Raw genomic sequence first — 115,343 nt, forward strand, 5'->3', positions numbered from 1 at the left:
TGCTTATACTTCATTCTTATATTTTACGTCATTTATTGAATAATCTGTTCAATTTTCTGCTCAAAAATTCCAGAAGCAAAATATTTCACCGCATATTTGCTGGCTCCGCTTTAGAGACAATAATAATGTCTTCCGTCCTATGAACCATAATTCTCAGTGGGTAATAGGACGGATCACGCTTTTTAATCATTTCTTGCACAAGATAAGGCGCTGCCACACAACCAACAACGCCCTTGTTCGGTTGTTGAGCCAGAATTTGTCATATAACTTTGCGTATTGACACTGTTTAATGTAAAAAACTATCTCATCAGATTTTCAACAAAGATAGTTCTATTGTTATAACTGACAAAAGCCAGATTTTGCAGCATAAATTTTAACAAAAAGTGAATAACCCCAACGAATAATGACCTTATGAAATATTAAAAACAACAATATTTGCGCCATCTCATTCAAAACGTTCTTCTGCTTTATGAAAATATTTGATAAAGAGCGTCTAAATAGTTATTTATTTTTTCGTTGAGGTAACATTATCTACCATTGTCGGTAGATAATATTGCTGATGTACGAAAGCAATGACGAATTCTTCAATTGACTGCCTTTTTCTTTACTCTCTTTTGTAAGCTGTGGCCGCTGATTTTCATGAATAATTGCCGCTTCACGCTCTTTATTTAACACCAAAATACTAATTCGACGATTAGCGGCTGCCGCTGGATTGGTTTCTAATGGTACCGTTGAGGCCATGCCTACCACACGGATGATTTTATATTCTTTCAAACCACCACTAATTAATGTACGGCGTGAAGAATTTGCCCTATCTGCCGATAATTCCCAGTTACTATAACCATAACCGCCATTAGCATATGGGGTACTATCAGTATGGCCAGCAAGACTAATTTTATTCGGATAATCATTCAATACCGGTGCTAAAATATGGAGAATTTTTCGCATATTTTTGTCAATTACCTCACTGCCGGTGCCAAACATAGGCCGACTTTCACCATCAATAATTTGTATCTGTAACCCGTCATCAATTAAATCTATTAATAAATTAGATTTTACATCCTGCAAACGAGGATCATTCATAATTAATTGTTCCAGACCCTGTTGTAATTTTTTAAATCTTTCTGGTTCACTGTCTGGTAGTTGAATCGTCTGTTCTACTGTTATATCACCGTCTTGATAAATAATTTCTTGGCCACCACCAGGTATAGGGTTAGTAACATCACTACTATTAGTGCCTTCATTTAATGAAGTTTTCAGTGGCGTACGAAAATAATCGGCAATACGAGTCAGTTCCTGAGGACTAGAAATAGATAAAATCCACATGACTAAAAAGAAAGCCATCATAGAGGTCATAAAATCGGCATAAGCAATTTTCCATGAGTCAGTGTGATAATAAACCATTTTTTTACGCCGTTTTTTCTTGATGATGATAGTAGATTTTGCTGTTTTCATAATCAAGAATCTTTAACATCAGAAGAATTGGTACCAATCGGATTTTTCATACTACGAACATGATTTTCTAATTCATAAAAAGAGGGCCTATCATCTAAAAACAGCGTTTTCCGACCAAATTCTACCGCAATTCGTGGGGCATAACCGTTAAGGAATGACAGTAAAGTGACTTTAATACATTCCATCATCTTAATTTGCTGATGGCTCTTTTGTCGCACCAAATTTGCTAATGGTGAAATAAAACCATATGCCAGTAGAATTCCCAGGAAAGTTCCAACCATCGCATTAGCAATTAATATTCCCATCTCGCCAGCAGGCCTATCCGCAGAAGCAAGTGCATGCACCACCCCCATCCCCGCGGCAACTATACCAAAAGCAGGTAATGAATCACCTAACATACTTAAACTAACCGCAGGGATTTCAGCTTCATGTTCAAAAGTGGCAATTTCTTCATCCATTAATGCTTCAACCTCATGGGCATTCATATTGCCAGTAACCATTAATCGCATATAGTCAGTTAAAAAGCTTATTAAATGCGGATCATTTAATAATTTAGGATATTGAAAAAAAATGTCACTCTGATGTGGATTTTCAATATCTCGCTCCAACGATAAAATTCCTTCTTGGCGCGCTTTTGATAGTAATAGAAATTGTAGTGCCATTAGATCCATATAAATTATTTTATTATATCGCGAACTTGTTAGTAATTTTGGTAATACCTTCAATGTTGCTTTAATCGCTTTGCCATTATTTGCTACAATAAAACCACCTAATACTGCTCCAATAACCACAAGATAGCCTAAGAATATAAGCACCTGATATTCCCTTTATTGATAATGATGAACTAGAGATCCGTATTCAAAGCTAACATACCGACCTATAAGAGAGCTATGGTAAACCTAAACCATCATTTTCTATTTTATAAGCTCAGTTGCTACACTACTGAATTTTCCCCAATACTTGCGCATGAATATCGGCAAATTGACAAGAATGTTTACGTTTTTTGATCGCCCTTGAAGGTGGTTGGCATAAACTACAAGCAAAAATGTTCACTGGTTGGTGTGCATGGGTAATAAAAGTTCCACCACAGCAGCGACAAGTTGATGGTTGCAACATGCCACTATCAACAAATCGAACTAGCGTCCATGCCCTTGTCAAAGCAAGTATATGTGGTTTGCTTGGTTCAGTGCCGCATTGTTCCAGATACAAACGATAAGCCCGTACGACAGCATTTATTCCCCTATAATGACCACTGGTTAATAAAAATCGATAAGCATTATAAAACATAGAAGAATGAATATTTTGTTCCCAAGTAATAAACCAATCGGTTGATAATGGCAACATACCTTTAGGTGGTGGATTACCCAGTAATTCCTTATATAACTTAATTAATCGTCCTCGGCTGAGTTGAGTTTCACTTTCCAACATTTGAAGACGTGCACCTAAATTAATTAAATCTATAGCCAAATGGATATCTTTTGCTTCTTGAACAATACTTTTACTCACCATAATTATGCCCTTCTTTTTATCGATTTATCATTTTTCGATAATTGTTGGAACAAATGAGTTGATAATAAAATTCCGGTGTGAATTTGTTGTAGATCATCAACACGAGATTCTTTAGTTAATTGTGGCTTTGTTGAATAAATCAGAATTAGCCGCCAGGATGGCTCCCTCTGCTACAGCTGTTATCCGATCCTGACGCTGTGTGGCATACCCAACAACGTCATACGGTTCAGCGCTTTGACCATCGCCATTGCTTCACCTACCTGAGCCTCATAGTCACGCAGCCTCAGATGGCCACCCAGCAAAGTTTTTATGCGGAACATCGCTGTTTCTGCCACTGAACGCCGGTGATAACCCACTTTCTTTTTCCACATATCATTACTCCTGCTCAGACGCTGATTCGCCACCGCATGGTTACGTTCATGGTACTTGTCCGGCCAGTATTTCGCTCCGCTTCGCGGCGGGATAAGGGGCCTGATTTTCTTTCTTAGCAACGCGTCGTGGCAGTAACAGGCGTCATAAGCACCGTCTGCTAACACTTCCCTGATTTTCCGGTGGGTTTGGTTAATCAGGCCCGGCAGTGCCTGCGCATCTGTCGTTCCGCTGAGCGATAAGTCGGCACAGATAATCTCATGAGTCACACTGTCTGCTGCCAGATGAAGCTTGCGCCACACTCTTCGTCTGTCAGCCCCATGCTGCCTGACTTTCCATTCACCTTCGCCAAAGACCTTCAGACCGGTACTGTCGATGACCAGATGCGAGATTTCACCACGCGTTGGCGTTTTTATGCTGATGTTGACGCTCTTTGCTCGTCTGCTGACCAGCGAGTAGTCCGGACAGCACAGCGGCAAAGACATGAGTTTAAAAATCGAATCAACGAAGCCCTGTAATGCCCGGAGCGACAGGTTAAACACACGCTTCATCATCAGGACAGTGGTAACAGCCATATCGCTGTAGTAAAGCGGCCGGCCACGACCTTCAGGCGAAGAATTGTCAGTCCATCCAGCGATGGCCGACTCATCAAGCCAGACCGTCAGGGAACCGCGTTGTCTGAGTGCCTTGTTGTACGCGGGCCAGTTGGTAATTTTAAACTTTTGCTTTGCCATGGGGACCTGATGTTGAAACGAATTTAGCGATCAGCTCCGCCAATCACCTAAAAGTTCGATTTATTCAACAAAGCAACGATAAATATAAATAGGCTAATGTATCAAGAATTGTGATGAAATCATTTTTACCAGCATATTTATCTAATTGATGTATATTATATTGTTCAGCAGATTTACTGTCATATATATCAAAAAATTCCATATTACAATCGTTCATATACAAACTTTGAATAAGATGTTTATATAATCTGGCATCAGATACAGCATTAAGATTCTGCAATTCTTTAGCAATTATTCCTGGTACAATATTAGCGTTAACCTCTTTATCTTCGTAATAATAAATATTACTATTATCTATTCTTTTTTTTATTTCTGAGCACAATAAAGTAATAGATGATTTTACTCCTTCTTGCTTGCTATGCTCATCTGCAAAAAAAAATTCAACCGATTGATTACAAACACCCTTTAGCTTATCGATGATAGCATGATTAATATTACTCTTGACTTTTCTATAACATTGACTAATAGAATTAATATTAGCTATACGCATAATTTGTTATTTCAACCATCTCAAAAACAACAAATATCAATAATTTCATTATTAATTAATATAACAAAACCACCTAAAATAAAAAGAATCTACTAAACCAAATAGTGAACAAATCTCAGATTAAATAATAAAATGGCTGCTGATTAATCGGTGGATCAATCAGCAATCGTTAGCGTGTTATTGGCTGGCTTTATATTCAGCTTCCGCTTTAATAAAGCGTTTCACGGCGCTCTGGCTAGGTGCGGTAGTTAACAGGCTAACGACAACAATGGCGATTGAGGCAAAAATAAAACCGGGAATAATTTCATACAAACCAAACCACTTATATTGCATCCATATCAATACCGTTAAAGCACCGACCAACATACCGGCTAAAGCACCATAGCGATTCATACGTTGCCACAAGACAGAAATCAAGATCACTGGACCAAAGGCCGCGCCAAAGCCTGCCCAGGCGTTGCTAACTAAAACCAATACTTTATTATTGGGATCAAGAGCAATAAAAATAGCCATTGCCGCCACCACTAACACCATGGCACGACCAACCCAAACTAACTCTCGCTGGCGAGCTTTAGGTCTGATAAACGGTTTATAGAGATCTTCAGTCAACGCACTGGCACAAACCAATAATTGACAACTCAAGGTACTCATCACAGCAGCTAAAATGGCTGATAACAATATCCCGGCCAGCCAAGGATTAAATAAAATAATGGCTAATTCCATAAATACCCGCTCAGGATTAGCCATAACCGCACCGGCAACGGCAGGATGCAGATCAAAATAAGCAATGGCAAAAAAACCAACCGCAATCGTGCCTGCTAAACAGAGTACCATCCAGGTCATACTAATACGCCGTGCCCGCTTAATGGTTTGCGCTGATTCAGCTGCCATAAAACGTGCTAATATATGCGGTTGGCCAAAGTAGCCTAAGCCCCATCCCAATAAAGAGATAATGGCAATAAAATTTAATCCTTTAAACATATCTAGATATGCGGGATCTTTATTGTTAATAAATGTTACCGCGCTGTCCAAGCTACCGACAGCAAAGATCACCATGATTGGTGTTAATAATAAGGCAAAAATCATCAAAGTAGCTTGTACCGTATCCGTCCAGCTAACGGCTAGAAAACCGCCCAAAAAAGTATAAATAATGGTGGCTAATGCACCTAGCCACATCGCTTGCTGATAGCTTATGCCAAAAGTATTTTCAAACAGTAATCCGCCGGCCACCACACCGGAAGCACAATAGATAGTAAAAAAAACCAAGATCACCAAGGCCGAAACAATACGCAACATTTTACTTTTATCTTCAAAGCGGCTGGTAAAATAGTCAGGTAATGTAAGCGAATTATGATTATTTTCGGTTTGCACGCGTAATCGCCCAGCGACTAATCGCCAATTTAAATAAGCGCCTAAAGATAATCCGATCGCAATCCAGCTTTCCGCTATTCCGCTTAGAAAAATAGCGCCCGGTAATCCCATTAATAACCAACCACTCATATCTGATGCACCAGCAGAAAGCGCCGTTACTACCCCACCTAAACGACGTCCGCCTAAAATGTAATCATCAAAACTGGTTGTTGAACGATAGGCCCAAAAACCGATTAACAACATCACAAAAATATAAATCACAAACATAATTATCATTGGGTAGCTTAATGTCATCTGTCCCTCTCCATCGTTTTTCTCTTTTTGAGTTTTGTTAGTATGCAGGCATGCAAGTTATAATTTTGAATTAACGAAAATTAGACTTATTTTTAACGCATAAACTGACTTTTTATTTTCCTATTCTTCTTGAAATTTTATTTTGATGAAAATATAATCAACTCAATAAATAAACCATAAAATAACAAAAATTTAATAGTTATTGGGCCAATAATCAGAAAACTAGCCACAAATGTTAATTTGTTTGGTGATATATTTAGTTAAATAATTATAAAATTAATTAATTTAATATTCTTTTATTTATTTATGTTTCAGCAAGATATAACAATACTTATAATAAAATCTATTTTAATTAATACAAAAATAGATTTATTTCACATTTCTCACACTTTCATTAGTTAACAATATTGCACCAAATTAAAACATAAAGGATATTGTTAAATTACCGACTTCTAACAATCAGCAAAAGAATAAGAATTAGTCGCCGCATAACTGCAGTCATTCTTTCTGTTGATAAAGTAACCAGATAAGGTATTGAAACAACTTTACAAAGCCTGGAGCTTAGATCGATTAGTTAACAGGACAGGCAATATTTAATTATCTTAGACACTTTGATAATGAGGAAACTATGGTTCAATTCCCGGCTACCAAAGTTAATGAAAAAGAAAATTCATCTAGTGACATCGCAATATGCCCTAAAACAGGAAAGCCCTCCTTTTTAAATTTTGCACAGCATATTTTACCTCAATCCGCAAAACGCTCAGCAATCACTGCAGCCTATCGATTACCTGAAACACAGCTATTACCTCTATTAGTGCAACAGGCACAGCTACCAGAAACTGAGACACAAGCGGCTTATCAACTAGCCTATCAGCTAGCAAAAAATCTACGTCAGCAAAAAAAGAGTGTTGGCCGTTCTGGTTTAGTCCAGAGTCTATTACAACAATTTTCTCTCTCGTCGCAAGAAGGGATTGCGCTTATGTGCCTGGCTGAAGCACTGCTGCGCATCCCCGATAACGCTACCCGTGACATATTGATCCGCGACAAAATTAGTGGTGGTGACTGGAAGTCACATATTGGACAGAGTTCATCATTATTTGTTAATGCCACCACCTGGGGTTTGCTAATTACGGGCAAATTAGTTGCCAGCCATCATGAAACTAAACTTACCAGTGCTCTTAACCGGATCATTAGTAAAAGTGGTGAACCCATTATTCGTCAAGCTGTGAATATGGCAATGCGGCTAATGGGTGAGCAATTTGTCACTGGTGAAACCATCACAAAAGCACTAAGTAATGCGCATAAAATGGAAAATGAAGGTTTTAGCTACTCGTATGATATGTTAGGTGAAGCAGCCTTAACCGATGAAGATGCCAAAAGCTACATGGCTGCTTATCAACAAGCGATTGATGCTATTGGTAAAGCTTCCGACGGCAAAAGCATTTATGCCAGTGCCGGAATTTCCATTAAACTATCTGCCCTCCATGCAAGATATTGCCGGGCTCAATATGAGCGGGTGGTGTCTGAGCTTTACCCTCGTCTGTTCACATTAACCTTACAAGCACGTCATTACAATATTGGCATTAATATTGATGCTGAAGAAGCCGATAGATTGGAAATTTCCCTAGATCTGTTAGAAAAGCTGTGCTTCGAACCGCAACTAGCCGGCTGGGATGGAATTGGCTTTGTCATTCAGGCATATCAAAAACGCTGCCCCTATGTTATCGATGAAATTATCGATTTAGCGCAACGCAGTCAACACCGTTTGATGATCCGACTGGTAAAAGGCGCTTATTGGGATAGTGAAATTAAACGCGCGCAAATAGATGGTCTTGAAGGTTACCCGGTCTATAGCAGAAAAATTTATACTGATGTCAGTTATCTGGCTTGTGCGCGTAAATTGCTGTCGGTGCCCAATTTGATTTACCCCCAATTTGCCACCCATAACGCCCATACCTTAGCCACGATTTATTATATGGCTGGTGAAAATTATTATCCTGGCCAATATGAATTTCAATGTTTACATGGCATGGGAGAAGAGCTATATCAACAAGTTGTCGGCGCCATCGCCGAAGGTAAACTTCATCGTCCCTGTCGTATTTATGCGCCAGTCGGTAGTCATCAAACCTTGTTGGCTTACCTGGTGCGCCGCTTACTGGAAAATGGCGCAAATACGTCATTCGTTAATCAGATTGCCGATCCTAATATTCCATTAGATAAACTGGTAGCCGATCCAGTGCAACAAGTGCTGGTGGCGGCTGAAACGGCAGGCCAACTGGGTTTGCCACATCCACAAATCCCACTGCCTCGTGCGCTATATGGCAGCAAGCGCCTCAATGCTATTGGTATTGATTTGACCAACGAACATCACCTGGCGGCACTGGCGCAGACTCTACTGACCACCCCTCTCTGTTATCAGGTTAAACCTTTACTGGCAGGAGAACCGCCCTCGCCGGCTGAAATTTCAGCCCGACAGCCGATCACTAATCCGGCTAATTTTGACGATATCGTCGGCTATGTCCATGAAGCAAGTCTAACCGAAGTCGAGCATGCGTTGGAAATTGCTACCGACGCAGCTACTCGCTGGGCGACGATTCCCGTCATACAACGAGCGGCCATTTTGCAACAAGCGGCTAGCCTGATGGAGCAGCAATTCTCCCGTTTAATTGGCGTATTGATCCGTGAAGCCGGCAAAACCTTTAGTAATGCCATTGCTGAAGTGCGCGAAGCGATCGATTTTTTGCGTTACTACGCCGTACAGATCAGTGAAAATTTCAATAATGAAAGCTATTCGCCACTGGGTGTGGTGGTTTGCATTAGTCCGTGGAATTTCCCACTGGCGATTTTTAGCGGCCAAATCGCTGCCGCTTTAGCGAGCGGTAATAGCGTATTGGCCAAACCGGCAGAGCAAACACCGATTATTGCCATGCTAGCGGTTGAGTTACTGCACCAGGCGGGCATTCCCCGCGATGTTCTCCAGCTGCTGCCCGGTAGCGGCGAGCGAGTGGGTAGCAAACTGATCAGTGACAAGCGGACGAACGGTGTGATGTTTACCGGTTCAACCCAGGTGGCCAAACTGATCCAGCATAATCTTGCCGGCCGACTCAATGCTCAGCAACAGCCCATTCCACTGATTGCCGAAACCGGCGGCTTAAATGCCATGATTGTTGATTCATCCGCACTGACGGAGCAAGTTGTCAATGACGTTATCATTTCAGCCTTCGATAGTGCCGGTCAACGCTGCTCTGCCCTACGTATTCTTTGTATCCAGGAAGAGGTCGCTGAACGCACACTGACGATGTTAAAAGGCGCGATAGACGAATACCGAATCGGTGATCCTAGCCAGCTGGCAACCGATATTGGCCCGGTCATTGATAGCGAAGCACAGCATAATATCGAACAGCACATTGCCCAGATGCGTCAAGCAGGGAAAACCCTGTATCAGGCTGAGCAAACTAGCCAACAGCATGATAATCAATGGCAACAAGGCACCTTTGTCCGACCCACCTTAATTGAAATTGACCATTTTAATGAACTGAAAAATGAAATTTTTGGCCCGGTACTACATATTTTACGCTTTAAGCGCCATCAACTAACCAGCCTGATCAAACAAATTAATGACTCAGGTTATGGCTTAACTTTAGGGCTGCATAGCCGTATTGATGAAACTATCGCCGACGTTTGCCAGACGGCCAAAGTAGGTAATATTTACGTTAACCGCAATATGGTCGGTGCGGTAGTTGGGGTACAACCATTTGGCGGAGAAGGACTATCGGGTACCGGGCCAAAAGCCGGTGGCCCGCTTTATCTCTATCGATTGCTCAGCCAAAGGCCAGCTACCATCATGGATAAACTGTTTACGCCACCAGATAATCGCTATCCAGTTAAACATGGCCAACCATCATTGCAGCCATTAACGCCCTTTGCTGCCTTCTGTGATTGGGTAAAAAATCGCCATCATGTAACTGTTGCTGCGGTTATTGACCTCTATCAGCCATTGACCGCAACTAGCATCTGCCATCAGCTGCCCGGCACAACCGGAGAGCATAATAGTTATAGGCTAGTGCCACGCGGGCGGATTTTGTGTCTGGCGGAAACAGAAGCGGATGCAGTGATCCAGCTGGCAGCAGTGTTAGCGATGGGATGTCAAGTGCTATGGCCAAATAATGCCATCCAGCAGCAATTGCAGGCAGAGTTGCCTGCTTTAGTCAACCAGATGATCAGGCTAGCTGATAATTGGCAACTAACCGACTGCCAATTTGATGGGGTTATTTTTCATGGCGATCGCAATCAGTTACAAACTGTTTGTCAAGCAGTGGCTGAACGTGAAGGGCCAATTATTTCCGTGCAAGGATATCGATCCGGAGACCAGCATTTATTCCTTGAGCGTTTAGTCCATGAACGAGCTGTCAGTGTCAATACTGCGGCGGCCGGCGGCAATGCCAGTTTAATGACACTAGAATAATTTTTCATTGCCAACAATAAAGCCTTAGCGATTTGCTAAGGCTTTATTTATCTAATAACTGTGAAATAATGTAGTTTCTATCCATAGCAATCTTATGCTGAGTGATCGGCCTGCCAGTCTAGGAATTGCTCATATTTACGCAACGCAATATTGTAATTACTAAAGGCAGAGTCGGTCATTTTATCCTGCATCTGAGCCTGAATTTTTTCAATCTCCAATTCAGCGAGCGGAAATTGTATTTCACTTAACAACTCATCCAGTCGACGCAGCCGCACCACATATTCACGTACGGTACTATGGCTCATTTCAGTCTCATTAAACAGATACTGTTTAAACGACATAATATCAAAATAGCCAGTATCACTATTACAATAGATTTCACTACAAAAACGACATAACGCGGTAAATTTATGCTGTAACTCGGCCCAAGCTTGCCAATCAACCAGCTCGGTCATCGCTGAAATCGCTTCTTTATTCAGAATTTGATCATTAAACACCAATGAAATCCGATCAAGGGTTTTGTTACAGTGTGCGCAGTGAATTTGACTATGTTTATAGTCTTTAACATAACGGCTCAGCGGCCGCTTCTTTTGGTTAGAAACAGACATATTAGATAAGCCCTGTGTGTAAATCGTAAACAAAAAAATAAAAAATATTATTTATCTGGATTTAAGCGCGCTCGTAGCCGTTTTATCGCCTGGCTATGTAGCTGGCTGACGCGGGATTCCCCGACATTCAACACCGCGCCTATCTCCTTCAGGTTCAGATTTTCTTGATAATATAGCGTCAAAACCATTTTTTCCCTTTCAGGCAAACATTCTATCGCCTTTATAATATTTTTGCGAATATCAGTTGCTATTAAAGTTTGCAGCGGATTTCGCTCGTCGTCAACCTCAATAATCGGTTCACAGCTCTCACCATGCACTGCATGCCACTCATCATAAGAGCATAATTGACTATTGTTGCTATCCTGCAATAACTGCTGATACTCCGACAGACCGATGTGCAACTTATCAGCAATCTCCTGCTCGCTCGCCGGTCGGCCTAGCGCTTGCTCAAGCTGCTGCATCACTTTGGCCGATTCCCGCGCCAGGCGGCGCACACTACGCGGCACCCAATCGCGGGCGCGTAATTCATCTAACATCGCTCCACGCACCCGTTGCACGGCATAAGTAGCAAAAGCGGTATCTTGCGTCATATCAAATCGCTCGATCGCATCTAACAAACCAATACCGCCAGCCTGAATTAAATCATCCAGTTGCACGCTAGCAGGTAATCTCACTTGCAGTTCTAATACTTCATGACGTACTAAAGGAAGATAGCGCTCCAATAGTACATCTTTTTCAATTATCCCATCCTGGGTGTAGAGATCGTTCACAGTAAGAACCTGTCATTGATAACAGGCGCTTATTATCCGAAATTGAGGCGGCAAATAATGGCGTAAATAGTGCTATAAAACGGGCTTTTTTTACTTATCTATTATTTTTAACCACCTCAATTAACCGAACACGGAACCTAGCGGCAAATTATGGTCAGTGTCAAAAGCATTGACTTAGGCTAATTGATCGCCATTTAGGGCAATACTTTGTTGCTTGAGGATGGTGCCGTCAGGAGGGATGTCAGTGAATCAGGCAGGATAGCTTGCGACGATCACACCATATTACAATTAATTGCTATTAATAATTATTGATTTTAACAGTGATGGCGATAATATCTTATAATACAGGCCGGCAAAAGCCGGCCTGCAAAATATTACCAAAATAATGACTAATTCAACTATTAACGCAGTAAAGAAAGCACTGACTGGTTAGACTGATTAGCCATTGCCAATACTGTGGTGCCAGCTTGTTGCAAGATTTGGGCATTACTTAAGTTAGACACTTCTTCGGCAAAATCGGCATCCAAAATACGGCTACGGGCAGCAGATAGGTTGTTAACTGTATTGGTTAAATTCTCAACCGCTGATTCCAGCCGGCTCTGTATGGCACCCCATTGGCTACGTTTAGCAGAGACATCATCCAAGGCTTTATCAAGTTTTGCAAAAACTTGATCCGGTGTTACCGAACCTGCACCTTGACCTGTACCTTGGCCACCTGGTAAGGCCGTACCTACAGTACCGGCATGGCTAGTGTTGATTTTAGTACCAACTGTGATACCCACTTCTTTATCAGCACCACTAGCATCAGCTGCTAAAGTCACCTCGTAAACGTCGCCTGCAGTCGTTTTCAATACATATTGATCCGCAACCGAAGCACCCGCATTATCCAGCTTTTGATGCAACTCATACCCTGAGCTTAATGCATTACCTACCTGTAAGACCAGAAGCACCAGAATTAGTTATTGTAACCTTAGCTGCATCCAAGACACCTGTGGCAGTATTTCCGGTGAAAGTTAGATCGGCATCAAGTCCAGCTGCTGTTGCTGCAGTTGAGTTATACTGCACTGTCGCTGCCGTTCCCGATGACGCAGTTGCTGCGAATACATTTAAATCAATATCTTTAATATCTAGAGTAGCGATAGTGGTTGCCGTTACATTTACCCCAATTTGTTCACCATGGTTGGCACCCGTTTGCAGCATTATCGTGCCATTGGTATCTAATGTTTTATTGCCGTTAAATTCGGCTTGGTTAATAATACGGCCAATTTCCTCTATACGCTGTGCTACTTCAGCTTGCAGCGTCGCAATATCTTTGTTTGAGTTAGTACCGTTACTGGCCTGCACCGCTAAATTACGGATCGCCTGCAAGTTATCATTCACCTGTGACAACGACCCTTCGGCGGTTTGTGCTAACGAGATACCATCATTGGCGTTACGCGTCGCCTGTTTCATACCCATAATGTTAGAGGTCATGCCATTGGCAATTGACATGCCGGCCGCATCGTCTTTGGCACTGTTAATGCGCAGGCCAGTAGATAGAAGTTGGATAGTGGGCCCAAGTTATTTTGGGTTTTATTTCATGCTTTTTGCGCATTTAACGCAAACATATTGGTATTGATAACCAGAGCCATAATAATTCCTTTATTTAAATTTAACTTTTTAATTGGCCAAAACTTTTGGCTGTTTTGATTAGCGTCACAGCGGTTTGATACTTTAATTTTTTGTGGCAACAAATTCATTTGGCCTGATTATTTAACTTCTATTAGCTGAGGCCGATAATCATGGTAATCAGGTTTAACTAATCAAATAGGATAGGAAAAATCATGTCAAACATGACTTCGTTGGGTGTAGGATCAGGCATGCCAATTGAACAATGGCTAGAGAGTATAGAGGCCAATGAAAATCAAAGATTACGGCCGTTAAAACAGAAGCAACAAAAATATAATCAAAAGATCAGTGCTTATGGTTCATTGCTGGCTCAGTTGGATAAATTACAACAAGCCGCTGAATCATTAATGAAGTTTGATAAAATTAGTACCACTTCAGTCAGTAAAAATCATAACACGGTAACTGTTAGCAGCGACGAAAAAGCAGTGGCTGGTAGTTATGAAGTGAAAGTTGAGCAACTGGCGCAGGCCCAATCGTTAGCCACCACTAAGGTTGATGATGTAAAAAAAATTAGCTGGCCCTGTTGCGGCAGGCCAAGAGCGGATATTAGTTATCAAGCAAAACAGTGAAAAACAACCGCTGGAAATTAAATTAAGCGCGCAGCAAACATCACTGATTGAAATCCGCGATGCCATCAATAAAACCGATAGCAATGTCAGTGCCAGCCTGGTGAAAATAAAAGAGGGGGAACACCAATTAGTACTCACTTCAAAAAAAACCGGCACCGATTCGGCGATGGAGATTGAAGTTAAAGGTGATAGCGAGCTAAATAAGATCCTAAATAGTAGCCAAATGCAACCAACCGTTGCTGCTGAAAATGCTAAAGTTACCATTAATGGTATCCAAATTGAGTACAGTAGTAATGAAATTAAAGACGCTCCCGAAGGGATCACATTTACCCTGGTTAAAACGGCAGAAAAAGATAAAGCTAGCGGATTAATATCAGAAACCGTCACTGTAGCTCGCGATATCGAACCGACTAAAAAGGCGATCAAAAACTGGGTTGATGCTTACAATAATCTGCATAGCTTTTACAAAACACAAACCAAATATGAGCCAACCAAATTAGGTGAAGCGCCTTCTGCCAATAATGGCGTACTATTAAACGATCGCAGTTCAGCAATGAGCTTCTCGCAAGTGAAAAATTTGACCTTCAATGTGCAAAATCGGCCGGATATGAATCATTTGAACCATTTTGGTATCGGCTTTAATCATGAAGGCAAACTCACTATTGATGATAAAAAACTGGATAAAACGCTAAAGGATAACCCGGTGAAAGTTAAACAATTTTTTATGGGCGATGGTGAAACAACCGGTTTTGCCACTGAAACCTTTAATTATCTTAAAAAGACGCTGGATACCCTGGAAGGCCCACTACATCTCACCACAGAGTCACTGAATAAACAGATAAAAATACTCAATAACAAAATGGAAAGTGCGCAAAAGAATATTGAAACCAAACTTAAAACTCTGCGGGACAAATTTATTGCTATGGATAAAGCCATCAGCTAGATGACACAAAGCAGCAACTCTGTAATAGCCTTACTGACGAAATAAATTATGAATACATCAGCAGCTGAAACTTTATATACTCATGTTGATATCGAAAGCCAGGTTTTAAATGCTTCCCCTTATCAGCTAGTACAAATTTTATTTGATGGTGCCTTGAGTGCCTTAAAACGGGCGGTAATTTATATTGAACAAAATAATATTCAGCAAAAAATCCGTGCTATCTCAAAAGCGATTGCTATTATTAATGAGGGATTAAATAGTGGCGTTGATCTAGAGCATGGCGGTGAAATTGCTGAAAATATCCCGTTATCAACGTAATCAAGATCTGATTAATGTTGGCGCTTATGCTGCGGGTAGTGATCCGATCCTGGATCAAGCCATTCAGCTTTATCCCAATTTGCAGCAATTTTTACGCCAGGATTGCGATCAATACTGTTCAAGGGAGACTTCCCACCAACAGCTTTGTCAGTTATTTCCTGCGACTAGTTCTGAAAACCCTAGTGAGGAACCATGAAGCAAACAAACTCCTTCGCACTATTACATAATTTCAGCCATAACGACAGCCACCAGGCGGCACTACAGTTATCGCATATTCAGCGGCAGCATCAACAAATGCAACAACAGCTAATACAATTGCTACAGTACCAAGATGAATATCGCCAACAGCTTAATAGCATACTCCACCAAGGAACTTCTTCCGCAATATTACAACATTATCAACAGTTTTTACTGACGCTTGAACAAGCGATCACGCAACATCAACAACAGCTAGTTAGCTGGCAGCAGCGTGAAACTGATCGCCAAAAAAAATTGCCAGGGAAAACAGCAAAAAACTAACGCCTTCAATAAGCTACAACAACGTAGTGAACGTTTACAGAAAAAACAGGCTGATTTTATTGAACAAAAACAAATGGATGAAATAGCACAACGTGCCGTTTTAAGAACATCATAATGATAGATACATCGGTAACATTTAGCGCTGGCGCGCACTCCTCTAAGCAACAGTTATCATCACCAACAGAACATACGGCCAATTTTGCTCACATGCTAGCTAACTATTCATCACCAGCAAAAGAGAAAAAACCACCAGACAGCGCTAACTCAGATCTGGCCCAACAAGAAAATGAATTATCGGCTATCAATGGCTTTTTGGCGGATGAAGTCACTGCACAAATCAACGACAGCGCCGACTTATCCCTTGAGCAAGAATTGACACTGTTAGCTGATAATCAACTTATTGATCAACTTCCGATTTCACTGGCAACCATAGCCTCGCAGCTAAAGCAGGAAAATAGTCCCGCCGGTTTATCAGAAGAATTACTCGAGCAGACTAATAGCCAAACATTAACTGATGATATTGAGCAGCGGGATAAAAACCTTAGTTTAAAACATCTTACTCTGCTATCAACCACAAATAATCCCTCAATTGACTTTCCTCTGTCCAATATATCATCGCCGTTTGTTAAACCGGACGCCGCCCAATCTCAGTCACAATTGACTAAACAGGATATATCGCCATTGCAGTCATTACTGGCAAAACAAGGCGTCTCGCCATCTGAAGCATTATTACCACCAATTCAGGCTAATATCGCTGCCACCAAGCCAGACTCAGGCAATAGAAAACCCAGCACTAGCTACTGGATCGATAACCAATAATACCACGATATCATTAACATCATTAATGCCAAACTCAACAACATTAAGTCACTCAATTTCACCTACCATCAATTTTATTGCCTTGGCTACCACGATTGATCATCCTGAATGGGGACAAAAATTTAGTGAGCAGATCTTATTTCTCAGTCGTCATGGTTCACAACAAGCGGAGCTACGGCTTTATCCCGAAGAATTAGGCAACCTACAGATCCAACTTAAAGTTTTCGATGATAAAGCTCAACTCTCTATTGTTACGGCTAACCAACAAATCCGTCAGTTTATTGAAACAAATCTGCCTCAGTTACGTCATGCATTATCAGAACAAGGCATAGAACTGGGTCAAACACATGTTGGTGATCAGCATAATAAGCAACATAGTGATGAAAATAGTCAACCGTTCAAATCACCATCATCAATCGCTGATGATCGACAGCAACAGACAAAAGATGATGCATTAGTCAGATCCCAACCAATTATGCAGACCGCCATAACAACCGGTATTGATATATTTGCTTAAAATTATTAGCCATCTTTATTATTTTGACAGGGGAAAATTTCCCCTACTATTTTCAACATTTATCAATGACAAAATAACCTCCCATTTTTATTGTTTTATTCCTCCGTCAAAATATTCATTGAGCCGGATAATTATATCGAAATGCAGAAACAGGGATAACACGTTAATTGATAATAGTTTCATTATCCCAAGTAAAATCAAAAGGAATTACCTGTCTATGTCCAAGTCTCAACGTCAAGGAGGCTTTGTTGAATAAATCGAACTTTTAGGTGATTGGCGGAGCTGATCGCTAAATTCGTTTCAACATCAGGTCCCCATGGCAAAGCAAAAGTTTAAAATTACCAACTGGCCCGCGTACAACAAGGCACTCAGACAACGCGGTTCCCTGACGGTCTGGCTTGATGAGTCGGCCATCGCTGGATGGACTGACAGTTCTTCGCCTGAAGGTCGTGGCCGGCCGCTTTACTACAGCGATATGGCTGTTACCACTGTCCTGATGATGAAGCGTGTGTTTAACCTGTCGCTCCTGGCATTACAGGGCTTCGTTGATTCGATTTTTAAACTCATGTCTTAGCCGCTGTGCTGTCCGGACTACTCGCTGGTCAGCAGACGAGCAAAGAGCGTCAACATCAGCATAAAAACGCCAACGCGTGGTGAAATCTCGCATCTGGTCATCGACAGTACCGGTCTGAAGGTCTTTGGCGAAGGTGAATGGAAAGTCAGGCAGCATGGGGCTGACAGACGAAGAGTGTGGCGCAAGCTTCATCTGGCAGCAGACAGTGTGACTCATGAGATTATCTGTGCCGACTTATCGCTCAGCGGAACGACAGATGCGCAGGCACTGCCGGGCCTGATTAACCAAACCCACCGGAAAATCAGGGAAGTGTCAGCAGACGGTGCTTATGACGCCTGTTACTGCCACGATGCGTTGCTAAGAAAGAAAATCAGGCCCCTTATCCCGCCGCGAAGCGGAGCGAAATACTGGCCGGACAAGTACCATGAACGTAACCATGCGGTGGCGAATCAGCGTCTGAGCAGGAGTAATGATATGTGGAAAAAGAAAGTGGGTTATCACCGGCGTTCAGTGGCAGAAACAGCGATGTTCCGCATAAAAACTTTGCTGGGTGGCCATCTGAGGCTGCGTGACTATGAGGCTCAGGTAGGTGAAGCAATGGCGATGGTCAAAGCGCTGAACCGTATGACGTTGTTGGGTATGCCACACAGCGTCAGGATCGGATAACAGCTGTAGCAGAGGGAGCCATCCTGGCGGCTAATTCTGATTTATTCAACAAAGCCCGTCAAGGAAAACGCATAAGTCGGATCATGCTAACCATTATCGCGTTACTCTTAATATTAAGTTGTTTTATTGCTGGCTACTGTTGGTGGCTATACCAAATAAAAAAACAGGTTGAATATCAACCAGCAAAAAGAACCCTGGTGATCCCGGTATTTATGTCCCTAGGGGCGTTTACGGTGAATCTGATTGATAATGATAAACGCGATCGCGTGTTGTATGTGGAAATTACTTTACGCCTTACCGATGAAGAGACACGTAAACGCCTACATGATTTTATGCCTGAAGTACGCAGTCGAATATTACTGTTGTTATCCCGCCAAAAAGCGACTTAGTTAGTAACAGAAGCCGGCAAGATCCACCTAATGTCTGAAATTAAACAGGCATTAAGACCGACTTTTGAATCTGAATTAGAAGAGTCTGAGCAAATTATTACCGATGTATTATTCACAACATTTATTTTACGATAAATCCCATGAGCGAGAATTTTCTTTCACAAACAGATGGTGATGCCCTGTTAAATGATGCTCCAGCTGGTAATCCTGTTGTCAGCAAAGCGAAAAAAACATCTACAGCTAAAAGGGCTATCCATCCTTACAATCCGAATACCCAAAGACGTACTGTTCGCGAGCGACTACAATCCCTGGAAATGATCAACGAGCATTTTGCCCGTCAATTTCGGATGAAATTATTTAATCTCATGCGCTACAGCCCGGATATTACAGTCGGTTCAATAAAAATTGAGCCTTTCTGTAATTTTGCCGACAATCTGCCTGCGATGAGTAACTTTAACCTGATCCAACTAAAGCCACTGAACGGAACCGCCCTTTTCACTTTTGAAACTAATTTAGTTTCTATTGCGGTTGATAATCTGTTCGGTGGAGATGGCCGATTTAACACCGCTATTGATGAGCGGGAATTTACCCATACCGAATAGCGCATTATTGATAAAATGGTAGAGTTAGCACTCGATGCCTATAGTGATGCATGGCAAATTGTTCACAAAATCCAGGCAATCTATATTCGTTCTGAATCACAGGCAAAATTTACTAATATTACCTCTTCACCTAATGATATCGTCATTACTACTCCATTTTTAATGGAGATTAACAATATGATCGGTGAATTTAATATTTGCATTCCTTTTTCTATGATCGAACCTCTTTATGAATTATTAACCAACCCGCCAGTTGAAAAGATGAAACAAGATGGCGGCGTCTGGATGAACGGTTGGGTTAAACAGGTTAAATATTCTGAATTAGAGTTAATTGCTAATTTAGTTGAACATCCAACGCGACTGTCTAATATCCTCAAACTGCAAGAAGGGGATGTGATCCCTATTGAAAAACCTGAACGTCTTATGGTCCATGTCGATTGTGTGCCCGTGCTAACCAGTAAATATGGAACATTGAATGGGCAATATGCTCTTCGTGTCGAACATCTTATTAATCCAGTTGTAAACGCTCAGGAAGAGGAGCAAAACCATGAGTGACACCAACGATTTTACTGAAAATCAAGCTAACACTTCTGCTGAAGATATCTGGATAGAAACCATTGCTCAGCAATCTAAACCGCCGAAACCAGGCGATAATGGGCCGGCTATCTTTGATAATTTGGAAATGCAAAATATTGAAAATCAATTTTCATATATCAACATGATCATGGAGATCCCGGTAAAACTCACTGTTGAGTTAGGACGTACCAAAATGACTATCAAAAAACTATTAACCTTGACGCAAGGTTCGGTTGTTTCACTCGATGGTTTGGCTGGTGAAGCGTTAGATATTCTGATCAATGGCTATTTGATCGCACAAGGTGAAGTGGTAGTGGTCTCAGAAAAATATGGTATTCGTATTACTGATATTATTACTCCATCAGAACGCATGCGTAGGTTGAGTCGATAAATTATGCCAGCCTATTCGTCTTTTTTCATATCTGGCGCGGCTGATAACGTGGCCCCTTTATTAAAAGGGGGCGCTACGCCAAATAGTCCAATGCTTTCAGGCAGTAGCATGTTAACTGAAATGAGCAGTTCCTTATTACTAATTATTGGCTGTTTACTGATTACGTTATGGCTAGTGCGCCGTTTCTTACTAAGCGTTATCTACCCACTGGCACAAACGCCATCAAGGTAATAGATAACTATTCATTAGGTAGTAAAACCAAAATTACTATTATTGAAGTTGATCAACAAGCGCTGGTGCTCGGTGTTACCGAAGACAACATTAGCTTGCTACATAAAATGCCGGCCAAAACAGAACTAAGCGAACAAGCTGAGGCAAAATCTGCTCCACCTTCTTTTGGCCAATTAATAAAAACATGCTTAGTAAAAAGTAGAAACAGTGATGCGTAAACGGCTATTTTTATTATTAGGCACGCTATTTTGGCTGCCATTCTATACCTACTATGCTATACCCACCATCGTTAGCCAGCCATTAGCCAATGGCGGTCAGAGCTAGTCATTGCCAGTGCAGACGCTTATTTTTATCACCGCGCTCGGTTTTATTCCTGCGCTGCTGCTGATGACCACCAGTTTTACTCGCATCATCATCGTCCTAGGCTTATTACGTAATGCATTAGGCACCACGACCGCACCACCTAATCAAATTTTATTAGGCCTGGCACTATTTATGACTTTTTTTGTCATGTCACCCGTATTTGATAAAATTTATCAAAATGCTTATTTACCCTTTATTGAAGAGAAAATTACCATTGAAGTGGCTTTATCTGAAGGCGCTAAACCCTTACGTCAATTTATGTTACAACAAACCCGACAACCTGATTTAGCACTATTTTCCCGCTTAGCCAATGATAAAGAGTATCAAACACAAGCTAATGTTCCGCTGCGTATTTTAGTGCCGGCATTTATTACCAGCGAACTAAAAACAGCTTTTCAAATCGGTTTTATGATATTTATTCCTTTCCTGATTATCGATCTGGTGGTTGCCAGCGTATTAATGGCGTTGGGTATGATGATGGTTCCGCCTGCCACTGTTGCGATGCCATTCAAATTAATGTTGTTTGTTTTGGTTGATGGCTGGCAATTAATTTTATGCTCATTAGCGCAAAGCTTTTTTAATTAGGAGTAAAAATAACACCGGAAACAGTGATGGAGCTTGGTATTGATGGGATGAAAGTTGCTATTGCATTAGCAGCACCACTGTTGCTGGCGGCGTTGATCAGTGGTTTAATTATTAGTTTATTGCAAGCAGCCACCCAAATTAATGATATGACCATGTCTTTCATTCCTAAAATTATTGCTGTTTTTGTTACCGCGATAGTAGCCGGCCCATGGATGTTAGAACTATTTATCGAGTATACCCGTCAGTTAATCACTCAACTACCGCAATTTATTGGTTAATGATGATCACTTTTACCACCGATTTTTTTTATACTTATGTTAACCAACTATTTTGGCCATTTGTGCGAATATTAGCCCTATTTAGTATTGCACCTTTTTTTGCTGAAAAACAAATTCCTAAAAAAAGCAAAATTGCCCTAGCCTTGATGATCACGATTTTAATCTCAACGTCATTGCCTTTACCGCAAATTCCGCTCTTTTCTGCCATGTGTTGTTGGATATTAATACAACAAGTTTTAATCGGTTTATTAATGGGACTGACGATGCAAATTGCCTTTGCCATCGTTCGTTATGCAGGGGAAATATTAGGCATGCAAATGGGGCTCTCTTTTGCATTATTTGTTGATCCGTCAGCCGGCCCCAATATGCCAATTATAGCGAGTTTTGTGAATCTATTATTACTACTCTTGTTTCTCTCTTTCGATATTCATCTTTGGCTGTTGTCACTGTTAGCAGATAGTTTTCAAACCATTCCGCTGCTATCATCATCATTAAATAGCAACAGTTTTATATTAGTTGCGGCTTTGTTGAATAAATCAGAATTAGCCGCCAGGATGGCTCCCTCTGCTACACCTACACCTGTTATCCGATCCTGACGCTGTGTGGCATACCCAACAACGTCATACGGTTCAGCGCTTTGACCATCGCCATTGCTTCACCTACCTGAGCCTCATAGTCACGCAGCCTCAGATGGCCACCCAGCAAAGTTTTTATGCGGAACATCGCTGTTTCTGCCACTGAACGCCGGTGATAACCCACTTTCTTTTTCCACATATCATTACTCCTGCTCAGACGCTGATTCGCCACCGCATGGTTACGTTCATGGTACTTGTCCGGCCAGTATTTCGCTCCGCTTCGCGGCGGGATAAGGGGCCTGATTTTCTTTCTTAGCAACGCGTCGTGGCAGTAACAGGCGTCATAAGCACCGTCTGCTAACACTTCCCTGATTTTCCGGTGGGTTTGGTTAATCAGGCCCGGCAGTGCCTGCGCATCTGTCGTTCCGCTGAGCGATAAGTCGGCACAGATAATCTCATGAGTCACACTGTCTGCTGCCAGATGAAGCTTGCGCCACACTCTTCGTCTGTCAGCCCCATGCTGCCTGACTTTCCATTCACCTTCGCCAAAGACCTTCAGACCGGTACTGTCGATGACCAGATGCGAGATTTCACCACGCGTTGGCGTTTTTATGCTGATGTTGACGCTCTTTGCTCGTCTGCTGACCAGCGAGTAGTCCGGACAGCACAGCGGCAAAGACATGAGTTTAAAAATCGAATCAACGAAGCCCTGTAATGCCCGGAGCGACAGGTTAAACACACGCTTCATCATCAGGACAGTGGTAACAGCCATATCGCTGTAGTAAAGCGGCCGGCCACGACCTTCAGGCGAAGAACTGTCAGTCCATCCAGCGATGGCCGACTCATCAAGCCAGACCGTCAGGGAACCGCGTTGTCTGAGTGCCTTGTTGTACGCGGGCCAGTTGGTAATTTTAAACTTTTGCTTTGCCATGGGGACCTGATGTTGAAACGAATTTAGCGATCAGCTCCGCCAATCACCTAAAAGTTCGATTTATTCAACAAAGCCCATAATAAGATTAAAATTCATCTTTTTACTGATGCTAAATTGGTGTCATCGTTATAGATCGTAAAGCAGTCGATCGATTGTTATCAACATGAGCAGATTGATTGTATTGTTTCAATTGGTGAAGGGGCAGCCTATGATTATGCTAAGGCAATGATTTATTTACAATCTCATCACGCCATTTTTATTAGTAATAATATTTAAAAACATGGCCTTTAATTACTATCAATACAACTTCCGCCTCAAATATTGATAATTTTAATCCATTGCTTGATCAAACTAAAAATGAGTTGATCAATTTGGCTATTGCTGGATCACGTATTACCCCATTACTTTCAGTGACTGAGCCAGAGTTAATGCTAGGTTTATCAAGTGAATTTATTGCTGCATTAGGCATGAACTCTTTAACCTATGCAATTGAGGCTTATGATTCAACCGCAGCTAATCCTGTTACCGATGCATGTGCTCTAAGTGCGATAAAAATATTGAGTAATGCTTTACGTCGAGCGGTTAATTATTTATTAGATCTACAGGCGCACGAAAGTATTGCTTATGCGCAGTTTCTGGCCAGGATGGCTTTTAATAATCCTTCACAGGGATATGTACAAACCTTAGCCTGGCAAGTGAGCCATTGTTATCATCAACCGTTAACAATTTGCAATGCCGTTTTGTTGCCTCAAGTGCAAGCTTTTAATCTAAAGGTAGTAGCGAAAAAGTTAAAAAATATTGCTGGGGCAATGGGTATTCGAGTTGCTCATATGACCGATCAACGTGGTGCAGAAGCTTGTATTGCTGAAATAAGGCGGCTAAATTGTGATCTTGGTCTGCCTTCGGGACTGAGAAGATTGAATGTTCAGGATAGTGATTTAGCTAAATTAGCTCAAGCCGCATTAAAAAGTGCCACCGGTATCACTAATCCTGTTCAGGCTAATATGACTGATTTGATCACTATTTATCAATTAGCAATGTAGTCTTCATTTTATAACTAATTATTTTTAGAGAATTGTGCTCTTTGAATTATATTAATAAGTAGGTAAGTATAATGTAACTACTGAGTTGATCGGAGGTAATGAGATTTATGAAGAAGGTCGCTATCATTGGTTTAGGCTGGTTAGGATTACCCTTGGCACTTGAGTTAATGCAGTCAGGAATGGCAGTGGTTGGTAGTAAAACCACGTCAGATGGTGTAAATGCAGCAAGAATGTCAGGTATTGATTGTTACCAGCTTCGGTTTACGCCAGATATTGAATGTGAGGCCGAAGATCTGGAACAGTTAATGAATGCTACGTATGTGCTGGTTATTATGTTACCGGTCAATAAAACCGCTGAAGGTGGTATTGGTTATTTGAAGGCGGTACAACTTTTAGTTGATACTGCACTTTCCTACGCTATACCACGTATTATTTTTACAAGTTCAACATCAGTATATGGTGCACAAAGTGGAACTTTAAATGAAGATGCTAAGTTATATCCTAATACCGAGGAAGGCAAAACGCTGGTCGAGGTAGAAAATTGGTTACACCAATTGCCAAATATATCGGTAGATATTCTTAGGTTAGCTGGTTTAGTGGGTGAAGCTCGACATGCAGGACGGGTTTTAGCTGGTAAAACAGCCTTAACTGGCGGAAATGAGCCGGTTAATCTTATTCATCAAGATGATATCATTACTGCGATAAAATTATTAATATTACGACCAGAGGGTGGCAATATTTATAATTTATGCGCACCTGAACATCCGGTTAGATCATCTTATTATACTGCGGCGTCGCAACGGGTAGCTTTACAACCGCCAGAGTTTATTGCTGAATCAACGCCTATTATAGGGAAAATCATTGATGGTAGCCGTATTTGTAAGGAGCTTGGTTTTGAATATAATTACCCTGATCCTGGCAATATGCCAATGAGTTTATAATTAGTGAATTGATTGTAAGATATATTTGCAGCTAGGCCGTTTGTAAAATTGTCGGTTAGCGCCAAAAATTAGTAATTAAAGGCTTTTGGGCTGATTTATTTGTGCCATCGGCGAACAACTATTGCCTGATGATTATCGGTTTTGCTGCTTATGGTGAGTAATTATATTATCTCAATTCTATCAACTGAAACAGTTGACAATCTATTTTTTCTACCTCAATTTGTGTCGTAGATCAAAGATAGAGATATTCTTTATGTTTTTTAGCTAACTTTAATCATTATAAGCTCTTTATAGTAGCATACTTGATATATTTTAATCAGAAAGCGCGGGAGATCGATAATGAAAAAGAGCTTGATGAAAATAATTAATCGTTTGACAACTGGATTAGGTCTATTATTTATTTTTGTTTCCTCGATGAATGTTCATGCCGATGGATCGTAGGTTACACCGCAACTTGATGTAAAAGCTTATGTACTGATGGATTACCATAGTGGCAAAGTTTTAACAGCCAATAATCCAGATGAACGTTTAGATCCAGTTAGTTTAACAAAAATTATGACCAGTTATGTAGTGGGTCAAGCAATTAAAGCGGGTAAAATTAGCGTTAATGATCTGGTCACCGTAGGAGAAGATGCTTGGGCAACCGGTAATCCTGTTCTACGAGGATCTTCTTTAATGTTTTTAAAACCCGGTGATAGGGTTTCAGTGCTGGATTTAAATCGTGGTATTGTCATGCAATCTGGTAATGATGCCTGTATTGCATTGGCTGATTATGTTGCGGGCAGTCAAACTGTTTTTGTCGATCTTATGAACCAGTATGTTACCTCATTAGGCTTAAAAAATACTCATTTTAAGACCGTACACGGCTTAGATTCAGAAGGCCAATTTAGTACTGCCCACGATATGGCGGCATTGACTAAGGCATTAATTAGAGATGTGCCGGATTAATATTTATTACACAGCGAAAAAGTGTTTACCTACAATAAAATTAAGCAATACAATCGCAATCGTTTATTGTGGAGCAAAAGCTTGCAGGTGGATGGGGGTCAAGACCGTACATACCAGCTAGGCGGGGTATAATCTTATCACTTCGGCAACGAATGGTCCAATGCGATTAATTGCTGTTGTGTTGGGGGCATCGATTGATCGCATTCGTTTTACCGAAAGTGAAAAGCTGCTAAATTGGGGATTTCGTTTTTTTACAGCCATTGTTCCTATAACCGCAGATAAGCCATTTACTACTGAAAAGGTATGGTATGGTATGGTATGGTATGGTATGGTAACCAGTCTACGGTGTTATTGGGAACTGAAAAAGATGCAGCAATCACTATCCCGAAAGGAAGAGAACAAGACCTAAAAGCGACCTATAGTCTGAACTCAGATTGTCTTAAAGCTCCATTAAGCAAAAATCAGGTGGTTTGGACAATTAATTTCTTTTTAAACGATCAATTGATTGATAAACGCCCGCTCGTAGTGAAACAAGCAATAGAGCAGGGTGGTTTTTTGAGTCGATTATGGGACTATATTGTTGTCACTATTTCCAGTTGGTGGCATGCATTATTTGGTTAGTTAAATCGTTAGATGGCTTTGTTGAATAAATCAGAATTAGTCGACAGGATGGCTCCCTCTGCTACACCTGTTATCCGATCCTGACGCTGTGTGGCATACCCAACAACGTCATACGGTTCAGCGCTTTGACCATCGCCATTGCTTCACCTACCTGAGCCTCATAGTCACGCAGCCTCAGATGGCCACCCAGCAAAGTTTTTATGCGGAACATCGCTGTTTCTGCCACTGAACGCCGGTGATAACCCACTTTCTTTTTCCACATATCATTACTCCTGCTCAGACGCTGATTCGCCACCGTATGGTTACGTTCATGGTACTTGTCCGGCCAGTATTTCGCTCCGCTTCGCGGCGGGATAAGGGGCCTGATTTTCTTTCTTAGCAACGCATCGTGGCAGTAACAGGCGTCATAAGCACCGTCTGCTGACACTTCCCTGATTTTCCGGTGGGTTTGGTTAATCAGGCCCGGCAGTGCCTGCGCATCTGTCGTTCCGCTGAGCGATAAGTCGGCACAGATAATCTCATGATTCACACTGTCTGCTGCCAGATGAAGCTTGCGCCACACTCTTCGTCTGTCAGCCCCATGCTGCCTGACTTTCCATTCACCTTCGCCAAAGACCTTCAGACCGGTACTGTCGATGACCAGATGCGAGATTTCACCAAGCGTTGGCGTTTTTATGCTGATGTTGACGCTCTTTGCTCGTCTGCTGACCAGCGAGTAGTCCGGACAGCACAGCGGCAAAGACATGAGTTTAAAAATCGAATCAACGAAGCCCTGTAATGCCCGGAGCGACAGGTTAAACACACGCTTCATCATCAGGACAGTGGTAACAGCCATATCGCTGTAGTAAAGCGGCCGGCCACGACCTTCAGGCGAAGAACTGTCAGTCCATCCAGCGATGGCCGACTCATCAAGCCAGACCGTCAGGGAACCGCGTTGTCTGAGTGCCTTGTTGTACGCGGGCCAGTTGGTAATTTTAAACTTTTGCTTTGCCATGGGGACCTGATGTTGAAACGAATTTAGCGATCAGCTCCGCCAATCACCTAAAAGTTCGATTTATTCAACAAAGCCCAAAAAAAGATGCTTGCTACTTGCATGAGATACTGGTTTTCTGCATTATTACTTGATTGTGCTATTTTTATCGGTTTAAAAATTTAACATCTGGCTAAAACTCTTTTTACTATTAAAGTTAAAAACAGCAAAATAGCTTTGCGGTTTTTAATCAATAGCTTCTAACGATTATTTCGCCTCTAGTCATGGTTAGCTGCAATTAATTCTGCAACCTTATTTTTTTCCTGTGTTAAACCTAACTTATTATAGGCTATTTCCATGTATTTTAATGCATTGCGTGTTGACTGGGTATCGGGATAATTTTTTAGCATCTGTTCAGTGCGATTAATAACAGCAACATAAGCACCACGTTTATTATAATATTTAATAATAGCCAGTTCATATTTTGCTAAACGCTCTTTTAGGAAGGCTAAACGTTTGCTAGCATCTGTTGCATACAGGCTATTTGGATAAAAACGAACCAATTGGCTAAAGTCTCTAAAGGCTACAATTGCATGTTGAGGATCGCGATCTGAGCGATCAATACCAAAAAAATCTTGTAGAGCACTATCGTCTAACGCTTGTGCTGTAAGACCGCGCATATACAAAACATAGTCAATATTGGGATGTGTTGTATTCAGGCGAATAAATCGGTCAATGGTTGCTATCGCTAATGGCAGCTCCGCTGATTTATAGTAGGCATAAATCATATCCAATTGAGCCTGTTGGGCATAAGGGCCAAATGGATAACGATTATCAAGGGTTTCCAATAATTTAATTGCCCCTTTATAATTACCGTTTTGTAGTTTCTCTTGACTGCTGGTATAGATATCAGTGGGAGAGCTTTCTGGTACAGTATCCTTATTGCTGGAGCATCCGGTAACAAGTAAACTCAATGTGGCTGCTGCCAGCAGATATTTTATACTTCTAATCACGTGGTTATTTCCTCTGAATGTTTTTGGGGCGATCTCCATAAAGCCCCTAACGGAATATGAGTTACAATAGCACATATTTTAATTAAAACGGCACTGCCGTCAAAATGTAAACTTTACTGTAGATAATTTTATGGCTCAACAATTACAACTCCAGGCGCCAATTCTAGAATCACAACTTGGCCAACGTTTAGACCAGGCATTAGCTGAATTATTTCCTGATTATTCTCGCTCACGAATAAAAGAGTGGATTTTAGATAATAGAGTGCAGGTAAATGGCAAAATTATAAATAGGCCGAAAGAAAAAGTATTTGGTAGCGAACAAATTGCCATTGATGTACTTATTGAAGAAGATATGCGCTGGCAGCCACAAAATATTCCATTAAATATTGTTTATGAAGATGACGAAATAATTGTCATTAATAAACCTCGTGATTTAGTGGTTCATCCTGGTGCAGGGAATCCTGACGGAACGGTACTAAATGCGCTTTTATATAGCTATCCCGAGATTATTAATGTTCCACGAGCGGGGATCGTTCATCGGCTTGATAAAGATACTACCGGGTTAATGGTTATTGCAAAAACGATTCCTGCCCAGACTCATCTGGTTGAAGCTTTACAGCTAAGAGAGATTACGCGTGAATATGAAGCGGTAGTAAATGGTCGTATGACTGCTGGTGGAACGGTAGATGAACCTATTGCTCGTCACCCAACTAAGCGAACACATATGGCCATTCACCCGCTGGGCAAACCCGCTATTACCCATTATCGAGTAATGGAGCATTTTCGCGCTCATACCCGGCTTAGATTAAGGTTAGAATCCGGTAGAACGCATCAAATTCGTGTTCACATGGCGCATATTAATCATCCTTTAGTTAGCGACCCGGTATATGGTGGCCGTCCACGCCCATTAAAAGGTGTTTCGGAAGAATTTAGTCAAGTTATGAACAATTTCGATCGTCAGGCTCTCCATGCCACGATGTTACGTTTATATCACCCTCGTACAGGTATTGAAATGGAGTGGCACGCAGATATTCCTGCGGATATGGTTATACTAATTAATATACTCAAAGCAGATGCCATGATGCACAAAGATGAGATGGATTGGTAAATGGATAGCTTAATATATGCGGATTGGCCGCAACCTAAAACAGTCATGGCTTGCAGTACAACCCGTATTGGTGGCGATAGTTTGCCACCTTATGACAGTTTCAATCTAGGGTTACATGTCGGAGATCAAACGAGATTAGTGGAACAGAATCGCAGTAGCTTAATGAAAATTGCCCAACTACCAACGCAGCCTTACTGGCTTAATCAGGTACATGGCACGCATATTATCGATTTAGCTAACGAAAAAAATGGTAATCGGCAAGCGGATGCTGCATATAGTAGCGAGCGAGGACAGGTATGCGTCGTGATGACGGCAGACTGTTTGCCTGTTTTACTCTGTAACCAACAAGGCACGGAAATTGCTGCCGTACATGCTGGCTGGCGCGGTTTGTGTGACGGGATCCTGGAAAAGGCAATAAAACAATTTAAATCACCGGGTTCCTCTATTATGGCCTGGTTGGGACCGGCAATTAGTGCGGAAAAATTTGAAGTAGGTAGTGAAGTCAGGGATGCTTTTATTCAACATGATGCAGAATTAGTGCAAGGTTTTAAAGCTTATGATAATGGTAAATATCTCGCTGATCTCTACTTGCTAGCGCGTTTGAAATTAAATGCAGTGGGTGTCAAAAATATTTATGGTGGAACCTATTGTACGGTTAGTGAGCCAACGCGTTTTTTTTCCTATCGACGTGATGGCGTGACAGGAAGAATGGCATCATTGATCTGGTTAAAATAAATCTTTAATCAGATTAATTATTATTTTTTATATCAATAGCTGACTTTTATCGTAAGTAACTTGAATAATATGAAATAAAGCCTCATTTAATCTGCATAAATGATTGCAATTGTATTTTGGAGGTATTATGCGTTTGGATCGTCTTACCAACAAATTTCAACAAGCACTAGCTGATGCTCAATCTTTAGCAATTGGGCAAGATAATCAATTTATTGAACCAGTACATTTACTGGTTGCCTTGTTAGATAAAGAAGGCGGTACCTTACGTCCTTTATTGACATCGATAGGGGTTAATATCAGTCAGCTTAGTAACAAATTAAACGATATTCTCAATACCTTACCGCAAGTGCATGGCACTGCTGGTGATATCCAGCCATCAAACGATCTTATTCGGCACTTAAATTTGTGTGATAAGTTGGCGCAACAGCGAGGTGATACGTTTATATCCTCAGAGCTATTTCTTCTGGCAATTTTTGATGCCAAAACCTACCTGGCAGATACACTTAAAACGATGGGAGCGAATAAAGCAAATATAGAAAAGGCGATAGAACAAATGCGTGGTGGTGATAATGTTAATGACCAAGGTGCTGAAAAGCAGCGTCAAGCACTTAAAAAATACACAATTGATTTAACTGAAAGAGCTGAACAAGGCAAACTCGATCCTGTTATTGGACGTGATGAAGAGATCCGCCGAACGATACAAGTTCTTCAGCGCCGAACAAAAAACAATCCGGTTTTAATTGGTGAACCAGGGGTAGGTAAAACCGCGATTGTTGAAGGTCTTGCTCAAAGAATTGTTAATGGTGAAGTACCCGAAGGGCTGAAAAATAAACGCGTTCTCTCTTTAGATATGGGTGCTTTGCTGGCTGGCGCTAAATATCGGGGCGAATTTGAAGAACGCTTAAAGGCTGTCTTAAATGATCTGGCCAAACAAGAAGGAAGTGTGATTCTTTTTATCGATGAATTACATACTATGGTTGGCGCAGGTAAAGCTGAAGGAGCGATGGATGCTGGTAATATGTTAAAACCAGCACTAGCGCGAGGAGAATTGCATTGCGTCGGTGCGACTACACTTGATGAATATCGTCAGTATATTGAAAAGGATGCGGCATTAGAGCGTCGTTTCCAGAAAGTTTATGTTGCTGAACCTACCGTTGATGACACTATTGCAATATTAAGGGGACTGAAAGAACGTTATGAGCTGCATCATCATGTACAAATAACTGACCCTGCCATTGTTGCTGCTGCCAGTTTATCAAATCGTTATATTTCTGATCGTATGCTTCCTGATAAAGCAATAGATTTAATTGATGAAGCTGGCGCTAGCTTACGGATGCAGATGGATTCTAAACCGGAAGCGCTTGATCGTTTAGAACGTCGAGTTATTCAATTAAAACTTGAACAACAAGCGCTAAAAAAGGAATCTGATGACGCCAGTAAAAAGCGGCTTAAAATGTTAGAGGAAGAACTAACGGAAAAAGAACGGGAATATTCAGAGCTAGAAGAAGAGTGGAAAGCGGAAAAAGCAGAGCTTACCGGTACACAGCATATAAAAGCGGAATTGGAAAACGCACGTATAAGTATGGAGAAGGCTCGGCGTAGCGGTGATTTAGCTAAAATGTCAGAATTGCAATATGGTAAAATTCCTGAATTAGAAAAACAACTTGAAGCTGCCACTAAGGCGGAAAGTCACACCATGAAGTTATTGCGCAATAAAGTAACTGATGCAGAGATTGCAGAAATATTAGCGCGCTGGACAGGCATTCCCGTTTCAAGAATGTTAGAAAGTGAACGTGAAAAGTTACTCCATATGGAACAGGATCTGCATAAGCGAGTTATTGGTCAGAATGAAGCTGTTGATGCGGTATCTAATGCTATTCGGCGTAGTCGTGCTGGTTTATCAGATCCAAATCGGCCTATTGGCTCATTCTTATTTTTAGGTCCTACGGGTGTTGGTAAAACCGAGCTATGTCAGGCACTGGCAAATTTTATATTTGATAGTGAAGATTCAATGGTACGTATTGATATGTCCGAATTTATGGAAAAACATACAGTCTCTAGGCTAGTTGGTGCACCACCAGGTTATGTAGGATATGAAGAAGGCGGTTATTTAACCGAAGCCATCCGACGTCGCCCTTATTCTGTTATTTTGCTTGATGAAATTGAAAAAGCACATCCCGATGTTTTCAATATTTTATTACAAGTTCTGGATGATGGACGTTTGACCGATGGGCAAGGAAGAACGGTCGATTTTCGTAATACAGTTGTCATTATGACATCAAACCTAGGTTCGGATTTAATCCAAGAGCGCTTTGGTAGTTTGGATTATGACGAAATGAAAGAGCTAGTCATGGAAGTTGTCAGCCGTAGTTTCCGACCTGAATTTATAAACCGTATTGATGAAGTAGTAGTATTCCATCCACTCGATAAAGAGCAAATTACAGAAATTGCGCAGATTCAACTATCGCGTTTATATAAGCGAATGGAAGAGCAAGGCTATAAAGTAAAAATCACGCCAGCGGCATTAGAAAAATTAGGCGAAGCGGGATTTGATCCGGTATTTGGTGCACGCCCTTTGAAACGAGCGATCCAACAAGAGATAGAAAATCCATTGGCTGAACAGATGTTATCAGGCAAATTAGTGCCAGGCAAACAAGTCACTTTAGATATTAAAAAAGGTGTTATTGTTGCTAAGCAATAAATAAAATTAAATTATTAATTTTATTTGAAGAGGTAATATTTGCTTCTTCAATAGTATTATAAGAACTCACTTGCCTTGATTAAAGATCATTATTAGCAACTAGCATAGATACTATTAATTCAAGGTTAGAGCAATAAATGAGCACTTAAACAGAAAAAATGTAAATAATAGTTGTTAGTTTCAGAAAGCCCCTATAATGCTGACCCGTTATCGCGACTTATTCATCAATAAAAGAATCAACGCGTATTAAGGTGAAAAGCGTAATATACGCCACCTCACGGCCTAGGTCGCACGCTCTTTAACAATTAATCAGACAATCTGTGTGGGCACTCGCAAGACATCATCAAAAAATATTTGATTTTAAAGTCTTGAAGAGTGACAAACAGTTAATTCATATATGAACTAATATGCAGTAACGTTATTTTGGACGGCAGCGGCGAAGGTGGTCAAACATCGGCAAAGCGGGTTGAACAAAAGGGCGTTACGGTCAGTAAAACATTCTTTGAGCATCAAGCTTTTAATTGAAGAGTTTGATCATGGCTCAGATTGAACGCTGGCGGCAGGCCTAACACATGCAAGTCGAGCGGCAGCGGAAGGAAGCTTGCTTCCTTGCCGGCGAGCGGCGGACGGGTGAGTAAGGTATGGGGATCTGGCCGAAGGCGGGGGATAACCACTGGAAACGGTGGCTAATACCGCATAATCTCTAAGGAGCAAAGTGGGGGACCGTTCTGGCCTCACACCTGCGGATGAACCCATATGAGATTAGCTAGTAGGTGGGGTAATGGCTCACCTAGGCGACGATCTCTAGCTGGTCTGAGAGGATGATCAGCCACACTGGGACTGAGACACGGCCCAGACTCCTACGGGAGGCAGCAGTGGGGAATATTGCACAATGGGCGCAAGCCTGATGCAGCCATGCCGCGTGTATGAAGAAGGCCTTCGGGTTGTAAAGTACTTTCAGTCGTGAGGAAGGTGTTAAGGTTAATAACCTTAGCAATTGACGTTAGCGACAGAAGAAGCACCGGCTAACTCCGTGCCAGCAGCCGCGGTAATACGGAGGGTGCGAGCGTTAATCGGAATTACTGGGCGTAAAGGGCACGCAGGCGGTTAATTAAGTTGGATGTGAAATCCCCGGGCTTAACCTGGGAATGGCATTCAAGACTGGTTAGCTAGAGTCGTGTAGAGGGGGGTAGAATTCCATGTGTAGCGGTGAAATGCGTAGAGATGTGGAGGAATACCGGTGGCGAAGGCGGCCCCCTGGACAAAGACTGACGCTCATGTGCGAAAGCGTGGGGAGCAAACAGGATTAGATACCCTGGTAGTCCACGCTGTAAACGATGTCGATTTGGAGGTTGTGGTCATAAACTGTGGCCTCCGGAGCTAACGCGTTAAATCGACCGCCTGGGGAGTACGGCCGCAAGGTTAAAACTCAAATGAATTGACGGGGGCCCGCACAAGCGGTGGAGCATGTGGTTTAATTCGATGCAACGCGAAGAACCTTACCTACTCTTGACATCCAGCGAATCCTTTAGAGATAGAGGAGTGCCTTCGGGAACGCTGAGACAGGTGCTGCATGGCTGTCGTCAGCTCGTGTTGTGAAATGTTGGGTTAAGTCCCGCAACGAGCGCAACCCTTATCCTTTGTTGCCAGCGAGTAGTGTCGGGAACTCAAAGGAGACTGCCGGTGATAAACCGGAGGAAGGTTGGGATGACGTCAAGTCATCATGGCCCTTACGAGTAGGGCTACACACGTGCTACAATGGCGTATACAGAGAGAGGCGAGCCAGCGATGGGAAGCGGAACTCAGAAAGTACGTCGAAGTCCGGATTGGAGTCTGCAACTCGACTCCATGAAGTCGGAATCGCTAGTAATCGCGGATCAGCATGTCGCAGTGAATACGTTCCCGGGCCTTGTACACACCGCCCGTCACACCATGGGAGTGGGTTGCAAAAGAAGTAGGTAGCTTAACCTTTTTGGATGGCGCTTACCACTTTGTGATTCATGACTGGGGTGAAGTCGTAACAAGGTAACCGTAGGGGAACCTGCGGTTGGATCACCTCCTTACCTAGATAGATGGAATGTGAGTGTTCACACAGATTGTCTGATGTGTATCATTAGGCTTGTAGCTCAGGTGGTTAGAGCGCACCCCTGATAAGGGTGAGGTCGGTGGTTCAAGTCCACTCAGGCCTACCAACATTGCTGACGGAAGTGGCTGAAAGGCAAGGTTAGCAGTAAGGTGTAATGATACGACAATCTTAATGGGGCTATAGCTCAGCTGGGAGAGCGCCTGCTTTGCACGCAGGAGGTCAGCGGTTCGATCCCGCTTAGCTCCACCATATTGCAAGATAAAAATAGAAAAAAAGTTATTCAGAGCAGGCTGGCAACAGTATGCTGCGAATAATTATGCTCTTTAACAATCTGGAACAAGCTGAAAATTGAAACACACATTATTAAAAAAATAGTGTGGAGAACTCTCAAAACTCCAATCAGTTGGGTTTTTGTTGTCATGATGAAGAGTTATGAGCGAGCAGTCAGCAATTCGAGGCGGCCAGCGCACAGCAAGCGCAGCGTACTAAAGTACGTGAGCATTGCGCGCAATGCCCAACACAGAATTGGTGGACGCGCATCCATAACCCAACAAAAAGACAGTAGAAGACACCTTCGGGTTGTGAGGTTAAGCGAATGAAGCGTACACGGTGGATGCCTAGGCAGTCAGAGGCGATGAAGGACGTGCTAATCTGCGAAAAGCGTCGGTAAGCTGATATGAAGCGTATTAGCCGGCGATGTCCGAATGGGGAAACCCAGTGCATTAATGCACTATCGTTTGATGAATTCATAGTCAAACGAGGCGAACCGGGGGAACTGAAACATCTCAGTATCCCGAGGAAAAGAAATCAACCGAGATTCCCCCAGTAGCGGCGAGCGAACGGGGAGCAGCCCAGAGTCAACATCAATATTTACCGCAGGAGAAGGGTCTGGAAAGGCCAGCAATAAAGGGTGATAGCCCCGTATCTGAAACGGTAAGTGTTGTGAACTCGAAGAGTAAGGCGGGACACGTGTTATCCTGTCTGAATATGGGGGGACCATCCTCCAAGGCTAAATACTACTGACTGACCGATAGTAAACCAGTACCGTGAGGGAAAGGCGAAAAGAACCCCGGCGAGGGGAGTGAAATAGAACCTGAAACCGTGTACGTACAAGCAGTGGGAGCACCCGACAGGGTGTGACTGCGTACCTTTTGTATAATGGGTCAGCGACTTATATTCTGTAGCAAGGTTAACCGTATAGGGGAGCCGTAGGGAAACCGAGTCTGAACTGGGCGTTAAGTTGCAGGGTATAGACCCGAAACCCGGTGATCTAGCCATGGGCAGGTTGAAGGTTGGGTAACACTAACTGGAGGACCGAACCGACTAATGTTGAAAAATTAGCGGATGACTTGTGGCTGGGGGTGAAAGGCCAATCAAACCGGGAGATAGCTGGTTCTCCCCGAAAGCTATTTAGGTAGCGCCTCGTGCATTCATCTTCGGGGGTAGAGCACTGTTTCGGCTAGGGGGTCATCCCGACTTACCAACCCGATGCAAACTACGAATACCGAAGAATGTTATCACGGGAGACATACGGCGGGTGCTAACGTCCGTCGTGAAGAGGGAAACAACCCAGACCGCCAGCTAAGGTCCCGAAGTCATGGTTAAGTGGGAAACGAAGTGGGAAGGCTTAGACAGCCAGGATGTTGGCTTAGAAGCAGCCATCATTTAAAGAAAGCGTAATAGCTCACTGGTCGAGTCGGCCTGCACGGAAGATGTAACGGGGCTAAACCATGCACCGAAGCTGCGGCAGCGACATTTAGATGTTGTTGGGTAGGGGAGCGTTCTGTAAGCCGTAGAAGGTGGACTGAGAGGTCTGCTGGAGGTATCAGAAGTGCGAATGCTGACATAAGTAACGATAAAGCGGGTAAAAAACCCGCTCGCCGAAAGACCAAGGTTTCCTGTCCAACGTTAATCGGGGCAGGGTAAGTCGACCCCTAAGGCGAGGCTGAAAAGCGTAGTCGATGGGAAACGGGTTAATATTCCCGTACTAATGGTTACTGCGAAGGGGGGACGGAGAAGGCTAGGCTATCCGGGCGACGGTTGTCCCGGTTTAAGCGAGTAGGTGGGTAGTGCAGGCAAATCCGCACTGCTACAACACTGAGACGTGATGACGAGCCACCAAGGTGGTGAAGTAGTTGATGCCCAGCTTCCAGGAAAAGCCTCTAAGCGATAGGTAATCATTAATCGTACCCAAAACCGACACAGGTGGTTAGGTAGAGAATACTCAGGCGCTTGAGAGAACTCGGGTGAAGGAACTAGGCAAAATGGTGCCGTAACTTCGGGAGAAGGCACGCTGGCATTAGGTGAAGGGTCTAGCATCCGGAGCTGAAGCCAGTCGAAGATACCAGCTGGCTGCAACTGTTTATTAAAAACACAGCACTGTGCAAACACGAAAGTGGACGTATACGGTGTGACGCCTGCCCGGTGCTGGAAGGTTAATTGATGGGGTAAGCAGTAAGGCGAAGCTCTTGATCGAAGCCCCAGTAAACGGCGGCCGTAACTATAACGGTCCTAAGGTAGCGAAATTCCTTGTCGGGTAAGTTCCGACCTGCACGAATGGCGTAATGATGGCCAGGCTGTCTCCACCCGAGACTCAGTGAAATTGAACTCGCTGTGAAGATGCAGTGTACCCGCGGCAAGACGGAAAGACCCCGTGAACCTTTACTATAGCTTGACACTGAACATTGAGCCTTGATGTGTAGGATAGGTGGGAGGCTTTGAAGTGTGGACGGCAGTCTGCATGGAGCCAACGTTGAAATACCACCCTTTAATGTTTGATGTTCTAACTTAGGCCCGTAATCCGGGCTGAGGACAGTGTCTGGTGGGTAGTTTGACTGGGGCGGTCTCCTCCCAAAGCGTAACGGAGGAGCACGAAGGTTGGCTAATCACGGTCGGACATCGTGAGGTTAGTGCAAAGGCATAAGCCAGCTTGACTGCGAGCGTGACGGCGCGAGCAGGTACGAAAGTAGGTCTTAGTGATCCGGTGGTTCTGAATGGAAGGGCCATCGCTCAACGGATAAAAGGTACTCCGGGGATAACAGGCTGATACCGCCCAAGAGTTCATATCGACGGCGGTGTTTGGCACCTCGATGTCGGCTCATCACATCCTGGGGCTGAAGTAGGTCCCAAGGGTATGGCTGTTCGCCATTTAAAGTGGTACGCGAGCTGGGTTTAGAACGTCGTGAGACAGTTCGGTCCCTATCTGTCGTGGGCGAAGGAAGATTGAGGGGGGCTGCTCCTAGTACGAGAGGACCGGAGTGGACGCACCACTGGTGTACAGGTTGTCATGCCAATGGCATCGCCTGGTAGCTAAGTGCGGAAGAGATAACCGCTGAAAGCATCTAAGCGGGAAACTGGCCTCAAGATGAGTCTTCCCTGACAGTAATGTCCTATAAGGGGTGTTCGAGACGAGGACGTAGATAGGCTGGATGTGTAAGCGTAGCGATACGTTGAGCTAACCAGTACTAATGACCCGAGAGGCTTAACCTGACAACACCGAAGGTGTTTTGAGAGAGAGAATTTTAGCTTGTTTTGAGATTGAATCTGGTCGGATTTTGCTGAAGGCCGAGGTATGTTCGCTACTGAGGTAGGTGAGCAGACTATAAGGCAGCGAAATAAGACGGGATAAATAGAAAAGAATTTGTCTGGCGGTAATAGCGCGGTGGTCCCACCTGACCCCATGCCGAACTCAGAAGTGAAATGCCGTAGCGCCGATGGTAGTGTGGGGTATCCCCATGTGAGAGTAGGGAGCTGCCAGACTTTAATTATGTTAAGAAAGCCACCCCAGGGTGGCTTTTTGACGTTTTATTGTTTGATTTTGTAACTCTTATCTATTCTCTATATATCTACATTAATAGACTATATAATTACTATATATTAATTGAGTTTTAAGATATGCATTCTGATAATCATAATGAATTAAAAAAATATAATACTTTTAGTCTTGATGCTAAGGCAAAAGCAATATACTCGGCTACTTCAGTAGAAGAGTTGCTTATGTTATGGAAAAATGCACGACTAAAATGGTGGCCTATTTTATTATTGGGCGGCGGGAGTAATGTTCTCTTCATTAGTGACTTTGATGGCCTGGTTATTTTAAATCGAATTATGGCGTTAGAGCTAACTGAATCAGCTAAGGAATGGTTTATTTATGTTGGCGCAGGAAATAATTGGCATCAATTGGTTGAAACACTTATAAAAAATGGCATCTATGGATTAGAAAATATGGCGTTAATTCCGGGATCTGTAGGGGCTGCGCCTATACAAAATATCGGTGCTTATGGTATGGAATTTAAAGATACATGTCACTATGTCGATATTGTTAATCTAAATAATGGTCAACAATATCGTTTAGATGCCGCTGAATGTCAATTTGGTTATCGGGATAGTATTTTTAAGCATAAATATCGTGAAAATTTTGCTATTGTTGCAGTTGGTCTGAAGCTGAACAAGCTATGGCAACCCAGATTAACATATGCTGGTTTGACTTCCTTAGCAGCACAAACAGTGACAGCGGAAACTATCTTTGACGCTGTTTGTAAAATCCGGCAAAGTAAGTTACCTGATCCATTTTTGGTAGGAAATGCGGGTAGTTTTTTTAAAAATCCCGTTATTTCTAGTATGGCGGCAAATGAAATAAAGGCCCATTATCCTAGATGTCCAGAATATCCTCAAATTGATGGTACAGTAAAGCTTGCTGCTGGATGGCTCATTGATCAATGTGATCTAAAGGGTTATCAATGTGGTGGCGCGGCAGTACATAAGGAGCAAGCATTGATTTTAATTAATAAAAATAATGCGACTGGAGAAGATATTGTAGATTTAGCCCGTTATATCCGAAAAAAGGTTATAGAGAAATTTGCTATTACACTAGAACCAGAAGTGCGTTTTATTGGTAAATATGGTGAAGTAAATGCTATGGATGCTATTTCATGAAAGATGTAACTATTCCTTTAAAACTCATCAAAATACTTTCTGATGGTAGTATACATTCAGGCGAGCCGTTGGGTGAATTACTTGGCATGACGCGAGCTGGTATTAATAAACATATTCACACACTACGTAAATGGGGTATTGAGGTTAATACTATTACTAGTAAGGGTTACCAACTTACTAGAAAAATGGATTTATTAGACTACGAGCGAATTTATGGTTTAGTGAGACGCGGAAATATAATAGTAAAACCGGTTATTAATTCTACCAATCAATATCTACTTGAGCACATTGATCAATTAAGTTCTGGTGATGCTTGTGTTGCAGAATATCAAACAGCCGGTAGAGGGAGGCGTGGTCGATATTGGGCTTCTCCTTTCGGCTGTAATCTTTATTTATCATTGTACTGGCATGTAGACCAAGGGCCGGCTGCTGCCATGGGTCTAAGCTTGGTTGCGGGGATTGTGATAGCTGAGACCCTTAATAAATTGAGCGGTAGTAATATAAAAGTTAAATGGCCTAATGATCTTTATCTTAATGACAAAAAGCTTGCAGGTATTTTAATTGAAATGGTAGGTAAAACTGGCGATGCGGCACATATTGTGATTGGTATTGGACTTAATATTGCAATGAGTCGTAATTATGAAACAAATATTAATCAAGGATGGATTAATCTTGAGCAGGCTGGTATTCAAATAGAAAGAAATGTGATCTCAGGTCAGATCATTATGGCATTACGTCATGAATTAGTGCAATTTGAGAAATATGGTCTTGTTCCTTTTATTAAGCGTTGGCTGGCGTTGGATAATTTTTTACATAAAAAAGTAAGATTACATATTGGTGATCAACTTGAAATCGGTATCGTGAAAGGTATTAATGAAAACGGCGCAATTTTGTTAGAACAAAATGGTGAAGTTGTTTCTTATATAGGTGGTGAAATTTCATTACGGCCAGATAATTAGAACAATTGAGTCGAAGCTAATCATCGACTCAATGTTTGAAATTATTTTCTTAATCTAACATTTGTAATTGAATGATTAGAACCTTTAGTCATGATCAAACTGGCTCTTTCTTTGGTTGGTATTATATTCTCTTCCAAATTTATTTTATTAATTTCTTCCCATATTGTTTTAGCTGTATTGATTGCTTCTTCTTGCTCTAATTTAGAATAATTGTAGAAATCGGCGTGAGGGTCGGAAAAAGCGCCTTGGCAAAATTTCAAAAATCGACTGATATACCATTTTTTCAATAAATTTTCCGGGGCATCAACATAAATTGAAAAATCGACAAAGTCAGATACAAAAACATGATGGGGAGCATGCGGATAATCCATTCCGCTTTGCAAAACGTTTAAACCTTCCAAAATAAGAATATCAGGCTGCTCAATCACTTGCTTTTTATCGGGAACGATATCATAAGTAAAATGGGAGTATACCGGAGCGGTAACCTGTTTGACTCCAGATTTTATATCAGAAACAAATTGTACTAAACGGTGCATATCATAGGATTGTGGAAATCCTTTTTTCTTCATTATTCCACGTTCGTTTAAAATCTGATTTGGGTATAAGAAACCATCTGTTGTAATAAGATCAACTTTACGATGCTCGGGCCACCGACTTAATAAAGTTTGTAATAGGCGAGCTGTGGTACTTTTACCAACTGCAACACTGCCTGCAATACCGATAACATAAGGTACTTTAGTACCATTAGTACCATTAGTACCATTAGTACCATTAGTACCTAAGAATTGTTGTAAAACTGTTTGTCTACGTAAATTTGAACTGATATAGAAATTAAGTAGCCGTGAAATAGGAAGATAAATTTTATTTACTTCATCCATTGAAATTTCATCATTGATACCCTTCAGTTCCAGCAGCTCTTTATCCGTTAGTAGCTCTAGTGGAACAGAATCACGTAATGTTGCCCAATGTTCACGATCAAATTCTAAATAAGGTGTTATTGAAAAGTTTTGTTGTTGTTTCATAAGTCAACATTCACCTGTGTACAGGTTGTCATAATCATTCATAACCAATAAAAAAATAGATTGCATAATAACGATTGAATATCTTTAGGCGTAGAGTTTTTTCTGTTTTTTGTATTAATTAAATAATTGATCACAATTCATCCGTTTTTTATTTTTAGCAATGAAATAATATTGTATGTTTTACGATACGTTTTTATTAGTGAGAAAAATTTGATGTCATTTTTCACTAGAGTAAATAGTAAATAGTAAATAGTAAATAGTAAATAGTAAATAAAAAATTTATACTTTTGAGTATTTAAACATTTACTATAGAAAAAAGCAGCAAAAAAGGTTAAAGTAAATGTTTAAATACTCAAAAGAACAAATATTTTAATTTTTTTGTTGCAACATGCTCGTTCTCTATCTAGAATGCGCAGCACCTGATGCCGGCATAGCTCAGTTGGTAGAGCAACTGACTTGTAATCAGTAGGTCCCGAGTTCGACTCTTGGTGCCGGCACCATTAAAAATTTGGATATAAGTAAAAGGTGGGATTCCCGAGCGGCCAAAGGGAGCAGACTGTAAATCTGCCGTCACAGACTTCGAAGGTTCGAATCCTTCTCCCACCACCATAAGTTTCATCTTAAGTGTTCAGCTTAAAATGCTACCTCGATGAAAAATACTTAAGATAAAATTTGCAGCTGATTAAAGTCAGGTAGCCGAGTTCATCGCGGGCATCGTATAATGGCTATTACCTCAGCCTTCCAAGCTGATGATGCGGGTTCGATTCCCGCTGCCTGCTCCAAGATGTGCTGATATAGCTCAGTTGGTAGAGCACACCCTTGGTAAGGGTGAGGTCGGCAGTTCGAATCTGCCTATCAGCACCACTCCTAGAATGTGTTCTTAATTGTTCCCTGATTTTTTCCTGCGAAAAAACAAGCAACGAGTATATAACTTTTACTGCTTGGTTAATGTGGTGTAACCACCGATTCCGTGTCTTAGAGGGACAATCTAATGTCTAAAGAAAAATTTGAACGTAAAAAACCGCACGTTAACGTTGGTACAATCGGCCACGTTGACCATGGTAAAACAACTTTAACTGCAGCAATCACCACCGTATTATCGAAAACTTATGGCGGTAGTGCACGTGCATTTGATCAAATTGATAATGCACCGGAAGAAAAAGCGCGCGGTATCACAATTTCTACCTCTCACGTAGAATATGATACGCCAACCCGTCATTATGCCCACGTTGATTGCCCAGGCCACGCAGATTATGTAAAAAACATGATCACCGGTGCGGCACAAATGGACGGCGCGATTTTAGTGGTTGCGGCAACAGATGGTCCAATGCCACAAACACGTGAGCATATCTTATTAGGTCGCCAGGTAGGTGTTCCTTACATCATCGTTTTCCTGAACAAATGTGATATGGTAGATGATGAAGAGCTGCTGGAATTGGTTGAAATGGAAGTGCGTGAGCTTCTTTCTCAGTATGATTTCCCAGGAGACGACACGCCGGTAATCAAAGGTTCAGCGTTGAAGGCGCTGGAAGGCGTTGCTGAGTGGGAAGAGAAAATTCTAGAGTTAGCGAAAGCATTAGATGACTACATCCCAGAGCCAGAGCGTGCGATAGATAAACCGTTCTTGTTGCCAATCGAAGACGTATTTTCAATCTCAGGTCGTGGAACCGTAGTAACAGGCCGTGTAGAGCGTGGTGTAGTTAAGGTTGGTGAAGAAGTTGAAATCGTCGGAATTAAAGAGACGACCAAAACGACGTGTACGGGCGTAGAAATGTTCCGCAAACTGCTGGACGAAGGTCGTGCAGGTGAGAACGTAGGTGTATTATTACGTGGTACCAAGCGTGAAGATGTAGAGCGTGGTCAAGTATTAGCAAAACCAGGTTCAATAAATCCGCATACTCAATTTGAATCAGAAGTATATATTTTAAGCAAAGATGAGGGCGGTCGCCACACGCCATTCTTTAAAGGTTACCGTCCACAGTTTTATTTTAGAACGACGGATGTAACGGGCACAATCGAGTTGCCAGAAGGCGTAGAGATGGTAATGCCAGGTGATAATATCAACATGAAAGTGACGTTGATAGCGCCAATCGCGATGGATGAAGGATTGCGTTTTGCGATCCGTGAAGGTGGCCGTACAGTCGGTGCCGGTGTCGTTGCTAAAATTATTGCTTAATCTTTAGAGAAATAATTGTAAAAAGGGCATCATCTGATGCCTTTTTTATACTAGCTTGGATAATTTAAGAACCTATCTCATCAATAGTTTATATGGTAGTTTAATTATTGGTGAGATAGGCTCTGATTAAAGAATTATTGGATGTCTCTCAATAGTTGAATGTCATACTGGTTTATGGCGTAAAGTGAGATACAATAGTGGTATGTTTTATTTCGGTCAAATTTGAATTGTTTTACGAGGCAAATTGACTTTTTATTATATCATAGTAGCGGGTTGATTTATGAGTGTGAATAGCGATGCTCAAGAAAGCGGACGTAGTTTTGATGTAGCAAAATGGGTATTAGTCGCGATTCTTTTAGTTATTGCTATTGTTGGTAATTATTATTTCCGACAATACAATCTTGCATTACGTGTCATAGCAGTTGTTGCTATTAACGCGCTTGCTGGTGGCATTGCATTGTGGACCGCAAAAGGAAAAGCAACTTTAGCATTTGCTCGCGAAGCTCGTATTGAAATGCGTAAAGTCATTTGGCCAACGCGCCAGGAAACATTACAGACAACATTAATTGTTGCGGCAGTTACTGCCGTTATGGCACTAATTCTTTGGGGATTAGATGGTATACTGGTGCGTTTAGTTTCATTTATTACAGGCCTGAGGTTCTAAGATGTCTGAATCCCCTAAAAAACGCTGGTATGTTATTCAAGCATTTTCTGGTTTTGAAGCTAGAGTTTCCCAGTCATTGCGTGAACATATCAAGTTGCATGACATGGAAGATAAGTTTGGTGAAGTGATGGTGCCAACCGAAGAAGTTATGGAAATTAGAAGTGGCCAACGTCGTAAAAGTGAACGAAAATTCTTTCCAGGATATGTTTTAGTTCAAATGACTATGGATGATGCTAGCTGGCATTTAGTGCGCAGTGTACCACGTGTTATGGGTTTTATTGGTGGTACACCAGATAGCCCAGCTCCTATTAGCGATAAAGAAGTTGATGCGATTATGAATCGCTTGCAGAAAGTAGGGGATAAGCCGCGACCCAAAACACTGTTTGAGCCAGGAGAAATGGTTCGTGTTAGTGATGGTCCATTTGCAGATTTCAACGGTGTGGTTGAAGAAGTTGATTATGAAAAGAGCCGTCTTAAAGTATCGGTTTCTATTTTCGGTCGTGCAACACCGGTAGAATTAGATTTTAGTCAAGTAGAAAAAGTGTAATACACTTGACAACTTGCTAAAGGCGGGAAATTTAGCTACAATTTCGCGCTTTTATTTTTTATGGTCTGAAAATTGCACAGGTCATTATATATACAGGGGAGCTTCATAATTGAAGCGACATTACCCAATTAGAGGAAATATGCATGGCTAAGAAAGTACAAGCCTATGTTAAGCTGCAAGTTGCAGCAGGCATGGCTAATCCTAGTCCTCCTGTTGGTCCAGCTTTGGGTCAGCAAGGTGTGAATATCATGGAATTTTGTAAAGCGTTTAATGCTAAGACAGATAGCTTAGAAAAAGGCTTGCCAATTCCAGTTGTAATTACTGTCTATTCAGACCGTTCATTTACATTCATAACCAAGACACCACCTGCCGCGGTGTTACTGAAAAAAGCAGCGGGTGTTAAATCAGGTTCAGGTACACCAAATAAAGAGAAAGTTGGTAACGTAACCAGCGCACAAATTCGTGAAATTGCTGAAACTAAAGCTGCGGATATGACAGGGGCTGATATTGAAGCGATGATGCGTTCAATGGAAGGTACTGCTCGTTCCATGGGCTTGGTGGTGGAGGGTTAATCAATGGCTAAACTAACCAAGCGTATGCGCAATATCCGTGAAAAGATTGATGCAACTAAACAATATGATATTACTGAAGCAATGACACTCTTGCAAGAATTAGCGACGGCTAAATTTGTAGAAAGCGTTGACGTTGCAGTTAATCTTGGTATTGATGCACGTAAATCTGATCAAAATGTTCGTGGGGCAACTGTTTTGCCGCATGGTACCGGTCGTTCTGTTCGTGTTGCGGTATTTACTCAAGGAGCAAATGCTGAAGCTGCAACAGCTGCTGGAGCTGAATTAGTTGGTATGGAAGAACTGGCTGATAAAATTAAAAAGGGTGAAATGGACTTTGATGTTGTTATTGCTTCGCCAGACGCAATGCGCATTGTTGGCCAGTTAGGTCAGATTTTAGGACCTCGTGGCTTAATGCCAAATCCTAAAGTTGGTACAGTAACGCCTAATATCGCTGAAGCGGTTCAAAATGCCAAAGCTGGTCAGATCCGTTATCGTAATGATAAAAACGGTATCATTCATACCACTATCGGTAAAGTTGATTTTGACGATAGTAAATTAAAAGAAAACCTTGAATCACTATTGGTTGCGTTGAAAAAAGCAAAACCCTCTTCTGCTAAAGGTGTTTATATTAAGAAAATTAGCCTATCTACCACGATGGGAGCAGGAGTTGCTGTTGATCAAGCAGGATTATCTGCGTCAGCATAATTTTTGAGTATCATTTTTAGCTTTACCTTTGTGTTAAATTTGTATATAATTTGGAACTTTATGTTTGCTATTTCTATTTCAAACAGAAAATAGCAAACGCTGAATTTATGTTGGTGCCCTGGCCTTATCCAGGCCCCGTCCAAGACCGTAGGTGTAAGTGATTACTTAATATCCTACGTAGACGGTGACAGAGCCACTAAGATTAATTTCTGGATTCTGCTCACCGTATTTAACGCTCAAACATATTGGATGTTTTGAGTGATGTGAGTCCCGGGGTAACCCGGTTAATCCAGGAGAAAAAAGCTAATGAGACTAAATCTTCAAGACAAACAAGCGATTGTTGCTGAAGTCAGCGAAGTAGCCAAAGGTGCGCTGTCTGCAGTTGTCGCGGATTCTCGTGGTGTAGCTGTATATAAAATGACTGAACTGCGTAAAGCAGGTCGCGAAACAGGTGTTTATCTGCGTGTTGTTCGTAATACGTTGATGCGCCGTGTTGTTGAAGGTACTGCTTATGAGTGCCTCAAAGAAGCGTTTATTGGTCCAACCTTGATTGCTTTTTCTAATGAACATCCGGGCGCAGCAGCTCGTTTGTTTAAAGAATTCGCGAAAGCGAATCCAGCATTCGAGATTAAAGCAGCAGCCTTTGAAGGAGAGCTTATCCCAGCGAATCAAATCGATCGTTTGGCAACTCTTCCAACTTACGAAGAAGCAATTGCGCGTCTGATGTCAACCATGAAAGAAGCATCTGCAGGTAAGTTGGCTCGCATTATGGAGGCACTACGCGATCAGAAAGAAGCTGCTTAAAGCTATTTCCGTTGTTGCTTTTTAACGTATAAAATATTTCTGAATTTTAGGAACCCTTGTTATGTCTGTAATAACTAAAGAACAAATTATTGATGCAGTTGCAGAAATGTCTGTAATGGACGTTGTTGCACTGATCACTATGATGGAAGAGAAGTTTGGCGTTTCTGCTGCGGCAGCAGTCGCAGTTGCTGCACCAGGTGCAGCTGAAGCAGTTGAAGAAAAAACTGAATTTGATGTTATCTTGTCTGCTATTGGTGCTAACAAAGTTGCGGTTATTAAAGCTGTTCGTACAGCAACTGGCTTAGGACTAAAAGAAGCTAAAGAAATGGTAGAATCAGCGCCAGCAACAATTAAAGAAGCAGTAAGCAAAGACGAATCTGAAACATTGAAGCAATCGCTGGAAGACGCGGGTGCTTCTGTTGAAGTTAAATAAGCTTTGCTTTAAGTTGGCAGCCTAATTTTATAGGCTGACGGCTGGTGATTTTTTAGTCACCAGCCTGTTTGCGCTATAAAGTGTCTTAGGGTATCAGTAATATTTCACACTTTTTAGTTACTGAGTGATCCTTTAAATGCTTTTTGCTATTGACGACTTAATATACTGCGTTTATGACTCTGACAATTAAAGCTTGGTAGTTATATAATGCAATGAAATGATTTAAGAGTAATAGCAATAAGTATTATGGAAAATAATCTGTTTTCCGTTCCAAAAAATAGTGTTGCAGATGCTGTCCTTTAGGACGGACAGAGTGGGCCACTGATCAGCAAGCTGAGGAACCCTATGGTTTACTCCTATACCGAGAAAAAACGTATTCGTAAGGATTTTGGCAAACGTCCGCAAGTTTTGGATGTTCCTTATCTTTTATCTATCCAACTTGACTCGTTCGCTAAATTTATCGAGCAAGATTTAGAAGGGCAGAATGGGCTGGAAGCAGCATTCCGTTCTGTATTTCCAATTCAAAGCTACAGTGGCAATGCTGAATTGCAATATGTTAGCTATCGTCTTGGTGAACCTGTATTTGATGTTAAAGAATGTCAGATCCGTGGTGTCACTTATTCTGCTCCTTTACGGGTTAAGCTACGCCTTGTTATTTACGAGCGTGAAGCACCAGAAGGCATAGTAAAGGATATAAAAGAGCAAGAAGTTTACATGGGTGAAATTCCACTCATGACAGATAATGGTACTTTTATTATCAATGGTACAGAGCGTGTTATTGTCTCTCAATTACATCGCAGCCCTGGTGTATTTTTTGATAGTGATAAAGGTAAAACCCATTCTTCAGGTAAGGTATTATATAATGCACGCATTATTCCTTACCGTGGTTCATGGTTAGATTTTGAATTTGATCCTAAAGATAATCTTTTCGTTCGTATTGATCGCCGTCGTAAATTACCGGCGACCATTATTCTACGTGCGATGGATTATGGTACCGAAGAAATCCTCAATCTCTTTTTTGAGAAAACGATTTTCCAAATCAGTGATAATAAACTGTTGATGACGTTGATACCTGAACGTTTACGTGGTGAAACGGCTTCTTTTGATATTGAAGCCAACTGTAAAGTCTATATTGAAAAGGGCCGCCGTATTACTGCACGTCACATTCGTCAGCTAGAAAAAGACCAAATCAGCAGTATTGAAGTACCTGTTGAGTATATTGCTGGTAAAGTGGTAGCTAAAGATTACATTGATGAAAGTACCGGCGAATTAATCTGTACAGCTAATACAGAGCTTTCTCTGGATATGTTGGCACGTCTAAGTCAAGGCGGTCATAAAACCATTGAGACCTTATTTACTAATGACTTAGATCATGGTGCATATATTTCAGAAACATTGCGTCCTGATCCAACAAATGATCGTTTAAGTTCATTAGTTGAAATTTACCGTATGATGCGTCCAGGCGAGCCACCTACCCGCGAAGCTGCAGAAAATCTGTTTGAGAACTTATTCTTTTCTGAAGAACGTTATGATCTTTCCGCTGTAGGGCGCATGAAATTTAATCGCTCACTAGATCGTGAAGCAATTGAAGGCTCAAGCATCTTAAGTAAACAAGATATCATTGATGTGATGAAAAAACTCATTGGTATTCGTAACGGTAAAGGTGAAGTTGATGATATTGACCATTTAGGTAACCGTCGTATTCGTTCGGTTGGCGAAATGGCTGAAAATCAGTTCCGAGTTGGTTTAGTGCGAGTTGAGCGTGCGGTTAAAGAGCGTTTATCATTAGGTGATTTAGATGCATTAATGCCTCAGGACATGATTAACGCGAAGCCTATTTCTGCTGCGGTTAAAGAGTTTTTTGGTTCCAGCCAATTATCGCAGTTTATGGATCAGAATAACCCACTGTCTGAAATCACACATAAACGTCGTATTTCAGCATTAGGGCCAGGTGGATTAACACGTGAACGAGCTGGCTTTGAAGTTCGTGACGTACATCCAACGCACTACGGACGTGTATGTCCAATTGAAACACCTGAAGGACCAAATATCGGTTTGATTAACTCATTGTCTGTCTATGCACAAACCAATGAGTATGGTTTTTTGGAAACGCCTTATCGTTTGGTACGAGATGGTATCGTTACTGATGAAATTCATTATTTGTCAGCGATTGAAGAAGGTAACTACATCATTGCTCAGGCGAATACTGTTTTAGATGATGATGGTCGGTTTGTTGAAGAATTAATCACTTGCCGTAATAAAGGTGAATCCAGTTTATTCAGCCAAGATCAACTGGAATATATGGACGTTTCAACCCAGCAGGTTGTTTCTGTTGGAGCTTCATTAATTCCATTCCTTGAGCATGATGACGCAAACCGTGCATTGATGGGTGCGAACATGCAACGTCAGGCGGTACCGACGTTACGCTCAGATAAACCATTGGTTGGAACGGGTATGGAGCGTGCCGTTGCTGTTGACTCTGGGGTAACAGCGGTAGCTAAACGTGGTGGTACCGTTCAGTATGTTGACGCTTCACGTATTGTTATCAAAGTTAATGAAGATGAAATGTATCCTGGTGAAGCCGGCATTGATATCTATAATCTGACTAAATATACGCGTTCTAATCAGAACACTTGTATTAATCAAATGCCATGTGTTTCGCTCGGTGAACCGATTGAACGCGGTGATGTTTTGGCTGATGGACCATCGACTGATTTAGGTGAATTGGCGCTTGGTCAAAATATGCGCGTGGCGTTCATGCCCTGGAATGGTTACAACTTTGAAGATTCTATTTTGGTATCTGAACGAGTGGTACAGGAAGATCGTTTCACCACCATTCATATTCAGGAATTAGCTTGTGTATCGCGTGATACTAAGTTAGGGCCAGAAGAGATTACGGCAGATATTCCTAACGTAGGTGAAGCTGCATTATCTAAATTGGATGAATCAGGTATTGTTTATATCGGTGCTGAAGTAACGGGCGGCGACATTCTGGTTGGTAAGGTAACACCGAAAGGTGAAACGCAATTAACGCCAGAAGAGAAATTGTTGCGCGCCATTTTTGGTGAAAAAGCTTCTGATGTTAAAGATTCTTCACTGCGGGTACCAAATGGGGTATCAGGAACGGTTATTGATGTACAAGTCTTTACCCGTGATGGAGTAGAGAAAGATAAACGTGCGTTAGAAATCGAAGAAATGCAGCTTCGTGATGCGAAGAAAGACTTAACTGAAGAGTTGCGTATCTTTGAAGCAGGTCTATTTGCCCGTATCCGAGCAGTACTAACTAATGGCGGTATTGAAGGTGAAAAACTGGATAAATTACCGCGTGAACGTTGGTTAGAATTATCCTTAAAGGATGAAGAAAAACAAAACCAGCTAGAGCAATTAGCTGAGCAGTATGATGAGCTTAAAGCTGAATTTGAGAAGAAGCTAGAGGCTAAACGTCGTAAGATCACTCAAGGTGATGATTTAGCGCCAGGCGTATTGAAAATCGTTAAAGTTTATTTGGCAGTAAAACGCCAAATCCAACCGGGCGATAAAATGGCCGGTCGGCATGGTAACAAAGGTGTTATTTCAAAAATAAACCCTGTTGAAGACATGCCTTACGATGAAAGTGGTAACCCTGTTGATATCGTTTTGAACCCACTGGGCGTACCATCACGTATGAATATTGGTCAAATTCTGGAAACCCATTTGGGGATGGCTGCTAAAGGTATTGGTGATAAAATCAATGCCATGCTGAAACAACAGCGTGAAGTAGCCAAATTGAGAGAATTTATTCAGAAAGCTTATGACTTAGGAGATGATCCTCGTCAAAAAGTTGATCTCAGTACCTTTTCTGATGAACAAGTTCTGCGGTTAGCACATAATTTGAAGAAAGGTATGCCAATTGCGACACCGGTCTTTGATGGTGCAAAAGAAAAGGAAATCAAAGAACTATTGACTTTAGCTGAGTTGCCGACTTCCGGTCAGATTACATTGTATGATGGTCGTACAGGCGAGAAATTTGAACGTCAGGTGACAGTTGGCTATATGTATATGCTAAAACTGAATCATCTTGTTGATGATAAAATGCATGCACGTTCAACAGGCTCCTATAGTCTGGTTACTCAACAACCGTTGGGTGGTAAAGCACAGTTTGGTGGTCAGCGTTTTGGTGAGATGGAAGTTTGGGCTCTGGAAGCATATGGTGCCGCTTACACCTTGCAAGAAATGCTTACCGTTAAATCCGATGATGTAAACGGACGTACTAAGATGTATAAAAACATCGTAGACGGCAACCATCAGATGGAACCAGGGATGCCGGAGTCTTTCAATGTATTATTGAAAGAGATCCGTTCGCTGGGTATTAACATCGAACTGGAAGACGAGTAATAAGTGATGTTGTAAAGCTTAGTCACGACTAAGCTTTATAAATTGTTACACTGGGTTTAGGAGGAAGTGGTTAAAACCGCTTCCTAGCAGGTTTAACTCCGACAGGAGCCATTCCGTGAAAGACTTATTAAAGTTTCTGAAAGCACAGACTAAAACAGAAGAGTTTGATTCGATCAAGATTGCTCTGGCCTCTCCAGATATGATCCGTTCATGGTCATTTGGTGAAGTGAAAAAGCCAGAAACTATTAACTACCGTACGTTCAAACCTGAGCGTGATGGTCTTTTCTGTGCACGTATTTTCGGGCCAGTTAAAGATTATGAATGTTTGTGTGGTAAATATAAACGATTAAAACACCGAGGTGTGATTTGTGAGAAATGTGGTGTTGAGGTTACTCAGACTAAAGTGCGTCGTGAACGTATGGGTCATATTGAGTTGGCTTCACCGACAGCACATATCTGGTTTTTAAAATCATTACCGTCACGTATTGGTTTGTTACTTGATATGCCTTTGCGTGATATTGAGCGGGTACTCTACTTCGAATCTTATGTTGTGGTCGAAGGGGGTATGACAAGCTTAGAGCGTGGACAAATCTTGACTGAAGAGCAATATCTTGATGCTTTGGAAGAGTTTGGTGATGAATTTGACGCTAAAATGGGTGCAGAAGCTATCCAATCTTTGCTAAAAAATCTCGATTTGAAGCAAGAGTGTGAAGTGCTACGTGAAGAGTTAAATACAACTAACTCTGAAACTAAGCGGAAGAAATTGACTAAGCGTATCAAACTGCTAGAAGCGTTTATTCAGTCTGGTAATAAGCCTGAGTGGATGATCCTGAATGTACTACCGGTATTACCGCCGGATTTGCGTCCTCTTGTTCCGCTAGATGGTGGTCGCTTTGCAACTTCTGATTTAAATGATTTATATCGTCGCGTTATTAACCGTAACAATCGTTTAAAGCGTCTATTGGATTTGGCTGCGCCTGATATCATTGTACGTAATGAAAAACGAATGCTACAAGAAGCGGTTGACGCACTGCTGGAGAATGGACGTCGTGGACGTGCGATTACTGGTTCGAATAAACGTCCGCTGAAATCTTTGGCCGATATGATCAAAGGTAAGCAAGGTCGTTTCCGTCAGAACTTACTGGGTAAGCGTGTTGATTACTCAGGTCGTTCTGTTATCACGGTTGGTCCTTATCTTCGCCTGCACCAATGTGGTTTGCCGAAGAGAATGGCATTAGAATTATTTAAGCCATTTATTTATGGTAAATTGGAATTACGTGGATTAGCGACAACGATCAAAGCAGCCAAGAAGATGGTTGAGCGTGAAGAAGCTGTCGTCTGGGATATTCTCGATGAAGTGATTCGTGAACATCCGGTGATGTTAAACCGTGCTCCAACGCTGCATCGTCTTGGTATTCAGGCGTTTGAGCCTATTTTGATTGAAGGTAAAGCAATCCAATTACACCCACTTGTATGTGCTGCTTATAACGCTGACTTTGACGGTGACCAGATGGCTGTTCACGTCCCGTTAACTTTAGAAGCGCAGTTAGAAGCGCGTGCCTTAATGATGTCGACAAATAATATTTTGTCGCCAGCCAGTGGTGAACCTATCATAGTACCTTCTCAAGACGTGGTACTTGGTTTGTATTATATGACACGTGATTGTGTAAATGCTGAAGGTGAAGGCATGGTATTGTCTGGCCCGAAAGAAGCTGAGCTGGTTTACCGTGCAGGCTTAGCATCATTACATGCTCGCGTTAAAGTCCGTATTACAGAAGAAGTACGTGATGGTGAAGGTAATGTTGAGGTTGCAACTCAGTTAGTTGATACCACAATTGGTCGCGCTATCTTATGGATGATTGTACCTAAAGGCCTGCCATACTCATTGGTTAATCAGCCGTTGGGTAAAAAAGCAATTTCTAAAATGCTTAATACTTGTTACCGTGTTTTAGGTTTAAAACCAACCGTTATCTTTGCCGACCAGATCATGTACACCGGTTTTGCTTATGCAGCTCGTTCTGGTGCTTCTGTTGGTATTGATGATATGGTAATACCGGAGAAGAAAGCCAGTATTATTGCTGAAGCTGAAGCTGAGGTTGCTGAAATTCAAGAACAGTTCCAATCAGGTCTGGTTACTGCGGGCGAACGTTATAACAAAGTTATTGACATTTGGGCTGCGGCTAATGAGCGTGTCGCAAAAGCGATGATGGAGAATTTATCCACAGAAACCGTTGTTAACCGTGATGGCCAAGACGAACAACAAGTTTCGTTTAACAGCATCTTTATGATGGCTGACTCTGGAGCACGTGGTTCTGCCGCACAGATCCGTCAGTTAGCGGGTATGCGTGGTTTGATGGCGAAGCCAGATGGTTCAATTATCGAGACACCGATCACCGCTAACTTCCGTGAAGGTTTGAACGTATTACAATACTTCATTTCAACTCACGGTGCACGTAAAGGTCTAGCCGATACCGCCTTGAAAACAGCAAACTCAGGTTATTTAACCCGTCGTTTAGTTGATGTTGCACAAGATCTGGTTGTCACTGAGGATGATTGTGGTACCCACGACGGTATTTTAATGACACCAGTTATTGAAGGTGGTGACGTTAAAGAACCTTTACGCGAACGTGTCTTGGGTCGAGTCACCGCGGAAGATATATTAGTACCTGGTACAGCGGACATTTTAATACCGCGTAACGCCTTATTAAGTGAAAAATGGTGTGATGAACTGGAAGCTAACTCTGTTGATAGCGTAAAAGTACGCTCTGTTGTAAGTTGTGAAACTGACTTCGGTGTTTGTGCGAAATGTTATGGACGTGATTTAGCGCGGGGTCATATCATCAATAAAGGTGAAGCTGTTGGTGTTATTGCTGCTCAATCAATCGGTGAGCCTGGCACACAGTTGACCATGCGTACATTCCATATTGGTGGTGCGGCATCACGTGCTGCTGCGGAATCGAGTATTCAGGTACGTAACAAAGGTAATATCAAACTAGTTAATGCTAAGTTTGTAACAAATTCTGAAGGTCACTTGGTTATCACTTCTCGTAATACAGAATTGCGAGTGGTAGATGAATTTGGTCGAACCAAAGAAAGCTATAAAGTTCCTTACGGTGCACACCTGAATAAAGGTGATGGTGATGGCGTTAATGGTGGTGAAACCGTTGCTAACTGGGATCCACATACTATGCCGGTTATCAGTGAAGTTGCGGGTATTATTCGTTTCTCTGATATGGCAGATGGACAATCTATTATACGTCAGACAGATGAACTAACGGGTTTATCATCAATTGTTGTGCTCGATACAGCTGAGCGTACTGCGGGTAGTAAAGATTTGCGTCCTGCATTGCGTGTTGCTGATGCGAAAGGCAATGATGTATTAATTCCGGGTACTGATATGCCAGCGCAATATTTCTTGCCTGGTAAAGCGATTGTTCAATTGGATGATGGTGCAACAATTAATATTGGTGATACCTTAGCTCGTATTCCACAAGAATCGGGCGGTACTAAGGATATTACTGGTGGTTTACCACGGGTTGCTGATCTATTCGAAGCACGTCGACCAAAAGAGCCAGCTATTTTGGCTGAAATTAGCGGTATTATTTCTTTTGGTAAGGAAACTAAAGGTAAGCGTCGCCTAGTTATCACACCGATAGATGGTGATGATGCATACGAAGAAATGATCCCTAAATGGCGTCAGCTTAATGTCTTTGAAGGTGAGCGAGTTGAGCGTGGTGATGTGATTTCTGATGGCCCGGAATCACCGCATGATATTTTACGTTTGCGTGGAGCGCATGCTGTTGCTCGTTATATCACCAATGAAGTCCAGGAAGTTTATCGTCTACAAGGCGTTAAAATTAACGATAAGCATATTGAAGTTATCGTTCGTCAGATGTTACGTAAAGTAACAATTGTTGATGCTGGTAGCTCTGAATTCTTGGAAGGTGAACAAGTAGAGTATGCACGCGTTAAAGTAGCGAATCGTAAATTAGAGCAAGATGGAAAAGTGCCTGCTACCTTCAGTCGTGATCTGCTAGGTATTACCAAGGCGTCTCTGGCGACAGAGTCCTTTATCTCAGCAGCGTCATTCCAGGAAACAACACGTGTGCTTACCGAAGCTGCGGTGGCTGGAAAACGTGATGAACTTCGTGGTTTGAAGGAGAACGTCATTGTTGGTCGTCTAATTCCTGCCGGTACAGGCTATGCATATCATCAAGATCGGATGCGTCGTCGTCATATGGTTAATGAACCTGTTGAATCATCACAAGTTAGCGCTGATGAGGCAACGGCTAATTTGGCAGAATTGCTAAATGCGGGTTTTGGTAACCGAGACCATGAGTAATGCATCTTGATCTGTAAAAAATGCCCTCATAACGAGGGCATTTTTATAGCTATATTATGGAGAAAATTAAATAATGACACGCTGTCGTTTTATTACTTTATATATATTGAGTATTTTTATTTCTTTTTTTCTCAGTTTTCCACTGTATGCTGAAAACAGCATGGTTCCATTGTTAGAAAAACGTCTTGATGTTGATCTCAACAAACCAATGAAAATTAGCCAGGATAGTGTGATTTATGCGGTAGTGGGAGGAAAAATACGGCTAGCTGGTTGGTTATTGAAAAATTCGGTTTTACTTATGCAACCGGCGAAAAATAATTTTTACCGTTTTCATTTTGGTAATAGTGTTGGCTATATTACTCAGCAACAAGCTTTTGAGGCAAAAAAAATCAGTTTCCGGCTGATACTTTAAAACAATTAGATCAGCCAGTTTATGACTATTTAGTGACCACTGAAAAAACGCCTATCTATGAAAATGCAGATGAGAAAAGCACGGTTATTGGTTTTTATTGGTTTTCTGTCCGCCAATTTACGTTATCCAGTACTAAGTCGAATAGCGAAGAAAGTTGAGTTTGACTCATCATCCATGAGCTCTTGGTTTATTATTGATCTTGGTGGTAGACTGGCTTTTATTGATGGTCAAGATGTTTCATTAGATAAAGGGATCCCAATTCTCACCTATCATCATTTACTTCCTGATAATGAAAATAAATTATTTCGCCATACTTCAACAACTACTTCGGTAACAGCTTTTAAAGCTCAAATGGATTACTTAAAACAAGCTGGTTATCAGACAATTACCTTGGATGAAGTTGATGGTTATTTAAAGAAAAAAATTAATTTACCGGGTAAGGTAGTCAGTATAACTTTTGATGATGGCTTAAAATCGGTTTATCGCTATGCTTATCCAATCTTGAAAGCGCATGCGCAGCTGGCAACGCTTTTTGTTATCTCCTCGCGGATTAAATTTCATGATCAAAAATGGGATCCGAATGGTTTACAATTTATGAGTAGACATGAGTTGAAAAACAGTCGCGATGTCTTTGATATTCAATCTCACTCCCATTTTCTGCATAGATTAGATAATAAAAATCAACCGATTATTTTTAGCCGATCTTATCGTACAGTAAAACTTGATTTTGCCCATTCTCGTCGTGTATTAGCGCCATTTAATCCCTTTCAACGTTACTTGGCATATCCTTTTGGTGCCTATAATGGACAGGTCATGAATGCGGCAAAAGCTGCTGGAATGATGTTGGCACTGACGACTATTCAAGGTAAAGTGAAACTGGGTGATAATCCGTATGCATTGAAACGATTATATGCCTTGCGGAATGATCCAATGGGAAAATTTGCCCAAATGGTGGGCAATAGCGAGCAACAAATTATTAATAAAGACATTATTGTTGATCAATAAAGACTACATTATGTAGGTACCACTATAGGTAAGATCATAGCTAGGCAAATTTTTATTCTATGTAGTTGCTAGAAACAAGGAATTAAAAATTAACCATGTGATTGAGTAGACCCGCTATCACCACCGATTAAGGTGGTGTTTTATTAACGGCCTAAATGGTGATCCCAATCTTTCCAGACGGGTTGGAGTCCAGCATTAATAATAACCTTAGCCATGGTTTCAGCGCTGCGATTATCATAGACAGTAAATTGCTCCAGTGCTTGATGATTATCAGCATAACCACCGGGTTGAGTTTTTGAACCAGCGCTAAGGGTATTGATAACCAGTGGAATAATATTATCACGGAAAAAAGGAGATTCACGGGTTGATAATGAAAGCTAAACTTCTGGTGCCAATAAACGGAAAGCGCAAATTAATTGAATTAATTCTGCTTCGTGGATGATTGATGCTGGCTGAATACCCCCTATACAAGCGCGTATTCGGGGGAAAGAAATAGAGTAACGGCTTTTCCAATATTTTTTTGCAGATAAGATAGATGATTTGCGACGAGATAATAGTCAACTCGCCAATTATCGGATAATCCGATTAGTGCACCTAAGCCGATTTTATCAATACCGGCCTGGCCAAGGCGATCCGGTGTTTCTAGACGCCAAAAAAAATCTTGTTTTTTCCCCCGTAAATGGTGCTGCTGATAAGTTGGTTGATGATAAGTTTCCTGGTAAACCAGTACACCCTCTAAGCCAATTTCTTTCAGTTCCCTATATTCTGTAATTGTTAATGGCTGAACCTCCATCAATAGCGTACTGAAATATTTTTTAATTAATGGAATATATTGGCGCAAATAATTCATCCCCACTTTGCTTGGATGTTCACAGGTTACCAGCAAGAGATTATTATATCCAATGGAACGTAGCGCTTCGCATTCTGCAATAATTTCTGTTTCGTGAAGTGTTTTTCGTTTGATTGGGTTGTGTATGGAAAAACCACAATAAGTACAATTATTAGCACACAGGTTAGACAGGTAGAGCGGTACATAAAGACCAACAGTATTGCCAAAGCGCTGGCGGGTTAATTTTTGCGCTTTTTGAGCGATAACTTCCAGATAGGGATAAGCAGCGGGTGAAATAAGAGCCATAAAATCATTCAGGGACGGTCTGTCTGAGCAAATCGCTTTTTCAACCTCTTGAGCCGATTTGCTATTAATTTGTATCGCTAGTTGCTGCCAATCAAGTTGCTGATAAATTTCAGTAAAAGCCGTCATTATTGAAATGCCTCGAGGAATTGAGTTAAAGGGCTAGTGGATGCCGCTTGATGCTGCTGCGCCGCGAGTCCAGCCGCTTGTACTATCTCACCTGCTTCAGTGGCAATGCGAAAAGCGTGAGCCATTGCAACAGGATCATTAGCAACGGCAATGGCGGTATTTACCAGTACAGCATCTGCTCCCATCTCCAAAGCGGCTAATGCATGACTGGGTGCTCCGAGCCCTGCATCGACAACAACTGGAATCGAGGCTTGTTCAATAATAATTTGTAGAAAATCGTAGGTAATTAATCCTTTATTGGTACCGATAGGTGCGCCAAGCGGCATCACAGCAGCGCAACCTACCTCCTCTAAACGCCGACACAAGACAGGATCGGCACTACAATAAGGTAAAACAATAAAACCTTCTTTTACCAATAGTTCAGCCGCTTTTAACGTCTCAATCGGATCGGGTAATAAGTATTTTGTATCGGGGTGGATCTCAAGTTTTATCCAGTTTGTGGCTACTGCTTCACGCGCTAGACGAACGGCAAATAGAGCTTCTTGGGCATTTTTAGCACCAGAAGTATTAGGTAATAATTTGACACCGATTTTTTGTAATGGCGCTAAAATATCATCATTTTTATTTATTAAATCAAGCCTCTTCATCGCCATGGTGACTAACTGACTGCCAGAAGCTTGTATAGCTTGGGTCATCAATGATGAATTAGCGAATTTTCCGCTACCAATAAATAAACGTGATTGAAAAACAGTATCAGCAATTTTTAACATAAATTAGCCTCCGGCAATGGCCTGTAATAGCAGGATCTTATCTTGGTGGTTAATATAGTGATGGTTCCAATCTTCACGGGGAATAATGATGTGATTAATTGCTATTGCAATACCTGATGCGTTAAGTTTCAGATGATCAAATAATTGGCTGATTGTGATCGCACTATTAAGTTCGATCAGTCGATCATTTAGCATAATGTGCATATTTATCTCCTGGTTCCACAAACTAAACAGCTTTTTGCTTTGCTAAGTTTCAAGGTATGCCAATTGTGTTGTTTACCATCGAATAATTTCAGTTTTCCATTGAGAGAAGAAGGTAAATTGATTAATAATTTAATCGCCTCTCAGGCTTGCAGAGTACCGATAACGCCAACAATCTGTCCGACAACTCCTGCTGTGCGGCAGTTTTGATAGGGTTCATTGGTATCAGTATAAAGGCAAGCATAGCAGCCTTGGTTATAGGGAGGTTCAAGCACTAACAGTTGACCATTGAACCCTACTGCACTACCACTAATGAGGGTTTTTTTTCTGCCACACAAGCTGCATTAATTGCCTTGCGGGTTGACATATTATCAGTACAATCCAATACCAGATCCGTATTACGGACAAGTGGACGGAGAGAATGATAATGTTGTTTGGTGTTAAATGTTTTCACCTTGATTTGTGGATTGAGCTGATTAAGCTGTTTTGCTGCTAATGTGACTTTAAGCTGAGAAACATCCTGCGTATGGTAAAGAATTTGTCGTTGCAGGTTGGAAATATGTAGCGTATCGTTATCGGTCAACCAGAGTTCGCCGACACCGGCCGCCGCTAACTAAAGTGCCGCCGGTGAACCCAGTACCCCCAATCCCACAATAAGCACTTTGCTCATTGTTAATTTTTGTTGTCCTTTATTACCGATTTCTTCAAGTAATAGCTGACGGCTATAGCGCATAAAAATAGCATCATCAAGCATCGATCATATCCTTACCTTCGATGAGATAGAGTAACTGAGCAACAACTTTGCGCCAGTTAGTCGATTTGGTGATCGCACTAACCATAGCAATACCCCCGACGCCAGTTGCAAGCACTTCGGGAACACACGCTAAAGAGATACCGCCTATTGCAATAGTGGCATAATCTGGGGTGTCATTAACCTGCTGTTTTAGGGTTACTAAACCTTGCGTCGAAGAGGACATTAATGTTGTAGTAGTAGGAAAAATATGTCCTAATGCAATATAAGATGGTTTTAACTGCTTTGCTCTGATGAGTTCTTGTTGATTATGGGTCGAAATTCCTAGGCGCAATCCTGCTTTTTGTAGGCGATTCAGATCAGCGAAATTAATATCCTCTTGCCCTAAATGGACGCCATAGGCGCCATGTTTTATGGCTAATTGCCAATAGTCATTAATAAATAGGCGAGCTTGATATTGCTGGCCTAGCATAATTGCCTGATGAATATCTTGTTCGAGGTTACTGGCTGATCGATCTTTGATCCTTAATTGAATAGTGGTCACACCGACGCTAAGTAAGCGCCTTATCCACTCGACGGAATCAACCACTGGATACAAGCCAAGTTTATGCTTCGTAGTTGCAAATGAGTGATCAGGCCATTTCGTCATAGGAAATCGTCTCCATATCGTGGTATAGCTCACTACCGTGGGCGCGAAATGTTACCGACATCTGTGCCATTTGAGTTGCATGCTCACGGACTTCTTGTGAAATTTTCATGGAGCAAAATTTAGGCCCACACATTGAGCAAAAATGGGCGACTTTACCAGCGGCTTGCGGTAGTGTTTCATCATGGTAGGCACGTGCGGTTGTAGGATCGAGAGCCAGATTAAAGTGGTCTTCCCAACGAAACTCAAATCTGGCTTTGGATAAGGCGTTATCACGAATTTGAGCCCCAGGGTGGCCTTTAGCCAGATCAGCGGCATGGGCAGCAATTTTATAGGTAATAAGTCCTTGTTTTACATCTTCTTTATTAGGTAAACTCAAGTGCTCTTTTGGGGTAACATAACATAGCATGGCACAGACAAACCAACCAATTAAAGCCGCACCGATACCAGAGGTAAAGAGATCATAACCTGGTGCGATGTCGGTGGTTAAAGGCCCTAAGGTATAGAATGGCGCTTCATGGCAATGAGTTAATTCTTCCGTCATATTGCGGCGGATCATTTGCATTGGGATATGACCAGGGCCTTCTATCATAACTTGAACATCATATTGCCAGGCTATCTTGGTTAATTTGCCTAATGTATATAGTTCAGCAAATTGCGCTTCATCATTAGCGTCTTGTAAGGAGCCAGGTCGTAATCCATCGCCAAGGGACAAAGAGACATCATAAGCAGCACAGATTGCACAGATTTCGTCGAAATGGGTATACAAAAAATTTTCTTGATGATGTGACAAGCACCATTTGGCAATAATAGCGCCACCGCGAGAAACAATACCCGTCAATCGATTAGCAGTCATTGGTATATAGCGTAGTAAGACACCGGCGTGGATGGTAAAGTAGTCTACGCCTTGTTCGGCTTGTTCGGCTTGTTCGGCTTGTTCGGCTTGTTCGGCTTGTTCGGCTTGTTCGGCTTGTTCAAGTAAGGTGTCGCGAAATATTTCTCAGCTCAAATTTTCTGCCACGCCATTGACTTTTTCTAGTGCTTGATAAATTGGCACTTTACCAATAGGAACTGGGCTATTACGTAAGATCCATTCTCTCGTTTCATGGATATAGCGGCCTGTCGATAAATCCATCACGGTGTCAGCTCCCCAGTGATTCGCCCAGATTAGTTTTTCAATTTCTTCTTCAATCGATGAAGTTACTTAGGAATTACCGATATTAGTATTGACTTTCACCAAAAAATTTCGACCAATGATCATCGGCTCGGATTCAGGATGGTTAATATTGGCTGGAATAATGGCACGTCCAGCGGCAACTTCTTGTCGAACAAATTCAGGGGTAATATTGTTTGGCAGGTTAGCATTAAAGCTTTGGCCTGGGTGCTGTTTAGTTAATATCTTACTATTGATACGCTCGCGTCCCATATTTTCGCGGATCGCAATAAATTCCATTTCAGGTGTGATTATCCCTTGACGGGCATAGTGCAACTGCGTGACTGTTTTCCGGTTTTGGCTTTTAATGGTTGTGGTCGGTGATTGAAGCGAAGATGATTCAATCCTGCATCAGCCAGTAGTTGTTGGGTAAAATAAGAGCTTGGTTTTTTAACTAACTCAGTATCATTGCGATCGAGGATCCAGTATTAGCGGCATTTTTTTAAACCCTCCTTAATATCTACAGTTACATCAGCATAGCCATAGGCGCCAGAAGTATCATAGACAGGTATTGCCTCATTCTCTACAAACAAGGGTTTATCTTTTGTACCGCCAACCAAGGTCGGTGAAAGCTGAATTTCACGCATAGGAACTTGGGTATTATAGTGATAACCTGTTAAATAGATCCGTTTTGAATTGGGAAAGTTGATATTTTGTAGCTTATCAAGAAAACGTTGTGCCGCTTCACGTTGTGCTTTTCGTGGTGAAGTGGTATTGGTTGTAACGGTAATATCGCTGGTTGCAATAATATTTTTCGACATAACAAATTCCTAAAATCATTACAAATGGTTCACGTAAGAGAGAAATTGCTTGTCTGGAGCTCGGTGAGAGTAATAGTATAATAATTGCGCTGTTTACTTTTGATAAGTCAAAATCGCGGGTTGATTACTCTTGTTCCCTTCGCAGGTATTAGCCTGATCAGGTTCCGCGGATCCCGAATTAACGGTCTCAGCCTGTAGGTATTATTAAACCGACTCGGCACTCCGACAAGATGATGTCAGTATATAAGAGAGATAATGAAAACTGCAATGGATAACTTCTTCATCAAACAATTGTTAATCAAAATAGACACTTGATATTGATGAATAAGGCATATTTTCAAAAGTCACTAATCAATAAAATATAGAAGAATTGAGCTATATGATTAGAAAAAAGTTAACAGGAACAGAAACAGGCTGGTGGGTGGTTAGTTCTGGTGGTCGAATTTGGTTGCCAAATGGTGATTTACCGAAAGGTTCCTCCCAATTTTGGTCGCTAACAGGAAAAGAGGCACTCCCTATTAGTGAATGGCAAGCGGAAACGATTTGGTTAATTATAGTAAAATCACCAACGGATATGTGTTCGCCGCGATGGATTGCCAGTCAAGATGAGGGGCTATTTAAACTAGTTGGACGCGGTATTCAACTGGCAGAGTTTTATCGTTCGCACCATTATTGCGGTTATTGCGGCAACAAAATGATAACTTATACAAATAATATTAATCACGCTATATCTAAGTTGTTGCTGATTTAAGCAACAAGAAAAAGGCAAATACACGATGATAATTGGCAATTTCTAATTGCCATTTAATGGAGCTAATGATGTCTGCATTAACAAACGATCGCTACTTACGTGCGCTATTACGGCAGCCAGTTGATAAAACCCCAGTATGGATGATGCGCCAGGCCGGTCGTTATTTACCGGAGTATCGAAAAATTCGTCAGCAAGCCGGTGATTTTCTTTCATTGTGCAAAAATACCGAGTTAGCCTGTGAAGTGACATTACAACCACTACATCGTTTTCCATTAGATGCGGCGATCCTGTTTTCAGATATTCTTACTATTCCTGATGCGATGGGCTTAGGTCTTTATTTTTCAGCTGGAGAAGGGCCTATGTTTCAGCGTCCAATTGATTGTTTGGCTGATATAGAGAAACTGCCAATTCCTGATCCTGAGCAAGAATTAGTTTACGTAATGAATGCTGTACGCGCTATCCGCAAGGCGTTACAAGGAAAAGTACCATTGATCGGTTTTTCTGGTAGCCCATGGACATTGGCAACTTATATGGTCGAAGGGCGAAGTAGTAAGGCTTTTACCCATATTAAGAAGATGATGTATACGGAGCCAAAAGCGTTACATTTATTATTGGATAAGTTGGCCCAAAGTGTCATTCTTTATCTAAATGCTCAGATTCGGGCTGGTGCTCAATCGGTGATGATTTTTGATACTTGGGGTGGTGTATTAACTGGGCCTGATTACCATCAATTTTCTTTACATTACATGCATCAGATCATTGATGGTCTACAGCGAGAACATGAAGGGCGTAAAGTCCCTGTGACCTTATTTACTAAAGGCGGTGGCCAATGGTTAGAGGCAATGACTGCGACCGGTTGTGACGCGTTAGGGATCGACTGGATGACAGATATTGAAGAGGCTCGTTCTCGTGTAGGAAATAAGGTTGCCTTACAGGGAAACATGGATCCTTCTATATTATATGCATCAAAAGAACGTATGGAGTTTGAGGTTAAAACAATTTTAAAGCAATTCGGTCAGGGCAGTGGCCATGTTTTTAATTTAGGTCATGGAATTCACCAGGATATTCCACCTGAGCATGTTAAAAATTTTATTAATTCAGTACACAAATTATCAGAGCAATATCATCAATAAGTAAGGTTTATCCGGCTTTGTTGAATAAATCAGAATTAGCCGCCAGGATGGCTCCCTCTGCTACACCTGTTATCCGATCCTGACGCTGTGTGGCATACCCAACAACGTCATACGGTTCAGCGCTTTGACCATCGCCATTGCTTCACCTACCTGAGCCTCATAGTCACGCAGGCTCAGATGGCCACCCAGCAAAGTTTTTATGCGGAACATCGCTGTTTCTGCCACTGAACGCCGGTGATAACCCACTTTCTTTTTCCACATATCATTACTCCTGCTCAGACGCTGATTCGCCACCGCATGGTTACGTTCATGGTACTTGTCCGGCCAGTATTTCGCTCCGCTTCGCGGCGGGATAAGGGGCCTGATTTTCTTTCTTAGCAACGCATCTTGGCAGTAACAGGCGTCATAAGCACCGTCTGCTGACACTTCCCTGATTTTCCGGTGGGTTTGGTTAATCAGGCCCGGCAGTGCCTGCGCATCTGTCGTTCCGCTGAGCGATAAGTCGGCACAGATAATCTCATGAGTCACACTGTCTGCTGCCAGATGAAGCTTGCGCCACACTCTTCGTCTGTCAGCCCCATGCTGCCTGACTTTCCATTCACCTTCGCCAAAGACCTTCAGACCGGTACTGTCGATGACCAGATGCGAGATTTCACCACGCGTTGGCGTTTTTATGCTGATGTTGACGCTCTTTGCTCGTCTGCTGACCAGCGAGTAGTCCGGACAGCACAGCGGCAAAGACATGAGTTTAAAAATCGAATCAACGAAGCCCTGTAATGCCCGGAGCGACAGGTTAAACACACGCTTCATCATCAGGACAGTGGTAACAGCCATATCGCTGTAGTAAAGCGGCCGGCCACGACCTTCAGGCGAAGAACTGTCAGTCCATCCAGCGATGGCCGACTCATCAAGCCAGACCGTCAGGGAACCGCGTTGTCTGAGTGCCTTGTTGTACGCGGGCCAGTTGGTAATTTTAAACTTTTGCTTTGCCATGGGGACCTGATGTTGAAACGAATTTAGCGATCAGCTCCGCCAATCACCTAAAAGTTCGATTTATTCAACAAAGCCGTTTTTTTGTGGAAAGAAAACATCAACCATAAACTAAGCTCACAAATTATTATATTTATGGTGAAAATTGACGAAGTGTTTTATATTAAATTTATTCTATGAAATTTTATGAAAAACACTTAATCAAAATATCAAATAATTTTGATGAAAACTATATTTTAGTAAAAAATAAGATAAATAATGAAAAAAGATTATTTGAAGAAACTGACCATTATAAAAAAATAATTAATAATAGAAAATTAACAGAAATCGATTTAGATGAAAATATAATTAATATCGATAAACTTTCTTATTTAACAAATAGTAGTGTTTATAAAGAAAAGTTAGAGATAGCTCTCTTCTCGAACCAGGCTTTCAATAAGATGCTTTAATTAAATGTTTAAAAAATAATACCACTAATTGAACAGACATAAAAAATACCGCTGAATATTTAAAATTAAAAAATACAATCTATCTTCTCCAAGTAAGAGTAGCGGATGATAAAATATTACTTATTCATATTGAATAATAAAAATAATTTTAATGAATACTAAGTAACTTTCATATAAATAAAATAGATTATTCTTTTATATATTAAACAGATTAATATATAATTAATTTTTGCTAAACAGAAAAAATATTGGCAGATATTAAAGCTTTTATGGTTTCAAATAATTTAACTAATGGAGGGCTTTGTTGAATAAATCAGAATTAGCCGCCAGGATGGCTCCCTCTGCTACACCTGTTATCCGATCCTGACGCTGTGTGGCATACCCAACAACGTCATACGGTTCAGCGCTTTGACCATCGCCATTGCTTCACCTACCTGAGCCTCATAGTCACGCCGGCTCAGATGGCCACCCAGTAAAGTTTTTATGCGGAACATCGCTGTTTCTGCCACTGAACGCCGGTGATAACCCACTTTCTTTTTCCACATATCATTACTCCTGCTCAGACGCTGATTCGCCACCGCATGGTTACGTTCATGGTAATTGTCCGGCCAGTATTTCGCTCCGCTTCGCGGCGGGATAAGGGGCCTGATTTTCTTTCTTAGCAACGTATCGTGGCAGTAACAGGCGTCATAAGCACCGTCTGCTGACACTTCCCTGATTTTCCGGTGGTTTTGGTTAATCAGGCCCGGCAGTGCCTGCGCATCTGTCGTTCCGCTGAGCGATAAGTCGGCACAGATAATCTCATGATTCACACTGTCTGCTGCCAGATGAAGCTTGCGCCACACTCTTCGTCTGTCAGCCCCATGCTGCCTGACTTTCCATTCACCTTCGCCAAAGACCTTCAGACCGGTACTGTCGATGACCAGATGCGAGATTTCACCACGCGTTGGCGTTTTTATGCTGATGTTGACGCTCTTTGCTCGTCTGCTGACCAGCGAGTAGTCCGGACAGCACAACGGCAAAGACATGAGTTTAAAAATCGAATCAACGAAGCCCTGTAATGCCCGGAGCGACAGGTTAAACACACGCTTCATCATCAGGACAGTGGTAACAGCCATATCGCTGTAGTAAAGCGGCCGGCCACGACCTTCAGGCGAAGAATTGTCAGTCCATCCAGCGATGGCCGACTCATCAAGCCAGACCGTCAGGGAACCGCGTTGTCTGAGTGCCTTGTTGTACGCGGGCCAGTTGGTAATTTTAAACTTTTGCTTTGCCATGGGGACCTGATGTTGAAACGAATTTAGCGATCAGCTCCGCCAATCACCTAAAAGTTCGATTTATTCAACAAAGCCGTTGTAGTGATGCGCCCACTTTTTCTTGCGCCAGGCTAATCCAAACCGCATATTGTGCCATACCACTACTCTGTTCTGACCAAACTGGAAAATTATCGGCATAAAGTGGAAATTTTTGCTGTAATTGTTCGATAACATTTTGTTCTTCAAAAAATAATACCGTACCTGCGCCGGCAGCAAAACTATCTATTTTTTTCTCTGTCGTGGTAAATATCTCTTTAGCCACAATTTCTTTTAGTGTTTCTTTGGTAATGTTATGCCACAGTTTTTTATGTTCATCACCAAATAGAATAACTACAAGCGATGTTTGCGAATTAAATGAAGAGGGCGTTGCTTTAACTGCTTCTTTAACCAATGTAATAAGTCTTTCTTCAGAGATAGGTAATAAATTATCTATATTATAAATAGTTCTTCGTTTTTTCATCATTTCAATAAATTTGTTTGGCATTATATTTTCCTTATATTAATAAGGTCATAAATTAATTATGTGTAGATAGGTTATTGATAACTATAATCTGGTCGATAAAAAATTATAGATAAAAAATTTAACCATATCGTTCAAAAATTTAGTTATTAATTAATTTTGTGAATTAGATATCAAATCTCATATCTCATATTTAGCCTGAAAAGTTGCAACTTGACGAAATTCGCCACAATATTTCATAAAATGGTCATAAATATGAAATAATGGCGCCTACTAATTTGATAATGAAATAATGATAGGATCAATCATGGTAAGACGTATTCTGGTCGTCGAAGATGAAACCGCGATCCTTGAGATGGTTTGCTTTGTATTAGAACAGAATGGATTCCAAACCATTGAGGCTGATGATTATGATTCAGCTATTGCGCAGCTCATAGAGCCTTATCCGGTATTCATCTTGTTAGATTGTATGATCCCGGGTGGTTCTGGTATCCAGCTTATTGCCCATATAAAGCGTGATCAACTGATCCGAAAGATCCCGATTATGATGTTAACTGCAAGGGTAGAAGAAGAATATCGGGTGCGAGGTTTAGAAATTGGTGCAGATGATTATCTGACAAAACCTTTTTCACCTAAAGAGCTGATTGCTAGAGTAAATGCAATTTTGCGTCGCGTTTCAGCTATGGTTAGCGACAATGTTATTGAAATGAAGGGGTTGAAGCTAGATCCTACCTCTCATCGGGTAACGAGTGATACAACGTCGATAGAAATGGGGCCGACAGAATACACATTACTGCATTTTTTTATGACACATCAAGAACGAGTTTATAATCGTGAGCAATTATTAAATTATGTTTGGGGTGTGAATATTTATGTTGAGGATCGGACAGTAGATGTGCATATTCGTCGTTTACGTAAAGCACTTGCTGTGGGTGGTCATGATAAAATGATCCAGACAGTTCGAGGTACAGGCTATCGTTTCTCTGTCCGTTATTGATTGTTGTTTATAAGGAAAAGTCGGCGTGCTTGAACGTTTGTCGTGGAAAAAATTAGTGGTTATTCTGATTTTATTCTGTTTACCGGCATGTGGATTATCACTTTTTATTGGCCATCTATCTTGGTTGCTCGTGATTTCATTATTAGCCGCTTTGTGTTGGCATAGTTATCATTTACTGAAATTATCTGATAGGCTTTGGCTTGAACGTCGTTTACTGCCACCAACTGGACAAGGTGCTTGGGAGCCGATTTTTTATGGTATTTATCAATTACAGCAACGTAATCGTAAACGTCGGCGTGAATTGGTACAGATTATTAGGCGATTTCGGAGTGGTGCAGAATCTTTGCCTGATGCCGTTATTATCATGACAGCAGAAGGTAATATTGTTTGGTGTAATCGTTTAGCTGAATATTTATTGGGGTTTCGTTGGCCAGAGGATAGTAGGCAATCTATTTTCAATTTACTCCGTTATCCTGATTTCAACCATTATTTTATGTTAGCCGACTATTCTTTGCCGTTTACGATAGCGTTAAATAACGGTGCGATGGTTGAATTTCAAATTATGTCTTATATTGACGACCAATTATTAATGGTTGCAAAAGACATAACGGAAAAGGTGAAATTGGAAAAATTACGCGGCGAATTTTTTGCTAATGCTAATCATGAATTACGTACACCATTAACTGTTTTACAAGGTTATTTGGAAATCATGGATGAGCAAATCGATAGTCATTCGGCTAACAAAAAAGCTTTACATTCAATGCGTGAACAATTGGCACGCATGGATAGTTTAATTAAACAATTACTTCAGCTTTCCCGCATTGAAATAGCACCACATATTAATTTGAATGAGCAGATAAATATTCCGGCAATGCTAAATACAATAAAACAAGATGTAATAAATTTAAGTTTGGGAAAGCATGAAGTTATTTTTGATGTGGATAAAAAATTACATGTTTATGGTAATGAAGAGCAACTGAGAAACGCTATTTCAAATCTTATCTATAATGTGATTAACCATACACCGGTTGGAACATCTATTCATATTGGTTGGCAACAAATTAAACAAGGAGCACTTTTTTCTATTCGCTAGAATGGTCCGGGAATTGCTTCAGTGCATTTGACTCGGTTAACCGAACTTTTTTATCGAGCAGATAAATCGCGTTCACGTCGAATGGGGGGTGGTAGCTGATTGGGATTGGCAATTGTCAAACATGCATTAATACACCACCATTCCCAATTAGATATTGAAAGTCAATTAGGTAAGGGGTCGGTGTTTAGTTTTATTTTACCGTCTAGTTTAATTGTAACAACAAAAAATGGCCAAAATTAAATTTCATTTGCTGAATTTTAGTTAAACAGATTTAGCTAAATAATGCATTTGCATGAATAGATGTTAGTGTTGATTAAATTTTATGCAAATCATATAACGTATATTGAGTAAACACTAAAACCAATCACTAAATAAAAAATTTATTTCAGATTTTTATTCTACTTTTTCGATTTACTATTGCCTTTTATCATTATAAAAGTTTTACTTGTAGTCTGTTATTGGCGGATTTTTCTGTTTTTACTAAATTTATCCGTTTAATTAAATATTCTTATTGATTAAAAATCAGCAGAGATCAGCGTCAATAAATAATAAGTGGTTTAGGTTTTGGTTCTACTTAAGCTGAATTATAAATAACAACAAATTAACAAATAATTATGGCATATCGTTTAACATCTCGAGATATTTTAGCGTTAGGGTTTATGACCTTTGCGTTATTTGTAGGGGCAGGAAATATTATTTTTCCTCCTATGGTTGGATTGCAAGCTGGTGAACAAGTATGGACAGTGGCAGCTGGATTTCTGCTCACAGGTGTCGGTTTGCCTGTGATTGCAGTTATTGCGCTAGCAAAAGTAGGTGGTGGCATCGAACAGCTTAGTGCTCCAATTGGTAAATGTGCGGGGTTATTGTTAGCTATTGTCGCCTATTTATCTGTTGGGCCATTATTTGCCACACCTCGTACGGCAACAGTTTCTTATGAAGTCGGAATTGCCCCACTAGTAGGTGGTGTTTCATCGATTTCATTGTTTATCTATAGCCTAGTTTATTTTGCTGTGGTGATAGCTATTTCACTCTATCCAGGACGACTACTCGATAGCGTAGGGCATATCTTAGCGCCAATAAAAATGCTTGCATTGGCTATTTTGGGCATTGCTGCAGTACTTTGGCCGGCAGGTGAACCCATTATATCAACGCCATCATATACTGAAATGGCATTTTCTAATGGTTTTATTAATGGTTATCTGACAATGGATACCTTGGGTGCGATGGTGTTTGGCATTGTTATTGTTAATGCTGCCCGTTCACGTGGTGTCGAAAATTCTGCTCTTTTAACCCGTTATACCATGTGGGCTGGATTAATTGCCGGCGTGTTATTAACATTGGTTTATGTTTCACTGTTTAAACTGGGTGAGAATAGCGGCACCTTATTACCTAATGCCAGCAATGGTGCTGATATTTTGCATGCCTATGTGCAACATACTTTTGGTAATTTTGGTAGCTTTTTCTTAGCGATACTCATTTTTGTTGCTTGTCTGGTAACTGCGTTTGGACTCACTTGTGCTTGCGCGGAATTTTTTGCGCTTTATGTGCCGATTTCTTATCGTAAATTAGTCTGGATACTTGGCATCTTTTCTATGGTGATCTCGAATTTAGGATTGAGTAAACTGATTGAATTTTCTATTCCTGTATTAATCGCGATTTATCCACCATGTATTATATTGATTTTAATGAGTTTTACCTTGAAATGGTGGAAGTGCCCATCCAGGGTGGTTGCACCAACTATGTTGACCAGTCTAATCTTTGGCTTATTAGGTGCGATGAAATCTTCTGAACTTTTGCAAGCATTTATTCCTGATGTCGCGAAGAAATTGCCACTTTATGTTCATGATTTAGCCTGGTTGGTACCTTCATTAATCGTTTTAGTGATTTTTGCACTCTATGATCGTATTAGCACTAAACAACACTGATATAAAGCGAGCTACCTAAAGAGTGTTATTTAATCGGTAATAAACCCTAGCCTCTAATCAGCTAGGGTTTATTTGTTTTCATTAATGGCGCTCTTTTTTCTGATAGAGTTTCGGCAAAAGCGATCATTGCTGGATAAAGTTGCCAAAAAAAAGCATAAAAATCACGGTAATGCAGAATAAAATCATCAAAAGAGCCGATTAAATTAGCCAGTTTAGGACGCCTGCGAGCCATGCTGTTTAATACATTATTAATATATTCAGGTTCTGCATAATGGATCAGCCAGTTTTGTGACCATAAATACTCATTTAATTCTTGAAATTTTTCTGGGGTATAATATAGGTTTGGTTCAATTTGCTGGCGAGCATAATGAACAAATTGGGGTAGAGTCTGTTTTGCTTCGATTTGATCCCAATATAAAGCGAGAAAATGATCCCAAACTAAATCGAGAGTGATAGCTGCGACTCGGCGGTATGGTGGTCGAAAAAGTTGCTTGGCATTAATCACAATGGGGTGCTGGTCGGTGAATTTATCTACCTGACGATGCATTCTGATCCCGGCTACAACATCTGGTGAATATAAGCCTTCAGGATCACCGCGAACGAAATCCGCCATTAAATTTCCTAATAAGGAACTTTGTGCTCGTTGAGCTAAATGTAAGTGTGCAAGAAAATTCATAGTGTCATTATAAGTGAATTTTTAATTTTCGTGATGCTTATTTGTTGCACTGTTTTTATCGCCGCACTAGACTAGTGCGCTTGTTTTGATCAAATAGTGTAAATAAATGCGTGTCTCTGATTTTGCTTTGAAATTACCTGATGAGTTAATAGCCCATTATCCCTTAGCCAAACGTAGTCATTGCCGGCTACTTTCTTTGAACGGTTCAACAGGTGAACTGGCACATGGTATATTTACTGATATTGTTGATAAATTAGAATCAGGTGATTTGCTGGTTTTCAATAATACTCAGGTTATACCGGCTCGTCTTTATGGTCGTAAAATGTCTGGCGGCAAAATTGAAGTATTGATTGAACGCATATTGGGAAGTCATCGGGTGTTGGCGCATATTCGTGCTTCTAAAGCACCCAAGGTAGGAACCGAATTATTATTAGGTGATGATAAAAGTGTCAAAGCCATTATGTTGGCAAGACACGATACGCTATTTGAAATTGATTTTCAGGATAAGCGAGATGTGTTAGCTATTTTAAATGATATTGGTCATATGCCATTACCACCTTACATTGACCGCCCTGATGAAGAGGTTGATAGAACACTTTATCAAACAGTTTATGGCCAAAGGCCTGGTGCCGTTGCTGCGCCGACGGCAGGATTACATTTTGATGAATCATTACTAGCGGCGCTGCAGCAAAAAGGGGTAGCAATGGCGTTTGTGACGCTACATGTTGGTGCCGGCACATTTCAACCTGTGCGGGTGGAGAATGTTGCTGAACATACCATGCATGCAGAATATGTTGAAGTATCGCAACAGGCTGTTGATGCAATATTGGCGTGTAAAGCGAGAGGTAAACGGGTTATTGCAGTTGGCACAACTTCGATTCGATCATTAGAAAGCGCGGCTTGTGCATGTAAAGAAGGTATTATTGGCCCCTTTTTTGATGATACTCGAATTTTTATTTACCCAGGCTTTCATTTTAAAATTGTTGATGCATTAATTACTAATTTCCATTTACCTGAGTCTACTTTGATTATGTTGGTATCTGCTTTTGCTGGCTATCAAAATACGATGAATGCCTATCAACAAGCAATCGCAGAAAAGTACCGTTTTTTTAGTTATGGTGATGCCATGTTTATCACGCACAATCCTAAAGCAGAAAGTGAAAAAGTGGCTAACTAGTTGTTAACTATTAAATTGATATCAGCAATTTATTTAACTGAATATGTAACTAACCCATCAGACTGTTTTTCTGATGCTAGAGAGGCAAAGTGAAATATGAATTACAAAGCCAAGACGGCCAAGCTCGTCGTGGTCGCTTGATTTTTGAGCGTGGGATTGTAGAAACGCCTGCTTTTATGCCGGTTGGCACTTATGGTACAGTCAAAGGGATGACGCCAGAAGAAGTTAAACAAACCGGAGCCCAAATCCTGTTAGGCAATACTTTTCATTTATGGTTACGTCCTGGACAGGAAATAATGAAATTACATGGCGATTTGCATGATTTTATGCAATGGCAAGGACCAATTTTGACTGATTCCGGTGGATTTCAGGTTTTTAGCCTTGGTGCCATGCGTAAAATTAAAGAAGAGGGTGTTGATTTTCGCAATCCAATCAATGGCGAAAGGGTTTTCCTGAGCCCTGAAAAGTCGATGGAAATTCAGTACGATCTTGGTTCGGATATTGTCATGATTTTTGATGAATGCACACCCTATCCGGCAGAGTGGGATTATGCCAAAAAATCGATGGAAATGTCTCTTCGCTGGGCAAAACGTAGTCGCCAACGATTTGATGAGTTAGCTAATAAAAATGCGTTGTTTGGCATTATTCAGGGCAGCGTTTATCCGGATTTACGTGATATATCCGTAAAAGGCCTGGTCGAGATTAGTTTTGATGGTTACGCTGTTGGTGGTTTAGCTGTCGGTGAACCTAAAGCGGATATGCACCGTATTTTAGAGCATGTTTGCCCACAAATCCCGCACAATCAACCACGCTATTTAATGGGGGTCGGTAAACCGGAGGATCTGGTTGAAGGGGTTCGGCGAGGTATTGATATGTTTGATTGTGTAATGCCAACCAGGAATGCTCGAAATGGCCATCTATTTGTCACTGAAGGTGTAATTAAAATCCGTAACGCTAAATACAAATCGGATACTTCGCCGTTAGATGCCCATTGTGACTGCTATACTTGCTCTCACTATAGCCGTGCTTATTTACATCATCTTGACCGATGTAATGAAATTCTTGGTGCCAGGCTTAATACCTTACACAATTTGCTTTATTATCAACGGCTAATGGCTGAAATTCGACAAGCGATTGAAAAAGGTGAGTTTGAGGCTTTTGCAGTAGATTTTTATCGACGGAGCAATAAATCGATTTCATCAAACTAGAGTATAATTTCAGTCGTGCTAATTGAATCAAATCAGTGTAGGATTTATAGGCTTGGATTAATTTTTTGAGCTAGAAATATTGTTTTAATCACAATGAGGAAATTTTGATGAGTTTGTTTATTTCTGAAGCAGTCGCTTCAGCTGGTGGTCAAGCGCAAGGAAACCCATATTCTTTGATCATCATGCTGGTTGTTTTCGGATTGATTTTTTATTTTATGATCTTACGCCCACAGCAGAAGCGAGCTAAAGAGCACAAAAAATTAATGGATTCTATTGCTAAAGGTGATGAGGTACTAACAACCGGTGGATTGATTGGCCGCGTCACTAAAGTATCTGAAACGGGTTACATTGTTGTTGCATTAAATGACACCAATGACGTAACCATTAAACGTGATTTCGTTGCTGCTGTACTTCCAAAAGGTACAATGAAATCTATCTAATTTCTGATTTTCCCGAAGGGAATTGCCGTGCTAAATCGTTATCCTTTGTGGAAGTATTTTATGCTGATCGCTGCGTTGCTCATAGGTCTGCTGTATGCGCTTCCCAATCTTTATGGAGAGGATCCGGCTGTTCAGATTACTGGCGTGCGGGGAACCGCAGCCAATGAACAGACTTTGGATCAAGTTCGTAATATTGTAAAGAAAGAGAAAATCGAAAGTAAATCAATTGCACTGGAAAGTGGTGTAATTCTTGCTCTTTTTAATAATCCAGATGTCCAGCTACATGCACGCGAAACTTTAGTTGCCGGTTTAGGAGAGCAGTATATCGTAGCGTTAAATCTGGCACCTGCAACCCCTCATTGGTTAAGAGCATTGGGCGGTGAACCAATGAAATTAGGGTTAGATTTGCGTGGTGGCGTTCACTTCTTAATGGAAGTGGATATGGAAACAGCCTTAGGTAAATTGCAAGAACAGAATATGGATGGCCTGCGTAGTGATTTACGTGAAAAAGGGATCCCATATTCAACTATACGTAAAATAGATCATTACGGTGTTGAAATTCGTTTTCGTGATAATAGTGGGCGTTCGCAAGCGGAATATTATTTGACACCAAGTTATCGCGATTTGGTTTTTACTGCTGGCAACAACAATCTATTAACGGCAGTAATGACAGATGAGCGGATCCGTGAAGCACGTAATTATGCAGTATCACAAAATATTAATATTATCCGTAATCGTGTTAACCAATTAGGCGTTGCTGAACCATTGGTACAGCGTCAGGGCGCTGCTCGTATTGTCGTTGAATTACCGGGTATCCAAGATACGGCGCGAGCAAAAGAGATCCTTGGTGCTACTGCAACGCTGGAATTTCGCTTAGTTAATGTCGGAATAGACAGTTCGGCTGTTCAACGTGGCCATATTCCGGGTGATTCTGAGATAAAATATACTCGCGATGGTGAGCCTGTTGTTCTTTATAAACGCGTTATTTTGACAGGCGATCATATTACTGATTCGACATCGTATTTGGATGAAATGGGCAGCCCGCAGGTAAGCATTGGTCTGGATAGCGCTGGTGGCTCAATTATGTCTGATTTTACCCGTGATAATCAGGATAAATTGATGGCAACCCTATTTGTTGAATATAAAGATAGCGGGCGAAAGGATGCCAATGGTCGTGCTATTTTGGTAAAAGATGAGAAAGTCATTAATGTCGCCAGAATTTCTGCCCGCTTTGGTAGCAAATTTCGTATTACTGGTATCAGTAATCCAACTGAAGCTCGTCAATTATCTTTATTATTACGTGCTGGCGCATTAATTGCACCTATTCAAATTGTTGAAGAACGCACAATTGGGCCAACATTAGGATTGCAAAATATTGAGCAAGGAATGAAAGCATCATTAGCCGGTTTGCTAGCTTCAGTTCTATTTATGGTTATTTATTATCGCAAGTTTGGTCTGATTGCCAGTTCTGCATTATTAGCAAACTTGATCCTCATTATGGGGATTATGTCGCTATTACCGGGGGCTACTTTCACCATGCCGGGCATTGCTGGTATTGTTTTAACGCTTGCTGTTGCCGTTGATGCGAATGTGTTGATTAATGAACGTATTAAAGAAGAATTAAAGAATGGTCGTTCAATACAGCAAGCGATACATGAAGGTTACAAGGGGGCATTTTCCAGTATCTTAGATGCGAATTTGACAACTGTGATCACGGCAACCATTTTGTATGCGGTAGGAACCGGCTCAATGAAGGGTTTTGCCATTACTACGGCGATTGGTATTGCCACCTCCATGTTTACTGCAATTGTAGTAACACGTGCTATCGTGAACTTATTGTATGGTGGTAAACGTATTAAAAAGCTGTCTATTTAAGGAGCGTGGTTGTGGCGCAAGATTACACAGTAGAACAGTTAAATTATGGCCGTAAAGTTATTGATTTTATGCGTTGGGATTATTTAGCTTTTGGTATCTCAATTGCTTTATTTATTCTTTCGGTTACGGTTATTTCATTGAAAGGATTTAACTGGGGATTGGATTTCACCGGCGGGACTGTTATTGAAATTAATCTCAGTCAACCTGCGGATCTTGATAAAATTAGAGAGAGTTTAGCGAATAATGGCCATCAAGAGCCGTTGATTCAAAATTTTGGTAGTAGCCGAGATATTATGATCCGATTGCCTCCTACTGAAGGCGTGGCAGGTCAAGAAATCGGTAAGTCCATTATTTCAGTCATTAACAAAAATGTTGATGATCCAGCAACGGTTAAGCGCATCGAATTTGTCGGGCCGAGTGTAGGCAGTGAATTAGCTCAAACCGGTGCAATGGCACTGTTAGCTGCTTTGATTTGTATTTTGATTTATGTAGGTTTCCGCTTTGAATGGCGTCTGGCTGCTGGTGCAGTAATATCATTAGCGCATGATGTGATTATTACATTAGGCATTGTATCGCTTTTTCAGATTGAAGTTGATATGACTATCGTTGCTTCATTAATGTCGGTCATCGGTTATTCATTAAATGACAGCATTGTTGTCTCTGATCGTATTCGTGAAAATTTCCGCAAGATCCGCCGCGGTACTTCTTACGAAATAGTTAACGTGTCATTGACCCAAACATTGAGTCGAACACTTATTACATCAGGAACTTCTTTATTAGTGGTATTGATGCTCTATCTTTTTGGTGGGTCAATACTGAAAGGATTTTCTCTAGTTATGTTAATTGGCGTGACGCTTGGAACCGTTTCTTCTATTTATGTTGCTTCTGCTCTAGCATTAAAGATGGGAATGAAACGAGAGCATTTGCTTCCTCCTACAGTAGAAAAAGAGGGAGCGGATCAACATTCTCTGCTGCCGTAAAGGCGAATTTTGTTAACTAACACCCTGTTAGATTGCGCTAGCAGGGTGTTTTTCATTGATAGCTGAGTTAAACTGAAAAACCGGACCCTAAAATCAGGAAATTTTATGCATTGCCCATTTTGCACCGCTGTAGATACCAAAGTGATTGATTCACGTCTGGTTGGCGATGGTTCGCAGGTTCGTCGTCGTCGACAATGTCTTGAATGTCATGAACGTTTTACTACTTTTGAAGTGGCTGAATTAGTTATGCCGCGTGTGGTAAAAAGTGATGATGTACGTGAGTCATTTGATGAGCACAAACTTAGACGAGGTATGCAAAAAGCATTAGAAAAACGCCCGGTAAGTTCCGATGATGTGGAAACAGCTATTAACAATATAAAATCGCAACTTCGCGCAACCGGAGAACGAGAAATTCCGGCGAAGATGATTGGAAAAATTGTCATGGATGAGTTGAAAAAGCTGGATAAAGTTGCTTATATACGTTTTGCTTCGGTATATCGTAGTTTTGAAGATATTCGTGAATTTGGCGAAGAAATTGCTAAGTTACAGGATTAATAGTAAAAATGACCACGTTTGATAAGCAGTTTATGAGCCGTGCGTTGTCATTGGCCAAGCAAGGACGATTTACTACCTCACCAAACCCGAATGTAGGCTGTGTCATTGTACGCAACGGTGAAGTTGTGGGTGAAGGTTTTCATTGCAAAGCAGGCGAGGCGCATGCTGAGATTCATGCTTTACAAATGGCGAGTGAAAAAGCGAACGGAGCAACTGCTTATGTCACATTAGAACCATGCAGTCATTATGGTAAAACGCCACCTTGTGCAGATGCGTTAATTAGAGCAGGTATTCGGCGAGTTGTTGTGGCTATGCAAGATCCAAATCCACAGGTTGCAGGGCGTGGTTTACTTAAATTACAGCAGGCTGGCATCGAAGTATTACATGGTTTACTGATGGATGAAGCTGAACAATTAAATCAAGGTTTTCTAAAAAGAATGCGAACAGGGTTCCCCTATGTTCAACTTAAGTTAGCCGCATCACTTGATGGGCGGACGGCCCTTGCATTAGGTGAAAGTAAATGGATCACTTCGCCAGTAGCTCGCCAAGATGTACAAATTTTCAGGGCTCAGGCGAGCGCAATTTTGACTACCAGTGCTACTGTTTTAGCTGATAATCCAGCTTTGAATGTTCGTTGGACAGATTTTGCGCCTGAGCTACAAAATATTTACCCTAAAGAGCGTCTTCGACAACCAATAAGAATTGTTTTGGATAGTGAGAATCAAGTAAAACCAGAACATATTATAACAAAATCAGATGGTGAATGTTGGCTTATTCGCCCTAATCCCATATCGCAAAATTGGTGTGGTGATGTTGAGCAAATCGCCATCCCAACCTACGAAAAAGGCATTGATTTAGTTTTGCTGATGATGCAGCTGGCTAAACGTAATATTAATTCAGTTTGGGTAGAAAGCGGTCCAACACTTGCCGGTGCTTTGTTAACACTAGGATTAGTTGATGAATTGATTGTTTATATTGCGCCTAAAATTTTAGGTGGAACCGCAAAAGAATTAATTAATATTCCAGCATTACAAAAATTGAAAGATGCACCAGCATTTGAATTTATTAATATTGAACTTATTGGACCTGATTTACGTTTAACACTTCGACCATTGTAATGTCATCTTCATTAACTGGTTAGCTTAATATAGTAAAGTAGTATAGTTAAATTAATGTAACATTTAATTGATTAAATTTAGCGTTCCTAATGACTGTTTTAAAGTTAGCTAAATTCAGCAGCGCAGTATAGAAAAGAATATGATAAAATTGTCGTTTCTGTAAAGAATAATTAGTATTTAAGGAAGGCTATGAAGGTAATAAAAGGTACGGTAGCAGCACCCAAAGCTCGTATAGCAATCGTTGTTGCACGTTTTAATCATTTCATCAACAATAGCTTGCTGGAAGGCGCTATTGATACCTTGGAACGTGTTGGCCAAGTTGCAAAGGAAAATATTACGGTAGTTTGGGTACCAGGTGCTTATGAACTGCCTTTGACGATTAAAACATTAGCAGAAACCAAAAAATATGATGCAGTTGTTGCACTTGCTAGCGTTATACGTGGTGCAACCTCGCATTTTGAATATGTAGCCGGTGAGTGTAGTGCTGGACTTTCTAATGTTGCGATGACAAGTAATATTCCGGTTGCCTTTGGTGTATTAACCACCGAGGATATTGAGCAGGCAATTGAGCGCGCAGGTACACAAGCGGGAAATAAAGGTGCAGATGCTGCATTAGCTGCACTAGAAATGGTTAATGTAATTCAAGCCATTAAAGGATAACTATTTTATTTAAGGGGAATTTTGTGAAACCTGCTGCTCGTCATCGCGCGCGTGAGTGTGCTGTTCAGGCGATTTATTCTTGGCAATTATCGGGTAATTGTATTGCTGATGTTGAAGTGGAATTTTTATCTGAACAGGATATGTCAGATGTTGATGTAACTTATTTCCGTGAACTACTTAATGGCGTTTCAACTCATGTGTTAGAACTGGATAAAAAAATGGCTCCTTATCTTTCTCGTCAGCTTGGGGATCTTGGTCAGGTAGAGAAAGCGGTTTTACGTTTAGCTATGTTTGAACTCTGTTATCGTGATGATGTACCTTATAAAGTTGCTATTAATGAAGCGATTGAATTAGCAAAAGTTTTTGGTGCCGAGGAGAGTCACAAATTTATCAATGGTGCGCTCGATAAAGTTGTTCCTACTGTGCGTAAGAAATAATGGTGTTCAGGCTTTTCGAATAATCTGATGTTCATTTTGATTATAAGGTGCAGTGTAGCCTTATAGCAATCGGAGCATGGTATATTGGAATATTATTATGGTTTGTGGCGAATTTGATATCATCGCGCGTTATTTTAATCGTCAACAGCAAAATCGGCATGACGTTAATATCGGTATTGGTGATGATTGTGCATTGATAACAATACCGGAAAGACAGCAATTAGCGATTACTACCGATACACTAGTTGCAGGTATCCATTTTCTTGATAGTCTTTCACCTGAAGATTTAGCCTATAAATCTTTGGCGGTTAATTTAAGTGATTTAGCCGCTATGGGAGCGGATCCTGCCTGGGTTTCTCTGGCGTTGACATTGCCACAAATCAATGAAGATTGGCTGGCGAGATTTAGCTCTAGCTTATTTGAACAGCTTAATTACTATGAAATGCAACTTATTGGTGGCGATACAACACGAGGGCCAATGAGTTTAACCTATACAGCCCATGGTTTGATTCCGACAGGAAAATCACTAACCCGGTCTGGAGCCTGTAATGGTGATTGGATTTATGTTACCGGAACATTGGGTGATAGTGCTGCAGGTCTTGCGATTTTACAATCACAGCAGGTTGTCGATGATGTAAAAGATCGTCATTGGTTGATCCAACGTTATTTAAGGCCACAGCCTCGTATTTTGCAAGGGCAAGCTTTACGTCATCTTGCTTCTTCTGCGATTGATATTTCTGATGGCTTGATTTCTGATCTTGGACATATTCTCAAAATCAGTGGCCGTGGCGCTAAAATTAAATTAGATTCTTTGCCACTATCAGAGGTATTGCGCAGACAATTTACCTCAGAACAGGCGTTAACCTGGGCGTTAAGTGGTGGAGACGATTATGAACTGTGCTTTACAGTGCCTGAGATAAATCGTGGTGCATTAGAGTCATCACTAGCGCATACTGGGGCAAATTTTCATTGTATCGGCCAGATAACACCAGAATCAGAAGGGATCCGCTATTTTTATGGGAATAAAGAGGTTTCACCTAATTTAACTGGTTTTGATCATTTTATTGTGGAAGCTTGCTATGACTGATGCAAAATCTCGTTTAAAGCTATCAAATCCCTGGCATCTATTGGCAACCGGATTCGGTAGTGGTTTATCACCCATCATTCATGGAACAATGGGATCGTTAGCTGCTATTCCATTCTGGCTACTGATGTATTGGTTATTACCCGTTTGGTTATGTTGGTTTATTATTTTATTTGGTTTTGTTGTTGGTATTGTTATTTGTCAACGGACATCCGATGATATGCAAGTTCACGACCACGGTAGTATTGTGTGGGATGAATTTATTGGCATGTGGATGACCCTGATGGTGATACCGTTAGTTAGTTGGCAATGGGTATTGATAGTGTTTGTGCTTTTCCGCTTTTTTGACATGCTAAAACCTTGGCCTATAGGTTGGTTTGATCGGCAAGTAGGTGGCGGGCTAGGTATTATGTTAGATGATATTATCGCGGCTATTTTTGCTATGGTTATCGTGGCTGCGCTTGCACACTGGTTACCCGTTTTATAATGTAAGTGAATTACTAAAAATCAAAAGCGTTTGGTAAACCGCTGCTTTTGATTTTCAACATATTTATTAATTTATTTGGCGTAATAGTTGTTAATTGATTTTACAATTCCTTCCGCATTAAGTCCTAATTCAGCCTGAATTTCTGTTTGATTTCCTTGTGCGATATAGTGATCAGGCAAGCCGAGGTTAATGATAGGCATAATGTGATGGGCTTTTAATAAAAATTCATTAACGCCGCTACCGGCTCCCCCTATAATTGCATTTTCTTCTAATGTTACTAATAGCTTATGGTTGTAAGCTATTTCCAATATCAATGTTTCGTCCAACGGTTTTACAAACCGCATATCGACCACGGTTGCATCGAGTAATTCTGCGGCTTTCATCGCTTCATTAAGTAATGTGCCAAAATTTAGGATGGCAACATTTTTTCCTTGGCGGCGAATTATTCCTTTACCGATTGGAATTTTTGCTAAAGGTTGTAGAGTGGCGCCAGAGCCTGTTCCCCTTGGGTAACGAACCGCAACAGGGCCATCCTGATAGTGATAACCCGTATGTAGCATTTGCCGGCATTCGTTTTCATCACTTGGCGACATAATGATCATATCCGGTAGACAACGTAAAAACGATAGATCGAAAGCACCTTGATGGGTTTGTCCGTCGGCACCAACAATGCCTGCTCTATCTATAGCAAACAGGATAGGCAATTTTTGAATGGCGACATCATGGATCACTTGATCATAAGCGCGTTGTAAAAAAGTAGAATAAATAGCAACGACAGGTTTATAGCCTCCAATGGCAAGGCCAGCAGCAAAAGTCACAGCGTGTTGTTCTGCAATAGCAACATCAAAATATTGTTTGGGATAGGTTTTGGAAAATTCAACCATTCCCGATCCTTCTCGCATGGCTGGTGTGATAGCCATCAGCTTCGGATCATTGGCTGATTCTTGGCATAACCAATCGCCAAAAACTTGTGAAAATGTTAATTGACTATTATTGTTTTTTGGAAGGCTAAAAGTTGCAGGATCAAATTTAGGCACCGCATGCCAGCTGATAGGATCTTTTTCGGCGGGCTCATACCCCTTGCCTTTTTTGGTCATGATATGTAAAAACTGTGGGCCTTTTAACTCACGCATATTTTTTAATGTTTGTACTAATGTGAGTACATCATGGCCGTCAATGGGACCAATGTAGTTAAAGCCTAGTTCTTCGAACATAGTACTAGGGATCACCATACCTTTAAGGTGCTCTTCGGTTTTCTTTAACAATTCTTTGATTGAGGGAATATTGGAAAATACCTTTTTGCCCCCTTCACGTAAACTAGTATATAGATTGCCCGATAACAGTTGCGCTAAATGATTATTTAACGCCCCGACGTTTTCTGAAATTGACATTTCATTATCATTGAGGATCACTAACATATCTTTATGAATGTCACCCGCATGGTTCATTGCTTCAAAAGCCATACCTGCGGTAATGGCGCCATCACCAATAACACAAACCGTTTTGCGATCTTTATTTTCATATTCAGCAGCTACCGCCATGCCAAGTCCAGCACTGATAGAAGTCGAGGAATGACCGACACTGAGAATGTCATATTCACTTTCTGCTCGCCAGGGGAAAGGATGTAAGCCATTTTTTTGTCGTATGGTATCAATCCGGTCGCGGCGGCCAGTTAATATCTTATGTGGATATGCCTGGTGACCGACATCCCAGATAAGATTATCAAATGGGGTTTTATAGACATAGTGTAAAGCGACAGTAAGTTCAATGGTTCCTAATCCAGAAGCAAAATGTCCACTGGAACGGCTAACACTATTTAATAAAAATTGTCGCAACTCTTCACATAATTTGACCAGACTTTCTTTTGGTAAAAGTCGCAATTCTTCCGGCGTTTCTATTAATGCTAAAGTTGGATAGGAAGTGATATCAATGCTCATGTCTGCCCATTAAATAATTGTTTTTTGTTTATACCCATGAAGCTGTAGTAGGCCGCCAAAAGATTATTTTGAATTTTTATTATTGGTAAAATATTCTGTTTTTGAATCAAGAAAATTAGCTTTTTCGTTCGATAATAAAGTGTGTTAAATTTTGTAGTGTTTCCGTATTTAATCCATACTGTTGTTCTAACCTATAAAGCGTATCCAGTGCTTGTTCAAATAAATTGTTGGCTTTTTTTTGTGCTTGTTCAACACCGATTAATGATGGATAGGTGCTTTTTTTATGTTTTTCATCAGATCCCTGATTTTTACCTAAAGTGTCTGTATCACCAGTAACATCAAGAATGTCATCGTGGACTTGAAATAGCAGTCCAATCACATTGGCATAATTATCTAATAATGGTAGTAATTTGTAGCTTTGGCTGCCAGCCGCAAGTGCACTCATTCTGATGGCTGCACGAATTAAAGCGCCGGTTTTATGATGGTGAATAGATTCTAAGGTTGCTATATCAATTTGTTGACCTTCTGATTCCATATCGAGCGCTTGACCGCCACACATGCCGGCTGCTCCACTAGCAGTAGCCAGCTCAGCTATCATTGCCAGCCGATTAGTATCACTAACATCAGGCATAGCGGAACGAGACAAGATGTCAAAGGCAAGTGTTTGCAGGGCATCACCAGCCAAAATGGCATGAGCTTCACCGAAGGCAATATGGCAGGTAGGCTGGCCACGACGTAGATTATCGTTATCCATTGCTGGTAAATCATCGTGGATTAATGAATAAGCATGAATACATTCAACGGCCACAGCAGATACATCCAGGTTTTCCACGGCAACATTTAACATATCACCTATAGCATAAACTAAAAAAGGCCTTAGTCGCTTTCCACCAAGTAATGTGCCATATTTCATCGCTGTGACCAGTTGACTTTGATTAAATGGTAGGTGCTGGAATTGCTTTAGTAGTGTTTTATTGACGCGATCCTGTACCCATTGGCGTTGATCCGCAAAAGAAAGTGTCACTATTTCAGACATGATTTATGTATCTTCCGGCGTAAAGTTGTCTAGTGGTGCATTGTCATCGGCTTGTAACAAAATTTGGACACGTTGTTCTGCCTGTTGCAACGCTTTCTGGCCTTGTCTGGCTAATTGGATCCCTTGTTCAAATTCACTTAATGCTTTTTCCAGCGGAAGTTCGACTGATTCTAAGCGTGTGACTATCTGCTCTAACTCTGTCAGAGCAGTTTCAAACGATAGCGGATCTTGTCTATCAGATATTTTCTTTTTAGCCATAATCGTTTTACTTGCCTTAATATCAGGTGAATATGCGCGTTAGGCGATTTATTTTACTACATTTATGCAGACAATTTATTCTTTTTGTGATTTTTAGCGATGAACAGCAATATAGTGATATACTTCCCATCTTAAAATCAAATGCTCTGCTAATAAATATGCATAATATGCGTTTATTCGCAAAAATAAAAACCGACTTTTATACAAAATTATGAAGTTTATTATTAAACTATTTCCTGAAATTACCATTAAAAGCCAATCAGTGCGCTTGCGCTTTATTAAGATCTTGGCTAGCAATATTCTTAATATATTGAAGGTGTTAGATGCGGAAATAACCGTTATTCGCCATTGGGATAATATCGAAGTTCGCACCAACAAAAACACATATCATGATGAAATTTGCTATGCCTTAACCAGAATTCCTGGCATCCATCATATTCTGTTAGTTGAAGAATATCAATTCCGCGATCTCCATCATATTTTTGAGTTAGCTTATACAACTTATGCTGAATGGCTAACCAATAAAACTTTTTGTGTACGCGTTAAGCGTCGTGGTCAGCACGACTTTACTTCAATTGAAGTAGAACGTTATGTTGGTGGGGGATTAAATCAATATATTTCATCAGCTAAGGTAAAACTCAATCAGCCTGATATCAACATCAATCTTGAAATTGAAAAGGATAAAGTCATGCTTTTTAAATCCCGTATTCAAGGGATTGGTGGCTTTCCTATTGGTACTCAAGAAGATGTTTTGTCGTTGATATCGGGTGGCTTTGATTCAGGTGTGTCTAGCTATATGTTAATGCGGCGTGGTTGCCGAGTTCATTATTGCTTTTTTAATCTAGGTGGCGCCAGTCATGAAATTGGCGTCAAGCAGGTTGCTTACCATCTTTGGCATCGTTTTGGTCGTTCACATAAAGTGCGTTTTGTCGCGATAGACTTTGCTCCGATTGTAAGCGAAATTCTTGAAAAAATTGATGATGGCCAGATGGCCGTGGTATTGAAAAGAATGATGGTTCGCGCTGCATCTATAATAGCAGAACGTTATGGGGTTCAGGCTTTAGTAACCGGAGAAGCGTTAGGACAGGTTTCTAGCCAGACATTAACCAATCTACGTGTAATTGATAATGTTACAGATACATTAATTTTGCGGCCATTAATTTCACATGATAAAGAAAATATTATTAACCTTGATCGCGAGATAGGAACGGCAGATTTTGCCCGTACTATGCCTGAGTTTTGTGGCGTGATTTCGAAAAAGCCAACTGTGAAAGCAGTAAAAGCTAAAATTGAAGCGCAGGAAACTAATTTTGATTTTTCTCTGCTTGATCATGTTGTTCGTACAGCACAAAATATTGATATTCGTCAGATAATGAATGATAGCGAAGATAAAACGCCAGAAGTGGAAATTGTCACTACATTTTCAGGCGATGATATTGTGCTGGATATTCGTTCCCCTGATGAACAGGAAGCGCGTCCACTCAAGCTGGAAGGTGTTAAAGTAAGGTTATTGCCATTTTATAAGCTAAATAACCAATTTGGTGAGTTACCACAAGAAAAACCCTATTTGCTTTATTGTGAGCGCGGTGTTATGAGCCGCTTACAGGCACTTTATTTACATGAACAAGGTTTTAAAAATGTAAAAGTGTATCGTCCTTAGTGGTAATCTATTGACTTTTTCGTCTCAAGGATAGGCGAGTTTTAAGTGAATATACACAATTTGCCATATCACCGTTAGTTGGCATAGTTGTAAATACCAGGCGGCAGGACAAGCTGCGAAGCAACTTACGTTGCTTTTTTTTGCCAACTAATAGCTCGATAAGTTTAAGTGAAAAGTCAATAGCTGTGGCAGGCCCTTGGCTAGTATGTAGTTTTACCCGTTCATCATAATAGACACGACAATCAACGCGTTTGTGGCTGGCAATTTTACTTTGTAAAGCCTGATAACCGGTCATATTGCCGATTGGAAATAAATTATGGTGTTCTAGTACGATTGCCGGCACGGCACAAAGAGCAGCAATGATTTTACCCTGATGATGAGATTGGCGAATTTTTTCAATGATCAGCGGATTATCACGAAACGCCTCCGCGCCTTTCAATCCACCAGGTAATACAATAGCAGCAAAATCCTGTTCAATGATATTGACTAACTGAGTGTCAGCAACAAATTTTACTCCACGTGAGCAAGTTAACACCAATTCGCCATTATCTGCGGTACTTGCAGTTGTTACTGGGATCTCGGCTCTAGTTAACAGATCAATCACTGTTACGGCTTCTATTTCTTCGCTACCATGCGCCAGGCAAACGAGAATGGTTGGTGACATTAGAGTTTCTCTCGGTCTAATTACTGGATAAATGATCGGATTTAGCATGTTGTCAGCCATAACTTGCTAACAGCGCCAGCACTCAAGATCGCTATTGTTTTTTATCTGACTGAATCAATTATGCTTTTTGGGGAATTTATTTAACATTAAGTATAGAGCTTTTGCTGATAATAAAAAGTAGTATTATGCTATTTTATGAGTAATAAGGAGGTCATGAAATATGCCATCATTTGATATAGTTTCTGAAATTGACATGCATGAAGTGAGTAATGCCGTTGAAAATGCGCAACGTGAATTGGCTAGTCGTTGGGCTTTTCGCAATGTTAAAGCCAGTTTTGAACTCAATGAAAAGAATGAGTCGATTAAAGTAACGAGCGTGTCCGACTTTCAAGTAAACCAATTGGTAGATATTTTACGCGAGAAATTAGCTAAGCGTGGAATAGATGGTGCTGTCTTGAATATACCTGACGATATTGTTCATATTGGCAGAACTTATATCCTTGATGCTTCGTTACTGCAAGGCATTGATTCGGTAATGGCAAAAAAGATCATTAAACTAATTAAAGAAAGTAAATTGAAGGTTCAGGCGCAAATTCAGGGAGAACAAGTGCGAGTAACCGGTAAGTCACGCAATGATTTACAATCTGTGATAGCGCTAGTGCGAGAGGCTGAACGTGGGCAACCTTTTCAATTTACTAATTTTCGTGACTAAAGTTACCATACCTGCTGTATCCTACAGCAGGTAGTGTGTTATTGGTTATTAATAATAGTTTCCAACTGTTGCCGACTGATAATTTTTTTATCTATTTTAATGTAGGCACTAAGTGCTTTAAGATCGAACATCACTTCGCGCACACCGGGCTCATTCATTAATTGGCTTTGTAGTAAATTAACATCTTTGATCTGTTGGGGTAAAAGTAAACGAATGCTACTAGTATAAGCAGGTTGATGCATATTTAAGCTAATAAAAAACCAACATGTACACAGTATCAGTCCGGCCATAAAGACCAAGGAAGCACCATTTAATTGAAAAAGCCATCCCCCTAAGATCCCCGCCTAAAGCAACGCCTAGAAACTGACTGGTTGAGTAGAGACCCATCGCGGTTCCTTTATATCCAGCAGGCGCTTCTTTACTGATAAGTGAAAGCAATAATGCCTCCATAACATTAAAGGCAATAAAAAATAGCTGAAGACCTAATACGATTAACCAAAATTGTTGTTTGGAAAAACAAAATGTTAATTCAGAGATAAATAAGATGCCAATGCATAATAGAAAAACTTGTTTCATTCGACGCTGCTTTTCAGCATAGATAACAAAAGGTAGCACCGTAATGAAAGCAAGAAGTAAAGTTAGTAAATATATTTTCCAATGTTGATTAGCTGCCAGACCTGAATCGATCATCACTAATGGTAAAGCAACAAAATTTGCCATCAACAACGTATGTAAACAAAAAATGCCAAAATTAAGTTTAACTAGTTGGCGATTATTAATCACTGTTTGTACACTATTTTTTATAAAATGGGTTTCGCGATTAACGCTATGATATCGGCTATCTGGTACGGCAAAGCGAGTTATTAATAGCCCGCCAAAGGCAAGTCAGATTATTCCCCAAAAAAGGCCATGTAAACCGATAGCATGGGTGATAATTGGGCCGAGAACGAGTGCAATAGCAAAAGTGATGCCAAAGCTTATTCCCATAAAAGCCATCGCTTTAGTTCTATTTTGTTCGCTAGTCAGATCGGACAGCAACGCCATAATTGCAGCAGAAATAGCCCCTGCGCCTTGTAACGCGCGACCGATAATGATACCCCAGATAGAATCTGTCATCGCGGCAATCACACTACCGGCAATAAAAATGAGTAAGCCGGCGATAATTAATTGCTTACGACCAAATCGGTCGGACATTAAACCAAATGGGATTTGGCAGATAGCCTGGCTGATACCATAAATGCCAATAGCCAGACCAAGTAACAATTCATTGGCATCTTTCAGTTCGCGTCCATAGCTGGCTAAGATGGGTAATACCATGAACATGCCTAACATACGTAATGTGAATACCGCCCCTAACCCCAAAGTTGCCTTTAATTCAGTAGGCGTCATTTTAGTATCATTCATGGTTTATCTCAGAAATTTTACAAGTGAACATTGTAAAATGGTTTAATCTATTAGTTAATCTATTTGTCGAGTAAGCATTAGCAAGATATAAATAAAAAAGTGGGGAATTCATTCGCATATTGGATGTTTTAACCGTGAAGGTAGTGGCAATTATCTGCCACTATTTAAGATAAATTATTATTTGAGATAGACAAAAATCTGTTCAGCGGTAACAGTTGGATCAATCGACATCATGACACTTAGAGAAGTAATTGCCACGATAGAGAATATAAACAGTTTCCGTGCCCAAAGGCGATCATCATTCTGATTTTTAAAGCCAGAAATTGCCATACCAAGCCACCATAAACTCACCGCGGCGGCAACAATAAGATATTTGTAGCCGGCATAGCCACTAATGGTGAGCATAATGGTTGCTACCATAAAAGCAAGGATATATAAAAAGATATGAGTTTTGGCGACCGAAATTCCTTTAATCACTGGTAATAAGGGAATATTGGCGGTTTGATAATCTTTGAAGCGAAAAATAGCAATTGCATAAGAGTGTGGCATTTGCCATAAGCTAAAGATCAATAGCAGAATCAATGCTCCCATATCAAATTGATCAGCAACAGCGCAGTAACCAATAACTGGCGGCGCAGCGCCGGACAAGCTACCTACCAGGGTGCCATAAACCGATTTACGTTTCATATAGAGACTATAAATACCGACATATATGATAAAACCGATAACGGCCAGTAGTGCCGCTAAGGCATTTGTGGCAATATAAAGTAAAGCTATGCCAGCAATACCCAGTAGGGTGGCATAAATTAGGCAAAATTTCGGCGCAATAAGTCCTTTAACTAAAGGTCGATTTTTGGTTCTCTCCATAATTCGGTCGATATCTCGGTCAATATAGTTATTAAAAACACAACCAGAAGCGATAATCAGAGATACGCCGAGTAATGTGGCAATAAATAGTGGGTAATCTATTATACCTTTAGCTGCGAGCAGAAAGCCTCCAATAACAGACATTAGATTACCGAAAATAATGCCTGGTTTGGTCACTTGTAGATATTGCTTCATTAGATCCACAACTCTTTAGTCGAGCATCATATTGATGTTCAGGTTATACATTATCCACAGCGAGCCAATAACGACAATGCCTATAATTAGCATTGTGAACAGGAAGGCAACCAGATTCCAACGGTCATCTGAAGAGGTATTCATATGTAAGAAACAGATAAGATGTACCAAAATCTGGCTAATTGCCGTACCAACAACGATCCATAAGACAGTGTCATGGGATGCAGTACTATTCATTACCATCCAAAAGGGGATGACCGTTAAAATGACCGAGAGTATAAAGCCAATTAAATAAGTCTTCATACTGCCGTGGCTAGCACCAGAGTGCGGTGTATTTGTGTAACTCATGCAAGTGCCCCCAGCAGATAAACAACGGTGAATACACAGATCCAAACAACATCTAAGAAATGCCAAAAAAGACTTAAACAACTTAAACGGGTTTGATTGACGGCAGTGAGGCCATGACGTGAGATATGGATTATCATGATGATGATCCAGGCTACACCAAAGCTTACATGAATACCGTGAGTACTAACTAGCGTAAAGAAAGCGGAAAGAAAAGCGCTGCGATCAGGCCCATAACCTTCAGAAATAAGCTCATGAAATTCGTACATTTCCATGATAACAAAGCCGAATCCGAATAAAAAAGTAATCAGTAGCCATAATTTCACCAGATTTATTTTCTGCTTATGCATCGCAAGCATGGCAAATCCATAAGTGATGCTACTAAACAATAACAGGAAGGTTTCGACCAAGACAAAATTGAGGTCGAAAATCTCTTTTCCTGTCGGGCCTCCGGCAGTACCATGAACTAGAACAACGTAGGTAGCAAAAAGGCAAGCAAACAGGATCAGATCGCTCATTAAATAGATCCAAAAACCAAATATTTTTGTTGCGCCTATGTCATGATGCCCATGATTTTCATGGGCAATATGTTGATTAGCTATTGAATTAGTTGACATGATGGATACCTGCTTTTTTCAGTTCATAGTAATGCTGTTTTTCAATACGTTTAATTTCTTCTACAGGGACATAATAATCAACATTGTCATAAAAACTTTTGCCAATCCAGGTGGCGATAATACCAGCAAAACCAATAATCGCTAGCCACCAAATATGCCAGACCATAGCAAAACCGAAGATTAAACAAAACGCTGAAATAATTATTCCGGCAGCAGTATTTTGTGGCATATGAATGGGTTCATATTTGGTTGGTTGTTGATATGCAATCCCTTTTTCTTTCACATCCCACCAAGCATCACGCGTATCAATTTGTGGTTCTTTCGCGAAGTTATAAAAAGGTGCAGGGGACGATGTTGACCATTCTAATGTAAGACCATCCCATGGATCGCCGCTGAAATCGCGATTTTTGTGGCGATCGCGAATACTGACAATTATTTGAATGAATTGGCAGAGAATACCGATAGCGATAAGCGCAGCACCGAGTGAAGCGACCATCAGCATTGGATGATATTGTGGATCAATATTTTGACTTAAACGACGAGTCATTCCCATAAAGCCCAGTATATAAAGTGGCATAAAGGCAATAAAGACACCACTGATCCAAAACCAAAAAGCACGAACGCCCCATTTTTCATTTAATGTAAAGCCAAATGCTTTCGGGAACCAGTAGGTCATACCAGCAAAGCAACCAAAAACCACTCCACCGATAATGACATTATGGAAATGGGCAATCAGAAATAAACTATTGTGCAGCACAAAATTTGCACCGGGAACGGCCAATAGTACGCCAGTCATCCCACCAATCGAAAAGGTAACAATAAAACCAATCGTCCAGAGCATTTGTGTTTTAAATTCGATACGGCCATGGTACATGGTAAATAACCAATTGAATATTTTTACTCCAGTTGGAATAGCAATAATCATGGTAGCTATACCGAAGAAGGCATTGACATTTGCCCCACCTCCCATGGTAAAGAAGTGATGTAACCAGACGACAAAAGACATTACAGTAATAACAATGGTCGCCCAGACCAGAGACGTATAACCAAATAAACGTTTTTTACAGAATGTCGCTGTGACTTCCGAAAATACGCCCAAAACAGGTAACACTAATATATAAACTTCAGGATGTCCCCAAGCCCAGACCAAATTGATATACATCATCATATTGCCGCCCATATCATTAGTGAAGAAATGGGTGCCTAAATATCGGTCAAGTGTGAGTAGTGCGATAGTAACGGTTAGGATAGGAAATGCTGCAATAATTAGTACATTAGTACAAAGCGCTGTCCAAGTAAAAACAGGCATTTTCATCATTGACATACCAGGCGCCCGCATCCGTAGAATGGTGGCAAAAAAGTTTATTCCGGTTAGGGTGGTGCCAATGCCTGATATTTGTAAACTCCATATCCAATAATCTACCCCGACACCAGGATTGTATTCCTTACCTGACAATGGGGGATAAGCTAGCCAACCGGTCTGCGCAAATTCCCCGACACCTAATGATAGGTTAATCAAGATAACACCAACGACAAATAACCAAAGACTGAGAGAATTTAAAAACGGACAGGCTACATCGCGAGCACCAATTTGCAATGGCACAACTAAATTCATTAAGCCAACCACGAAAGGTGTTGCCATGAAAAAAATCATGATCACACCGTGAGCGGTAAAGATTTGATCATAATGATGAGGAGGTAAAAAACCGGCCTCGCCGGCTGACGCTAATGCTTGTTGACCTCGCATCATTATGGCATCAGCAAAACCGCGTAGTAGCATTACCATGGCAACGATAATATACATAATGCCAATTTTTTTATGATCTACACTAGTTAGCCATTCGCTCCACAGCCACTTCCATTTACCAAAATAGGTGATAACGCCTAAAATAGCTATGCCAGCTAATAAAATACAGATCACAGTGATGACAATAATTGGCTCGTGAATAGGGATTGCATCGAGCGTTAATTTACCCAACATACTATTTATTCCTTAGCATCGACATGAGCAGAGTGGTTCATATGCATTATTTGATTGCCAGACATTTCATGTTCGGTTTTGTTAGCATGATTGATATGATGTTCATGGCCGAATTTTAATATCAGTTCTTCATAGAGATTTGGTTTCACGCTTGAAAAATAGGTAACAGGGACATTGTGGCTAGGTTTAGCTAATTGATTAAATGTAGCCATGCTATCTATCGTTTTGGTAGATGTTTTTACTTTTTGCACCCATTTATCAAAGCTTGCCATATCAGGTGTTGCAATTACATTAAATTTCATGTCTGAAAATCCGTGACCACTATAACTTGATGAGAAGCCTTTATAGGTACCAGGTTCATTAGCGATTAAGTGAAGCGTCGTTTGCATACCAGCCATCGCATAAATTTGACCACCAAGTGCAGGTATAAAGAAAGAATTCATCACTGACTCGGCCGTCACTTTAAAGTTAATTGGCACACCGACAGGAATGGCGATTTCATTAACGGTAGCGATATTTTCTTCTGGATAGACAAACACCCATTTCCAATCGGTAGAAATGACCTGAATGGTAATCGGTTTTTTATCGCTTTCTAATGGTTTATAAGGATCCAGTTGATGCGTTGTTTTCCAGGTTATTACGGCAAGAATGATGATGATGATGATAGGAACTGTCCAGCAAACTAACTCAATTTTATTTGAATGTGCCCAATCTGGCCGGTAGTTTGCTTGTTTATTGCTTGCTCGATATTTTCTGGCGAAGATAATTGCCATAAAAATGACTGGAATGACAACAATTAACATTAAACCAAGCGCAGTCAGTATCAGTCTTTTTTGTTCAACACCAATGGAACCCTTGGGATCCATTAATACCATATCGCAACCAGTTAGCAGGAAAACAATAGCAAGCAGTGAGATGACTCCAATACTTCCTTTATATTTTATAAGTCTCATTTAGCGACCCCAAATTACAAAGATGGTTATTGTCGTTGTGTTCAGTGTGGGTATTTTACGGTAAGGTTATATTAGTGTAAACAATTGTAAGGCGCACAAATATAATTGTTATTACTTTCTGTTAAAGTGATCACAAGTAAAATTGAATTCATTATAGAACTGTTTAAATGATTATTTTTTGGTTCACAATTATTTACATTAAATAATTTTATTATTACTAAAAAGAAGCAGATAAAAGGAAATCAAAATGTGATTTTATAGATCGAAAATTAATTATTATGCTAAATAATAGTTAGTTTTAAATATTTATTATTTAGCATTAGTTAAAAAATAGTATTCATTTTCAAATAAGCTGGCTTTACGTTAGCTTACGTGATTAAAAATTATATTTGATGGTATAAATGATCCCGTCGTGATAAAAATCATCACCAAGTTTGTTATCAGCATAGCGATATTGAATACCTGCAGATAAGGTTTCAAAAGGCGTCCACCATAAGGCTATCGCACCGTTAAGACCTTCTTTGCCGCCATTGCCATAGCCTTTTGCGCGATTAAATTCCATCTCATGCCAATTAGTGATAGAAAAGTTTTGTGACCATAATTGAAAACTATAGCCGGCAACCCAACCAATGACATAGCCATTGTTGCCAGAATAGAAAGTTTGATCAACATAATGTAAGGCTAAGAAGGGTTTTAGCCAAAAATCGCCTAGTGAGAAGTTGTAGCCAAAACCATAAAGTGTATTAATTTCGTGGAAATTACCACCGTATTTATAACCGGGTAAAGACCAAATACCATAAAGATGCCCATATAGATTAAAGCCAATGTCACCTAAGTAGAAACGACCGGTTGTTTTAACGGCGTAGCGTTGGTTTTTGCTGGGCTCTGTTTTACGTTGATGAAATGGATTTTCAACATCAAAGAAACCATAGAGTTCACCCCAATTAAAGTTAGCGCCTCCTTCCAGTTCAAGGTAGGCAAAATCTTTTTTACCGGTAGTGTGAGCCGATTTATTTTCTGCTCGTTGGGACCAGTTAAAATAATTTAGACTGGCTTTGTTGAATAAATCGAACTTTTAGGTGATTGGCGGAGCTGATTGCTAAATTCGTTTCAACATCAGGTCCCCATGGCAAAGCAAAAGTTTAAAATTACCAACTGGCCCGCGTACAACAAGGCACTCAGACAACGCGGTTCCCTGACGGTCTGGCTTGATGAGTCGGCCATCGCTGGATGGACTGACAGTTCTTCGCCTGAAGGTCGTGGCCGGCCGCTTTACTACAGCGATATGGCTGTTACCACTGTCCTGATGATGAAGCGTGTGTTTAACCTGTCGCTACGGGCATTACAGGGCTTCGTTGATTCGATTTTTAAACTCATGTCTTAGCCGCTGTGCTGTCCGGACTACTCGCTGGTCAGCAGACGAGCAAAGAGCGTCAACATCAGCATAAAAACGCCAACGCGTGGTGAAATCTCGCATCTGGTCATCGACAGTACCGGTCTGAAGGTCTTTGGCGAAGGTGAATGGAAAGTCAGGCAGCATGGGGCTGACAGACGAAGAGTGTGGCGCAAGCTTCATCTGGCAGCAGACAGTGTGACTCATGAGATTATCTGTGCCGACTTATCGCTCAGCGGAACGATAGATGCGCAGGCACTGCCGGGCCTGATTAACCAAAACCACCGGAAAATCAGGGAAGTGTCAGCAGACGGTGCTTATGACGCCTGTTACTGCCACGACGCGTTGCTAAGAAAGAAAATCAGGCCCCTTATCCCGCCGCGAAGCGGAGCGAAATACTGGCCGGACAAGTACCATGAACGTAACCATGCGGTGGCGAATCAGCGTCTGAGCAGGAGTAATGATATGTGGAAAAAGAAAGTGGGTTATCACCGGCGTTCAGTAGCAGAAACAGCGATGTTCCGCATAAAAACTTTGCTGGGTGGCCATCTGAGCCTGCGTGACTATGAGGCTCAGGTAGGTGAAGCAATGGCGATGGTCAAAGCGCTGAACCGTATGACGTTGTTGGGTATGCCACACAGCGTCAGGATCGGATAACAGGTGTAGCAGAGGGAGCCATCCTGGCGGCTAATTCTGATTTATTCAACAAAGCCCCTCCAGGATATATACCTCCTCTATCACAAAAAATTTTGTTTCATTTAATTTAGTTCGAACAATCTTCACGTAAATAAAACAAAATCAGGTTATTCATTTGTCAAAAGTAAAAGATAGCTAAACTCAATATCAGATATTTTACCACTGATGACTGTGTTAGTTTCTTCTCTTTTTTGCCATGATATCAAACTTATTCGATACATTTTCGCACATATGGTTAATGCCCTGTAATTTAATAAAAATTCAAAATGTAATTTTTGATAAGCAATATAGAGGCAGATAAACAAACTGAAAATATATACCGGAAAGATAAATTACCTTAATTAACAACAGGGAAATACTGAAAGGACAAGGTGTTATTTAGAGGTACTAATAAGGACTTGGTCCGGGAATGTATTTTGAACACATGATTAAAGAACTCATTAGTACCGAAATTCTGAGTGGTCTTATCTCAGGAGCTGAACTTTCCGATAATAAATCAGATATGCCAGCCTGGCTACAGGCACTATGTAAGCCTAGTTTACCCCATCTGGATGGTATACTGAAACAACCACTGCTAAACGGTAAGGTCACTATCACCCGGGATGCAGAGCTAGGTATACCAGGTATTACCGGTAAAACCCGGGAAGATGTCAGCTACGCTCTAGGTTTTATTCATGCACAGGATCGATTTCCACAAATGGATTTAATGCGTCGTCTGGCCGCAGGTGAACTGGCTGAATTGTTAGGGGTTCTTGCGCTAAAAACGGACCAGCAAAACCGGCTATGGCAATTTCGCACAAAAGCACGCGACACTCTGACCACACTCCCTGCCTCAGAAAAGAAAATTATCACTCAATATAGTCGGGGAGTTAACGCTGGGCTAGCTTCATTAGCGGCCCGCCATTTTGAATATCTTGCATTACTGAAAACTCCCGCTGACTGGAGGGATGAAGATACCTTACTCGTTTTGTATGCGTTGTCATCCGCGCTTCAGCAAAATCAGGCTCCGCGTCTTTATGCGCGTGGCTGGTTTGCCAGACACATCCAGACAGAACAACTGGCGTTTCTTATGCCAGATACGAGCGAATGGGATACCCCATTAACCGGTACTACACCTGCACCACCTGTCGCGCCAGACGCCACACCACCTGTATGGTGGGGACAAAGCAGTGACCGCGCTCCCTTATTACCTTCGGAGCATACATATGTCGGGAGTAATGGCTGGGTTGTCGATAGTCAGCATAGCGAAAGCGGACATGCTATGCTGGCCAACGATATGCATCTTGAGCTTATGTTGCCTAATTACTGGTACCGGGCAAAAATAACATATTGTACCGACAAAGGTGAAAATATCACCCTTGCTGGACTAACTCTTCCGGGATTACCGGCGACTGTTGTGGGAAGTAATGGCAGTATTGCCTGGGGGCTCACAAATGCTTATGCCAGTACGTTTGATTTTATACGAACCAAGGAACCAATAACACACTGGCCAGTTCATCAAGAAATGATAAAAGTAAGAAAATTGTTGGGAGGATATGACACTGTTGAACTAAATATCCCTGTCAGTCCCTGGGGGCCTGTGGTGTCGACCCAGGAAGGAAATTTGGCCATGCGTTGGGTTCTCCAGTTACCACAAGCCATTTCACTGAATTTCTTATCTTTAAACGAGGCTAACAATGTTCGTGAGGCGATCAATATTGCCAAGGCATCAGGCATGCCAGCTGTTAACATGATGCTGGCAGATAAAGAAGGACACATATGCTGGACTCTGGCAGGAGGATTACCACAGCGATTGGATCCGTATGAAAATTATACTTATCCACTAGATGAAAATTCTGCATGGGGAGCATCTCACTCGCCGCTGAAAAACACCCGGATATTGTTGATCCGCCTGATGGTATTCTCTGGTCAGCCAATAACAGACAGTGTTTCGATAATAAATACCTTTATATTGGCGATGGTGGCGCAGATATTGGGGTTCGCTCCTGGGAAATAAAACGCTGCCTTAAACAGGCTGACAAAATCTCTGCCGATGTTATGAGAGCGATTCAACTAGATGATAGAGCGCCTCTTATACAAAAATGGAAAAAGGTATTATTACCGTTACTAAATGAACAAATAATAGGTCATGAACTTCGTAAGGAGGCTGCGGGTTTTATTACTGAATGGCAGGATTCTGCTTGCATTGATTCTGTCGGATACCTGCTATTATCAGCATGGTGTGACATGATTTATAGTGGCATATTCAGTAAGGTTGATAAAATACTAACCGCGCAATGGCCTCAAGCCAGCTATATGAAAGCCAATACCCGTTGGGATGAAACGGTGATAACCTTAATCAAGGCTGAAAAATGGATCCCTTCTCCATACAATTGTTGGGCTGATTTTCTTGTTAATCAACTGGATACCGTACTGACTTCACGGACAAGTGAAGGAAAAAAACTTACTGATGCAACCTGGGGACATAGCAACAAGGCTGAGATTGTTCATCCGTTTGTACATGTGTTCAGTTTTTTACGCCCCTGGTTTGCGGCACCATCGGATCCATTATCAGGTGATCATAATGTGCCCCATGTTAATCGTCCTGGCTTTGGTGCATCCAGTCGGCTGGTTGTTGCTCCGGCAAAAGAGGATCAAGGTACGCTAACAATGCCTGACGGGCAAAGTGGTAATCCGATAAGTCCATGGTTCCTTGCCGGACATCATCACTGGGTAAAAGAGGAGCCACTTCCTTTGCAACCAGGAAAAACGGCCCACACGCTCGTTTTGGAACCTGGGAAGAGCTAATATTTGAGGAATCAATACTGAATATTCTATTGCAAACAATCCTGCGTCTAGTGGGTGTTAAAACAGAATGTTACTTCATTTAACTAAGAAACAATATTGATTAAAATCCTCCCCGCCCTGAAGGGCGAGGATCCCTACTAGGTTCAGACTGCAGTCTGGATCATTTCAGTGGGTTCCTGCTTCAACTGGCGGTCTAATTGCACCATCCCTCTAATGGTAAGCACGGCTTGTCCTGTAGCTAAAATATACGGCACTGTTGATATCTGCGCTCGCCTTATATCCGCATACCTGGCACTTATGTGCGGGTACTCCAATATTGATCATTTGGTAATACATTGAACAGCAGCAAACACCTGGCTAGTCTGAAAAGCACGCTTTATATACCCCCGGAAGGATGGGATTTTACGGTACAATGGATAATAAACTGATCAATCTACAATAACTTGATTAACAATCTGGATAGCTTCCTGTTCAATCAAATTAAGATGCTCCTTACCACGAAAACTTTCACAGTAAATTTTATAAGCTTCTTCAGTACCTGATGGTCGTGCCGTGAACCAACCATAATCTGTTATTACTTTTAAACCACCAATCGCTGCGCCATTGCCTGGCGCTTTGGTTAAGCGGGCAATAATCGGATCACCGGCCAGCATATCTGCAGATACCATTTCAGCGGACAATTTAGCTAAACGTTGTTTTTGTTGATGGCTAGCTTTAGCCTGGATACGACTATAGCAAGGTTCACCAAAAAGGTGAGCAAGTTCTTGATAGCGCTGCTGCGGGTTTTTCCCTGTCACAGCCGTCATTTCAGCGGCTAACAAACAGAGAATGATACCATCTTTGTCGGTCGTCCATGGCGTTCCATCAAATCGTAAGAAAGCAGCACCAGCGCTCTCTTCACCAGCAAAACCATACTTACCCTGATATAAACCATCAACAAACCATTTGAAACCAACCGGTACTTCAACTAATTCACGTCCTAAATCTGCAACCACACGATCGATCATGGCACTGGAGACTAATGTTTTGCCCACCGCAACCTCTTTTTTCCATTGAGGCCGATAGCGAAAGAGATAATCGATAGCAACCGCGAGATAATGATTTGGATCCATCAATCCCGCTGGCGTTATAATTCCATGACGATCATAATCCGGATCATTAGCAAAAGCTAAATCAAATTTATTACGCAAATCCAATAAGCCTTTCATCGTCCAGCGCGAAGAACAATCCATCCGGATCACACCATCATGATCTAAAGGCATAAAGCTAAATGTTGGATCTATTTGTTCATTAACTAACTCTAACTCGAGTTGATAATATTCAGCAATGCGTTTCCAATAATTTATTCCGGCGCCCCCTAACGGATCAACACCTATTTTTAATCCAGCTTTTTTGATCGCAGCCATATCAATAACATCACTCAAAGCAACCACATAAGGCTCAACAAGATCTTGTTGTTGATAGTGAGGATCTTTAATAGCGGCCTGATAATTGATACGTTGAATAGCTGATAATTGATCGGCAATAAATTGATTTGCTCGGCGTTCAATTTCAACCGTTAGTGCTTCATCAGCCGGGCCGCCATGGGGTGGATTATATTTGATGCCACCATCTTCTGGAGGATTATGTGAAGGCGTGATCACAATACCATCGGCTTGTGCTTGATGCTGACGATTATAATCCAATATAGCGTGAGAAATAGCCGGAGTTGGTGTAAAACCATCGTCTTGTTGCGCGATGACTTCAACGCCATTCGCGATCAACACTTCAACAACCGTCATAAAAGCAGGCGCGGATAAAACATGAGTATCTTTTCCCACTAAACAAGGGCCAGTAATTCCATTTAATCGACGGACTTCAATGATAGCTTGGGTAATCGCTAAAATATGTTGCTCATTAAAACTATGACGACAAGCACTACCACGATGACCTGATGTACCAAATTTAACGCTATGAGCAGGATTTTTTACTTGCGGTTGTAGTGAATAATATTGTGCGACCAACTGTTCAACATTTATTAAATCACTTTGTTGGGCAGATTGCCCAGCACGTTTATGTAATGCCACTTATTTCTCTCCGCAGCAACAGCGGTACACATAGCAATAATAACTAAGTGACCAATAATATTTGTTTAAATCGTACCACATACCTTCTCAACCAATTCAACAGGAAACTTCATATCTTGCATAATTTGTTCAATCATATTGCGTTTACGATTGGTGTTGGTATTGGTAATTACCCAAAAAGACGTATCGGGTATTAGGAGAGGTTTTGTCTGCTTACCACTGGCCAATAAGGTCTGTTTATCGTTAGCAAAATAAATGCGCGTCCTCCCATGGGTTGATTCTGTTGCTGCCACAAAAGCTTGTTTATTTAAATTGTATAGAGTGGATAAAATAAGCATAAAGCGATCAATCGCTTTGCTTTTAGTTGCATAATTGATGGAAAGCAATAAATCATGTATCACTCTTGCTGCATCATGGGAAAAAACTGCTTTATCTTTTTTCACTCCTACCTTTATATTACTTACGGTGACCGAGAGTGGAATATGCGACTGACTAACGTCAAACCCTAATAGACGTCGTAATATAACCGATGCATTTTCACCTATATGCTGGGTATGACTAGCGATATAGCGGTAAAGTTCTTCGTCAACTTCAATCGTTTTCATGTTATTTCAATCTGTTTTAATTAAAATTACCTGCCAATTGGCTTTGTTGAATAAATCAGAATTAGCCGACAGGATGGCTCCCTCTGCTACAGCTGTTATCCGATCCTGACGCTGTGTGGCATACCCAACAACGTCATACGGTTCAGCGCTTTGACCATCGCCATTGCTTCACCTACCTGAGCCTCATAGTCACGCAGCCTCAGATGGCCACCCAGCAAAGTTTTTATGCGGAACATCGCTGTTTCTGCCACTGAACGCCGGTGATAACCCACTTTCTTTTTCCACATATCATTACTCCTGCTCAGACGCTGATTCGCCACCGCATGGTTACGTTCATGGTACTTGTCCGGCCAGTATTTCGCTCCGCTTCGCGGCGGGATAAGGGGCCTGATTTTCTTTCTTAGCAACGCACCTTGGCAGTAACAGGCGTCATAAGCACCGTCTGCTGACACTTCCCTGATTTTCCGGTGGGTTTGGTTAATCAGGCCCGGCAGTGCCTGCGCATCTGTCGTTCCGCTGAGCGATAAGTCGGCACAGATAATCTCATGAGTCACACTGTCTGCTGCCAGATGAAGCTTGCGCCACACTCTTCGTCTGTCAGCCCCATGCTGCCTGACTTTCCATTCACCTTCGCCAAAGACCTTCAGACCGGTACTGTCGATGACCAGATGCGAGATTTCACCACGCGTTGGCGTTTTTATGCTGATGTTGACGCTCTTTGCTCGTCTGCTGACCAGCGAGTAGTCCGGACAGCACAGCGGCTAAGACATGAGTTTAAAAATCGAATCAACGAAGCCCTGTAATGCCCGGAGCGACAGGTTAAACACACGCTTCATCATCAGGACAGTGGTAACAGCCATATCGCTGTAGTAAAGCGGCCGGCCACGACCTTCAGGCGAAGAACTGTCAGTCCATCCAGCGATGGCCGACTCATCAAGCCAGACCGTCAGGGAACCTCGTTGTCTGAGTGCCTTGTTGTACGTGGGCCAGTTGGTAATTTTAAACTTTTGCTTTGCCATGGGGACCTGATGTTGAAACGAATTTAGCGATCAGATCCGCCAATCACCTAAAAGTTCGATTTATTCAACAAAGCCCCATTCGTCTACTAATTTACGATGCTCTTCTGTACATTTGCCAGTTTTCTCCATACAGATCAATCCTTTCCAATCTAAATAACCACTGGCGTCCATCGCTAAACCATTAGGTTGAATAAGCTCTACAATAAAGGTATCAACCATACTATCAATCTTATCAACGGGCGTTTTAGCGGGAAAAGACCAATTTACTGAGAAACCAACCTCTTGAAATTCGTCTATATGTAGTTTTTTACGTAAACGACGGCTACGCTGTTTAGACATTATTTTATCCTCTCAAACATAAGATCAAATACTCCATGGCCTAACTGCTGGCCACGCTTTTCAAATTTAGTCACCGGTCGCGTAGCGGGTCGCTGAACATAATCGCCTGCTGCTGACAAATTTCGATAATCACTAATTTCACGCATTACATTTAACATATGCTCGGCATAAGGCTGCCAATCGGTTGCCATATGAAATAGACCACCTAATTCCAATTTATGTAAAACAAGCTTAGCGAAGGACTGCTGCACAATTCGGCGTTTATTATGCCTTACTTTATGCCAGGGATCAGGGAAAAAAAGTTGCACCATATTTAACGAATCATCTGGCAACATTTTCTCCAATACTTCAATTACGTCATGACACATAACCCGTAAATTACTCAGATTGGCTTCTTTCGCCGCTGCCAAACAAGCACCAATTCCCGGTGAATGAACTTCAATACCGAGAAAATTTTTAGCCGGATTTTGTTCAGCCATTGCAACTAATGATGCCCCCATACCAAAACCAATTTCCAGGATCACCGGCGCATTATTGCCAAATAGTGAATCAAATGATAGAGGCTCGCCGGTAAAATCTACCCCCATCTTAGGCCATAACATTTGCAGTGCATTTTCCTGACGAGGAGTTAGTCTCCCCTGACGGCGGACAAAGCTACGAACACGACGTATTACTTTGCCCTCTTCATTAACTTCTGGAGTAATAACATTTTTCATCATAAGTATTGAGATTATTTTTACCAATTAATACTATTCATAATAGAGATAATTATATTATGAGCAGTTGAATATGAAAATGGCAGGTAAAAAGTATTACTCTATTGACGGAATAAAAAGCTTCATCAAAGCTAATATTTGGCTAAAGTGTAAATATTTATTCCTTGCGGAAAAAACAACTAGTAATGATACCATCGCTCATATCAAAAGCTACTTTTTATAAAACTGTTTAGGGTAAAGACTCTTTATATGGATACACTGCAATTTTCGCAAGCTGTACTGAACTGGTATCATCGTTATGGGCGCAAAACACTTCCCTGGCAACGAGAAAAATCCTCCTATCACGTCTGGTTATCTGAAGTAATGTTGCGGCTTTGTTGAATAAATCGAACTTTTAGGTGATTGGCGGAGCTGATCGCTAAATTCGTTTCAACATCAGGTCCCCATGGCAAAGCAAAAGTTTAAAATTACCAACTGGCCCGCGTACAACAAGGCACTCAGACAACGCGGTTCCCTGACGGTCTGGCTTGATGAGTCGGCCATCGCTGGATGGACTGACAGTTCTTCGCCTGAAGGTCGTGGCCGGCCGCTTTACTACAGCGATATGGCTGTTACCACTGTCCTGATGATGAAGCGTGTGTTTAACCTGTCGCTCCGGGCATTACAGGGCTTCGTTGATTCGATTTTTAAACTCATGTCTTAGCCGCTGTGCTGTCCGGACTACTCGCTGGTCAGCAGACGAGCAAAGAGCGTCAACATCAGCATAAAAACGCCAACGCGTGGTGAAATCTCGCATCTGGTCATCGACAGTACCGGTCTGAAGGTCTTTGGCGAAGGTGAATGGAAAGTCAGGCAGCATGGGGCTGACAGACGAAGAGTGTGGCGCAAGCTTCATCTGGCAGCAGACAGTGTGACTCATGAGATTATCTGTGCCGACTTATCGCTCAGCGGAACGACAGATGCGCAGGCACTGCCGGGCCTGATTAACCAAACCCACCGGAAAATCAGGGAAGTGTCAGCAGACGGTGCTTATGACGCCTGTTACTGCCACGATGCGTTGCTAAGAAAGAAAATCAGGCCCCTTATCCCGCCGCGAAGCGGAGCGAAATACTGGCCGGACAAGTACCATGAACGTAACCATGCGGTGGCGAATCAGCGTCTGAGCAGGAGTAATGATATGTGGAAAAAGAAAGTGGGTTATCACCGGCGTTCAGTGGCAGAAACAGCGATGTTCCGCATAAAAACTTTGCTGGGTGGCCATCTGAGGCTGCGTGACTATGAGGCTCAGGTAGGTGAAGCAATGGCGATGGTCAAAGCGCTGAACCGTATGACGTTGTTGGGTATGCCACACAGCGTCAGGATCGGATAATAGGTGTAGCAGAGGGAGCCATCCTGGCGGCTAATTCTGATTTATTCAACAAAGCCTAATGTTGCAGCAAACACAGGTCGCTACCGTGATCCCCTATTGTGAGAAATTTATTAGCCATTTCCCTGACATCATATCTTTAGCCAATGCCCCGCAAGAGGCAAGAGGCTTTGTTGAATGAGACCAGTGTTTCAACATGCTTAATCACTTTTTGATTCAATTCATCTTCAACAATATCAATAGGAACTAAGATCTTATTATACATGATACCCTCGCATCATATTGTTATCTAATTATATTGTAGCAATAGTAAAAAATGATGTCGTGATATTTTTATTTGCTCGTTATTTGGAATAATTAACTTAATATAAAAAATATTTAAAATAAGCGTGTTATTTTAATCAATTATCCTAATTGAAAATAAATATTATTTCTATTTCATTATAGATAGTGGTAGAAATAAATAAGTAAATAATTATCAATTGTATTTTATTAAAGTAAATGATTATGAAAATGAAAAATCAAGACAAATATAATTTTTTATGTCATATTATAGGAAGGTAAATTAATATTTGTTTTTGAATAAAATTAGCATTAATAATAACAATATTGTTTTTAAGGTTTACTATCATCTTTTCCTTATTTTACTAAAAATAATTAACTTCAGAATTTGATTATGACACAGACTAAACACCGCGAAGAAAAACACAGACTTTTTGTTTCCGATGAGCAGCAAATAAAATTTAAAGCTGCCAAAAAGAGCACGATCATTAGTATCATTGTCAACTTGTTTCTCTCTTTATGGCAAATTATTATCGGCTTTTTGGCACATTCCCAAGGTTTGATTGCTGATGGTCTTCACTCATTATCAGATTTATTGGCAGATTTTGTGGTGTTGATTGCGAATAAACATAGTCATAAACAACCGGATGCCGATCACCCTTATGGCCATTTTCGCTATGAAAATGGAGCATCTTTAGTACTGGGAACAATTTTGTTAGTGGTTGGCGGGGGCATGGTATGGAAAGCGATTGAAAAAATGCTAAATCCAGCTGAAATTCCCGATGTGCATATTATTGCTCTGGTTGCTGCGCTATTATCACTTATTGTTAAAGAAGGTCTGTTTCGTTATATGCTTTTTGTGGCAAATAAGGTTAATTCAAGTATGTTAGTTGCTAATGCATGGCATGCACGTTCAGACGCAGCTTCATCTTTAGTAGTTGCCATTGGTATCATTGCTAGTTTATGTAGTTTTAAGATCTTTGATCCTATTGCGGCCTTAATTGTTGGTGTTCTAGTTATTAAAATGGGGTATAAGTTTACTTATCAAGCGTTTAACGATTTGATGGATAAGGGGTCTGATGAACAGACCCTAGTGACTATTCGTAAACAGCTGTTGGCAATGGACGGCGTGATTGATATTCATGATCTTAAGACCCGTAAATCTGGTGATTATTTACTAGTTGATGTTCATCTTGAGGTTAATGGCCTTTTAACGGTAGAACAAGGCCATCTAATTGCTGTTTCAGCACGAAAAAAATTACTTGAAAATCCCAATATCTTAAATGTCATGATCCATGTCGATCCGGTTGAAATGCAATAGCTCATTTCCTGATTGATAATAAATAGCAATCCGATAAATATTATTGCCGCAACTAAGCTTATTAGTTTCATAATAATAAATATTATCGCTAATTTTCTTTATCAAAGATTATATTATTGAATGGCGTGATATATTAGTTAGCTAAAATGTGATGTTTATCGATATATCATTGCTTACATAGCATAATATTGGCTTTGTTGAATAAATCGAACTTTTAGGTGATTGGCGGAGCTGATCGCTAAATTCGTTTCAACATCAGGTCCCCATGGCAAAGCAAAAGTTTAAAATTACCAACTGGCCCGCGTACAACAAGGCACTCAGACAACGTGGTTCCCTGACGGTCTGGCTTGATGAGTCGGCCATCGCTGGATGGACTGACAGTTCTTCGCCTGAAGGTCGTGGCCGGCCGCTTTACTACAGCGATATGGCTGTTACCACTGTCCTGATGATGAAGCGTGTGTTTAACCTGTCGCTACGGGCATTACAGGGCTTCGTTGATTCGATTTTTAAACTCATGTCTTTGCCGCTGTGCTGTCCGGACTACTCGCTGGTCAGCAGACGAGCAAAGAGCGTCAACATCAGCATAAAAACGCCAACGCGTGGTGAAATCTCGCATCTGGTCATCGACAGTACCGGTCTGAAGGTCTTTGGCGAAGGTGAATGGAAAGTCAGGCAGCATGGGGCTGACAGACGAAGAGTGTGGCGCAAGCTTCATCTGGCAGCAGACAGTGTGACTCATGAGATTATCTGTGCCGACTTATCGCTCAGCGGAACGACAGATGCGCAGGCACTGCCGGGCCTGATTAACCAAACCCACCGGAAAATCAGGGAAGTGTCAGCAGACGGTGCTTATGACGCCTGTTACTGCCACGATGCGTTGCTAAGAAAGAAAATCAGGCCCCTTATCCCGCCGCGAAGCGGAGCGAAATACTGGCCGGATAAGTACCATGAACGTAACCATGCGGTGGCGAATCAGCGTCTGAGCAGGAGTAATGATATGTGGAAAAAGAAAGTGGGTTATCACCGGCGTTCAGTGGCAGAAACAGCGATGTTCCGCATAAAAACTTTGCTGGGTGGCCATCTGAGGCTGCGTGACTATGAGGCTCAGGTAGGTGAAGCAATGGCGATGGTCAAAGCGCTGAACCGTATGACGTTGTTGGGTATGCCACACAGCGTCAGGATCGGATAACAGCTGTAGCAGAGGGAGCCATCCTGTCGGCTAATTCTGATTTATTCAACAAAGCCCATAATATTATGTTCATGGCTTATTTGCTCATCCAGGCAATCTCCTAATTTAATTAAGGTTGGAAAAGAGGTTAATGTGGAAATATTAGTAACAGGCGGTATGGGTTATATTGGTAGTCACACATGCGTTCAGATGTTGGCAGCGGGGATGCAGCCTGTTATTTTAGATAATTTGTGTAATGCCAGTAGTGAAGTATTGGCGCGAATAGAAACATTAACGGGTTTTCGTGCAGTTTTTTATCATGGAGATGTACGTGATGAAAAATTATTAGACACTATTTTTTCCAACCATACTATTAAAGCCGTTATTCATTTTGCTGGATTAAAAGCGGTTGGTGAATCAGTTACTAAGCCTCTTGAATATTATGATAATAATGTCAATGGCACGCTGGTATTAGCGCGTAGTATGCATCGTGCTGGTATAAAAAATATTATTTTTAGCTCTTCTGCCACCGTTTATGGTGATCCGGCAACGGTGCCTATCACCGAAGAGTTTCCGATTGGCAATACCACTAATCCATACGGTAGCAGTAAATTTATGGTAGAGCGCTGTTTATCGGATCTCCAGTATGCTGATAATAGTTGGTCGGTTACCCTGCTTCGTTATTTTAATCCGGTTGGGGCACATCCATCCGGCACGATGGGGGAAGATCAGCAAGGTATACCTAATAATTTGACACCTTATATCACTCAGGTAGCCATTGGTCGGCAGCAGAAATTGATGATTTTTGGTGATGATTATCCTACCCCAGATGGCACAGGAGTGCGTGATTATATTCATGTCATGGATCTCGCTGATGGGCATATTGCGGCACTTAAATCAGTTGGTTTTAAGCCTGGTTTACACATTTACAATTTAGGCACAGGTAATGGGACAAGTGTATTAGAGATGCTGAAAGCATTTGAAGAAGCTTGTGGTAAAAAAATCGCCTATGAAATCAGTCCTCACCGACCAGGTGATATTGCTGAATGTTGGTCAAGTTCTGCTAAAGCTGAACGTGATTTGGGATGGAAAGCCACTCGCTCAATTCAACAGATGGCTGCTGATGGATGGCGTTGGCAATGTCAGAATCCACAAGGTTATGGTAAAAAATAATAGCTAGATTGTGGTTTGATTTGTAATAGTAAACATCAATACCCAGCAGATCAGTTTGTCTCTTGAATAAGATTTATGATCAAGTGATAGGCAAAAATGCTGGGTTGCTGTTATTGAAAAGCTGAATGATAACAGTATATTTGTCCTGTTTAGAACAGTTGATATCAATGTAGGGTATAGATATTGCAAAGCTTCACGCTTGGACAAGTTAGGTAGTTAGCTTGTATTAATGTTTTTTTATTCTACTTATTTTGGTGTGTATGTTAAAATTGGTAAGGCTTTGTTGAATAAATCGAACTTTTAGGTGATTGGCGGATCTGATCGCTAAATTCGTTTCAACATCAGGTCCCCATGGCAAAGCAAAAGTTTAAAATTACTAACTGGCCCGCGTACAACAAGGCACTCAGACAACGCGGTTCCCTGACGGTCTGGCTTGATGAGTCGGCCATCGCTGGATGGACTGACAGTTCTTCGCCTGAAGGTCGTGGCCGGCCGCTTTACTACAGCGATATGGCTGTTACCACTGTCCTGATGATGAAGCGTGTGTTTAACCTGTCGCTACGGGCATTACAGGGCTTCGTTGATTCGATTTTTAAACTCATGTCTTTGCCGCTGTGCTGTCCGGACTACTCGCTGGTCAGCAGACGAGCAAAGAGCGTCAACATCAGCATAAAAACGCCAACGCGTGGTGAAATCTCGCATCTGGTCATCGACAGTACCGGTCTGAAGGTCTTTGGCGAAGGTGAATGGAAAGTCAGGCAGCATGGGGCTGACAGACGAAGAGTGTGGCGCAAGCTTCATCTGGCAGCAGACAGTGTGAATCATGAGATTATCTGTGCCGACTTATCGCTCAGCGGAACGACAGATGCGCAGGCACTGCCGGGCATGATTAACCAAACCCACCGGAAAATCAGGCCCCTTATCCCGCCGCAAAGCGGAGCGAAATACTGGCCGGACAAGTACCATGAACGTAACCATGCGGTGGCGAATCAGCGTCTGAGCAGGAGTAATTATATGTGGAAAAAGAAAGTGGGTTATCACCGGCGTTCAGTGGCAGAAACAGCGATGTTCCGCATAAAAACTTTGCTGGGTGGCCATCTGAGCCTGCGTGACTATGAGGCTCAGGTAGGTGAAGCAATGGCGATGGTCAAAGCGCTGAACCGTATGACGTTGTTGGGTATGCCACACAGCGTCAGGATCGGATAACAGCTGTAGCAGAGGGAGCCATCCTGTCGGCTAATTCTGATTTATTCAACAAAGCCCTTGCTCCAATGCACATTTAGCTGTAATTAATGAACCACTTTTTAATCCAGCCTCAATCACAACGACGGCTTTACTTAAGCCACTAATTATACGATTTCGACGCGGCAAATTCTTGGCTAATGGAGGAGTATCTGGTAGATATTCTGATACTAACGCCCCTTGCTCCTTAATTTTATCCGCCAAACTAGTATGTTGGGTTGGATATAATTTATTTAAACCACTACCTAATACAGCAACAGTTATTCCATCATGTTTTAATGCAGTTTTATGGCTAATTCCATCAATACCTATTGCTAAACCAATGGTATTATAAATTTGTGATGTACCAGTTCCTGACTAAATATTTGAGCCCATTTCTCACCATAAAAATCATTATAACGACTCCCTACCAAAGCAATTTGAGTAGAAGAAAGCGCTTTCTCTTTACCAGCAACGAAGAGTATAATTGGTGGCGAATATATCTGTTTTAATAAATATGGATAATTTGGATCGGATAACGTAATGAGTTTATGCTCGCTTACATCAAGCCATTTCATTGCCGCATAAATAGCTTTTGAATTTGCATGAGTAAATTGTATACATTGATTCGGTGATAACCCACATGCCCGAAGAGAAGCAATTTTAACATTATTTAATGCAATAAGTTTCTCTACAATTGCAGCAGCATTGACAGTTGAAAGATGAGAGACCATTCTCATACGTAACCATATTTACATTGGATCCATATACTTTCCTGACTTAATTGGCAATAAGTGTGTTCCATTTATAACCAATACTGTCAATCATAATGAGAAATGTCTAGAATAGGTATTAAATAACTTTCACTTTTTGGATATAGCTTTAAACATTTATGTCAGTATTAAATATATTACATTACCCAGATGAGCGTCTTCGCAAAATTGCAGAACCGTTAAAAAAAGTTGATGCAGAAATACAACGTATCGTGAATGATATGTTTGAAACGATGTATGAAGAAGAAGGTATTGGTTTAGCCGCAACACAGGTCAATATTCATCAAAGAATTATTGTTATAGACGTTTCAGAATCTCGTAATGAAAGATTGGTACTTATAAATCCTGTTATCCTAGAAACAGCTGGTGAAACTGGAATTGAAGAAGGTTGTCTTTCTGTACCGGAACAACGGGCATTTGTATCTCGTGCTAAATGGATCAAAATTAAAGCCTTAGATATCAATGGAAAAGAGTTTGAATTAGAAACTGATGATCTACTTGCTATCTGTATTCAACATGAAATAGATCATCTAAATGGCAAATTATTTATTGACTATCTTTCTGCATTAAAACGCCAACGCATTAGGCAGAAAATTGAAAAGCTTGAACGTCTAAAAGCTAAAACAACAAAATGATATTTATCATATTTTATAATATAGGGATCTTTACGTGTCAGACTGTCTACGCATCATTTTTGCCGGCACCCCAGATTTTGCAGCACAACATTTAGCTGCATTACTTGGTATCAAGGATAAGTATCAAATTGTTGGCGTTCTGACACAACCTGATAAACCATTTGGAAGAGGGCAAAAACTCGCATCAAGCCCAGTAAAAACGCTAGCCGAAGAAAATAATATTCCTATTTTTCAGCCAACAAATCTAAAAACAACAGACAGTCAGCGCTGGATTGAAAATCAGCATGCCGATGTTATGGTTGTTGTCGCATATGGCCTAATTTTACCTGAAATTGTATTAAATATGCTACCAATGGGCTGCCTGAATGTTCATGGCTCACTACTACCCCGCTGGAGAGGCGCAGCGCCAATTCAACGCTCAATTTGGGCTGGTGATAAAGAAACCGGTATTACGATTATGCAAATGGATATTGGTCTGGATACCGGAGATATGCTTTACAAAGTTAGCTGCCCTATTGAACTAAAAGATACTAGCGCAACCCTATATCAAAAACTTGCAAAACTAGGCCCTATTGCACTCCTACATACTATTGATTTACTCACTTCAGGGCAAGCAAAACCAGAAGAACAAAATGATACATTCGCTAACTATGCTGAAAAACTGAGTAAAGATGAAGCATTAATTTATTGGACACTTTCGGCTGAAGAAATTGAGCGATGTATCCGTGCATTCAATCCTTGGCCAGTAAGTTATTTTATTGTTGCAGATCAACCTATTAAAGTTTGGTATGCCGAACTCATTGATCATGAAATTGACGCTTCACCACCGGGAACAATTTTAAGTGCAGATAAAACAGGGATTAAAGTGGCAACCGCGAAAGGTATTTTAAATATCTTAAAAATACAACCGGCCGGTAAAAAAATAATGTTAGCTAGTGATTTTCTAAACTCTCGTCACGGATGGTTTATTCCTGGCAGAATAATA

The 115,343-nt window shown here is 41.2% G+C and carries 92 protein-coding genes, 6 tRNA genes, 3 rRNA genes, 24 pseudogenes and 1 riboswitch (1 of these 126 only partly in view); of the genes and pseudogenes, 79 read left to right on the forward strand and 46 right to left on the reverse strand.

What is annotated here, in order from left to right; translation table 11 throughout:
• Window positions 1-531 precede the first annotated feature (531 nt).
• The 7 genes and pseudogenes from motB to putP all read right to left on the reverse strand — a co-directional run bounded on the left by motB (window position 532) and on the right by putP (window position 6,282).
• Entirely contained in the window at window positions 532-1,455 is a 924-nt protein-coding gene (motB, locus tag E3U36_RS01800; RefSeq protein ID WP_180816895.1) for a flagellar motor protein MotB, read from the reverse strand.
• A gap of 2 nt (window positions 1,456-1,457) precedes the next feature.
• Complete coding sequence (motA, locus tag E3U36_RS01805; RefSeq protein WP_180816896.1) at window positions 1,458-2,270, reverse strand: flagellar motor stator protein MotA; 813 nt, start codon at window positions 2,268-2,270, stop codon at window positions 1,458-1,460.
• Window positions 2,271-2,394: 124 nt separating this feature from the next.
• Window positions 2,395-2,964, reverse strand: a complete 570-nt coding sequence (gene flhC / locus E3U36_RS01810; RefSeq protein ID WP_180816897.1) for a flagellar transcriptional regulator FlhC — start codon at window positions 2,962-2,964, stop codon at window positions 2,395-2,397.
• A gap of 2 nt (window positions 2,965-2,966) precedes the next feature.
• Window positions 2,967-3,101: pseudogene (locus E3U36_RS01815) on the reverse strand (flagellar transcriptional regulator FlhD); the annotation flags it as partial.
• Between the two features lie 42 nt (window positions 3,102-3,143).
• Entirely contained in the window at window positions 3,144-4,067 is a 924-nt protein-coding gene (locus E3U36_RS01820; RefSeq protein ID WP_180816898.1) for an IS5 family transposase, read from the reverse strand.
• A gap of 64 nt (window positions 4,068-4,131) precedes the next feature.
• The gene (locus E3U36_RS01825) at window positions 4,132-4,617 is read right to left on the reverse strand and encodes a hypothetical protein (protein WP_180816899.1); all 486 of its coding nucleotides are present in this window, start codon (window positions 4,615-4,617) and stop codon (window positions 4,132-4,134) included.
• Between the two features lie 177 nt (window positions 4,618-4,794).
• Window positions 4,795-6,282 carry a sodium/proline symporter PutP gene (gene putP, locus E3U36_RS01830; protein WP_180816900.1) on the reverse strand — a complete coding sequence of 496 codons (1,488 nt, stop codon included), beginning with the start codon at window positions 6,280-6,282 and terminating at the stop codon, window positions 4,795-4,797.
• A gap of 574 nt (window positions 6,283-6,856) precedes the next feature.
• Here putP and putA point away from each other — a divergent pair.
• Window positions 6,857-10,747: pseudogene (gene putA, locus E3U36_RS01835) on the forward strand (trifunctional transcriptional regulator/proline dehydrogenase/L-glutamate gamma-semialdehyde dehydrogenase); the annotation flags it as partial.
• A 92-nt stretch (window positions 10,748-10,839) separates the two neighbouring features.
• On the opposite strand, the gene fliZ reads toward putA, so the two are convergent.
• The 5 genes and pseudogenes from fliZ to E3U36_RS12435 all read right to left on the reverse strand — a co-directional run bounded on the left by fliZ (window position 10,840) and on the right by E3U36_RS12435 (window position 13,855).
• A complete protein-coding gene (fliZ, locus tag E3U36_RS01840) occupies window positions 10,840-11,355 on the reverse strand; it encodes a flagella biosynthesis regulatory protein FliZ (RefSeq protein ID WP_180816901.1) in 516 nt (171 codons plus the stop codon).
• Between the two features lie 47 nt (window positions 11,356-11,402).
• A complete protein-coding gene (locus E3U36_RS01845) occupies window positions 11,403-12,125 on the reverse strand; it encodes an RNA polymerase sigma factor FliA (protein ID WP_180816902.1) in 723 nt (240 codons plus the stop codon).
• 401 nt (window positions 12,126-12,526) lie between these two features.
• Window positions 12,527-12,784: pseudogene (locus E3U36_RS12430) on the reverse strand (flagellin); the annotation flags it as partial.
• A 265-nt stretch (window positions 12,785-13,049) separates the two neighbouring features.
• Window positions 13,050-13,673, reverse strand: a complete 624-nt coding sequence (locus tag E3U36_RS01855) for a flagellin N-terminal helical domain-containing protein (protein WP_500784359.1) — start codon at window positions 13,671-13,673, stop codon at window positions 13,050-13,052.
• A 29-nt stretch (window positions 13,674-13,702) separates the two neighbouring features.
• On the reverse strand, window positions 13,703-13,855 hold the full coding sequence (locus E3U36_RS12435) for a hypothetical protein (RefSeq protein ID WP_238337490.1): 153 nt from the start codon (window positions 13,853-13,855) through the stop codon (window positions 13,703-13,705).
• A gap of 93 nt (window positions 13,856-13,948) precedes the next feature.
• On the opposite strand from E3U36_RS12435, the gene E3U36_RS01860 reads away from it, so the two are divergent.
• The 17 genes and pseudogenes from E3U36_RS01860 to E3U36_RS01930 all read left to right on the forward strand — a co-directional run bounded on the left by E3U36_RS01860 (window position 13,949) and on the right by E3U36_RS01930 (window position 22,729).
• On the forward strand, window positions 13,949-14,362 hold the full coding sequence (locus E3U36_RS01860; protein WP_180816903.1) for a flagellar cap protein FliD N-terminal domain-containing protein: 414 nt from the start codon (window positions 13,949-13,951) through the stop codon (window positions 14,360-14,362).
• A 16-nt stretch (window positions 14,363-14,378) separates the two neighbouring features.
• Window positions 14,379-14,450 (forward strand): annotated as a pseudogene (locus E3U36_RS13140) (hypothetical protein); the annotation flags it as partial.
• Between the two features lie 12 nt (window positions 14,451-14,462).
• On the forward strand, window positions 14,463-15,305 hold the full coding sequence (fliD, locus tag E3U36_RS12320) for a flagellar filament capping protein FliD (RefSeq protein ID WP_202881826.1): 843 nt from the start codon (window positions 14,463-14,465) through the stop codon (window positions 15,303-15,305).
• Window positions 15,306-15,353: 48 nt separating this feature from the next.
• Window positions 15,354-15,623 (forward strand): flagellar export chaperone FliS, encoded by a 270-nt coding sequence (gene fliS / locus E3U36_RS01870; protein WP_180816904.1) that lies wholly within the window; start codon window positions 15,354-15,356, stop codon window positions 15,621-15,623.
• A complete protein-coding gene (locus E3U36_RS01875; protein ID WP_180816905.1) occupies window positions 15,583-15,819 on the forward strand; it encodes a hypothetical protein in 237 nt (78 codons plus the stop codon). Before fliS ends, E3U36_RS01875 begins: the two co-directional genes overlap by 41 nt.
• On the forward strand, window positions 15,816-16,142 hold the full coding sequence (gene fliJ / locus E3U36_RS01880) for a flagellar export protein FliJ (protein WP_255479085.1): 327 nt from the start codon (window positions 15,816-15,818) through the stop codon (window positions 16,140-16,142). Before E3U36_RS01875 ends, fliJ begins: the two co-directional genes overlap by 4 nt.
• A complete protein-coding gene (locus E3U36_RS12885; RefSeq protein ID WP_255479086.1) occupies window positions 16,093-16,257 on the forward strand; it encodes a flagellar FliJ family protein in 165 nt (54 codons plus the stop codon). Before fliJ ends, E3U36_RS12885 begins: the two co-directional genes overlap by 50 nt.
• Window positions 16,257-16,961 (forward strand): hypothetical protein, encoded by a 705-nt coding sequence (locus E3U36_RS01885; protein WP_180816906.1) that lies wholly within the window; start codon window positions 16,257-16,259, stop codon window positions 16,959-16,961. Before E3U36_RS12885 ends, E3U36_RS01885 begins: the two co-directional genes overlap by 1 nt.
• A gap of 25 nt (window positions 16,962-16,986) precedes the next feature.
• Window positions 16,987-17,478: a flagellar hook-length control protein FliK gene (locus E3U36_RS01890; RefSeq protein ID WP_180816907.1), complete on the forward strand. Its 492-nt coding sequence runs from the start codon at window positions 16,987-16,989 to the stop codon at window positions 17,476-17,478.
• Window positions 17,479-17,794: 316 nt separating this feature from the next.
• Window positions 17,795-18,718: pseudogene (locus E3U36_RS01895) on the forward strand (IS5 family transposase).
• 212 nt (window positions 18,719-18,930) lie between these two features.
• Window positions 18,931-19,242, forward strand: a pseudogene (gene fliL, locus E3U36_RS13360) (flagellar basal body-associated protein FliL).
• 5 nt (window positions 19,243-19,247) lie between these two features.
• Window positions 19,248-20,264: pseudogene (gene fliM / locus E3U36_RS01905) on the forward strand (flagellar motor switch protein FliM).
• Complete coding sequence (gene fliN, locus E3U36_RS01910) at window positions 20,257-20,676, forward strand: flagellar motor switch protein FliN (protein WP_180816908.1); 420 nt, start codon at window positions 20,257-20,259, stop codon at window positions 20,674-20,676. The pseudogene fliM and the gene fliN overlap by 8 nt, the downstream one beginning before the upstream one ends.
• Window positions 20,677-20,843: 167 nt before the next feature.
• Window positions 20,844-21,125: a FliO/MopB family protein gene (locus E3U36_RS01915; RefSeq protein WP_180816909.1), complete on the forward strand. Its 282-nt coding sequence runs from the start codon at window positions 20,844-20,846 to the stop codon at window positions 21,123-21,125.
• Window positions 21,118-21,855: pseudogene (gene fliP, locus E3U36_RS01920) on the forward strand (flagellar type III secretion system pore protein FliP). The gene E3U36_RS01915 and the pseudogene fliP overlap by 8 nt, the downstream one beginning before the upstream one ends.
• 8 nt (window positions 21,856-21,863) lie before the next feature.
• Window positions 21,864-22,133: a flagellar biosynthesis protein FliQ gene (gene fliQ / locus E3U36_RS01925; protein ID WP_180817498.1), complete on the forward strand. Its 270-nt coding sequence runs from the start codon at window positions 21,864-21,866 to the stop codon at window positions 22,131-22,133.
• 2 nt (window positions 22,134-22,135) lie between these two features.
• Complete coding sequence (locus E3U36_RS01930; protein ID WP_180816910.1) at window positions 22,136-22,729, forward strand: flagellar biosynthetic protein FliR; 594 nt, start codon at window positions 22,136-22,138, stop codon at window positions 22,727-22,729.
• Here the strand turns inward: E3U36_RS01930 and E3U36_RS01935 are convergent.
• Complete coding sequence (locus E3U36_RS01935; protein ID WP_180816509.1) at window positions 22,716-23,639, reverse strand: IS5 family transposase; 924 nt, start codon at window positions 23,637-23,639, stop codon at window positions 22,716-22,718. The genes E3U36_RS01930 and E3U36_RS01935 overlap by 14 nt on opposite strands.
• A gap of 428 nt (window positions 23,640-24,067) precedes the next feature.
• Between E3U36_RS01935 and E3U36_RS01940 the strand changes: the two genes are divergently transcribed.
• From E3U36_RS01940 to E3U36_RS01950, 3 genes and pseudogenes are all read left to right on the forward strand, one after another.
• On the forward strand, window positions 24,068-24,682 hold the full coding sequence (locus E3U36_RS01940; protein ID WP_439647271.1) for a dehydroquinate synthase/iron-containing alcohol dehydrogenase family protein: 615 nt from the start codon (window positions 24,068-24,070) through the stop codon (window positions 24,680-24,682).
• A 107-nt stretch (window positions 24,683-24,789) separates the two neighbouring features.
• Complete coding sequence (locus E3U36_RS01945) at window positions 24,790-25,623, forward strand: SDR family oxidoreductase (RefSeq protein WP_180816911.1); 834 nt, start codon at window positions 24,790-24,792, stop codon at window positions 25,621-25,623.
• A 339-nt stretch (window positions 25,624-25,962) separates the two neighbouring features.
• A pseudogene (locus tag E3U36_RS01950) lies at window positions 25,963-27,192 on the forward strand (serine hydrolase).
• A 70-nt stretch (window positions 27,193-27,262) separates the two neighbouring features.
• On the opposite strand, the gene E3U36_RS01955 reads toward E3U36_RS01950, so the two are convergent.
• On the reverse strand, window positions 27,263-28,186 hold the full coding sequence (locus E3U36_RS01955) for an IS5 family transposase (protein ID WP_180816912.1): 924 nt from the start codon (window positions 28,184-28,186) through the stop codon (window positions 27,263-27,265).
• On the opposite strand from E3U36_RS01955, the gene E3U36_RS01960 reads away from it, so the two are divergent.
• Entirely contained in the window at window positions 28,180-28,317 is a 138-nt protein-coding gene (locus E3U36_RS01960; protein WP_180816913.1) for a hypothetical protein, read from the forward strand. The two genes, E3U36_RS01955 and E3U36_RS01960, sit on opposite strands and share 7 nt — an antisense overlap.
• Before the next feature lie 123 nt (window positions 28,318-28,440).
• Here the strand turns inward: E3U36_RS01960 and bamD are convergent, their stop codons facing one another.
• Window positions 28,441-29,172 (reverse strand): outer membrane protein assembly factor BamD, encoded by a 732-nt coding sequence (bamD, locus tag E3U36_RS01965; protein WP_439647287.1) that lies wholly within the window; start codon window positions 29,170-29,172, stop codon window positions 28,441-28,443.
• Between the two features lie 133 nt (window positions 29,173-29,305).
• Between bamD and rluD the strand changes: the two genes are divergently transcribed.
• The 10 genes from rluD to birA all read left to right on the forward strand — a co-directional run bounded on the left by rluD (window position 29,306) and on the right by birA (window position 41,699).
• On the forward strand, window positions 29,306-30,283 hold the full coding sequence (rluD, locus tag E3U36_RS01970; RefSeq protein WP_180816915.1) for a 23S rRNA pseudouridine(1911/1915/1917) synthase RluD: 978 nt from the start codon (window positions 29,306-29,308) through the stop codon (window positions 30,281-30,283).
• Window positions 30,284-31,018, forward strand: coding sequence for a purine nucleoside phosphorylase YfiH (gene yfiH / locus E3U36_RS01975; protein ID WP_180816916.1), 735 nt, complete (start codon window positions 30,284-30,286; stop codon window positions 31,016-31,018).
• A gap of 127 nt (window positions 31,019-31,145) precedes the next feature.
• Complete coding sequence (gene clpB, locus E3U36_RS01980; protein ID WP_180816917.1) at window positions 31,146-33,719, forward strand: ATP-dependent chaperone ClpB; 2,574 nt, start codon at window positions 31,146-31,148, stop codon at window positions 33,717-33,719.
• A gap of 518 nt (window positions 33,720-34,237) precedes the next feature.
• Window positions 34,238-35,782 (forward strand): 16S ribosomal RNA (locus E3U36_RS01985).
• Window positions 35,783-35,834: 52 nt separating this feature from the next.
• Window positions 35,835-35,911, forward strand: a tRNA-Ile gene (locus E3U36_RS01990).
• Between the two features lie 67 nt (window positions 35,912-35,978).
• A tRNA-Ala gene (locus tag E3U36_RS01995) sits at window positions 35,979-36,054 on the forward strand.
• Between the two features lie 336 nt (window positions 36,055-36,390).
• Window positions 36,391-39,294 (forward strand): 23S ribosomal RNA (locus E3U36_RS02000).
• Between the two features lie 154 nt (window positions 39,295-39,448).
• Window positions 39,449-39,564: ribosomal RNA gene (gene rrf, locus E3U36_RS02005) — 5S ribosomal RNA — on the forward strand.
• Together the 16S, 23S and 5S rRNA genes with 2 tRNA genes alongside form the textbook arrangement of a ribosomal RNA operon.
• 135 nt (window positions 39,565-39,699) lie before the next feature.
• Window positions 39,700-40,740 carry a UDP-N-acetylmuramate dehydrogenase gene (gene murB / locus E3U36_RS02010; protein ID WP_180816918.1) on the forward strand — a complete coding sequence of 347 codons (1,041 nt, stop codon included), beginning with the start codon at window positions 39,700-39,702 and terminating at the stop codon, window positions 40,738-40,740.
• Window positions 40,737-41,699: a bifunctional biotin--[acetyl-CoA-carboxylase] ligase/biotin operon repressor BirA gene (birA, locus tag E3U36_RS02015; RefSeq protein WP_180816919.1), complete on the forward strand. Its 963-nt coding sequence runs from the start codon at window positions 40,737-40,739 to the stop codon at window positions 41,697-41,699. Before murB ends, birA begins: the two co-directional genes overlap by 4 nt.
• Before the next feature lie 41 nt (window positions 41,700-41,740).
• On the opposite strand, the gene coaA is transcribed toward birA, so the two are convergent.
• The gene (gene coaA / locus E3U36_RS02020; RefSeq protein WP_180816920.1) at window positions 41,741-42,721 is read right to left on the reverse strand and encodes a type I pantothenate kinase; all 981 of its coding nucleotides are present in this window, start codon (window positions 42,719-42,721) and stop codon (window positions 41,741-41,743) included.
• A 424-nt stretch (window positions 42,722-43,145) separates the two neighbouring features.
• Between coaA and E3U36_RS02025 the strand changes: the two genes are divergently transcribed.
• The 15 genes from E3U36_RS02025 (at window position 43,146) to E3U36_RS02090 (ending at window position 58,755) form a co-directional block, all read left to right on the forward strand.
• Window positions 43,146-43,221: transfer RNA gene (locus tag E3U36_RS02025), tRNA-Thr, on the forward strand.
• 24 nt (window positions 43,222-43,245) lie between these two features.
• Window positions 43,246-43,330 (forward strand) — tRNA-Tyr (locus E3U36_RS02030).
• 98 nt (window positions 43,331-43,428) lie between these two features.
• A tRNA-Gly gene (locus E3U36_RS02035) sits at window positions 43,429-43,503 on the forward strand.
• A gap of 6 nt (window positions 43,504-43,509) precedes the next feature.
• Window positions 43,510-43,585: transfer RNA gene (locus E3U36_RS02040), tRNA-Thr, on the forward strand.
• 127 nt (window positions 43,586-43,712) lie between these two features.
• On the forward strand, window positions 43,713-44,897 hold the full coding sequence (tuf, locus tag E3U36_RS02045) for an elongation factor Tu (RefSeq protein ID WP_180816921.1): 1,185 nt from the start codon (window positions 43,713-43,715) through the stop codon (window positions 44,895-44,897).
• A gap of 280 nt (window positions 44,898-45,177) precedes the next feature.
• Window positions 45,178-45,561, forward strand: coding sequence for a preprotein translocase subunit SecE (gene secE / locus E3U36_RS02050; RefSeq protein ID WP_180816922.1), 384 nt, complete (start codon window positions 45,178-45,180; stop codon window positions 45,559-45,561).
• A gap of 1 nt (window position 45,562) precedes the next feature.
• Window positions 45,563-46,108 (forward strand): transcription termination/antitermination protein NusG, encoded by a 546-nt coding sequence (nusG, locus tag E3U36_RS02055; protein WP_180816923.1) that lies wholly within the window; start codon window positions 45,563-45,565, stop codon window positions 46,106-46,108.
• A 143-nt stretch (window positions 46,109-46,251) separates the two neighbouring features.
• Window positions 46,252-46,680 carry a 50S ribosomal protein L11 gene (gene rplK, locus E3U36_RS02060; protein WP_180816924.1) on the forward strand — a complete coding sequence of 143 codons (429 nt, stop codon included), beginning with the start codon at window positions 46,252-46,254 and terminating at the stop codon, window positions 46,678-46,680.
• 3 nt (window positions 46,681-46,683) lie between these two features.
• Window positions 46,684-47,385, forward strand: coding sequence for a 50S ribosomal protein L1 (rplA, locus tag E3U36_RS02065; RefSeq protein WP_180816925.1), 702 nt, complete (start codon window positions 46,684-46,686; stop codon window positions 47,383-47,385).
• Window positions 47,386-47,691: 306 nt separating this feature from the next.
• Window positions 47,692-48,189 (forward strand): 50S ribosomal protein L10, encoded by a 498-nt coding sequence (rplJ, locus tag E3U36_RS02070; RefSeq protein ID WP_180816926.1) that lies wholly within the window; start codon window positions 47,692-47,694, stop codon window positions 48,187-48,189.
• Window positions 48,190-48,250: 61 nt separating this feature from the next.
• Window positions 48,251-48,622, forward strand: coding sequence for a 50S ribosomal protein L7/L12 (rplL, locus tag E3U36_RS02075; protein ID WP_180816927.1), 372 nt, complete (start codon window positions 48,251-48,253; stop codon window positions 48,620-48,622).
• Between the two features lie 345 nt (window positions 48,623-48,967).
• Entirely contained in the window at window positions 48,968-52,996 is a 4,029-nt protein-coding gene (rpoB, locus tag E3U36_RS02080; RefSeq protein WP_180816928.1) for a DNA-directed RNA polymerase subunit beta, read from the forward strand.
• A 115-nt stretch (window positions 52,997-53,111) separates the two neighbouring features.
• Window positions 53,112-57,338 carry a DNA-directed RNA polymerase subunit beta' gene (gene rpoC, locus E3U36_RS02085; RefSeq protein WP_180816929.1) on the forward strand — a complete coding sequence of 1,409 codons (4,227 nt, stop codon included), beginning with the start codon at window positions 53,112-53,114 and terminating at the stop codon, window positions 57,336-57,338.
• A 73-nt stretch (window positions 57,339-57,411) separates the two neighbouring features.
• Window positions 57,412-57,750, forward strand: a complete 339-nt coding sequence (locus tag E3U36_RS12440; RefSeq protein ID WP_238337492.1) for a hypothetical protein — start codon at window positions 57,412-57,414, stop codon at window positions 57,748-57,750.
• Window positions 57,751-57,837: 87 nt separating this feature from the next.
• Window positions 57,838-58,755 (forward strand): polysaccharide deacetylase family protein, encoded by a 918-nt coding sequence (locus tag E3U36_RS02090; protein ID WP_238337493.1) that lies wholly within the window; start codon window positions 57,838-57,840, stop codon window positions 58,753-58,755.
• Window positions 58,756-58,898: 143 nt separating this feature from the next.
• Here E3U36_RS02090 and thiH read toward each other — a convergent pair.
• From thiH to thiC, 6 genes and pseudogenes are all read right to left on the reverse strand, one after another.
• Window positions 58,899-60,019 (reverse strand): annotated as a pseudogene (gene thiH, locus E3U36_RS02095) (2-iminoacetate synthase ThiH).
• A complete protein-coding gene (locus E3U36_RS02100; protein WP_180816930.1) occupies window positions 60,016-60,786 on the reverse strand; it encodes a thiazole synthase in 771 nt (256 codons plus the stop codon). Before E3U36_RS02100 ends, thiH begins: the two are co-directional and overlap by 4 nt.
• Before the next feature lie 3 nt (window positions 60,787-60,789).
• Entirely contained in the window at window positions 60,790-60,990 is a 201-nt protein-coding gene (gene thiS, locus E3U36_RS02105; protein WP_180816931.1) for a sulfur carrier protein ThiS, read from the reverse strand.
• A 2-nt stretch (window positions 60,991-60,992) separates the two neighbouring features.
• Window positions 60,993-61,741 (reverse strand): annotated as a pseudogene (locus E3U36_RS02110) (HesA/MoeB/ThiF family protein).
• Window positions 61,734-62,387: a thiamine phosphate synthase gene (gene thiE, locus E3U36_RS02115; RefSeq protein WP_180816932.1), complete on the reverse strand. Its 654-nt coding sequence runs from the start codon at window positions 62,385-62,387 to the stop codon at window positions 61,734-61,736. Before thiE ends, E3U36_RS02110 begins: the two are co-directional and overlap by 8 nt.
• Window positions 62,371-64,358: pseudogene (thiC, locus tag E3U36_RS02120) on the reverse strand (phosphomethylpyrimidine synthase). Before thiC ends, thiE begins: the two are co-directional and overlap by 17 nt.
• 117 nt (window positions 64,359-64,475) lie before the next feature.
• Window positions 64,476-64,593: riboswitch (TPP riboswitch) on the reverse strand.
• Between the two features lie 144 nt (window positions 64,594-64,737).
• On the opposite strand from thiC, the pseudogene nudC reads away from it, so the two are divergent.
• Window positions 64,738-65,055: pseudogene (gene nudC, locus E3U36_RS02125) on the forward strand (NAD(+) diphosphatase); the annotation flags it as partial.
• 122 nt (window positions 65,056-65,177) lie between these two features.
• Window positions 65,178-66,242: a uroporphyrinogen decarboxylase gene (gene hemE, locus E3U36_RS02130; RefSeq protein WP_180817500.1), complete on the forward strand. Its 1,065-nt coding sequence runs from the start codon at window positions 65,178-65,180 to the stop codon at window positions 66,240-66,242.
• Between the two features lie 69 nt (window positions 66,243-66,311).
• Here the strand turns inward: hemE and E3U36_RS02135 are convergent, their stop codons facing one another.
• Entirely contained in the window at window positions 66,312-67,235 is a 924-nt protein-coding gene (locus E3U36_RS02135; RefSeq protein ID WP_180816527.1) for an IS5 family transposase, read from the reverse strand.
• A 173-nt stretch (window positions 67,236-67,408) separates the two neighbouring features.
• On the opposite strand from E3U36_RS02135, the gene E3U36_RS02140 reads away from it, so the two are divergent.
• The gene (locus tag E3U36_RS02140) at window positions 67,409-67,681 is read left to right on the forward strand and encodes a hypothetical protein (protein WP_180816934.1); all 273 of its coding nucleotides are present in this window, start codon (window positions 67,409-67,411) and stop codon (window positions 67,679-67,681) included.
• A gap of 353 nt (window positions 67,682-68,034) precedes the next feature.
• On the opposite strand, the gene E3U36_RS02145 is transcribed toward E3U36_RS02140, so the two are convergent.
• Both E3U36_RS02145 and E3U36_RS02150 read right to left on the reverse strand, forming a co-directional pair.
• Window positions 68,035-68,958, reverse strand: coding sequence for an IS5 family transposase (locus E3U36_RS02145; protein WP_180816935.1), 924 nt, complete (start codon window positions 68,956-68,958; stop codon window positions 68,035-68,037).
• A gap of 76 nt (window positions 68,959-69,034) precedes the next feature.
• Window positions 69,035-69,481 (reverse strand): annotated as a pseudogene (locus E3U36_RS02150) (nitroreductase family protein); the annotation flags it as partial.
• A 283-nt stretch (window positions 69,482-69,764) separates the two neighbouring features.
• Here E3U36_RS02150 and phoB point away from each other — a divergent pair.
• The 3 genes and pseudogenes from phoB (at window position 69,765) to brnQ (ending at window position 73,472) form a co-directional block, all read left to right on the forward strand.
• A complete protein-coding gene (phoB, locus tag E3U36_RS02155; protein ID WP_180816937.1) occupies window positions 69,765-70,454 on the forward strand; it encodes a phosphate regulon transcriptional regulator PhoB in 690 nt (229 codons plus the stop codon).
• A gap of 25 nt (window positions 70,455-70,479) precedes the next feature.
• Window positions 70,480-71,787: pseudogene (phoR, locus tag E3U36_RS02160) on the forward strand (phosphate regulon sensor histidine kinase PhoR).
• Window positions 71,788-72,161: 374 nt separating this feature from the next.
• Window positions 72,162-73,472: a branched-chain amino acid transport system II carrier protein gene (gene brnQ / locus E3U36_RS02165; RefSeq protein ID WP_180816938.1), complete on the forward strand. Its 1,311-nt coding sequence runs from the start codon at window positions 72,162-72,164 to the stop codon at window positions 73,470-73,472.
• Between the two features lie 61 nt (window positions 73,473-73,533).
• On the opposite strand, the gene E3U36_RS02170 is transcribed toward brnQ, so the two are convergent.
• A complete protein-coding gene (locus tag E3U36_RS02170; protein WP_180816939.1) occupies window positions 73,534-74,148 on the reverse strand; it encodes an acyl carrier protein phosphodiesterase in 615 nt (204 codons plus the stop codon).
• Between the two features lie 106 nt (window positions 74,149-74,254).
• On the opposite strand from E3U36_RS02170, the gene queA reads away from it, so the two are divergent.
• From queA to pgpA, 11 genes are all read left to right on the forward strand, one after another.
• Window positions 74,255-75,325 (forward strand): tRNA preQ1(34) S-adenosylmethionine ribosyltransferase-isomerase QueA, encoded by a 1,071-nt coding sequence (queA, locus tag E3U36_RS02175; protein ID WP_180816940.1) that lies wholly within the window; start codon window positions 74,255-74,257, stop codon window positions 75,323-75,325.
• A gap of 89 nt (window positions 75,326-75,414) precedes the next feature.
• On the forward strand, window positions 75,415-76,533 hold the full coding sequence (gene tgt, locus E3U36_RS02180) for a tRNA guanosine(34) transglycosylase Tgt (protein ID WP_180816941.1): 1,119 nt from the start codon (window positions 75,415-75,417) through the stop codon (window positions 76,531-76,533).
• A gap of 107 nt (window positions 76,534-76,640) precedes the next feature.
• Window positions 76,641-76,973, forward strand: coding sequence for a preprotein translocase subunit YajC (yajC, locus tag E3U36_RS02185; protein WP_180816942.1), 333 nt, complete (start codon window positions 76,641-76,643; stop codon window positions 76,971-76,973).
• Between the two features lie 27 nt (window positions 76,974-77,000).
• Window positions 77,001-78,848 (forward strand): protein translocase subunit SecD, encoded by a 1,848-nt coding sequence (secD, locus tag E3U36_RS02190; protein ID WP_180816943.1) that lies wholly within the window; start codon window positions 77,001-77,003, stop codon window positions 78,846-78,848.
• Between the two features lie 11 nt (window positions 78,849-78,859).
• Window positions 78,860-79,828 (forward strand): protein translocase subunit SecF, encoded by a 969-nt coding sequence (secF, locus tag E3U36_RS02195; RefSeq protein ID WP_180816944.1) that lies wholly within the window; start codon window positions 78,860-78,862, stop codon window positions 79,826-79,828.
• A 105-nt stretch (window positions 79,829-79,933) separates the two neighbouring features.
• Window positions 79,934-80,383 carry a transcriptional regulator NrdR gene (gene nrdR, locus E3U36_RS02200; RefSeq protein ID WP_026821453.1) on the forward strand — a complete coding sequence of 150 codons (450 nt, stop codon included), beginning with the start codon at window positions 79,934-79,936 and terminating at the stop codon, window positions 80,381-80,383.
• 8 nt (window positions 80,384-80,391) lie between these two features.
• A complete protein-coding gene (gene ribD / locus E3U36_RS02205) occupies window positions 80,392-81,501 on the forward strand; it encodes a bifunctional diaminohydroxyphosphoribosylaminopyrimidine deaminase/5-amino-6-(5-phosphoribosylamino)uracil reductase RibD (RefSeq protein ID WP_180816945.1) in 1,110 nt (369 codons plus the stop codon).
• A 189-nt stretch (window positions 81,502-81,690) separates the two neighbouring features.
• Window positions 81,691-82,161 carry a 6,7-dimethyl-8-ribityllumazine synthase gene (gene ribH / locus E3U36_RS02210; RefSeq protein ID WP_180816946.1) on the forward strand — a complete coding sequence of 157 codons (471 nt, stop codon included), beginning with the start codon at window positions 81,691-81,693 and terminating at the stop codon, window positions 82,159-82,161.
• A 23-nt stretch (window positions 82,162-82,184) separates the two neighbouring features.
• Window positions 82,185-82,598, forward strand: coding sequence for a transcription antitermination factor NusB (nusB, locus tag E3U36_RS02215; protein ID WP_180816947.1), 414 nt, complete (start codon window positions 82,185-82,187; stop codon window positions 82,596-82,598).
• A gap of 97 nt (window positions 82,599-82,695) precedes the next feature.
• Window positions 82,696-83,685, forward strand: a complete 990-nt coding sequence (gene thiL / locus E3U36_RS02220) for a thiamine-phosphate kinase (protein WP_180817501.1) — start codon at window positions 82,696-82,698, stop codon at window positions 83,683-83,685.
• Window positions 83,678-84,169, forward strand: coding sequence for a phosphatidylglycerophosphatase A (pgpA, locus tag E3U36_RS02225; protein ID WP_180816948.1), 492 nt, complete (start codon window positions 83,678-83,680; stop codon window positions 84,167-84,169). The genes thiL and pgpA overlap by 8 nt, the downstream gene beginning before the upstream one ends.
• A 71-nt stretch (window positions 84,170-84,240) precedes the next feature.
• On the opposite strand, the gene dxs is transcribed toward pgpA, so the two are convergent.
• From dxs to xseB, 3 genes are all read right to left on the reverse strand, one after another.
• Window positions 84,241-86,106 carry a 1-deoxy-D-xylulose-5-phosphate synthase gene (gene dxs / locus E3U36_RS02230; protein WP_180816949.1) on the reverse strand — a complete coding sequence of 622 codons (1,866 nt, stop codon included), beginning with the start codon at window positions 86,104-86,106 and terminating at the stop codon, window positions 84,241-84,243.
• 115 nt (window positions 86,107-86,221) lie between these two features.
• Window positions 86,222-87,142 (reverse strand): (2E,6E)-farnesyl diphosphate synthase, encoded by a 921-nt coding sequence (ispA, locus tag E3U36_RS02235; protein ID WP_180816950.1) that lies wholly within the window; start codon window positions 87,140-87,142, stop codon window positions 86,222-86,224.
• Window positions 87,143-87,145: 3 nt separating this feature from the next.
• On the reverse strand, window positions 87,146-87,400 hold the full coding sequence (gene xseB, locus E3U36_RS02240; RefSeq protein WP_180816951.1) for an exodeoxyribonuclease VII small subunit: 255 nt from the start codon (window positions 87,398-87,400) through the stop codon (window positions 87,146-87,148).
• Window positions 87,401-87,611: 211 nt separating this feature from the next.
• Here xseB and thiI point away from each other — a divergent pair, with 211 nt between their 5' ends.
• Window positions 87,612-89,060, forward strand: coding sequence for a tRNA uracil 4-sulfurtransferase ThiI (gene thiI, locus E3U36_RS02245; protein ID WP_180816952.1), 1,449 nt, complete (start codon window positions 87,612-87,614; stop codon window positions 89,058-89,060).
• Between the two features lie 74 nt (window positions 89,061-89,134).
• Here thiI and yajL read toward each other — a convergent pair.
• Window positions 89,135-89,724: pseudogene (gene yajL / locus E3U36_RS02250) on the reverse strand (protein deglycase YajL).
• 220 nt (window positions 89,725-89,944) lie between these two features.
• On the opposite strand from yajL, the gene E3U36_RS02255 reads away from it, so the two are divergent.
• Window positions 89,945-90,436: a YajQ family cyclic di-GMP-binding protein gene (locus E3U36_RS02255; protein ID WP_180816953.1), complete on the forward strand. Its 492-nt coding sequence runs from the start codon at window positions 89,945-89,947 to the stop codon at window positions 90,434-90,436.
• Between the two features lie 38 nt (window positions 90,437-90,474).
• On the opposite strand, the pseudogene E3U36_RS02260 reads toward E3U36_RS02255, so the two are convergent.
• From E3U36_RS02260 to E3U36_RS02290, 7 genes and pseudogenes are all read right to left on the reverse strand, one after another.
• Window positions 90,475-91,840: pseudogene (locus E3U36_RS02260) on the reverse strand (MFS transporter).
• A gap of 177 nt (window positions 91,841-92,017) precedes the next feature.
• Window positions 92,018-92,902, reverse strand: coding sequence for a heme o synthase (cyoE, locus tag E3U36_RS02265; protein WP_180817502.1), 885 nt, complete (start codon window positions 92,900-92,902; stop codon window positions 92,018-92,020).
• Between the two features lie 15 nt (window positions 92,903-92,917).
• A complete protein-coding gene (locus E3U36_RS02270) occupies window positions 92,918-93,250 on the reverse strand; it encodes a cytochrome o ubiquinol oxidase subunit IV (protein ID WP_180816954.1) in 333 nt (110 codons plus the stop codon).
• Window positions 93,247-93,864: a cytochrome o ubiquinol oxidase subunit III gene (locus E3U36_RS02275; RefSeq protein WP_180816955.1), complete on the reverse strand. Its 618-nt coding sequence runs from the start codon at window positions 93,862-93,864 to the stop codon at window positions 93,247-93,249. Before E3U36_RS02275 ends, E3U36_RS02270 begins: the two co-directional genes overlap by 4 nt.
• Complete coding sequence (gene cyoB / locus E3U36_RS02280) at window positions 93,854-95,845, reverse strand: cytochrome o ubiquinol oxidase subunit I (RefSeq protein ID WP_180816956.1); 1,992 nt, start codon at window positions 95,843-95,845, stop codon at window positions 93,854-93,856. The genes E3U36_RS02275 and cyoB overlap by 11 nt, the downstream gene beginning before the upstream one ends.
• Before the next feature lie 5 nt (window positions 95,846-95,850).
• Window positions 95,851-96,798: a cytochrome o ubiquinol oxidase subunit II gene (gene cyoA / locus E3U36_RS02285; RefSeq protein WP_180816957.1), complete on the reverse strand. Its 948-nt coding sequence runs from the start codon at window positions 96,796-96,798 to the stop codon at window positions 95,851-95,853.
• A 376-nt stretch (window positions 96,799-97,174) separates the two neighbouring features.
• Window positions 97,175-97,861, reverse strand: a pseudogene (locus E3U36_RS02290) (nucleoside-specific channel-forming Tsx family protein); the annotation flags it as partial.
• Between the two features lie 63 nt (window positions 97,862-97,924).
• Here E3U36_RS02290 and E3U36_RS02295 point away from each other — a divergent pair.
• From E3U36_RS02295 to E3U36_RS12895, 3 genes and pseudogenes are all read left to right on the forward strand, one after another.
• Window positions 97,925-98,848 (forward strand): annotated as a pseudogene (locus E3U36_RS02295) (IS5 family transposase).
• A gap of 463 nt (window positions 98,849-99,311) precedes the next feature.
• Window positions 99,312-100,883, forward strand: coding sequence for a penicillin acylase family protein (locus E3U36_RS12890; protein ID WP_180816958.1), 1,572 nt, complete (start codon window positions 99,312-99,314; stop codon window positions 100,881-100,883).
• A complete protein-coding gene (locus E3U36_RS12895; RefSeq protein WP_255479097.1) occupies window positions 100,787-101,674 on the forward strand; it encodes a penicillin acylase family protein in 888 nt (295 codons plus the stop codon). The genes E3U36_RS12890 and E3U36_RS12895 overlap by 97 nt, the downstream gene beginning before the upstream one ends.
• Window positions 101,675-101,817: 143 nt before the next feature.
• On the opposite strand, the pseudogene E3U36_RS13365 reads toward E3U36_RS12895, so the two are convergent.
• From E3U36_RS13365 to trmB, 6 genes and pseudogenes are all read right to left on the reverse strand, one after another.
• Window positions 101,818-101,971, reverse strand: a pseudogene (locus E3U36_RS13365) (RNA-guided endonuclease InsQ/TnpB family protein); the annotation flags it as partial.
• A gap of 131 nt (window positions 101,972-102,102) precedes the next feature.
• A complete protein-coding gene (gene pgm / locus E3U36_RS02310) occupies window positions 102,103-103,740 on the reverse strand; it encodes a phosphoglucomutase (alpha-D-glucose-1,6-bisphosphate-dependent) (protein ID WP_180816959.1) in 1,638 nt (545 codons plus the stop codon).
• Between the two features lie 65 nt (window positions 103,741-103,805).
• Window positions 103,806-104,345 carry a replication initiation negative regulator SeqA gene (seqA, locus tag E3U36_RS02315; protein ID WP_180816960.1) on the reverse strand — a complete coding sequence of 180 codons (540 nt, stop codon included), beginning with the start codon at window positions 104,343-104,345 and terminating at the stop codon, window positions 103,806-103,808.
• Between the two features lie 95 nt (window positions 104,346-104,440).
• A pseudogene (locus E3U36_RS02320) lies at window positions 104,441-105,364 on the reverse strand (IS5 family transposase).
• Between the two features lie 60 nt (window positions 105,365-105,424).
• Entirely contained in the window at window positions 105,425-105,703 is a 279-nt protein-coding gene (locus E3U36_RS02325; protein ID WP_180816961.1) for a 50S ribosome-binding protein YggL, read from the reverse strand.
• Entirely contained in the window at window positions 105,703-106,422 is a 720-nt protein-coding gene (trmB, locus tag E3U36_RS02330) for a tRNA (guanosine(46)-N7)-methyltransferase TrmB (protein WP_180816962.1), read from the reverse strand. Before trmB ends, E3U36_RS02325 begins: the two co-directional genes overlap by 1 nt.
• A 76-nt stretch (window positions 106,423-106,498) precedes the next feature.
• On the opposite strand from trmB, the gene E3U36_RS02335 reads away from it, so the two are divergent.
• The 7 genes and pseudogenes from E3U36_RS02335 to galE all read left to right on the forward strand — a co-directional run bounded on the left by E3U36_RS02335 (window position 106,499) and on the right by galE (window position 111,729).
• A complete protein-coding gene (locus E3U36_RS02335; protein WP_180816963.1) occupies window positions 106,499-106,642 on the forward strand; it encodes a hypothetical protein in 144 nt (47 codons plus the stop codon).
• A gap of 26 nt (window positions 106,643-106,668) precedes the next feature.
• Window positions 106,669-106,791, forward strand: a pseudogene (locus E3U36_RS12445) (A/G-specific adenine glycosylase); the annotation flags it as partial.
• Window positions 106,792-106,864: 73 nt separating this feature from the next.
• A pseudogene (locus E3U36_RS02340) lies at window positions 106,865-107,788 on the forward strand (IS5 family transposase).
• A 55-nt stretch (window positions 107,789-107,843) separates the two neighbouring features.
• Window positions 107,844-107,939, forward strand: a pseudogene (locus tag E3U36_RS13370) (hypothetical protein); the annotation flags it as partial.
• 522 nt (window positions 107,940-108,461) lie between these two features.
• Window positions 108,462-109,388 (forward strand): cation diffusion facilitator family transporter, encoded by a 927-nt coding sequence (locus E3U36_RS02345; RefSeq protein WP_180816964.1) that lies wholly within the window; start codon window positions 108,462-108,464, stop codon window positions 109,386-109,388.
• Window positions 109,389-109,653: 265 nt separating this feature from the next.
• A complete protein-coding gene (locus tag E3U36_RS02350; RefSeq protein ID WP_180816040.1) occupies window positions 109,654-110,577 on the forward strand; it encodes an IS5 family transposase in 924 nt (307 codons plus the stop codon).
• Between the two features lie 132 nt (window positions 110,578-110,709).
• On the forward strand, window positions 110,710-111,729 hold the full coding sequence (gene galE / locus E3U36_RS02355) for a UDP-glucose 4-epimerase GalE (RefSeq protein WP_180816965.1): 1,020 nt from the start codon (window positions 110,710-110,712) through the stop codon (window positions 111,727-111,729).
• A 226-nt stretch (window positions 111,730-111,955) separates the two neighbouring features.
• Here galE and E3U36_RS12900 read toward each other — a convergent pair whose 3' ends face one another.
• Entirely contained in the window at window positions 111,956-112,087 is a 132-nt protein-coding gene (locus E3U36_RS12900; RefSeq protein ID WP_255479087.1) for a hypothetical protein, read from the reverse strand.
• Here E3U36_RS12900 and E3U36_RS02360 point away from each other — a divergent pair.
• Window positions 112,081-112,935, forward strand: coding sequence for an IS5 family transposase (locus E3U36_RS02360; protein ID WP_180816966.1), 855 nt, complete (start codon window positions 112,081-112,083; stop codon window positions 112,933-112,935). The genes E3U36_RS12900 and E3U36_RS02360 overlap by 7 nt on opposite strands.
• 45 nt (window positions 112,936-112,980) lie before the next feature.
• Here E3U36_RS02360 and E3U36_RS12905 read toward each other — a convergent pair whose 3' ends face one another.
• Together E3U36_RS12905 and E3U36_RS12910 are read right to left on the reverse strand one after the other, a co-directional pair.
• Window positions 112,981-113,307, reverse strand: coding sequence for a DNA-processing protein DprA (locus E3U36_RS12905; protein ID WP_180817503.1), 327 nt, complete (start codon window positions 113,305-113,307; stop codon window positions 112,981-112,983).
• On the reverse strand, window positions 113,286-113,690 hold the full coding sequence (locus E3U36_RS12910; protein WP_255479088.1) for a DNA-processing protein DprA: 405 nt from the start codon (window positions 113,688-113,690) through the stop codon (window positions 113,286-113,288). Before E3U36_RS12910 ends, E3U36_RS12905 begins: the two co-directional genes overlap by 22 nt.
• Window positions 113,691-113,842: 152 nt before the next feature.
• Between E3U36_RS12910 and def the strand changes: the two genes are divergently transcribed.
• Together def and fmt are read left to right on the forward strand one after the other, a co-directional pair.
• Window positions 113,843-114,358 (forward strand): peptide deformylase, encoded by a 516-nt coding sequence (gene def, locus E3U36_RS02375; protein WP_180816968.1) that lies wholly within the window; start codon window positions 113,843-113,845, stop codon window positions 114,356-114,358.
• A gap of 34 nt (window positions 114,359-114,392) precedes the next feature.
• Window positions 114,393-115,343: the 5' portion of a methionyl-tRNA formyltransferase gene (gene fmt / locus E3U36_RS02380; RefSeq protein WP_180816969.1), read on the forward strand. 24 nt of this gene lie beyond the right edge of the window; only the first 951 of its 975 coding nucleotides appear in the window; its start codon is at window positions 114,393-114,395; its stop codon lies beyond the right edge, outside the window.

This window comes from Arsenophonus endosymbiont of Aphis craccivora, from assembly GCF_013460135.1.
GTDB classification, from domain to species: Bacteria; Pseudomonadota; Gammaproteobacteria; order Enterobacterales; family Enterobacteriaceae; genus Arsenophonus; species Arsenophonus nilaparvatae.

Excerpts from the sequence above, each read along its gene's own strand:
- rluD (WP_180816915.1), top strand. The coding sequence starts at position 29,306 with ATGGCTCAACAATTACAACTCCAGGCGCCAATTCTAGAATCACAACTT.
- E3U36_RS01875 (WP_180816905.1), top strand. The coding sequence starts at position 15,583 with ATGGCGGTGAAATTGCTGAAAATATCCCGTTATCAACGTAATCAAGAT.
- E3U36_RS02135 (WP_180816527.1), bottom strand. The coding sequence starts at position 67,235 with ATGGCAAAGCAAAAGTTTAAAATTACCAACTGGCCCGCGTACAACAAG.
- E3U36_RS02145 (WP_180816935.1), bottom strand. The coding sequence starts at position 68,958 with ATGGCAAAGCAAAAGTTTAAAATTACCAACTGGCCCGCGTACAACAAG.
- E3U36_RS01890 (WP_180816907.1), top strand. The coding sequence starts at position 16,987 with ATGCCAAACTCAACAACATTAAGTCACTCAATTTCACCTACCATCAAT.
- fliZ (WP_180816901.1), bottom strand. The coding sequence starts at position 11,355 with ATGTCTGTTTCTAACCAAAAGAAGCGGCCGCTGAGCCGTTATGTTAAA.
- E3U36_RS12910 (WP_255479088.1), bottom strand. The coding sequence starts at position 113,690 with ATGAGAATGGTCTCTCATCTTTCAACTGTCAATGCTGCTGCAATTGTA.
- hemE (WP_180817500.1), top strand. The coding sequence starts at position 65,178 with ATGTCTGCATTAACAAACGATCGCTACTTACGTGCGCTATTACGGCAG.
- birA (WP_180816919.1), top strand. The coding sequence starts at position 40,737 with ATGAAAGATGTAACTATTCCTTTAAAACTCATCAAAATACTTTCTGAT.
- secE (WP_180816922.1), top strand. The coding sequence starts at position 45,178 with ATGAGTGTGAATAGCGATGCTCAAGAAAGCGGACGTAGTTTTGATGTA.
- cyoB (WP_180816956.1), bottom strand. The coding sequence starts at position 95,845 with ATGTTGGGTAAATTAACGCTCGATGCAATCCCTATTCACGAGCCAATT.
- rplA (WP_180816925.1), top strand. The coding sequence starts at position 46,684 with ATGGCTAAACTAACCAAGCGTATGCGCAATATCCGTGAAAAGATTGAT.
- E3U36_RS01935 (WP_180816509.1), bottom strand. The coding sequence starts at position 23,639 with ATGGCAAAGCAAAAGTTTAAAATTACCAACTGGCCCGCGTACAACAAG.
- E3U36_RS02350 (WP_180816040.1), top strand. The coding sequence starts at position 109,654 with ATGGCAAAGCAAAAGTTTAAAATTACCAACTGGCCCGCGTACAACAAG.
- nusG (WP_180816923.1), top strand. The coding sequence starts at position 45,563 with ATGTCTGAATCCCCTAAAAAACGCTGGTATGTTATTCAAGCATTTTCT.
- E3U36_RS12440 (WP_238337492.1), top strand. The coding sequence starts at position 57,412 with ATGACACGCTGTCGTTTTATTACTTTATATATATTGAGTATTTTTATT.
- ribD (WP_180816945.1), top strand. The coding sequence starts at position 80,392 with ATGACCACGTTTGATAAGCAGTTTATGAGCCGTGCGTTGTCATTGGCC.
- fliJ (WP_255479085.1), top strand. The coding sequence starts at position 15,816 with ATGAAGCAAACAAACTCCTTCGCACTATTACATAATTTCAGCCATAAC.
- thiE (WP_180816932.1), bottom strand. The coding sequence starts at position 62,387 with ATGACGAAATGGCCTGATCACTCATTTGCAACTACGAAGCATAAACTT.
- E3U36_RS01945 (WP_180816911.1), top strand. The coding sequence starts at position 24,790 with ATGAAGAAGGTCGCTATCATTGGTTTAGGCTGGTTAGGATTACCCTTG.
- ispA (WP_180816950.1), bottom strand. The coding sequence starts at position 87,142 with ATGTCTGAAATAGTGACACTTTCTTTTGCGGATCAACGCCAATGGGTA.
- E3U36_RS02170 (WP_180816939.1), bottom strand. The coding sequence starts at position 74,148 with ATGAATTTTCTTGCACACTTACATTTAGCTCAACGAGCACAAAGTTCC.
- thiI (WP_180816952.1), top strand. The coding sequence starts at position 87,612 with ATGAAGTTTATTATTAAACTATTTCCTGAAATTACCATTAAAAGCCAA.
- rplK (WP_180816924.1), top strand. The coding sequence starts at position 46,252 with ATGGCTAAGAAAGTACAAGCCTATGTTAAGCTGCAAGTTGCAGCAGGC.
- E3U36_RS01860 (WP_180816903.1), top strand. The coding sequence starts at position 13,949 with ATGTCAAACATGACTTCGTTGGGTGTAGGATCAGGCATGCCAATTGAA.
- pgpA (WP_180816948.1), top strand. The coding sequence starts at position 83,678 with ATGACTGATGCAAAATCTCGTTTAAAGCTATCAAATCCCTGGCATCTA.
- E3U36_RS02335 (WP_180816963.1), top strand. The coding sequence starts at position 106,499 with ATGGCAGGTAAAAAGTATTACTCTATTGACGGAATAAAAAGCTTCATC.
- E3U36_RS01885 (WP_180816906.1), top strand. The coding sequence starts at position 16,257 with ATGATAGATACATCGGTAACATTTAGCGCTGGCGCGCACTCCTCTAAG.
- fliS (WP_180816904.1), top strand. The coding sequence starts at position 15,354 with ATGAATACATCAGCAGCTGAAACTTTATATACTCATGTTGATATCGAA.
- E3U36_RS02100 (WP_180816930.1), bottom strand. The coding sequence starts at position 60,786 with ATGTTAAAAATTGCTGATACTGTTTTTCAATCACGTTTATTTATTGGT.
- flhC (WP_180816897.1), bottom strand. The coding sequence starts at position 2,964 with ATGGTGAGTAAAAGTATTGTTCAAGAAGCAAAAGATATCCATTTGGCT.
- E3U36_RS02345 (WP_180816964.1), top strand. The coding sequence starts at position 108,462 with ATGACACAGACTAAACACCGCGAAGAAAAACACAGACTTTTTGTTTCC.
- xseB (WP_180816951.1), bottom strand. The coding sequence starts at position 87,400 with ATGGCTAAAAAGAAAATATCTGATAGACAAGATCCGCTATCGTTTGAA.
- rplL (WP_180816927.1), top strand. The coding sequence starts at position 48,251 with ATGTCTGTAATAACTAAAGAACAAATTATTGATGCAGTTGCAGAAATG.
- cyoE (WP_180817502.1), bottom strand. The coding sequence starts at position 92,902 with ATGAAGCAATATCTACAAGTGACCAAACCAGGCATTATTTTCGGTAAT.
- coaA (WP_180816920.1), bottom strand. The coding sequence starts at position 42,721 with ATGAAACAACAACAAAACTTTTCAATAACACCTTATTTAGAATTTGAT.
- murB (WP_180816918.1), top strand. The coding sequence starts at position 39,700 with ATGCATTCTGATAATCATAATGAATTAAAAAAATATAATACTTTTAGT.
- dxs (WP_180816949.1), bottom strand. The coding sequence starts at position 86,106 with ATGAGCATTGATATCACTTCCTATCCAACTTTAGCATTAATAGAAACG.
- def (WP_180816968.1), top strand. The coding sequence starts at position 113,843 with ATGTCAGTATTAAATATATTACATTACCCAGATGAGCGTCTTCGCAAA.
- fliN (WP_180816908.1), top strand. The coding sequence starts at position 20,257 with ATGAGTGACACCAACGATTTTACTGAAAATCAAGCTAACACTTCTGCT.
- cyoA (WP_180816957.1), bottom strand. The coding sequence starts at position 96,798 with ATGAGACTTATAAAATATAAAGGAAGTATTGGAGTCATCTCACTGCTT.
- E3U36_RS02140 (WP_180816934.1), top strand. The coding sequence starts at position 67,409 with ATGAAATTTTATGAAAAACACTTAATCAAAATATCAAATAATTTTGAT.
- E3U36_RS01820 (WP_180816898.1), bottom strand. The coding sequence starts at position 4,067 with ATGGCAAAGCAAAAGTTTAAAATTACCAACTGGCCCGCGTACAACAAG.
- motB (WP_180816895.1), bottom strand. The coding sequence starts at position 1,455 with ATGAAAACAGCAAAATCTACTATCATCATCAAGAAAAAACGGCGTAAA.
- ribH (WP_180816946.1), top strand. The coding sequence starts at position 81,691 with ATGAAGGTAATAAAAGGTACGGTAGCAGCACCCAAAGCTCGTATAGCA.
- E3U36_RS12890 (WP_180816958.1), top strand. The coding sequence starts at position 99,312 with ATGATTAAAGAACTCATTAGTACCGAAATTCTGAGTGGTCTTATCTCA.
- brnQ (WP_180816938.1), top strand. The coding sequence starts at position 72,162 with ATGGCATATCGTTTAACATCTCGAGATATTTTAGCGTTAGGGTTTATG.
- queA (WP_180816940.1), top strand. The coding sequence starts at position 74,255 with ATGCGTGTCTCTGATTTTGCTTTGAAATTACCTGATGAGTTAATAGCC.
- E3U36_RS02275 (WP_180816955.1), bottom strand. The coding sequence starts at position 93,864 with ATGTCAACTAATTCAATAGCTAATCAACATATTGCCCATGAAAATCAT.
- rpoB (WP_180816928.1), top strand. The coding sequence starts at position 48,968 with ATGGTTTACTCCTATACCGAGAAAAAACGTATTCGTAAGGATTTTGGC.
- trmB (WP_180816962.1), bottom strand. The coding sequence starts at position 106,422 with ATGATGAAAAATGTTATTACTCCAGAAGTTAATGAAGAGGGCAAAGTA.
- E3U36_RS02325 (WP_180816961.1), bottom strand. The coding sequence starts at position 105,703 with ATGTCTAAACAGCGTAGCCGTCGTTTACGTAAAAAACTACATATAGAC.
- yajC (WP_180816942.1), top strand. The coding sequence starts at position 76,641 with ATGAGTTTGTTTATTTCTGAAGCAGTCGCTTCAGCTGGTGGTCAAGCG.
- E3U36_RS01940 (WP_439647271.1), top strand. The coding sequence starts at position 24,068 with ATGCTAGGTTTATCAAGTGAATTTATTGCTGCATTAGGCATGAACTCT.
- phoB (WP_180816937.1), top strand. The coding sequence starts at position 69,765 with ATGGTAAGACGTATTCTGGTCGTCGAAGATGAAACCGCGATCCTTGAG.
- E3U36_RS01930 (WP_180816910.1), top strand. The coding sequence starts at position 22,136 with ATGATCACTTTTACCACCGATTTTTTTTATACTTATGTTAACCAACTA.
- thiL (WP_180817501.1), top strand. The coding sequence starts at position 82,696 with ATGGTTTGTGGCGAATTTGATATCATCGCGCGTTATTTTAATCGTCAA.
- seqA (WP_180816960.1), bottom strand. The coding sequence starts at position 104,345 with ATGAAAACGATTGAAGTTGACGAAGAACTTTACCGCTATATCGCTAGT.
- thiS (WP_180816931.1), bottom strand. The coding sequence starts at position 60,990 with ATGCACATTATGCTAAATGATCGACTGATCGAACTTAATAGTGCGATC.
- E3U36_RS02270 (WP_180816954.1), bottom strand. The coding sequence starts at position 93,250 with ATGAGTTACACAAATACACCGCACTCTGGTGCTAGCCACGGCAGTATG.
- rplJ (WP_180816926.1), top strand. The coding sequence starts at position 47,692 with ATGAGACTAAATCTTCAAGACAAACAAGCGATTGTTGCTGAAGTCAGC.
- E3U36_RS01915 (WP_180816909.1), top strand. The coding sequence starts at position 20,844 with ATGGCTAGTGCGCCGTTTCTTACTAAGCGTTATCTACCCACTGGCACA.
- tuf (WP_180816921.1), top strand. The coding sequence starts at position 43,713 with ATGTCTAAAGAAAAATTTGAACGTAAAAAACCGCACGTTAACGTTGGT.
- E3U36_RS01825 (WP_180816899.1), bottom strand. The coding sequence starts at position 4,617 with ATGCGTATAGCTAATATTAATTCTATTAGTCAATGTTATAGAAAAGTC.
- nrdR (WP_026821453.1), top strand. The coding sequence starts at position 79,934 with ATGCATTGCCCATTTTGCACCGCTGTAGATACCAAAGTGATTGATTCA.
- E3U36_RS02360 (WP_180816966.1), top strand. The coding sequence starts at position 112,081 with ATGGCAAAGCAAAAGTTTAAAATTACTAACTGGCCCGCGTACAACAAG.
- putP (WP_180816900.1), bottom strand. The coding sequence starts at position 6,282 with ATGACATTAAGCTACCCAATGATAATTATGTTTGTGATTTATATTTTT.
- E3U36_RS02255 (WP_180816953.1), top strand. The coding sequence starts at position 89,945 with ATGCCATCATTTGATATAGTTTCTGAAATTGACATGCATGAAGTGAGT.
- clpB (WP_180816917.1), top strand. The coding sequence starts at position 31,146 with ATGCGTTTGGATCGTCTTACCAACAAATTTCAACAAGCACTAGCTGAT.
- yfiH (WP_180816916.1), top strand. The coding sequence starts at position 30,284 with ATGGATAGCTTAATATATGCGGATTGGCCGCAACCTAAAACAGTCATG.
- E3U36_RS01955 (WP_180816912.1), bottom strand. The coding sequence starts at position 28,186 with ATGGCAAAGCAAAAGTTTAAAATTACCAACTGGCCCGCGTACAACAAG.